Source organism: Haloactinopolyspora alba, from assembly GCF_003014555.1.
Taxonomy (GTDB): domain Bacteria; phylum Actinomycetota; class Actinomycetes; order Jiangellales; family Jiangellaceae; genus Haloactinopolyspora; species Haloactinopolyspora alba.
This window is the reverse complement of record NZ_PYGE01000015.1, coordinates 1-115,052: the sequence shown is the minus strand read 5'-3', so window position 1 is coordinate 115,052 and position 115,052 is coordinate 1. Positions and strand designations below refer to the sequence as shown.

104 protein-coding genes and 4 pseudogenes (1 of these 108 running past the window's edge) are annotated in these 115,052 nt (G+C 71.1%); 70 read left to right on the top strand and 38 right to left on the bottom strand.

The window, feature by feature from the left end; translation table 11 throughout:
- Positions 1 to 901, top strand: partial view of a DivIVA domain-containing protein gene (locus CLV30_RS18680; RefSeq protein ID WP_129710916.1) — the 3' portion only. Its footprint begins 389 nt before the window's first position; the window shows 901 of its 1,290 coding nt (coding positions 390-1,290); the start codon falls outside the window, past its left edge; it ends in the stop codon at positions 899 to 901.
- A 4-nt stretch (positions 902 to 905) separates the two neighbouring features.
- Here CLV30_RS18680 and CLV30_RS18675 read toward each other — a convergent pair whose 3' ends face one another.
- Positions 906 to 2,147 carry an MFS transporter gene (locus CLV30_RS18675; RefSeq protein ID WP_205740615.1) on the bottom strand — a complete coding sequence of 414 codons (1,242 nt, stop codon included), beginning with the start codon at positions 2,145 to 2,147 and terminating at the stop codon, positions 906 to 908.
- Positions 2,148 to 2,217: 70 nt separating this feature from the next.
- Between CLV30_RS18675 and CLV30_RS18670 the strand changes: the two genes are divergently transcribed.
- Complete coding sequence (locus tag CLV30_RS18670) at positions 2,218 to 3,144, top strand: LysR family transcriptional regulator (RefSeq protein ID WP_106538736.1); 927 nt, start codon at positions 2,218 to 2,220, stop codon at positions 3,142 to 3,144.
- 22 nt (positions 3,145 to 3,166) lie between these two features.
- Here the strand turns inward: CLV30_RS18670 and CLV30_RS18665 are convergent, their stop codons facing one another.
- Entirely contained in the window at positions 3,167 to 3,901 is a 735-nt protein-coding gene (locus CLV30_RS18665; RefSeq protein ID WP_106538735.1) for an SDR family NAD(P)-dependent oxidoreductase, read from the bottom strand.
- A 59-nt stretch (positions 3,902 to 3,960) separates the two neighbouring features.
- On the opposite strand from CLV30_RS18665, the gene CLV30_RS18660 reads away from it, so the two are divergent.
- The 5 genes from CLV30_RS18660 to CLV30_RS18640 all read left to right on the top strand — a co-directional run bounded on the left by CLV30_RS18660 (position 3,961) and on the right by CLV30_RS18640 (position 10,026).
- Positions 3,961 to 4,491: a MarR family winged helix-turn-helix transcriptional regulator gene (locus CLV30_RS18660; RefSeq protein WP_106538734.1), complete on the top strand. Its 531-nt coding sequence runs from the start codon at positions 3,961 to 3,963 to the stop codon at positions 4,489 to 4,491.
- Positions 4,492 to 4,519: 28 nt separating this feature from the next.
- Positions 4,520 to 5,356 carry a M55 family metallopeptidase gene (locus tag CLV30_RS18655; protein WP_106538733.1) on the top strand — a complete coding sequence of 279 codons (837 nt, stop codon included), beginning with the start codon at positions 4,520 to 4,522 and terminating at the stop codon, positions 5,354 to 5,356.
- Complete coding sequence (locus CLV30_RS18650) at positions 5,349 to 6,662, top strand: M20/M25/M40 family metallo-hydrolase (RefSeq protein ID WP_106538732.1); 1,314 nt, start codon at positions 5,349 to 5,351, stop codon at positions 6,660 to 6,662. Before CLV30_RS18655 ends, CLV30_RS18650 begins: the two co-directional genes overlap by 8 nt.
- 342 nt (positions 6,663 to 7,004) lie before the next feature.
- Positions 7,005 to 9,074, top strand: coding sequence for a S9 family peptidase (locus tag CLV30_RS18645; RefSeq protein WP_106538731.1), 2,070 nt, complete (start codon positions 7,005 to 7,007; stop codon positions 9,072 to 9,074).
- Positions 9,075 to 9,102: 28 nt separating this feature from the next.
- Positions 9,103 to 10,026, top strand: coding sequence for a S66 peptidase family protein (locus CLV30_RS18640; RefSeq protein ID WP_106538730.1), 924 nt, complete (start codon positions 9,103 to 9,105; stop codon positions 10,024 to 10,026).
- 74 nt (positions 10,027 to 10,100) lie between these two features.
- Here the strand turns inward: CLV30_RS18640 and CLV30_RS18635 are convergent, their stop codons facing one another.
- Complete coding sequence (locus CLV30_RS18635) at positions 10,101 to 10,997, bottom strand: sugar phosphate isomerase/epimerase family protein (protein ID WP_106538729.1); 897 nt, start codon at positions 10,995 to 10,997, stop codon at positions 10,101 to 10,103.
- Positions 10,998 to 11,086: 89 nt separating this feature from the next.
- Entirely contained in the window at positions 11,087 to 12,838 is a 1,752-nt protein-coding gene (locus CLV30_RS18630; protein ID WP_205740614.1) for a metallophosphoesterase family protein, read from the bottom strand.
- Between the two features lie 327 nt (positions 12,839 to 13,165).
- On the opposite strand from CLV30_RS18630, the gene CLV30_RS18625 reads away from it, so the two are divergent.
- The 3 genes from CLV30_RS18625 (at position 13,166) to CLV30_RS18615 (ending at position 16,610) form a co-directional block, all read left to right on the top strand.
- On the top strand, positions 13,166 to 15,370 hold the full coding sequence (locus CLV30_RS18625; protein ID WP_106538728.1) for an MMPL family transporter: 2,205 nt from the start codon (positions 13,166 to 13,168) through the stop codon (positions 15,368 to 15,370).
- Between the two features lie 155 nt (positions 15,371 to 15,525).
- On the top strand, positions 15,526 to 16,143 hold the full coding sequence (locus tag CLV30_RS18620; RefSeq protein ID WP_106538776.1) for an acyl-CoA-like ligand-binding transcription factor: 618 nt from the start codon (positions 15,526 to 15,528) through the stop codon (positions 16,141 to 16,143).
- 20 nt (positions 16,144 to 16,163) lie between these two features.
- Entirely contained in the window at positions 16,164 to 16,610 is a 447-nt protein-coding gene (locus tag CLV30_RS18615) for an ester cyclase (protein WP_106538727.1), read from the top strand.
- A gap of 130 nt (positions 16,611 to 16,740) precedes the next feature.
- On the opposite strand, the gene CLV30_RS18610 is transcribed toward CLV30_RS18615, so the two are convergent.
- From CLV30_RS18610 to CLV30_RS18590, 5 genes are read right to left on the bottom strand one after another with little or no spacing between them, the layout of a single operon-like run.
- Complete coding sequence (locus tag CLV30_RS18610; protein ID WP_106538726.1) at positions 16,741 to 17,781, bottom strand: ABC transporter ATP-binding protein; 1,041 nt, start codon at positions 17,779 to 17,781, stop codon at positions 16,741 to 16,743.
- Positions 17,718 to 18,728: an ABC transporter ATP-binding protein gene (locus tag CLV30_RS18605; protein WP_205740612.1), complete on the bottom strand. Its 1,011-nt coding sequence runs from the start codon at positions 18,726 to 18,728 to the stop codon at positions 17,718 to 17,720. The genes CLV30_RS18610 and CLV30_RS18605 overlap by 64 nt, the downstream gene beginning before the upstream one ends.
- Complete coding sequence (locus CLV30_RS18600; protein WP_129710915.1) at positions 18,725 to 19,645, bottom strand: ABC transporter permease; 921 nt, start codon at positions 19,643 to 19,645, stop codon at positions 18,725 to 18,727. The genes CLV30_RS18605 and CLV30_RS18600 overlap by 4 nt, the downstream gene beginning before the upstream one ends.
- Positions 19,642 to 20,676, bottom strand: coding sequence for an ABC transporter permease (locus tag CLV30_RS18595; RefSeq protein ID WP_106538725.1), 1,035 nt, complete (start codon positions 20,674 to 20,676; stop codon positions 19,642 to 19,644). Before CLV30_RS18595 ends, CLV30_RS18600 begins: the two co-directional genes overlap by 4 nt.
- An 8-nt stretch (positions 20,677 to 20,684) precedes the next feature.
- Positions 20,685 to 22,541 carry an ABC transporter substrate-binding protein gene (locus CLV30_RS18590; RefSeq protein ID WP_106538724.1) on the bottom strand — a complete coding sequence of 619 codons (1,857 nt, stop codon included), beginning with the start codon at positions 22,539 to 22,541 and terminating at the stop codon, positions 20,685 to 20,687.
- Between the two features lie 380 nt (positions 22,542 to 22,921).
- Here CLV30_RS18590 and dxr point away from each other — a divergent pair, with 380 nt between their 5' ends.
- From dxr to CLV30_RS18565, 5 genes are all read left to right on the top strand, one after another.
- Positions 22,922 to 24,124: a 1-deoxy-D-xylulose-5-phosphate reductoisomerase gene (dxr, locus tag CLV30_RS18585; RefSeq protein WP_106538774.1), complete on the top strand. Its 1,203-nt coding sequence runs from the start codon at positions 22,922 to 22,924 to the stop codon at positions 24,122 to 24,124.
- Entirely contained in the window at positions 24,125 to 25,441 is a 1,317-nt protein-coding gene (locus tag CLV30_RS18580) for a M50 family metallopeptidase (RefSeq protein ID WP_106538723.1), read from the top strand.
- 21 nt (positions 25,442 to 25,462) lie between these two features.
- Positions 25,463 to 26,611: a flavodoxin-dependent (E)-4-hydroxy-3-methylbut-2-enyl-diphosphate synthase gene (gene ispG / locus CLV30_RS18575; protein WP_106538722.1), complete on the top strand. Its 1,149-nt coding sequence runs from the start codon at positions 25,463 to 25,465 to the stop codon at positions 26,609 to 26,611.
- An 82-nt stretch (positions 26,612 to 26,693) separates the two neighbouring features.
- Positions 26,694 to 27,539 (top strand): GNAT family N-acetyltransferase, encoded by an 846-nt coding sequence (locus CLV30_RS18570; protein WP_106538721.1) that lies wholly within the window; start codon positions 26,694 to 26,696, stop codon positions 27,537 to 27,539.
- Positions 27,540 to 27,555: 16 nt separating this feature from the next.
- Positions 27,556 to 28,818 (top strand): CapA family protein, encoded by a 1,263-nt coding sequence (locus CLV30_RS18565; protein WP_106538720.1) that lies wholly within the window; start codon positions 27,556 to 27,558, stop codon positions 28,816 to 28,818.
- A gap of 21 nt (positions 28,819 to 28,839) precedes the next feature.
- Here the strand turns inward: CLV30_RS18565 and CLV30_RS18560 are convergent.
- Positions 28,840 to 29,175 (bottom strand): annotated as a pseudogene (locus CLV30_RS18560) (type II toxin-antitoxin system VapC family toxin); the annotation flags it as partial.
- Positions 29,176 to 29,278: 103 nt separating this feature from the next.
- Here CLV30_RS18560 and CLV30_RS18555 point away from each other — a divergent pair.
- From CLV30_RS18555 to sthA, 4 genes are all read left to right on the top strand, one after another.
- Positions 29,279 to 31,030, top strand: a complete 1,752-nt coding sequence (locus CLV30_RS18555) for a proline--tRNA ligase (RefSeq protein ID WP_240723211.1) — start codon at positions 29,279 to 29,281, stop codon at positions 31,028 to 31,030.
- A gap of 36 nt (positions 31,031 to 31,066) precedes the next feature.
- The gene (locus CLV30_RS18550; protein WP_106538718.1) at positions 31,067 to 31,936 is read left to right on the top strand and encodes a helix-turn-helix domain-containing protein; all 870 of its coding nucleotides are present in this window, start codon (positions 31,067 to 31,069) and stop codon (positions 31,934 to 31,936) included.
- A gap of 100 nt (positions 31,937 to 32,036) precedes the next feature.
- A complete protein-coding gene (locus CLV30_RS27040) occupies positions 32,037 to 32,183 on the top strand; it encodes a VOC family protein (protein ID WP_205740609.1) in 147 nt (48 codons plus the stop codon).
- Between the two features lie 222 nt (positions 32,184 to 32,405).
- The gene (gene sthA, locus CLV30_RS18540) at positions 32,406 to 33,818 is read left to right on the top strand and encodes a Si-specific NAD(P)(+) transhydrogenase (protein WP_205740608.1); all 1,413 of its coding nucleotides are present in this window, start codon (positions 32,406 to 32,408) and stop codon (positions 33,816 to 33,818) included.
- Here sthA and CLV30_RS18535 read toward each other — a convergent pair.
- The 3 genes from CLV30_RS18535 to CLV30_RS18525 are packed head-to-tail and all read right to left on the bottom strand — an operon-like array spanning position 33,815 to position 35,689.
- Positions 33,815 to 34,744, bottom strand: coding sequence for an aminoglycoside phosphotransferase family protein (locus CLV30_RS18535; RefSeq protein ID WP_106538716.1), 930 nt, complete (start codon positions 34,742 to 34,744; stop codon positions 33,815 to 33,817). The two genes, sthA and CLV30_RS18535, sit on opposite strands and share 4 nt — an antisense overlap.
- Positions 34,741 to 35,178 (bottom strand): ferritin-like domain-containing protein, encoded by a 438-nt coding sequence (locus CLV30_RS18530; RefSeq protein WP_106538715.1) that lies wholly within the window; start codon positions 35,176 to 35,178, stop codon positions 34,741 to 34,743. The genes CLV30_RS18535 and CLV30_RS18530 overlap by 4 nt, the downstream gene beginning before the upstream one ends.
- Before the next feature lie 7 nt (positions 35,179 to 35,185).
- A complete protein-coding gene (locus CLV30_RS18525) occupies positions 35,186 to 35,689 on the bottom strand; it encodes a hypothetical protein (RefSeq protein WP_129710914.1) in 504 nt (167 codons plus the stop codon).
- Between the two features lie 185 nt (positions 35,690 to 35,874).
- On the opposite strand from CLV30_RS18525, the gene rimP reads away from it, so the two are divergent.
- From rimP to CLV30_RS18470, 11 genes and pseudogenes are all read left to right on the top strand, one after another.
- Positions 35,875 to 36,357 (top strand): ribosome maturation factor RimP, encoded by a 483-nt coding sequence (gene rimP, locus CLV30_RS18520; protein WP_106538713.1) that lies wholly within the window; start codon positions 35,875 to 35,877, stop codon positions 36,355 to 36,357.
- 7 nt (positions 36,358 to 36,364) lie between these two features.
- Entirely contained in the window at positions 36,365 to 37,366 is a 1,002-nt protein-coding gene (nusA, locus tag CLV30_RS18515; RefSeq protein ID WP_106538712.1) for a transcription termination factor NusA, read from the top strand.
- Between the two features lie 34 nt (positions 37,367 to 37,400).
- Positions 37,401 to 37,739 (top strand): DUF448 domain-containing protein, encoded by a 339-nt coding sequence (locus CLV30_RS18510; RefSeq protein WP_106538711.1) that lies wholly within the window; start codon positions 37,401 to 37,403, stop codon positions 37,737 to 37,739.
- Positions 37,740 to 37,830: 91 nt separating this feature from the next.
- The gene (gene infB, locus CLV30_RS27605; RefSeq protein WP_106538710.1) at positions 37,831 to 40,920 is read left to right on the top strand and encodes a translation initiation factor IF-2; all 3,090 of its coding nucleotides are present in this window, start codon (positions 37,831 to 37,833) and stop codon (positions 40,918 to 40,920) included.
- A gap of 194 nt (positions 40,921 to 41,114) precedes the next feature.
- A pseudogene (locus CLV30_RS18500) lies at positions 41,115 to 41,408 on the top strand (DUF503 domain-containing protein); the annotation flags it as partial.
- 67 nt (positions 41,409 to 41,475) lie between these two features.
- Entirely contained in the window at positions 41,476 to 41,916 is a 441-nt protein-coding gene (rbfA, locus tag CLV30_RS18495) for a 30S ribosome-binding factor RbfA (protein WP_106538708.1), read from the top strand.
- Positions 41,909 to 42,784: a tRNA pseudouridine(55) synthase TruB gene (gene truB, locus CLV30_RS18490; protein WP_106538707.1), complete on the top strand. Its 876-nt coding sequence runs from the start codon at positions 41,909 to 41,911 to the stop codon at positions 42,782 to 42,784. The genes rbfA and truB overlap by 8 nt, the downstream gene beginning before the upstream one ends.
- Before the next feature lie 11 nt (positions 42,785 to 42,795).
- Positions 42,796 to 43,251, top strand: coding sequence for a MarR family winged helix-turn-helix transcriptional regulator (locus tag CLV30_RS18485; RefSeq protein ID WP_106538706.1), 456 nt, complete (start codon positions 42,796 to 42,798; stop codon positions 43,249 to 43,251).
- Between the two features lie 80 nt (positions 43,252 to 43,331).
- Entirely contained in the window at positions 43,332 to 43,799 is a 468-nt protein-coding gene (locus tag CLV30_RS18480; RefSeq protein WP_106538705.1) for a MarR family winged helix-turn-helix transcriptional regulator, read from the top strand.
- A complete protein-coding gene (locus CLV30_RS18475) occupies positions 43,796 to 45,373 on the top strand; it encodes an MDR family MFS transporter (protein WP_205740607.1) in 1,578 nt (525 codons plus the stop codon). Before CLV30_RS18480 ends, CLV30_RS18475 begins: the two co-directional genes overlap by 4 nt.
- Positions 45,374 to 45,479: 106 nt before the next feature.
- Positions 45,480 to 46,439, top strand: a complete 960-nt coding sequence (locus tag CLV30_RS18470) for a bifunctional riboflavin kinase/FAD synthetase (RefSeq protein ID WP_106538704.1) — start codon at positions 45,480 to 45,482, stop codon at positions 46,437 to 46,439.
- 63 nt (positions 46,440 to 46,502) lie between these two features.
- Here the strand turns inward: CLV30_RS18470 and CLV30_RS18465 are convergent, their stop codons facing one another.
- On the bottom strand, positions 46,503 to 46,916 hold the full coding sequence (locus CLV30_RS18465; protein ID WP_129710913.1) for a hypothetical protein: 414 nt from the start codon (positions 46,914 to 46,916) through the stop codon (positions 46,503 to 46,505).
- Positions 46,917 to 47,047: 131 nt separating this feature from the next.
- Between CLV30_RS18465 and CLV30_RS18460 the strand changes: the two genes are divergently transcribed.
- From CLV30_RS18460 to CLV30_RS18440, 5 genes are all read left to right on the top strand, one after another.
- Positions 47,048 to 48,175, top strand: coding sequence for an NsdA family TPR-like regulatory protein (locus CLV30_RS18460; protein WP_106538702.1), 1,128 nt, complete (start codon positions 47,048 to 47,050; stop codon positions 48,173 to 48,175).
- Entirely contained in the window at positions 48,172 to 48,714 is a 543-nt protein-coding gene (locus tag CLV30_RS18455) for a GNAT family N-acetyltransferase (protein WP_129710912.1), read from the top strand. Before CLV30_RS18460 ends, CLV30_RS18455 begins: the two co-directional genes overlap by 4 nt.
- A gap of 163 nt (positions 48,715 to 48,877) precedes the next feature.
- On the top strand, positions 48,878 to 49,147 hold the full coding sequence (gene rpsO / locus CLV30_RS18450) for a 30S ribosomal protein S15 (protein ID WP_106538700.1): 270 nt from the start codon (positions 48,878 to 48,880) through the stop codon (positions 49,145 to 49,147).
- Positions 49,148 to 49,362: 215 nt separating this feature from the next.
- On the top strand, positions 49,363 to 51,609 hold the full coding sequence (locus CLV30_RS18445; RefSeq protein ID WP_106538699.1) for a polyribonucleotide nucleotidyltransferase: 2,247 nt from the start codon (positions 49,363 to 49,365) through the stop codon (positions 51,607 to 51,609).
- 9 nt (positions 51,610 to 51,618) lie between these two features.
- The gene (locus tag CLV30_RS18440; RefSeq protein WP_205740605.1) at positions 51,619 to 52,932 is read left to right on the top strand and encodes a M16 family metallopeptidase; all 1,314 of its coding nucleotides are present in this window, start codon (positions 51,619 to 51,621) and stop codon (positions 52,930 to 52,932) included.
- A gap of 9 nt (positions 52,933 to 52,941) precedes the next feature.
- Here the strand turns inward: CLV30_RS18440 and CLV30_RS18435 are convergent, their stop codons facing one another.
- The 5 genes from CLV30_RS18435 to CLV30_RS18415 all read right to left on the bottom strand — a co-directional run bounded on the left by CLV30_RS18435 (position 52,942) and on the right by CLV30_RS18415 (position 57,823).
- Entirely contained in the window at positions 52,942 to 54,408 is a 1,467-nt protein-coding gene (locus CLV30_RS18435) for a pyridoxal phosphate-dependent decarboxylase family protein (RefSeq protein WP_106538697.1), read from the bottom strand.
- 43 nt (positions 54,409 to 54,451) lie between these two features.
- Positions 54,452 to 55,939 carry an HNH endonuclease signature motif containing protein gene (locus CLV30_RS18430; protein WP_106538696.1) on the bottom strand — a complete coding sequence of 496 codons (1,488 nt, stop codon included), beginning with the start codon at positions 55,937 to 55,939 and terminating at the stop codon, positions 54,452 to 54,454.
- A 105-nt stretch (positions 55,940 to 56,044) separates the two neighbouring features.
- A complete protein-coding gene (locus CLV30_RS18425; protein ID WP_205740604.1) occupies positions 56,045 to 56,419 on the bottom strand; it encodes a nitroreductase family deazaflavin-dependent oxidoreductase in 375 nt (124 codons plus the stop codon).
- A 4-nt stretch (positions 56,420 to 56,423) separates the two neighbouring features.
- The gene (locus CLV30_RS18420) at positions 56,424 to 56,885 is read right to left on the bottom strand and encodes a tRNA (cytidine(34)-2'-O)-methyltransferase (RefSeq protein WP_106538771.1); all 462 of its coding nucleotides are present in this window, start codon (positions 56,883 to 56,885) and stop codon (positions 56,424 to 56,426) included.
- A 92-nt stretch (positions 56,886 to 56,977) separates the two neighbouring features.
- Positions 56,978 to 57,823, bottom strand: coding sequence for a hypothetical protein (locus tag CLV30_RS18415; protein WP_129710911.1), 846 nt, complete (start codon positions 57,821 to 57,823; stop codon positions 56,978 to 56,980).
- A 408-nt stretch (positions 57,824 to 58,231) separates the two neighbouring features.
- Between CLV30_RS18415 and CLV30_RS18410 the strand changes: the two genes are divergently transcribed.
- From CLV30_RS18410 to ggt, 4 genes are all read left to right on the top strand, one after another.
- On the top strand, positions 58,232 to 59,290 hold the full coding sequence (locus CLV30_RS18410; RefSeq protein ID WP_129710910.1) for a hypothetical protein: 1,059 nt from the start codon (positions 58,232 to 58,234) through the stop codon (positions 59,288 to 59,290).
- A gap of 114 nt (positions 59,291 to 59,404) precedes the next feature.
- Positions 59,405 to 60,145, top strand: a complete 741-nt coding sequence (gene dapB, locus CLV30_RS18405; RefSeq protein WP_106538693.1) for a 4-hydroxy-tetrahydrodipicolinate reductase — start codon at positions 59,405 to 59,407, stop codon at positions 60,143 to 60,145.
- Positions 60,142 to 60,600: a hypothetical protein gene (locus CLV30_RS18400; protein ID WP_240723209.1), complete on the top strand. Its 459-nt coding sequence runs from the start codon at positions 60,142 to 60,144 to the stop codon at positions 60,598 to 60,600. Before dapB ends, CLV30_RS18400 begins: the two co-directional genes overlap by 4 nt.
- Positions 60,601 to 60,687: 87 nt before the next feature.
- Positions 60,688 to 62,574, top strand: coding sequence for a gamma-glutamyltransferase (ggt, locus tag CLV30_RS18395; RefSeq protein ID WP_106538692.1), 1,887 nt, complete (start codon positions 60,688 to 60,690; stop codon positions 62,572 to 62,574).
- Here ggt and CLV30_RS18390 read toward each other — a convergent pair.
- Both CLV30_RS18390 and CLV30_RS18385 read right to left on the bottom strand, forming a co-directional pair.
- Positions 62,567 to 62,872 (bottom strand): AzlD domain-containing protein, encoded by a 306-nt coding sequence (locus CLV30_RS18390; protein ID WP_106538691.1) that lies wholly within the window; start codon positions 62,870 to 62,872, stop codon positions 62,567 to 62,569. The genes ggt and CLV30_RS18390 overlap by 8 nt on opposite strands.
- Positions 62,869 to 63,579, bottom strand: a complete 711-nt coding sequence (locus CLV30_RS18385) for an AzlC family ABC transporter permease (protein WP_106538690.1) — start codon at positions 63,577 to 63,579, stop codon at positions 62,869 to 62,871. The genes CLV30_RS18390 and CLV30_RS18385 overlap by 4 nt, the downstream gene beginning before the upstream one ends.
- Before the next feature lie 64 nt (positions 63,580 to 63,643).
- Here CLV30_RS18385 and CLV30_RS18380 point away from each other — a divergent pair, with 64 nt between their 5' ends.
- Positions 63,644 to 64,225, top strand: coding sequence for an ASCH domain-containing protein (locus CLV30_RS18380; RefSeq protein WP_106538769.1), 582 nt, complete (start codon positions 63,644 to 63,646; stop codon positions 64,223 to 64,225).
- 3 nt (positions 64,226 to 64,228) lie between these two features.
- On the opposite strand, the gene CLV30_RS18375 is transcribed toward CLV30_RS18380, so the two are convergent.
- The 3 genes from CLV30_RS18375 to CLV30_RS18365 are packed head-to-tail and all read right to left on the bottom strand — an operon-like array spanning position 64,229 to position 66,633.
- A complete protein-coding gene (locus CLV30_RS18375) occupies positions 64,229 to 64,858 on the bottom strand; it encodes a DUF2461 domain-containing protein (RefSeq protein ID WP_106538689.1) in 630 nt (209 codons plus the stop codon).
- Positions 64,855 to 65,415 carry a GNAT family N-acetyltransferase gene (locus CLV30_RS18370; protein ID WP_106538768.1) on the bottom strand — a complete coding sequence of 187 codons (561 nt, stop codon included), beginning with the start codon at positions 65,413 to 65,415 and terminating at the stop codon, positions 64,855 to 64,857. Before CLV30_RS18370 ends, CLV30_RS18375 begins: the two co-directional genes overlap by 4 nt.
- 21 nt (positions 65,416 to 65,436) lie before the next feature.
- Positions 65,437 to 66,633 carry a nitric oxide synthase oxygenase gene (locus CLV30_RS18365; RefSeq protein ID WP_205740603.1) on the bottom strand — a complete coding sequence of 399 codons (1,197 nt, stop codon included), beginning with the start codon at positions 66,631 to 66,633 and terminating at the stop codon, positions 65,437 to 65,439.
- Between the two features lie 202 nt (positions 66,634 to 66,835).
- On the opposite strand from CLV30_RS18365, the gene paaA reads away from it, so the two are divergent.
- The 10 genes from paaA to CLV30_RS18315 all read left to right on the top strand — a co-directional run bounded on the left by paaA (position 66,836) and on the right by CLV30_RS18315 (position 75,622).
- Positions 66,836 to 67,804: a 1,2-phenylacetyl-CoA epoxidase subunit PaaA gene (gene paaA, locus CLV30_RS18360; protein ID WP_106538687.1), complete on the top strand. Its 969-nt coding sequence runs from the start codon at positions 66,836 to 66,838 to the stop codon at positions 67,802 to 67,804.
- The gene (gene paaB, locus CLV30_RS18355; protein WP_106538686.1) at positions 67,801 to 68,085 is read left to right on the top strand and encodes a 1,2-phenylacetyl-CoA epoxidase subunit PaaB; all 285 of its coding nucleotides are present in this window, start codon (positions 67,801 to 67,803) and stop codon (positions 68,083 to 68,085) included. Before paaA ends, paaB begins: the two co-directional genes overlap by 4 nt.
- 89 nt (positions 68,086 to 68,174) lie before the next feature.
- Positions 68,175 to 68,921 carry a 1,2-phenylacetyl-CoA epoxidase subunit PaaC gene (gene paaC, locus CLV30_RS18350; protein ID WP_106538685.1) on the top strand — a complete coding sequence of 249 codons (747 nt, stop codon included), beginning with the start codon at positions 68,175 to 68,177 and terminating at the stop codon, positions 68,919 to 68,921.
- Complete coding sequence (gene paaD / locus CLV30_RS18345) at positions 68,915 to 69,454, top strand: 1,2-phenylacetyl-CoA epoxidase subunit PaaD (RefSeq protein ID WP_205740602.1); 540 nt, start codon at positions 68,915 to 68,917, stop codon at positions 69,452 to 69,454. Before paaC ends, paaD begins: the two co-directional genes overlap by 7 nt.
- Before the next feature lie 2 nt (positions 69,455 to 69,456).
- Positions 69,457 to 70,548 carry a 1,2-phenylacetyl-CoA epoxidase subunit PaaE gene (gene paaE, locus CLV30_RS18340; protein WP_106538766.1) on the top strand — a complete coding sequence of 364 codons (1,092 nt, stop codon included), beginning with the start codon at positions 69,457 to 69,459 and terminating at the stop codon, positions 70,546 to 70,548.
- Positions 70,549 to 70,705: 157 nt separating this feature from the next.
- Positions 70,706 to 71,101 carry a hypothetical protein gene (locus tag CLV30_RS18335; protein WP_129710909.1) on the top strand — a complete coding sequence of 132 codons (396 nt, stop codon included), beginning with the start codon at positions 70,706 to 70,708 and terminating at the stop codon, positions 71,099 to 71,101.
- Between the two features lie 81 nt (positions 71,102 to 71,182).
- Complete coding sequence (locus CLV30_RS18330; RefSeq protein ID WP_106538765.1) at positions 71,183 to 71,818, top strand: HAD-IA family hydrolase; 636 nt, start codon at positions 71,183 to 71,185, stop codon at positions 71,816 to 71,818.
- Between the two features lie 13 nt (positions 71,819 to 71,831).
- Complete coding sequence (locus CLV30_RS18325; protein ID WP_106538683.1) at positions 71,832 to 72,974, top strand: PrsW family intramembrane metalloprotease; 1,143 nt, start codon at positions 71,832 to 71,834, stop codon at positions 72,972 to 72,974.
- A gap of 30 nt (positions 72,975 to 73,004) precedes the next feature.
- The gene (dapA, locus tag CLV30_RS18320) at positions 73,005 to 73,937 is read left to right on the top strand and encodes a 4-hydroxy-tetrahydrodipicolinate synthase (RefSeq protein WP_106538682.1); all 933 of its coding nucleotides are present in this window, start codon (positions 73,005 to 73,007) and stop codon (positions 73,935 to 73,937) included.
- Positions 73,934 to 75,622, top strand: a complete 1,689-nt coding sequence (locus CLV30_RS18315) for a ribonuclease J (protein ID WP_106538681.1) — start codon at positions 73,934 to 73,936, stop codon at positions 75,620 to 75,622. Before dapA ends, CLV30_RS18315 begins: the two co-directional genes overlap by 4 nt.
- Before the next feature lie 261 nt (positions 75,623 to 75,883).
- Here CLV30_RS18315 and ligD read toward each other — a convergent pair whose 3' ends face one another.
- Positions 75,884 to 76,897 carry a non-homologous end-joining DNA ligase gene (gene ligD, locus CLV30_RS26620; protein ID WP_106538680.1) on the bottom strand — a complete coding sequence of 338 codons (1,014 nt, stop codon included), beginning with the start codon at positions 76,895 to 76,897 and terminating at the stop codon, positions 75,884 to 75,886.
- A gap of 102 nt (positions 76,898 to 76,999) precedes the next feature.
- Between ligD and CLV30_RS18305 the strand changes: the two genes are divergently transcribed.
- The 7 genes and pseudogenes from CLV30_RS18305 to CLV30_RS18275 all read left to right on the top strand — a co-directional run bounded on the left by CLV30_RS18305 (position 77,000) and on the right by CLV30_RS18275 (position 83,104).
- Positions 77,000 to 77,599 (top strand): DinB family protein, encoded by a 600-nt coding sequence (locus CLV30_RS18305; protein ID WP_106538679.1) that lies wholly within the window; start codon positions 77,000 to 77,002, stop codon positions 77,597 to 77,599.
- Between the two features lie 66 nt (positions 77,600 to 77,665).
- Positions 77,666 to 80,215: an FtsK/SpoIIIE family DNA translocase gene (locus tag CLV30_RS18300; protein WP_106538678.1), complete on the top strand. Its 2,550-nt coding sequence runs from the start codon at positions 77,666 to 77,668 to the stop codon at positions 80,213 to 80,215.
- Positions 80,216 to 80,299: 84 nt separating this feature from the next.
- Entirely contained in the window at positions 80,300 to 80,899 is a 600-nt protein-coding gene (pgsA, locus tag CLV30_RS18295; RefSeq protein ID WP_240723207.1) for a CDP-diacylglycerol--glycerol-3-phosphate 3-phosphatidyltransferase, read from the top strand.
- A complete protein-coding gene (locus CLV30_RS18290) occupies positions 80,896 to 81,393 on the top strand; it encodes a CinA family protein (protein ID WP_106538677.1) in 498 nt (165 codons plus the stop codon). Before pgsA ends, CLV30_RS18290 begins: the two co-directional genes overlap by 4 nt.
- Before the next feature lie 149 nt (positions 81,394 to 81,542).
- A pseudogene (locus CLV30_RS27600) lies at positions 81,543 to 81,812 on the top strand (helix-turn-helix domain-containing protein); the annotation flags it as partial.
- A gap of 113 nt (positions 81,813 to 81,925) precedes the next feature.
- Complete coding sequence (locus CLV30_RS18280; protein ID WP_165358514.1) at positions 81,926 to 82,489, top strand: flavin reductase family protein; 564 nt, start codon at positions 81,926 to 81,928, stop codon at positions 82,487 to 82,489.
- Positions 82,490 to 82,555: 66 nt separating this feature from the next.
- Entirely contained in the window at positions 82,556 to 83,104 is a 549-nt protein-coding gene (locus CLV30_RS18275; RefSeq protein WP_129710908.1) for a hypothetical protein, read from the top strand.
- A 20-nt stretch (positions 83,105 to 83,124) separates the two neighbouring features.
- On the opposite strand, the gene CLV30_RS18270 is transcribed toward CLV30_RS18275, so the two are convergent.
- Positions 83,125 to 87,741, bottom strand: a complete 4,617-nt coding sequence (locus tag CLV30_RS18270; protein WP_106538673.1) for an ATP-dependent helicase — start codon at positions 87,739 to 87,741, stop codon at positions 83,125 to 83,127.
- 53 nt (positions 87,742 to 87,794) lie between these two features.
- Between CLV30_RS18270 and CLV30_RS18265 the strand changes: the two genes are divergently transcribed.
- The 4 genes from CLV30_RS18265 to rny all read left to right on the top strand — a co-directional run bounded on the left by CLV30_RS18265 (position 87,795) and on the right by rny (position 91,787).
- The gene (locus tag CLV30_RS18265; RefSeq protein ID WP_106538672.1) at positions 87,795 to 87,989 is read left to right on the top strand and encodes a DUF3046 domain-containing protein; all 195 of its coding nucleotides are present in this window, start codon (positions 87,795 to 87,797) and stop codon (positions 87,987 to 87,989) included.
- A 211-nt stretch (positions 87,990 to 88,200) separates the two neighbouring features.
- Positions 88,201 to 89,250: a recombinase RecA gene (gene recA, locus CLV30_RS18260; protein WP_106538671.1), complete on the top strand. Its 1,050-nt coding sequence runs from the start codon at positions 88,201 to 88,203 to the stop codon at positions 89,248 to 89,250.
- Between the two features lie 16 nt (positions 89,251 to 89,266).
- A complete protein-coding gene (locus tag CLV30_RS18255; RefSeq protein WP_205740599.1) occupies positions 89,267 to 89,788 on the top strand; it encodes a regulatory protein RecX in 522 nt (173 codons plus the stop codon).
- A gap of 367 nt (positions 89,789 to 90,155) precedes the next feature.
- The gene (rny, locus tag CLV30_RS18250) at positions 90,156 to 91,787 is read left to right on the top strand and encodes a ribonuclease Y (protein ID WP_165358513.1); all 1,632 of its coding nucleotides are present in this window, start codon (positions 90,156 to 90,158) and stop codon (positions 91,785 to 91,787) included.
- Between the two features lie 268 nt (positions 91,788 to 92,055).
- On the opposite strand, the gene CLV30_RS18245 is transcribed toward rny, so the two are convergent.
- The 4 genes from CLV30_RS18245 to CLV30_RS18230 form a co-directional block, all read right to left on the bottom strand.
- Positions 92,056 to 92,907: an amino acid ABC transporter permease gene (locus tag CLV30_RS18245; RefSeq protein WP_106538670.1), complete on the bottom strand. Its 852-nt coding sequence runs from the start codon at positions 92,905 to 92,907 to the stop codon at positions 92,056 to 92,058.
- A complete protein-coding gene (locus CLV30_RS18240) occupies positions 92,904 to 93,551 on the bottom strand; it encodes an amino acid ABC transporter permease (RefSeq protein WP_106538669.1) in 648 nt (215 codons plus the stop codon). Before CLV30_RS18240 ends, CLV30_RS18245 begins: the two co-directional genes overlap by 4 nt.
- An 88-nt stretch (positions 93,552 to 93,639) precedes the next feature.
- The gene (locus tag CLV30_RS18235; protein ID WP_106538668.1) at positions 93,640 to 94,536 is read right to left on the bottom strand and encodes a glutamate ABC transporter substrate-binding protein; all 897 of its coding nucleotides are present in this window, start codon (positions 94,534 to 94,536) and stop codon (positions 93,640 to 93,642) included.
- A 35-nt stretch (positions 94,537 to 94,571) separates the two neighbouring features.
- Entirely contained in the window at positions 94,572 to 95,363 is a 792-nt protein-coding gene (locus CLV30_RS18230) for an amino acid ABC transporter ATP-binding protein (RefSeq protein ID WP_338068488.1), read from the bottom strand.
- Between the two features lie 142 nt (positions 95,364 to 95,505).
- On the opposite strand from CLV30_RS18230, the gene miaB reads away from it, so the two are divergent.
- Entirely contained in the window at positions 95,506 to 97,011 is a 1,506-nt protein-coding gene (gene miaB / locus CLV30_RS18225; RefSeq protein WP_106538667.1) for a tRNA (N6-isopentenyl adenosine(37)-C2)-methylthiotransferase MiaB, read from the top strand.
- Positions 97,012 to 97,039: 28 nt separating this feature from the next.
- Here the strand turns inward: miaB and CLV30_RS18220 are convergent, their stop codons facing one another.
- From CLV30_RS18220 to CLV30_RS18190, 7 genes are all read right to left on the bottom strand, one after another.
- The gene (locus CLV30_RS18220; RefSeq protein WP_106538666.1) at positions 97,040 to 101,632 is read right to left on the bottom strand and encodes a ThuA domain-containing protein; all 4,593 of its coding nucleotides are present in this window, start codon (positions 101,630 to 101,632) and stop codon (positions 97,040 to 97,042) included.
- 122 nt (positions 101,633 to 101,754) lie between these two features.
- The gene (locus tag CLV30_RS18215) at positions 101,755 to 102,621 is read right to left on the bottom strand and encodes a sugar phosphate isomerase/epimerase family protein (protein WP_106538665.1); all 867 of its coding nucleotides are present in this window, start codon (positions 102,619 to 102,621) and stop codon (positions 101,755 to 101,757) included.
- Between the two features lie 150 nt (positions 102,622 to 102,771).
- Entirely contained in the window at positions 102,772 to 103,959 is a 1,188-nt protein-coding gene (locus CLV30_RS18210) for a purine-cytosine permease family protein (RefSeq protein ID WP_106538664.1), read from the bottom strand.
- 2 nt (positions 103,960 to 103,961) lie between these two features.
- Entirely contained in the window at positions 103,962 to 104,783 is an 822-nt protein-coding gene (locus tag CLV30_RS18205; protein ID WP_106538760.1) for an ABC transporter ATP-binding protein, read from the bottom strand.
- Between the two features lie 8 nt (positions 104,784 to 104,791).
- Complete coding sequence (locus CLV30_RS18200; RefSeq protein ID WP_106538663.1) at positions 104,792 to 105,796, bottom strand: ABC transporter substrate-binding protein; 1,005 nt, start codon at positions 105,794 to 105,796, stop codon at positions 104,792 to 104,794.
- A gap of 43 nt (positions 105,797 to 105,839) precedes the next feature.
- Entirely contained in the window at positions 105,840 to 106,754 is a 915-nt protein-coding gene (locus tag CLV30_RS18195; protein WP_106538662.1) for an ABC transporter permease, read from the bottom strand.
- A 136-nt stretch (positions 106,755 to 106,890) separates the two neighbouring features.
- A complete protein-coding gene (locus tag CLV30_RS18190; protein WP_106538661.1) occupies positions 106,891 to 107,379 on the bottom strand; it encodes a hypothetical protein in 489 nt (162 codons plus the stop codon).
- A 99-nt stretch (positions 107,380 to 107,478) separates the two neighbouring features.
- On the opposite strand from CLV30_RS18190, the gene CLV30_RS18185 reads away from it, so the two are divergent.
- From CLV30_RS18185 to CLV30_RS27925, 4 genes and pseudogenes are all read left to right on the top strand, one after another.
- On the top strand, positions 107,479 to 108,183 hold the full coding sequence (locus CLV30_RS18185) for a class III extradiol ring-cleavage dioxygenase family protein (RefSeq protein WP_129710907.1): 705 nt from the start codon (positions 107,479 to 107,481) through the stop codon (positions 108,181 to 108,183).
- A gap of 23 nt (positions 108,184 to 108,206) precedes the next feature.
- A pseudogene (locus tag CLV30_RS27930) lies at positions 108,207 to 108,347 on the top strand (GNAT family N-acetyltransferase); the annotation flags it as partial.
- 122 nt (positions 108,348 to 108,469) lie between these two features.
- A complete protein-coding gene (locus tag CLV30_RS27390) occupies positions 108,470 to 108,778 on the top strand; it encodes a dihydrofolate reductase family protein (protein WP_240723206.1) in 309 nt (102 codons plus the stop codon).
- Positions 108,745 to 108,939, top strand: coding sequence for a dihydrofolate reductase family protein (locus tag CLV30_RS27925; protein WP_420841973.1), 195 nt, complete (start codon positions 108,745 to 108,747; stop codon positions 108,937 to 108,939). Before CLV30_RS27390 ends, CLV30_RS27925 begins: the two co-directional genes overlap by 34 nt.
- A gap of 150 nt (positions 108,940 to 109,089) precedes the next feature.
- Here the strand turns inward: CLV30_RS27925 and CLV30_RS18170 are convergent, their stop codons facing one another.
- The gene (locus CLV30_RS18170; protein ID WP_106538658.1) at positions 109,090 to 109,398 is read right to left on the bottom strand and encodes an antitoxin; all 309 of its coding nucleotides are present in this window, start codon (positions 109,396 to 109,398) and stop codon (positions 109,090 to 109,092) included.
- A gap of 653 nt (positions 109,399 to 110,051) precedes the next feature.
- On the opposite strand from CLV30_RS18170, the gene CLV30_RS18165 reads away from it, so the two are divergent.
- The 4 genes from CLV30_RS18165 to CLV30_RS18150 form a co-directional block, all read left to right on the top strand.
- Positions 110,052 to 111,752 carry a glycine/sarcosine N-methyltransferase gene (locus CLV30_RS18165; RefSeq protein WP_106538657.1) on the top strand — a complete coding sequence of 567 codons (1,701 nt, stop codon included), beginning with the start codon at positions 110,052 to 110,054 and terminating at the stop codon, positions 111,750 to 111,752.
- Between the two features lie 211 nt (positions 111,753 to 111,963).
- A complete protein-coding gene (gene metK / locus CLV30_RS18160; protein ID WP_106538759.1) occupies positions 111,964 to 113,160 on the top strand; it encodes a methionine adenosyltransferase in 1,197 nt (398 codons plus the stop codon).
- A gap of 54 nt (positions 113,161 to 113,214) precedes the next feature.
- On the top strand, positions 113,215 to 114,195 hold the full coding sequence (locus CLV30_RS18155; RefSeq protein WP_106538656.1) for a carbohydrate kinase family protein: 981 nt from the start codon (positions 113,215 to 113,217) through the stop codon (positions 114,193 to 114,195).
- Positions 114,196 to 114,285: 90 nt separating this feature from the next.
- Positions 114,286 to 115,052 (top strand): adenosylhomocysteinase (locus CLV30_RS18150; RefSeq protein ID WP_106538655.1); only part of this gene is annotated, 767 nt, incomplete at its 3' end.

Genomic DNA, 115,052 nt, shown 5'->3' with positions numbered 1-115,052 from the left:
GCACGCCGCCGCCGCCGGTACGCAGCACGGACAGCCGGGAGCGCAGTACGGCCAGGCGCCGGCCGCACCGGCGTCGCCGCAGCCACCGATGCCGTCGCCTCCGGTGGCGCCGTCACCGGCACCGCCGCCTGTCGGCGGCTACCCGGGGATGGGCGCACCGGCACAGCCCGGGCCGGGAGTGTCGGGGCAGCCGGGCGCCGGATACCCGCAGTACTACGAGCCCGATCAGGGCCCGGCCACGGGTTACGGCCAGGCTTACGGGCAGGCGCCAGCGACGTCGCACGGTTCCGTGCCGGGCACGTCGCACGGATCGTCGCCCGGAGTCGCCAAGAACACGGTGCCCGGCTACGACCCGTTGACCGACTCCGCGGTGAACGAGCTCGACCCGGTCCTGCGCGCGCTCGATCCGTCGTTCGCGGCGGCCGATCAGCATCAGTCCGCGCACGGCCAGGTGCCCGTCGACGACACGGGTGTCGACGATCAGCCGCTGAGTCCGTCGACGACGCCGTCGACGGGCCTGCACCACGTCGAGGTGTGGGTCCGTGACCTCGACCTCGCGACACGGTCGTTCGGGTGGCTGTTCGAGCGGCTCGGGTGGACGCTGTTCCAGGCCTGGGAACACGGCCGGTCCTGGCAGGCACCGGGAGGCGGCCCGTACGTGGTCGTCGAGACGTCCCCGGACATGAGCTGGGTGGCCTACGACCGCAAGGCGCCCGGGCTGAACCACCTGGCGCTGGCGGTGCCCGAGCAGTGGATGGTCGACCGGATCGTCTCCGAGGCGCCGGCGTACGGCTGGCGGCTGATGTTCGCCGACCGGCACCCGCACGCGGGCGGGCCGCACCACTACGCCGCCTACATGGAGAACGACGAGGGGTTCGAGGTCGAGGTGGTCGCCCCCTGAGTGGTCATTCTCGGCGCAGGGGGTGGGTGGTCAGGGCGGCGGTGAGGCACAGCGCCACCACGTAGCCGACGACGCCGTGCCAGCCGAGGCCGTCGTAGACGAGGCCGCCGAGCCAGCCGAACAGGCTGGATCCGAGGTAGTACGCCAGCGTGTACAGGGCCGCTGCCTGCGCCCGCCCGGTGCGGGCCCGCAGCCCCACCCAGCCGGCGGCAGTCGCGTGCGCGGCGAAGAAGCAGAAGGTCAGCACCACCAGGCCGGCGGAGATCACCGGAAGTGCCGGGCTCAGCAGCAGCACCGTCCCGAGGACGATCCCGCCGGTCGTGAGCAGCAGGACCGGCCTCCGGCCCAGGCGCTCGCCGATCCGCCCGACCGTCGCCGAGCCGACCGTGCCCGCCAGGTAGGCGACGAACAGGAACGCCACCACGGTCTGCGAGACGTCGAACGGCGGCCCGGTGAGCCGGAATCCCAGGTAGTTGTAGACGGTCACGAACGCGCCCATGAGCAGGAACGCCTGCGCGTACAGCGCCAGCATGCCGGGTTCGCGCAGCTGGGCGCCGATCCGGTGGACCAGGCGGTCCGGTGCGAGTCCGTCGCCGGCGTCGGCCGCGTCGCCGGTGGTGCCACTGCCGCCCGCGGGGCGGGCCCTGCCGCTGTCGCGGGGGATCAGCACCACGAACACGGCCAGTGCGAGCACGCCCAGCGCGGCATCGGCTCCGACGCCGGTGCGCCAGCCGCCGGCGTCGGCGACGGCCCCGGCGACGAGGCGTCCACTCATGCCGCCGATGCTCGTGCCGGCGACGTACGCACCGGCGGCGCGGCCCAGGCGTTCCGGCACGACGCGCTCGGCCAGGTAGGCCATCGCCACGGCCGGCACACCACCGAGCGCCGCCCCCTGCAGCGCACGGAGCGCGATCAGCACCCACAGCTGCTCGGCGTGCGGGGCGATCAGGCCGAGGACGGACGACGCCGCCAGCGCCGCGGTCATGACCGGAACCCGGCCGAACCGATCCGCGAGTCCGCTCCAGACCAGCACCGACACCGCGAGCGCGCCGGTGGCGAACGAGACCGTGAGCGCGGCGTGCGCGGCCGGCGCGTCGAAGGTCGCGGCGACCGCCGGCAGCACCGCCTGCACCGCATACAACTGAGAGAACGTCGCGATGCCCGCCGCGGTCATGGCGACGACGACGCGCCGGTAGGCCGCCGAGCCGGCGTCGACGGTCGCCGGAGTGCCGCCGGGAGCGTTCACGCGTCCGACCGTAGGGACCCGCTACTCATGCGTCCAATACATGAACAGTGGACGAGTCATACTGTTTCGTATGAACGAGTCCGACACGCTCGTCCGGTTGCACGAGACGCTCGCTCCGCGGCTGCGGATGTTCGAGGCCGTGGCGCGCCACCAGCACGTCACCCAGGCCGCCGACGAGCTGGGCGTGCCACAGCCCACGGTCAGCCGGGCGCTGGCCCGGCTGCAGGACGAGCTCGGCTTCCGCCTCGTCGAACGGCGTGGCCGTGGTGTGCGGCTGACCCGCGCCGGCCGGGTGCTGCTGCCGCACGTACGGCGCGCCCTGGACGGCCTGGGCGACGGCGCCGCCGAGCTGGCCGACGCCGCGGCGGGACGGGTGACGCTGGCGTTCCTGCCCACGCTGGGAGCCGAGGTCGTTCCGGCGCTGATCGGAGGGTTCCGCGCGGACCGCCCCGGCGTGGGGTTCACGCTGGTCCAGGACGTCTGGGAGACGGCCGTCGGGCACCTGCGGGACGGGTCGGTCGACCTCGCGCTGACGTCGCCGTTGCCGGACGAGCCGGGGCTGCGTGCTCAGGTTCTGCACACGCAGCCGCTGCGGCTGGTGGTGCCGGCGCGGCATCCGCTGGCAGGCGGGAGTGAGGTCGCCATGGCGACCGTTGCCGACGAGGACTTCATCATGCTCAAGGCCGGCCGCGGCGTCCGCCATCTCACCGACGACCTGTGCCTGCGGGCCGGTTACGCGCCACGGGTCGCGTTCGAGGGCGACGAGATCGACACCGTGCGCGGTCTCGTCGCCGCCGGGCTCGGAGTGGCGGTGCTGCCGTCGGCGCCAGGCGTGCCGGCGCCGGGCACGGCGGAGCTGGCCATCACGGATCCGGGCGCCGAGCGTCCGGTGGGTATCGCCTGGCCGGCCGGGCCGTACGAGCCGCCGGCGGTCTCGGCGTTCCGGACGTTCGTGCTGGCCGAGGGGCCGGGCCTGGTCGCGCGGGGCCTGGCCTGACGGTTCTCGCGAGCGGCCGGGGTCAGTGCCCGAGGTAGGCGCCGCCGTTCACGTGCAGGACCTGGCCGGTGACGTGTCCTGCGTGCGGCGAGGCCAGGTACGCGACGGCGGCGCCGACGTCGTCGGTCGTGCCCTCGCGCCGGTTCTTGGTCTCGTCGACGAGGCGCCGTCGCCGCTCGTCGCCGAGCCGGCCGCGGAAGAACTCGGTGCCGGTGGTCAGTCCGGGGGAGACGACGTTGGCGGTGATGGCCCGTGGCCCGACGTCGGTGGCCAGGGACGCGTTCCACGCCTCGACGGCCGCCTTCGCCGCCCCGTAGCCGCCGGCGCCGCGCCGAGCCGCGATGGAGCCGATGGTGACGATGCGCCCGCCCTCGGCGATGCGCGGGGTCAACGCCGAGGTGACCAGCACCGCTGTGAGGACGTTGGCGTCGAAGTTCGCGCGCCACGCCGCGGCGACGCCGTCCAGGTCGGTGTCGCGCGGCGCCGGCCGGTCGAGGTCGGTGTTGCCGCCGGCGGCGTTGACGAGGACGTCGACGGTCGTGGGCAGCCGCTCGAGCGCGGTGCCGACGGCGGCCGGGTCGGACGCGTCGAAGTCGACGGCGCGGGCGCCCGGTCCGATCTCGGCCACGGCCTGCTCCAGGCGTTCGCGACGCCTGCCGGTCACGACGACGGTGTCGCCGTCGGCGGCGAAGGCTCCGGCGACCGCCCGGCCGATGCCGGTGCCGCCGCCGGTGACCACGATGGTCCGTGCACTCATGAGCAACTCCTTTAGCGCTAAACTAAATCGGGCACGAGCATAGACACCGGAGAGGTGACATGACAACCGACGACGAGGACGGCGCCGACCGCATCCGGGCAGGGTGGCGGCGGGAGCTGCCGGACGTCCCGGTCGGGCCGATCGGCGTCATCACCCGGATCTGGCGGCTGGCCCAGCTGTTCACCGCCGACCGCGAACGCACGCTCGACCGGCTCGGCCTGGACAGCTCCACGCTCGACCTGTTGAGCACCCTGCGGCGAAGCGGTCCGCCGTACGAGCTGACCTCGGGACAGATCGCGGCCCGCAGCTTCGTCAGCGCCGGAGCGGTGTCGCAGCGCATCGCCCGCGCCGAGGCCGCCGGACTGGTGCGGCGGGCGCGCTCGGGCGCCGACGGACGGTCGGTGGCCGTCCGGCTCACCGACGAGGGCCGCCGGATGAACGAGGACGCCGTCGCCGACCTGCTACGACACGAGGAGACGCTGCTCGACGGGCTCGGCGCGACCGAACACGACGAGCTGGCGGCGACGCTGAAGGTCCTGCTCGGCCAACTGACGCGGCGATTCGACGCCGAGGACCGGCCGCCGCCGTGAATGCGGGCGGCGGGTAGCGTAGCCGCCCATGAAGGTGCTGATCTCCGCCGACATGGAGGGCGCGACCGGCGTGACCTGGAGCGCGGACGTCGAACCAGGCACGGAGCAGTGGCAGCGCTGCCGGTCGATGTTCACCTCCGACGTCAACGGCGCGATCGCCGGGCTGATCGACGGCGGCGCCGACGAGGTCGTCGTCAACGAGGCGCACTCCAGCATGCGCAACCTGCTGCTCGAGCAGCTGGACGAGCGCGCCAGCATGATCACCGGCCGGCACAAGGACCTGACCATGGTCGAGGGCATCCAGGCCGGCGACGTCGACGGCGTCGTCTTCCTCGGGTACCACGCGGGAGCCGGCGCGGAGGGCGTGCTCGCGCACACGTACCTGCCGAACTCGATCACCGGCGTGTGGGTGGACGGCGAGCCCGCCAGCGAGGGACGGTTGAACGCGCTGGTCGCCGCGGAGTACGGCACGCCCGTGCTGCTGGTCACCGGGGACGACCGTGCGTGCGCCGACGCGCTGACCTACGCGCCGCACGCGCGGACCGTCGCCGTCAAGGACCACGTCTCGCGCTACGCTGCCCGCTGCCGGCCGCCGGCGCGCACGTTCGCCGACATCCGGGCCGCTGCGCACGCGTCGACCGCCCTGGCCGTGCGGCACGAGCCGGCCACGAGCGCCGGCCCGTACACCGTCGAGGTGGAGGTCGACGCGACGCAGTTGGCCGGTTTCGCCGGTATGGTGCCCACCGTGGAACGCGTCGCCGAACGCCGGATCCGGTACACCGCGGGCACGGCCTACGACACGATCCGCTGCTTCAAGGCCGTCACCACCCTGATCTCGAATGGCACCGAACATCTCTATGGCTGATCCCACCTCCGACGTCGCGAACCTGGCGGCGCAACTCATCCGCATCGACACCAGCAACGCCGGCGACGGCGGCTGCCGCGAGCGGCCCGCCGCCGAGTACGTCGCCGAGCGGCTCGACGACGCCGGCATCGAGCCGACCCTGATCGAGTCGTCGCCGGGCCGCGCGAACGTCGTCGCGCGTGTCCCCGGCACCGACCCCGACCGCGACGCGATGCTCGTCCATGGCCACCTCGACGTCGTCCCGGCCGAGCCCGCCGACTGGCAGGTGCACCCGTTCGCCGGCGACGTCCACGACGGCGTCCTGTGGGGCCGCGGTGCGGTGGACATGAAGGGCATGGACGCGATGATGCTCGCGGTCGCCCGTGGCTGGATGCGCGACGGGCGGCGGCCGCGACGCGACGTCGTGCTGGCCTTCACCGCGGACGAGGAGGCCAGCGCCGAGTACGGCTCCGACTGGCTGGTCCGCAAGCACGCGGACCTGTTCGAGGGTTGCACCGAGGGCATCAGCGAGTCCGGCGCCTACACCTTCCACGCCGGCGACGGGGTCCGGCTCTACCCGGTGGCCGCCGGCGAGCGCGGCACCGCGTGGATGCGGCTCACCGCGCACGGGCGCGCCGGGCACGGATCGAAGGTCAACACCGACAACGCGGTCGGCGCGCTGGCGGCGGCGCTGGCCCGGTTCGACGCGCACGAGTGGCCGGTGCGGCTCACCCCGACCGTGCGGGCGGCCCTGGAGCGCATCGGCGCGGCGCTCGGGGTGCCGGTCGACCCGGACGATCCCGGCTTCGACGCGGACGCGGTGCTGCGGCGGCTCGGACCGGCCCGCCAGCTCGTCGACGCGACCCTGCGCAACAGCACCAACCCGACCATCATGCAGGCCGGCTACAAGCTCAACGTCATCCCGCAGACGGCCACCGGCTTCGTCGACGGGCGGATGCTGCCGGGAACCCAGGCGGAGTTCGAGGCGACCGTCACCGAGCTGGCCGGGCCGCGGGTGGACTGGGAGTACGAGCACTCCGAGGTGCCGCTGTCAGCCGACGTCGAGTCGCCGACGTTCGCCGCCATGGCCGACGCGCTCGGCGCGGAGGACACGGACGCCCACGTCGTGCCGGTCTGCATGTCCGGCGGCACCGACGCCAAGCAGTTCTCGCGCCTCGGCATCACCGGATACGGTTTCGCGCCGCTGCAGCTGCCGCCGGGCTTCGACTACGGGGCGCTGTTCCACGGCGTCGACGAGCGGGTTCCCGTGGATGCGCTGGACTTCGGCGTCCGCGTCCTCGACCGGTTCCTGACCACGGCCGGATGACCACGGATGGCTCGGCAGCACACGCGGACCGCGTCCCGACGTTCGTCCGCGTGCCCGTCCCACGGTTGTCACCTGATCGCCGTTTCGTCACCTGATCGTTCTCGCGGCGGCGATCAGGTGACAGACGACAGCGACATGGGCACGCCCAGTCATCTGATCGTGTCTCGAGGAATGGACGTAGAACGATCAGGTGACCGGATGACGCTTGGCGGCGCGGAAGTGTCACCTGATCATTTCGGGGAGCCGGTCGCGCCCGGCCGCCACATCGTTGCTGGTTCGAGGCCGTCCCAGGCATTGCCGGCAAACGCAAATCGACAGCAGTGACGACGAGGGAGTAACCCCGTGAGCCGGATCGCACCGTACGGAAGCTGGCCGTCTCCCATCGGCGCGGAGCTGACCGCCGAGCACGACGGCCGGCCGGGCTGGCTGACGCACGCCGGCGGGTTCCTGTGGTGGGTGCGGCCGATGCCCGCGCAGGGCGGCCGATCGGCGCTGCTGCGCGCCCGCCGCGACGAGGCGCGTGCGGTGGGCCCGGCCGGGTGGAGTGAGCCGGAGGTCGTCGTGCCGGCGCCGTGGAACGTCCGCACCCGCGTCCACGAGTACGGGGGCCTGGCCTACCTGCCCGTCCCCGCTTCGGCCGGCCAGGACGGCCACCCCGGCCAGGACAGGCACGATGTCGTGTTCGCCGAGTTCTCCGACCAGCGGCTGTACCGGCTCGACCCGGACGCCGCGGGGGAGCCGTGGCCGCTGACGCCGGTTCCGTCGCGCCCGTCCGGGTGGCGCTACGCCGAGCCGGTGCTCGCGCCGGACGCGCACGAGGTGTGGTGCGTCCGCGAGGAGCACACCGGCCCGGAGCCCACCGACGTCCGGCGATCCGTCGTCGCGGTCCCGCTGGACGGGTCGGGCGCGGACGACGCGTCGGCGATCCGTGAACTCGTCGTCGACCGGCACTTCCTGGCCTGCCTGCGCCCGTCGCCCGACGGGCGGCTGCTCGCGTGGATCGGCTGGGAGCACCCGAACATGCCGTGGGACGGCGCCGAGCTGCGGGTGGCCGTCATCGACGACGACGGCACCGTCGGCGCTCCGGTCACCGTGGCGGGCGGGCCGGACGAGTCGATCGCCCAGGCCGAGTGGATCGCTGCGGACACGCTGGTCCTGGCCGGTGACGCGAGCGGATGGTGGAACCTGCGGCGCCTGCGCGTCGGTGCCGACGGCCGCGCGGAGGCGGACGAGCTGTGCCCCCGCGCCGAGGAGTTCGCGGGGCCGTTGTGGCAGCTCGGCATGCGCTGGTTCGAGCCGCTGCCGGATGGCCGGCTGGCGGTGATCCACGGCCGCGCGACCACCAGCCTCGGCATCCTCGACCCGGCCACCGGCAAGCTGGAGGAGCCGGCCGCCGGCGACTACACCGAATGGGCGCCGACGCTGACCACCGTCGACGGTGTTCCGGTCGGGGTGGCGGGCGGGCCGTCCACCCCGTTCGAGATCGCCGTGCCCGGCGTGGGCGGCGCCGTGGACGAGAGCGTCGTCGTGGGCGGTGAGGACCGCGGCGAGATCCGGGCCGTGCTGCCGGCGTCGCGGCCGCGGACGTTCACCGGGCCTGACGGGCGCGAGGTGCACGCCATCGTCCATCCTCCGCAGAACCCGCACGTCACCGCTCCCGACGGTGAGCCGGCGCCGTACGTCGTGTTCGCGCACGGCGGGCCGACCGGCCGCGTCCCGCTGGTCCACGACCTGGAGGTGGCGTTCTTCACCAGCCGCGGCATCGGCGTCGTCGAGGTCAACTACGGCGGCTCCACCGGGCACGGCCGCGCCTACCGCGACCGGCTGCGCCGGAACTGGGGTGTGGTCGACGTCGACGACTGCGTGACTGCCGCGATCGCGTTGGTGGACGAGGGCGCGGCCGACCCGGCGCGGCTGGGCATCCGCGGGGGCAGCGCGGGCGGGTGGACGTCGGCGGCGGCGCTGGTGTTCAGTGACGTGTTCGCGTGCGCGACCATCATGTACCCGGTGGTCGACCTGACCGAGTTCCGCACCGGCGGCACGCACGACTTCGAGTCGCAGTACCTCGAGTCGTTGGTGGGGCCGTGGCCGCAGGAGGCCGAGCGGTACCGGGAGCGCTCGCCGGTGACGCACCCGGAGCGGGTCTCGGCGCCGTTCGTGCTGCTACAGGGCCTCGAGGACGAGATCTGCCCGCCGGCGCAGTGCGAGCGGTTCGTCGCCAGCATCGCCGGCACCGCCGGCACCGCCGGCACCGCCGTGCCGCACGCGTATCTCACGTTCGAGGGCGAGCAGCACGGCTTCCGGCGCAAGGAGACCATCGTGGCCACGTTGCACGCCGAACTGTCGCTGTACGCGCAGGTCTTCGGGTTCACCCCGGCGGACGACCTTCCGGAGCTCACCCTTGTCCGCTGATCATGCGAGACCGAGAGAAGGTGGACCGATGGGCCTGACGCCGTTGCGTCGCCCGCCCCGGCTGACGCCCGGCGACCGGGTGGTGATCGTGTCCCCGAGCGGCCCCGTCCCGGAGGACCGGCTGGACAAGGGCGTGCGCATCCTGAGCGGCTGGGGCCTGGACGTGGTCGTCGCGCCGCACGTGCTCGACCGGCACCCGCGCTTCGACTACCTCGCCGGCACCGACGAGGACCGCGCCCGTGACCTGCAGCAAGCCTGGTGCGACCCGGACGTCGCGGGCATCGTCTGCGCGCGGGGCGGATACGGCGTGCAGCGGCTCTCGGAGTTGCTGGACTGGGACGCGATGGCCGCGGCGGAGCCGAAGGTGTTCGTCGGCTTCAGCGACATCACCGCGCTGCACTCGGCGTTCGCGAGCCGGCTCGGCGTCGTCACCGTGCACGGGCCGATGGCCGGTGCGTCCATGTTCGTCGAGGACGCGCGGACGGCCGACCTGCTCTACCGCACGCTGTTCGAACCCGACGACGCGCGCGAGCTGACCTCGCCGGAGGCGCGGACGCTCGTTCCGGGGACGGCGTCCGGCGTGACGGTCGGCGGCTGCCTGAGCCTGCTGGCCGGCGAGATCGGCACGCCGACCGCGCAACCCGGCGCCGCCGGCGGCATCGTGCTGCTCGAGGACGTGGGCGAGAAGGCGTACCGGCTGGACGGGTTCCTGACCCATCTGCTGCGGGCCGGCTGGTTCGACGGTGTCGCCGGGGTGGCGCTGGGGTCGTGGAAGGACTGCGAGCCGGTGGACGACGTGGTGCTCGACCGGCTCGGTGGGCTGGGCGTGCCGATCGTCGCCGATCTCGGGTTCGGGCACTGCGACAGCTCCATCACCGTGCCGCTGGGTGTCCCGGCGACGCTCGACGCCGACGCCGGGACACTCACCCTGGACGGCCCCGCCCTGCTGTGACCCGTCGCGGTGGCAGCCCCTGCGGCCTCAGGGGCGCTCACCGCTCGGTCGGTTGCGGCTGCCCGCGCCCGGAGTTACTTCAACGGCGTGAAGCGCAGTCCGCGGAGATAGTCGTACGACACGTTCGCGGTCCGTACCGGGTGCGGCTGCTCGTCGCGTTCGATGATGTAGCTGTGCGCGCCCGGGTGCCGCAGGTGCGAGAGGATCCCCGGGAAATCCACGGTTCCGGCACCGAGGTCGGACTCCAGCCCCTCCGTCGGCGTGCCGTCCTTGAGGTGGAGCAGCGGGAACCGCTCCTCGTGCGCATCGAGGTACGGCGCGGGGTCGACGCCGGCGCTGAGGATCCAGTAGAGGTCCAGTTCGAACCAGACGAGGTTCGGGTCGGCGTGCTCGAGCCAGATGTCGAACAACGTGCCGCCGGTCTCGGGGTCGGGGAAGAACTCGTTGTCGTGCAGGTGCGCGTACCAGCGCAACCCGTAGCTCTGCGCCGCCTCACCCCACTGGTTCATCTCCTCGGCCATCCGCCGGTACCCGTCGGGTGTCTCGTCGCCGTCCATGTACGAGACGCCGACGTACTTCTGTCCCAGGGTGGCGGCCCGTTCGAACGTCTGCTCCGCCAGGTCGCCGCGGAAGTCGAACGGGTTGTGGTGGCTGCCGATGACGCGCAGCCCGTTGTCGTCGGCGATCCGGCGGAACTCGGCGGGTGTGCGGTTGCCGTAGTCGTAGGCAGGCTCGATCTCGGAGTATCCGGCGTCGGCGAGCATCGCGAGGGTGGCCTCGGGGTCCTCGGCCAGCATGGTGCGTACCGAGTACAGGCCGAATCCGATCTTGCCGGGCGGCACGGGGCGCGCGCCGCGGGTGCTCGGTGCCGCGGCCGCGATGGTGGTTGCTCCGGACGTCAGGGCCAGCGCGGCTGCTCCGGTGCTCTGGAGCAGCCGACGGCGGCTCAACTTCTGAAAGTCAACGGCCATCTTTGTCACCCAATCGTAGAAAGTGCGGGGAGGGCGACCTTAAGTGCCGGGGTGAGCGAACATCAAGGCCCGTCTCACGGGCGCCGGCGTCAGCGGCGGCCGGTGGGGAGCAGCGGATTGCCGATCTCGACCGTGCGGAGGACGTCGTTGACGTCGTTGTCGCCGTCGGCGTCGGGCAGGCCGAAGTCACGCGCGTTCACGACGATCCGGTCGGAGTGCACGTCGAGGGTGAGGCCACGGTTGATGTCGCGGGTCACGACCTCGGAGATGCCTTCCGTGCTCTCGCCGCGCGCGTCCCATTCGACGTGCATCGCGCCGGTGTTGACGGCGACGAACCCGTCGGGGTGCCCGCCCGGCACGCGGCGACGCACCGCCCAGTCGCCCGACTCGAACGGGTAATGGGTGTGCCCGGTGAGCAGCACGGCGTTCGGATGGTCGCCGAGGATCCGGGTCAGTTGGTCGTTGCGGCCGTGGTGCTCGTGGTACCAGGGGATCCAGGACGCGGAGACGGTGTCGCCGAGCGGGAAATGGGTGATGACGACGACCTGCTTGCGCTGGCGCGTCCAGTAGTCGAGCCGCTCGTCGAACCACGCCACCTGCTCGTCGGACATCCCGACCTCGGGCGGTCGCGGGTACTCCTGGCCGAGCACCAGCACCGGAACGTCGCCGCCGTCGCCGTGCAGGACGTACTCGCCCCAGACCTTGTCGCGGCGGGCGAAGTCGAGGAACCGGCCCTTCTGCGTGTCCCAGCTCTCGTCGGAGTAGCTCTCGTGGTTGCCGATGGCGGCGACGACCGGGTCCGGGGTGATGCCGGCGGCGCCGGCCATGACGTCGTCGATCTCTCGCCACTCGGGGGCGGCGCCGCTGTTGACGAGGTCGCCGACCATCAGCAGCCCGGACGCGTCGGGGCGTACGTCGTGCAGGTCGCGCAGTCCGTGCGCCAGATCGCCCGGGTGCCCTTGGATGTCGCTGACCACCCACAGCGAGGTGGCGTCGTCCGGGTCGGCCTGGGGCAGCGGTGTCCGGACGGCGACACTGTCGATGGCCCAGTACCACGAGTTGCGCGGTGCCTCGAGGCGCCAGCGGAACACCGCCTGCCGGGCGCCGTCCGGAACGTCGAACGCGAGGACCTCGGTGCCGTTGATCAGCGCGGGGTCGTCCTGCGCGGTGTTCGTCTCGTCGCGGCGCATCAGCGTCGTCTGCTCGCCGCTGCCGTCGAACTCGACGGTCACGGTGGCGGCCTGACCGGCCCACTGGCGGTAGTGCGAGTCGAACGTCAGTTCCAGGCGGTCGCGGCCGCGGACACGGACGGGCGCGGAGACGAGCGTGCTGTCGAACCCGTCCGGGGCGTCCGTGGTGTCGGCGTACTCGTCGCTGTCGGCGACGGCGATGACCTGGTCGGCACGGCCGAACCGGCCTCGCTTCTGGTCTTCGGCGTCGACCCAGAACTCGCGGGTGGTGAAGCTCCAGCCCCGCCAGGCGGCGACGCCGGCACCGGTCATGGACGGGTCGATCTCGACGGACCAGTGCCGGGGTCCCTCGTGGGTGTAGCCGTCGGTGCGGGCGAGATCGTCGGCGAGCCCGTTGAAGCTCTCCCGCCACAGCCGGTGATGGCCCGGACGCGGGGGCGCGGCGACGTCACCGTCGCCGGCGGCGTCACCGGCCACGTCGTGGGCACCGGTGCCGGCAGCGTCACCGTCGCCGGCGGGGTGACGGTCGTCCGGATCGGCTCCGGCAGTCGGCGCGACCAGGGCGAGCGGCACGATCGTGAGCGACAGCACCGCCGCCAGGGACGGCTTCGAGGCAAGGGAGCGCGCGGGAGAGCGTCGACGAAAAGCCATGATCAGCACGATACGCCGCAGAGGTGACCATCTCGCCCGAAACATGCGACGACATGGTGACCAACGCCTGTACGGGACGACGCCGCGGGAACCCGCGAGTGAATTGTGCGTGACACGACAACTTTCTTGTGTTGCAGATTTGCGGCGCGTGCAAGATGTGAGTTAGTGTCAACGCGCGAACCACAGGCAGATGACCGTGGGGGACGGTCACGGGGGTCAGGCCTACGAGGGTGTGGGTGATGTCTCACCGGTGCGGCTCTCAGTCGGCTCACAGGTTCGTTCTGGTGTTCTGACGTCGCTGTACACACACAATCTGGAGTCTTCAAGGTGGCGACATTCCTGTACCGGCTCGGCCGGTTCTCCTATCGACGTCGCCGCGTGGTGGGGGCCGCATGGCTCCTCCTGGCGGTGCTGTTCGGGGTCGGCGCGTCCACGCTGTCCGGGCCGACCAGCGATTCGTTCTCCATTCCTGGCACCGAGTCCCAGGAAGCGTTCGACCTGCTCGACGAGCGGTTCCCGGGGGCCAACGCCGACGGCGCCTCGGCGCGTGTCGTCTTCGCCGCACCCGAGGGCGAGACGCTGTCCGAGCCGCAGAACCAGTCGGTCGTCTCCGACGTGGTGGGCGAGCTCGCGGACGCCCCGCAGGTGGTCAGCGTCGCCGACCCGTTCCAGGCGGGAACGGTCGCCGAGGACGGGCAGATCGGCTTCGCCGAGGTGACCTACGGCGTCCAGGTCTTCGACCTCACCGACGAGGCCAAGGACGCGCTGTTCGAAGCCGCCGACACCGGCCGTGACGCCGGGCTGACCGTCGAACTCGGCGGCGATGCTGCACAGAACAACGAGGTCGAGGGCGGTACCGAGATGATCGGTATCGGTATCGCGGCCATCGTCCTGGTGATCACCTTCGGATCGTTCATCGCCGCGGGCATGCCACTGCTGACGGCGATCCTCGGCATCGGTATCGGCATCTCGGCGATCACCGCCGCCAGCGGGTTCATCGACATCGGGACCAGTACGCCGACGTTGGCGACGATGCTCGGCCTCGCCGTCGGTATCGACTACGCGCTGTTCATCGTGTCCCGGTACCGGCACGAGCTGTCCATCGGGCGCAGTGGCGAGGAGGCGGCCGGACGCGCGGTCGGCACCGCCGGGTCGGCCGTGGTCTTCGCCGGGCTGACCGTCATGATCGCGCTCGCCGGACTGTCGGTCGTGAACATCCCGATGCTGACCGAGATGGGTCTCGCCGCTGCGTTCACCGTCGGGATCGCGGTCATCATCGCGTTGAGCCTGCTGCCCGCCCTGCTGGGCTTCGCCAAGCACCGGGTGCTCGGCGGGAAGATCCCCGGCCTGAAGTCGCGGGACCCGGAGTCCGACGAGGGCAAGCCGACGCTGGGACGGCGCTGGGCCGGACTGGTCGCGCGGCGGCCGTTGCCGGTGCTGGTCCTCGCGCTGGCAGCGCTGATCGCGGTGGCGGCGCCGGTGACCGACCTGCGCCTCGGGCTTCCCGACGCCGGCAGCCTGCCGGCCGACACGACCCAGCGCAAGGCCTACGACCTCACCGCCGAGGGGTTCGGCCCCGGATTCAACGGGCCGCTCATGGTCGTCGTCGACGGCACCGAGAGCGACGATCCGAGGGCGGCGGCCGAACAGTTCCACGCCACGCTGAGCGAGACCGACGGCGTCGTGCGGGCGGCTCCGCCGATGTTCAACGAAGCCGGCGACACCGCGATCATCAACGTCGTCCCCGACTCGGAGCCGAGCAGCGCCGCGACCGAGGACCTGGTGCACGACATCCGCGATGCCGGCGAGCAGATCACCGGGTCGACCGGCGCCGCGGTCGCGGTCACCGGCACGACCGCCATCAACATCGACTTCTCGGAGAAGATGGCCGACTCGCTGTTGCCGTATCTCTCGCTGGTGGTCGGGCTGTCGTTCATCCTGTTGACGCTGGTGTTCCGGTCGCTGCTGGTGCCGCTCAAGGCCGCTGTGGGCTTCCTGTTCACCATGGGAGCCACGTTCGGGGCCATCGTCGCGGTGTTCCAGTGGGGCTGGCTGAGCGGCCTGTTCGGCATCGAGCAGACCGGCCCGATCGTCAGCATGCTGCCGATCTTCCTGATCGGGGTGGTCTTCGGGCTGGCCATGGACTACCAGGTCTTCCTCGTCACCCGGATGCGTGAGGAGCACGTGCACGGCGCCGGGCCCACGGAGTCGGTGGTCGTCGGGTTCCAGCACGGCTCCCGCGTGGTCACGGCGGCCGCGATCATCATGATCGGCGTGTTCTCGGGATTCATCCTGAGTAGCGAGGACTTCATCACCCAGATCGGGCTCGCGATGGCCGCGGCGGTCGCCTTCGACGCCTTCGTGGTGCGGATGACGGTCGTGCCGGCGGTGATGACGCTGCTCGGCAGTCGGGCCTGGTACCTGCCGCGATGGCTGGACCGGCTGTTGCCGGACGTCGACGTCGAGGGTGAGAAGCTCACGCGGTACCTCGAGGAGGACAAGGAGCCGGAGCTGGAGCCGGCGCCGAGCTGAGCCGACACGACGCCTGCTTCGAAGGGGCGGCCGGACCTCGGTCCGGCCGCCCCTTGGTCCGCTGCCCGGCGGGTTCGTCCTGCACCAGGTCCCGTGCAAGTTTTCTCGGTGCGAATGTATGCACGTGCTGCAAGAAACGAGTTACCATGCCCCGCGTGTCCTGTGAGAGAGGTCTACGCGAGCGGAAGAAGGCGGCGACGCGGGCCGCGTTGGCCGCCGCGGCGAGTCGGCTGGCCATCGAACACGGCGCCGACCACGTGACCGTCGAAGCCATCGCCGCCGAGGCGGACGTGTCGCCGCGTACGTTCCACAACTACTTCTCCAGCCGCGAGGAGGCCATGGTCGCCTCCGTGGTCGACTTCGGGTGGAACCTGACCGACCGGCTGCAGGAACGTCCCGCGGACGAGCCGATCTGGGATGCGCTCCGCGACGTCATCGTGGGCTCCGTCGACGCGTCACCGCAGGCCCGTGAGCGTATCGCGGCCCAGTTCGAGATGTTCGCCGGCAACCCCGCGGTCCTGGCCAGCCAGCTCGCCGCCCTGGACGGTATGCGCATCCGGTTCGCGTCCGTGGTCGCGGCACGCACCGGCACGGACGCCGGGTACGACATGTACCCGCACCTCGTGGCCAGCGCGGCGGCCAACGCCCTCAAGACGGCCTACGATCTGTGGGCGACGCGGCGCGACGTCGGCCTGATCGACCTCGTCGACCAGGCGTTCGCCATGATCAGAGCTGGGCTGCCAGAGCCCGGCCGTTCCGAACCGTGCTCGTGACGGTGACGAGGTGACCTCGGATGGACGTGGACCCGCCGTACGGTGACGCGGCCGCGGCGTACCAGGCATGGATCGACCAGCTGTGGAACGGACCGCTGGACGATCTCGAGGACGTCGCGTCCGGGCTGGTGGCTCGGGACTTCGTCGGTAGCTGGCCCGGAGCGCCCGAGATGGTACGTGGCGCCGCCGCGCTGGCGGGCGTGGTCCGGGCCGGGCGGCTGCCGTTCGACGGGCTGCGTTTCGAGATCGAGGTCGGCCCGATCACCTCCGGCGATCTCGTCGCCGCTCGATGGGTCGGACGCGGTCGCTACGCCGGCGGTGAGCGCGCGCTGCCGGGAGCCACGGCGCCGGCCGGAACGCCGGTCGAGTTCCGCGGTCACGACATCTTGCGCTTCGCCGGCGGCGCGTTCAGCGAGTACTGGGTCATCTCCGAAGGCGAACACCTGATGTCCCAGCTCACCGTGTGAAGGAAAGGTGAGCCGGAGCCATCACGAGGCGAGTGCATGCGTCACGAGGCCTGCAAGGGTGGTGACGCATGGAATTCCATCCATGCTTCAACAACGTGGATCATTCGCGGCCCGCGCGCGGGGCGAGGGGTTACTTGGCGGCGTGGGCGTAGTGGCAGGCGACCTGGGTGGTGGTGCCTCCGGCCAGCTCCGCCGGGTCGTCGTTCCGGCATCGATCGGCCACGCCGGCGCCGGTCGCGTCGCCGCCGGCCAGGACCTGGCAACGGACGTGGAACCGGCACCCACCGGGGATCCGGGTCGGGTCGGGCGGCTCGCCCTGCAGGACCACCGGCTCGTCCGCGCCGGACTCCGGTAGGACGGAGAGCAGCGCCTGCGTGTACGGGTGCTCGGGCGCCGTGAGGATCTTCTCGACCGGCCCGGTCTCGACCACCCGGCCGAGATACATCACCGCGACCCGGTCGGCGATGTTCCACGCCAGCCCGAGGTCATGGGTGACCACCATGGCCGCCAGCCCGAGCTCGTCGCGCAGCTTCAGCATCAGCGCCAGGATCTCGCCGCGCACCGACGCGTCGAGCGAGGCGACGGGCTCGTCGGCGACGATGAGATGCGGCTCGAGGACCAGGGCGCCGGCGATGACGACGCGCTGGCGCTGCCCGCCGGAGAGCTCGTGCGGGTAGCGCAGGAAGAACCGCTCCGGCGGCCGGAGCCCGGCACGGGACAGCGCGGAGGCCACCCGCTCGCTCTCGTTCCCGACGTCACCGTGGATACGCAGCCCTTCGGCGACGGCGTCGTACACGGTGTGCCGTGGATTGAGCGAGCCGCTCGGGTCCTGCAACACCAGCTGCACCGCACGCCGGTAGGCCTTCAGGGCCTTGCTGGTGTAGCTCAGCGGCTCGCCGTGGTGGCGGACGGTTCCGGCCGTGGGACGCTCCAGCCCGAGCAGGGTCCGCGCCAATGTGGTCTTGCCGCAGCCGGACTCGCCGACGAGCGCGACGATCTCACCGGCATGGATGTCCAGGTTCACGCCGTCGACGGCACGTGCGCGTTCCGGGCCGCGGCGTGCCTCGAACTCCACCCGCACGCCGTCCGCGGACAGGATCGGGGTGCTCACACGGTCTCCTTCGTGGTCGAGGCGAGCGAGCGGCCCTGATCGCTCAACGTCAGCACGCATGCGGCCCTGGTGTCGTCGCCGGCCGGCCACAGCTCGGGCACGACCGAGGAGCAGTGCTCCAGCCGCGAGGGGCAGCGCGGATGGAACGCGCAGCCGGTGGGCAGATCGGCCGGGTCCGGCGGATCACCGGCCAGCCCGCCCGGGTTGCGCCGCGACGCGGGGTCGCCGATGGTCGGGAACGCCGTGGACAGCGCGGCGCTGTACGGGTGGTTCGGGGAGGTGAACACCCGCTGCGACGGTCCTTCCTCGACGATGCGCCCGGCGTACATGATGGCGAGCCGGTCGCACGTGTCGGCGAGCACGGACAGGTCGTGACTGATCATCAGCAGTGCGATGCCGTGCTCGGAGACCAGCGACTCGATCAGGGTGAGGATCTGCGCCTGGATCATCACGTCCAGGGCGGTGGTCGGCTCGTCGGCGATGATCAGCGACGGGTTGCACGCCAGCGCCATCGCGATCATGACGCGCTGGCGCTGCCCGCCGGAGAGCTCGTGCGGGAACGCGTCCGCCCGGCGGGTCGGCAGCCCGACCTGCTCGAGCAGCTCGCCGACCCGGCGCTGCGCCTCGCTCTCGGTGACCTTCTCGTGCAGGTACATCGGCTCGGCGATCTGGGTGCCGATGCGCTGCACGGCGTTGAGCGAGTGCATGGCGCCCTGGAACACGATGGAGGCGCCGGCCCAGCGGACCGCGCGCAGCCGGCCCCACGTCATGTCGAGCACGTCGTCGCCGTCGAACAGGATCCGCCCGGTCATCCGTGCCGACTTGGGCAGCAGCCGGAGCATCGCCAGCGCCATGGTCGACTTGCCGCACCCGGACTCGCCCGCAAGCCCCAGCTTCTCGCCGGCGGCGATGCCGAAACTGACGCCGCGCACGGCCGGCACCTCGCCGGAGCCGCTGCGGTAGGTGACCGAGAGGTCGTCGACCTCGAGCACGGTGGAGTCTGTCACGAGCGGCGCTCCCTCAGTTTCGGGTTGAGCACGCCTTCGATGGCGCGCCCGCACAGTGTGAACGCGAGCACGACCAGCACGATCGCGATGCCCGGCGGCAGGATGTACCACCACATGCGGGCGCTGACGGCGCCGACATCCCGGGCGGCCTGGATGGTGCCGCCCCACGAGGCAGTCGTCGGGTCGCCGAGGCCGAGGAAGGCGAAGGTGGACTCGGTGAGGATGGCGGTTCCCACCATGAGCGTGGTCTGGGCGAGCACGATCGGCATGACGTTCGGCAGCACGTGCCGGCTCATCACGTGCCAGTGCCCGCCGCCGAGCGCATGCGCGCGTTCGATGTACGGACGTGCTTCGACGGCCAGGGTCTGGGCACGCACGAGCCGCGCGGTGGTCGGCCAGGCGGTCACGCCGATGGCGATGATGATGGTCGTCAGGCTGCGGCCCAGGACGGCCGCGAGCGCGACGCCCAGGACCAGCGACGGCATCACGAGGAACCAGTCGGTCACCCGCATGATCACGGTGGAGATCCAGCCGTGGAAGTGGCCTGCGGCGATCCCGAGCAGCGCGCCGAACGTGATCGAGATGAACGTCGCCCAGAACCCGACCGTCAGCGACACCCGCGAGCCCCAGATGATGAGGTCGAGCACGGATCGCCCGGAACGGTCGGTGCCGAGCAGGAACGCCTGACTGGGCCCCTGCAGTGGTGCGCCCGGCGGGCGGGTGACGCTCAGTGCGTCCTGGCCGACGATCCACGGCGCCAGCAGCGCGGTGGCGACGAACAGCAGCAGGACCACGAGCCCGAACATGCCGCCACGGTTGCGGCGGTACTGCTGCCAGAACTGCGCCGCCGAGCGCCGCCGTCGCGCCCAGGTCAGCCGCCGCGGGCTGCTCGTGCTGATGGTCTCCGGCGCCGTCATGGCCGCACCCTCGGATCGATGACCGGGTACAACAGGTCCGCGAGCAGGTTCATCAGGATCACCGCCGCCGAGAAGAAGACGAACAGTCCCTGCACCAGCGGCAGGTCGGGGACGTTCAGGCCGGAGTAGAACAGCTGGCCCAGCCCGGGCCACGAGAAGATCGTCTCGACCAGCACCGAGCCGAAGACCACGAACCCGAGGTTGACGAAGATCAGCGTGACCGTGGGCAGCAACGCGTTCGGGACCGCGTGCCGGCGGCGCACCAGTGCGTCGCGCAGCCCTTTCGCGCGGGCGGTCACGATGTAGTCCGAGCCCATCTCGTCCAGCAGCGACGAGCGCATGATCATCAGATACTGCGCGTACAGCACCGCGACCAGCGTCACCACCGGGAGCACCATGTGATGGGCGACGTCCGGGACGGCCTCCCAGCCGGACACGCCTTCGGTGCGCATGCCGCTGGTGGGGAACCAGCCGAGGGTGGAGGAGAACACGACGATGAGGATCAGCCCGAGCCAGAAGCTCGGCACCGACCACAGCGTCAGCGCGAGCCCGGTGTTGACGCGGTCGCTGGTGCTGCCGTGCCGCCAGGCGCCGTTGACACCGAGGGTCAGCCCGATCAGCGCGGAGATCGCCACGGCCGTGCCGACCAGCAGCAGCGTGGGCCACAGCCGCTCGCCGATCAGCTCCGTGACCGGCCGGCTGAACTGGAACGACTGCCCGAAGTCGAGCCGGACGACGCCCCAGAGGTAGTCCAGGAACTGCTGGTACAGCGGGTCGTCGAGCCCGAACTCCCGTCGCAGCTGCTGCTTCTGCTCGATGCTGACCGGCCGGCCGTGCGTCATCGCGTCTACCGGGTCGCCGGGGATGATGCGGAACAGGAAGAAACTCGTGACGATCACCGCGAACAACGACACCAGCGACCCGCCGAGACGGGCGCCGACGTAGCGTGCGGTGCTGTACAGACCGGACCGGTCCCGCACCCCCTCCTCGGGGGAGTGCGGGACCAGGTCCGTGTCGGCTGGGCCGGCCATCCGGCTCCTTACTCTCGCTCGTCGGCCGTGGCCGCGCGGCGACGCACCAGCAGGAACACCCCGGCCAGGACGATCACGGCCACGACGATCACGCCGACGACGACGCCGGTGTTGCTGCCGCCGTCGTCACCGCCGGAGGCTGCGGACGCGTCGCCGCCGTCGCCTCCGCCCGCTTCGCCGGCGGGAACGGCGGACCACCAGCTCCAGTAGCCGTCCTGGCCGTAGTAGTTGCCGCCAGGGTCCGGCTGCGGCGTCATCTCGGCGATGACGTCGCTGCGGTAGGCCTCGAGCGTGTCGGCGTAACCCCAGACGACGAAGACGTTCTCCTCGTACAGGATCCGCTGCATCTGGTGGACGAGGTCGGCGCGGGCGTCGCGGTCGAGCTCGGCGAGCTGCTGCTGGTACAGCTGGTCGTACTCTTCGTTGCAGAAGTACGCGTCGGACAGGTACGCGCCGCCGATCTCGGTCGGCAGGCCGGAGCACAGGTTGATGGACAGCACGTAGTTCGGGTCCGGGTTGACGCTCCACCCGGTGGTGAGGATGTCGTACGTGCCGGCGTCGAGCAGTGACCCGACCTCGGAGACCGGCTCGACCTTCAGCTCGATCCCGGCCTGCCCCGCCCATTCGGCCATCATCTGCGCAGCCTGGACGAACTGCGGCCGGTCGGCGTGCACGTTGAACCGGAACGACAGCGGCCGGCCCTCCGGCGAGACCCGGATGCCGTCGTCGCCCATCGTGTACCCGGCGTCCTCGAGCAGCTGGTTCGCCTGGTCGATGTCGAACGCGTTGACGACGTCGCCGGAGGGTTCCCAGTGGAAGGTGTCGTAGCGCGAGGGTATGTAGCCGCCGTTGGGCTCGCCGAAGCCGCCGTAGGCGACCTCGTAGATCTGTTCGCGGTTGATGGTGTGCACCAGCGCCTCACGCACGACCGGGTCCTGCAGGGCAGGGTGGCCGTCACCGAACGGGGTGCCGTCCTGCAGCTGTGCGCCCGGGTTGAGGGTCATGCCCTGGAACCGCTTGCCGTCGGCCTGGTTGACGGTGATGTTCTCCGCGCCCTCGAGCGCGGTGAACTGGGCGGGGGTCAGTCCGCTGACGAAATCGACCTCGCCGGCGCGCAACGCCTCGACCTGGGCGTCGGCGTCGTTGATGGTCCGCAGCACCAGCTCGTCGAACTTGGGCGCCCCGCGCCAGTAGTCCTCGTTGGCCTCGAACGTGATCGTCTGGTTCGGCTGGTAGTCGGTGAGGATCCACGGACCGTTGCTGACGATCGGGAAGTCCTGGTCGTTGTTGAACTCGCCGTAGTCGTCGACCTCGGACCAGATGTGCTCCGGCAGGATCGGCACGTCCAGCGCGAGCATCGTGACCTGCGGCTGCGACAACTGGATCTCGACGGTGTACTCGTCGGTCGCGGTGACCGTCTCGAAGTTCTCGACGAAGTTGCCGTTGGCCTCGGCGGCGTCGGGGTCGGTCATCATCGTGTTGAACGTCCACGCGACGTCCTCGGCGGTGACCGGCTCGCCATCGCTCCAGGTGGCTTCCTCACGGATGTGGTAGGTCCAGGTCAGGCCGTCGTCGGAGGACTCCCACGACTCGGCGAGCGCCGGAATGGTCTCGCCGGTCTGCGGGTCGTAGTTGGTCAGGAAGTCGTACATCCAGCGGTGCATGCTGGTGGTGATGACGCGCACGGCCTGGAACGGGCTGAGGCTGTCCACCTCCTGCGACACCGCGACGGTCAGTGTCGTCTTCTCCTCGTTGTCTGCCTGTGCGGCCGGAGCGCCTGCGGCCACCCCGGTGAGTGCCATCGCGAGTGCGGCACCGCCGACGGCGAGCTTGCCCGGACGGGTACGGATCACAGTTGTCGCCATGATGATGCGGGTACCTCGCAATCGAAGTCGAGGAATTGAATGTAGGGCATGGCTTGCCGACGTCGGGGCGCTGGTGCCCGTGGCGCGGGTCCATAGACCTGTTGGCCGGTTGGTCTACCATCGGTGTCACCCGGCGTCAATGGTCTGGACCTGTGTAGGGAACGAACGCCCTGTGGTCTATATGGGATCGAGACCTTGCTGAAGATCTTTGCGCAACCTTCGGGCGCGACGGACGTTTCTTCGTTCGCTGCGATCATTTCACGAACGTCCTACCAATGTTGATCTTGGATTTCTAGTCCATTTTTCGGGCATTACGGGCGCGATCGGTGGGGCCGCTCGGGCCGGCCACCTCGCGGCGATGCTGGGGGACAATGGTCGGCATGGACACCCCCAGAGACGTCGTGATCCTCGGTTCGACGGGTTCCATCGGCACCCAGGCGGTCGACGTCGTCCGCCGCAACCCGGAGCGGTTCCGGGTGGTGGGGGTGGCCGCGGGTGGCAACGACCCGGCGGCGCTCGCGGCGCAGGCCCTCGAGCTGGGCGTGCAGACGGTCGCGGTGACCCGCGCCGGCGCCGTCGAGGACCTGCAACTGGCGTTCTACGCCGAGGCGCAGAAGCACGGGTACAACACCGGGCAGTTCCGATTGCCCGAGATCATCGCCGGCCCGGACGCCGCCGCCGAGCTCGCCGGTCGCGAATGCGACGTCGTGCTCAACGGCATCACCGGGTCCATCGGTCTGGCGCCGACACTCGCGGCGCTGAAGGCGGGCCGGCGGCTCGCCCTGGCGAACAAGGAGTCGCTGATCGCCGGAGGCCAGCTCGTCAAGGCAGCGGCGGCCCCGGGCCAGATCGTCCCGGTCGACAGCGAGCACAGCGCGCTGGCCCAGGGACTTCGCGGCGGAACGGCCGACGAGGTGCGCCGGCTCGTCCTCACCGCCAGCGGCGGACCGTTCCGCGACCGTCACCGTGACGAGCTCGCCGCGGTGACGCCGGACGAGGCGCTCGCGCACCCCACGTGGTCCATGGGCCCGGTCATCACCGTCAACTGCGCGACGCTGGTCAACAAGGGGCTCGAGGTCATCGAGACGCACCTGCTGTTCGACCTGCCGTTCGAGGCCATCGACGTGGTGGTGCACCCGCAGTCGATCGTGCACTCGATGGTCGAGTTCGTCGACGGGTCCACGCTGGCGCAGGCGAGCCCTCCGGACATGCGGATCCCCATCGCGCTGGCGCTGGCCTGGCCCGAGCGGGTCCCCGGCGCCGCGCCGGCCTGCGACTGGACGACGGCCTCGACGTGGGAGTTCCGCCCGCTCGACGACGCGGCGTTCCCCGCCGTGTCGCTGGCGCGGGAGGCCGGCGTCCGCGGCGGTCTCGCCCCGGCGGTCTACAACGCGGCCAACGAGGAGGGCGTGCACGCCTTCCTCGCCGGCCGGCTCGCCTTCACCGGCATCGTCGACACGGTCGGCCGTATCCTGGGCGAGTACGGTGGCGGTGACGCGGTGAGCATCGAGGACGTGGTCGCCACCGAGGCCTGGGCGCGGGCGCGCGCCCTCGAGATCGTGGGATCGGAAGAAGGACGCTGAATGGATCTGCTCGCCGTCGTCGGCATCGTGCTGTTCTTCGTCGGGCTGATGCTCTCCATCGCGCTGCACGAGGTCGGGCACCTCGTGCCGGCCAAGCTGTTCGGCGTCAAGGTCTCGCAGTACATGGTCGGCTTCGGCAAGACCATCTGGTCGCGCCGGCGCGGTGAGACCGAGTACGGCGTCAAGGCCGTCCCGCTGGGCGGCTACGTCCGCATGATCGGCATGTTCCCGCCGGAACTGGGTGGGCGTTCCAGCGAGCTGCGCCAGTCCAGCACGGGGCTGTTCCAGACCATGGCCCGCGACGCGCGCAACTCCTCGCGCGAAGAGATCGGCCCCGGCGACGAGGACCGCGTCTTCTACCGCAAGGCCTGGTGGAAGAAGCTCATCGTCATGCTCGGCGGTCCGGCCATGAACGTGGTGCTGGCCGTCCTGCTGGCCGGCAGCGTGCTCATGACGTTCGGCAACCCGGAAAAGCCGGTGTACTCGCCGGTCATCAGCTCGGTCAACGAGTGCGTGATCCCGGCGTCGGAGAACCGGACCGACTGTGCTCCCAGCGACCCCCGCGCGCCGGCCAACGAGGCGAACTTCCGGCCGGGCGACGAGGTGCTGTCGGTCGGTTCGCAGCGGGTGTCGACGTGGCCCGAGGTCTCCGAAGCCATCGCCGACGCCGGCGCCGGGCCGGTCGAGGTGGTCGTCGAGCGCGACGGCGAACAGCTCACCCTGCGGCCCGACCTGCTCGTGGCCGAACGGCCGGACCCCAGCGACGAGGCGGGTGACGTCCAGCAGACGAGCTTCCTCGGCATCGCCCCCACGTTCCAGCACTTCCAGCGCGAGGACGTCGCCGGAACACTGGCATGGACCGGCGACTTCGTCACCCGCACCGCGGAGGCGATGTCACACATCCCGCAGCGGATGGTCGACGTCTGGGACGCCGCGTTCGGCGGCGGCGAGCGCGGCAGGGACACGCCGGTCAGCATCGTCGGCGCGGGCCGCATCGGCGGCGAGATCGCCTCGGCGGACGCGCTGGACGGCGGACAGCGCATCGCCACGTTCCTCATGCTGCTCGCCTCGTTCAACATGGCCATCGCGCTGCTGAACCTGGTGCCGCTGCTGCCGCTGGACGGCGGCCATGCCGCCGGAGCGCTCTGGGAGGCGCTGAAACGGGCGTACGCGAAGGTGTTCCGCCGCCCGGAGCCGTACCCGGTGGACGTCGCGAAGGCGCTGCCCATCGCCTACGGAGTCGCTGTCGTGCTGGTGGGGATGAGCGCCCTGCTGATCTACGCCGACTTCGTCAACCCGGTCCGGCTGTTCGGTTGACCCCTGACGGAGAATGAAACCATGAATGTCGCCCTGGGCATGCCCTCGTTGCCGCCGCCGGTGCTGGCGCCGCGGCGCACCTCCCGCAAGATCAGCGTCGGCAAGGTCGACGTCGGCGGGGACGCGCCGGTGAGCGTGCAGTCCATGACCACCACGCCGACCACGGACATCAACGCCACGCTGCAGCAGATCGCGGAGCTGACGGCGGCCGGCTGCGACATCGTGCGGGTCGCGGTTCCCAGCGCCGACGACGCCGAGGCGCTGCCGGCCATCGCGCAGAAGTCCCAGATCCCGGTCATCGCCGACATCCACTTCCAGCCGAAGTACGTGTTCGCGGCCATCGACGCCGGCTGCGCGGCCGTGCGCGTCAACCCCGGCAACATCAAGAAGTTCGACGACAAGGTCGGCGAGATCGCCGCGGCCGCCAAGGACGCGGGGGTCTCGCTGCGCATCGGCGTGAACGCCGGGTCGCTGGACAAACGGCTGCTGGAGAAGTACGGCAAGCCGACGCCCGAGGCGCTGGTCGACTCCGCGGTGTGGGAGGCGTCGCTGTTCGAGGAGCACGACTTCCACGACTTCAAGATCTCGGTGAAGCACAACGACCCGGTCGTCATGGTCCGTGCGTACGAGCTGCTGGCCGAACGGGGCGACTGGCCGCTGCACCTCGGCGTCACCGAGGCGGGCCCGGCCTTCCAGGGCACCGTCAAGTCGTCGGTCGCCTTCGGCACGCTGCTGTCGCGCGGTATCGGCGACACCATCCGGGTGTCCCTGTCCGCGCCTCCGGTCGAGGAGGTCAAGGTCGGCATCCAGATCCTGCAGTCACTCAACCTGCGTGAGCGCAAGCTCGAGATCGTGTCGTGCCCGTCGTGCGGGCGCGCCCAGGTCGACGTGTACACGCTGGCGGACAAGGTGACCGCCGGACTCGAGGGCATGGAGGTCCCGCTGCGGGTGGCCGTCATGGGCTGCGTCGTCAACGGCCCGGGCGAGGCGCGCGAGGCCGATCTCGGTGTCGCGTCCGGCAACGGCAAGGGGCAGATCTTCGTCAAGGGCGAGGTCATCAAGACCGTCCCGGAGGCGGAGATCGTCGAGACGCTGATCGAGGAGGCGATGCGCATCGCCGAGACGATGGACGAGGCGCCGAGCGGCGAGCCGAGTGTCACGGTCGGGTGACCGCTGACTGACAGAACACCGGGGGGCTGCTTCACTTGTCGCAGGGCGCGTGCCGTGCCCTCGGGGTGTGGGAGGTCCCGCGATGCTGGGTACGTCGACGGCGGTACGAACACTGGGTCCCGCCGATCTGGACGACGTGCAGCGCGTGCTGGATCGCGCGCCGTGCCTGGACGTCTTCGTGGCCTCCCGGGTGCACGCCTCCGGGCTGGTCCCGTCGAGGCTCGGCGGTGAGCTGTGGGGATACTACGACGACGGCGAGCTGCGGTCGCTGTGCTACTCCGGCGCGAACCTCGTACCGGTCGCCGCCGATCCGGCGGCCGTGCGGATGTTCGCCGACCTGGCGGCGCGGCGTGGCCGACGGTGCTCGTCCATCGTGGGACCGGCCGGAGCGGTGCTGGCGATGTGGGACCTGCTGCGCCCGGAGTGGGGGCCCGCGCGTGAGGTCCGGGCGCGCCAGCCGGTCATGCGGCTGGACGCGGCACCGCCGGAGGTGCCGGACCCGAAGGTGCGCCGGGTGCGTCCCGACGAGATCGACGTGCTGGTCCCGGCCGCGGTGGCGATGTTCACCGAGGAGGTCGGTGTCTCTCCCACGCGGAACGACGGCGGCGCCTACTACCGGGCGCGGCTGACCGAACTGGTCCGCGCCGGCCGCGCCTTCGCCCGTTTCGACGACGGCCGGATCGTGTTCAAGGCGGAGGTCGGCGCCGTGACGCCACGCGCGTGCCAGGTGCAGGGCGTGTGGGTCCGGCCGGAGCGGCGCGGCGAGCGGTTGTCGGTCGGCGGGATGGCCGCCGTCGCGGTGCACGCGTTGCGCGACATCGCGCCGGCCGTGACGCTGTACGTCAACGACTACAACGTCGCCGCGCGCGAGGCGTACCGGCGGGTGGGGTTCACCGAGGTCGGCTGTTTCGCCACCGTCATGTTCTGATCGGGGACGGACGCGGGTGGCGTCCGGGTCCGCCCGGCGCGCAGACTGGGGCGCGATGATCAGCGCCGCGCGAGCACGCCGCGTCCTCGTCGTCGCGATCGTCGCGGCGGCACTGCCGGGGTGCACCACCGACGACGGCGGCGGCGCGTCGTCGCAGCCCGCGCCGTCGGCCTCCGAACCGGCGACGCCGGAGCCGTCCGGTCCGAAGCTCGCCCACGCCCCGGTGGCCAAGCCACGCACGTTCACCCTCGCCGCGACCGGTGACGTCCTGCTGCACGAGCGGTTGTGGGTACAGGCCCGGCGGGACGCGGGCGGGGGAGCGGCGATGAACTTCGCGCCGCAGCTGGCGAACATCGAGCCGCTGATCCGCGGCGCCGACGTGGCGATCTGTCATCTCGAGGTGCCGTTGGCGCCGAAAGGCGGACCGTACGAGGGGTACCCCAAGTTCGCCGGACCGCCGCAGGTCGCGTCCGGTCTCGCCGAGACGGGCTACGACGCGTGCACCACCGCCTCCAACCACACGTTCGACCAGGGCGCGGAGGGGGTCGAACGGACGCTGGACACGCTCGACGCGGCGGGCCTGGCGCATGCGGGCTCCGCACGCACGCCCGAGGAGGCGGAACGGACCACGATGCTGGAGGTCGCCACCGACGGCGAGCCGGTGCGGGTGGCCCTGCTGTCGTACACGTTCGGGTTCAACGGCATCCCGTACCCCGGTGGCGAGACCTGGCGCAGCAACGAGATCGACCGGCCGGCGATCGCCGAGGACGCTCGCGCCGCCCGCGCTGCCGGCGCCGACGTCGTCGTGGCGGCGCTGCACTGGGGCGACGAGTACGTGCACGAGCCGAGCGAGCTCCAGCGCACGCTGGCGCCCCAGCTGATCCGGTCGCCGGACATCGACCTGCTGCTGGGTCACCACGCGCACGTCGTGCAGCCGATGCAGCGCATCGACGGCGAATGGGTCGTGTACGGCATGGGCAACCTGATGGCCAACCATGCCGAGCCGACGGGGCCGAAGTCCGAGGGCCTGCTCACCCGGTTCCGGTTCACCGAGAACGTCCGTTCCGGCCGGTTCTCGGTCAGCGCGGCGCGGTACCAGCCGCTGTACCAGACCTACGAGCCACCGGTCGAGGTCCTGGACGTGCCCGCGGCGCTGGCGAGCGGAGACGCCGGCACCGCCGGAGCCGCACGCCTACGGGAGGCGCTGCGGCGCACGCGTGACATCGTGGACGACCTCGGGGGCGACGGGGACGGCCTGCGCATGATCGGTGCGAGGTGAACGAGACCCACGCCCGCCCTGTTGCATGGGCGCCAGCGGCACGCCGGCCGCCTGCGCCCCCGCCCGCAGCCGCTGGTCCCACACGGCGAACAGGGTGCTGCTCGCGCCGATCGCGAGCAGACTGGCCACGTGGACCGCGTCGGCGCCGCGCAGGGAGTGCCGGGCCGCGAGTTGGCCACTGCGAACGGTGACGACGTCGGTCAGCTCCACTGCTCGGGCGGCGGCCAGCGCGGTGCGAACCTCGGGGTAGGCGAGGCGGCTCGACACCGCGGCATCACAGCCGTCCCACAGGGTGGCGGCGACGTCGCTCCCGTCCTCGGCGACGACCAGCTGGACGCCCCATGATGGAATCCGGATTCGTCACCGGCGGCGCGGGGGCTATTCTCGTCCGCGTCCCGCCCTGGTTCCGGCCATGGAACCGACCGACCCGAGATTCACTGGAGTGCCCGTGGTCCTGCGCATGTCGACGCTGTTCCTCCGAACGCTGCGCGAAGACCCGGTCGACGCCGAGGTCGCCAGCCACAAGCTGCTGGTGCGGGCCGGCTACGTCCGGCGTGCCGCGCCCGGCATCTACTCCTGGCTGCCGCTGGGTTACATGGTGCTGCGCAACGTCGAGGCGATCGTCCGCGAGGAGATGAACGCGATCGGCGCGCAGGAGGTGCACTTCCCGGCGCTGCTGCCGCGTGAGCCCTACGAGGCGACCAACCGGTGGGAGGAGTACGGCGACACCCTGTTCCGCGTCGTCGACCGCAAGGGCGGCGACTACATGCTGGGGCCGACGCACGAGGAGATGTTCACGCTCCTGGTGAAGGACCTCTACTCGTCCTACAAGGACCTGCCGCTGTCGCTGTACCAGATCCAGACGAAGTACCGCGACGAGGCCCGGCCCCGCGCGGGCATCCTGCGCGGGCGCGAGTTCGTGATGAAGGACTCGTACTCGTTCGACGTGTCCGACGAGGCGTTCATGCGCTCGTACGAGGCACACCGCGGCGCCTACATCAGGATCTTCGACCGGCTGGGTCTCGACTACGTCGTCGTCGCCGCGATGTCGGGCGCCATGGGCGGCTCGGCCAGCGAGGAGTTCCTGGCCATCGCCGAGAGCGGCGAGGACACCTACGTCCGCTCGCCGGGCGGGTACGCGGCCAACGTCGAGGCCGTGCGCACGCCGGCGCCCGCGCCGCTGCCGTACGAGGACGCGCCGGCCGCGCACGTGGAGGACACGCCGGACACGCCGACCATCGAGACGCTGGTCGACGACCTGAACGCGCGCTTCCCGCGGCAGGACCGCCCGTGGACGGCCGCCGACACGTTGAAGAACGTGCTGGTCATCCTGCACCACCCGGACGGCACCCGGGAGCCGCTGGCCGTCGGCGTCCCCGGCGATCGCGAGGTGGACGAGAAGCGCCTCGGCGCGCAGGTGGACCCGGCGGTGCTCGAACCGTTCACCGAGGCGGACTTCGCCGCACACCCCAGCCTGGCCAAGGGCTACATCGGCCCCGGCGTGCTGGGCGAGAAGAACACGTCGGGCATCCGGTTCCTCGTCGACCCCAGGGTCGTCGACGGCACCCGCTGGGTGACCGGCGCCGACCGGCACGGCAAGCACGTCGTCGACCTCGTCTGCGGTCGCGACTTCACCCCCGACGGCACCATCGAGGCCGCCGAGGTGCGCGACGGCGACCCGGCTCCGGACGGCTCCGGCCCGCTCGAGACCGCCCGCGGCATCGAGATGGGCCACATCTTCCAGCTGGGCCGCAAGTACTCCGAGGCACTGGGCCTGCAGGTGCTCGACGAGAACGGCAAGCTGGTCACGGTGACCATGGGCTCGTACGGCGTCGGCGTGTCGCGTGCCGTCGCGGCGATCGTGGAGAACTCGCACGATGACGCCGGCATCGTCTGGCCGCGCGAGGTGGCTCCCGCCGACGTGCACCTGGTGGCGACGGGCAAGGACGACGCGGTGTTCGACGCCGCCGAGTCGCTGGCCGGCGAACTGGACACCGCCGGCGTGCGGGTGATCTACGACGATCGCCGCGGCGTCAGCCCGGGCGTGAAGTTCAAGGACTCCGAACTGGTGGGGGTGCCGACGATCGTGGTGGTCGGCCGCGGGCTGGCCGACGGCGTCGTCGAGGTGAAGGACCGGCGCAGCGGCGAGCGGCACGAGGTCGCCGTCGCCGACGCCGCCGAGCATCTGCGCGAGCTCGTCACGGCCTCGTAGCTGGCCGCGCCCCGCGGCGTGCGCGAGAATCGTCGTGTGGGCCAGCGCGTGGTCACGGCGCAGCGGCACGAGGCGGACGACGTGTCGTGGGCGTTCGCGCGCTGCCTGCCGCACCCGGCGCTGAGCGACGACGTCGTCGGCTACACCGGCTACGCCGAGCACGCGGTCGCGCCGATGCGCAGGCGAGAGGTGCCGGCGCCGCGCGTGCCGGTCATCGTCAGCTTCGGCGACACCATCGAGGTCGTGGACGGCGCCGGGAGGTTCAGCCCGCAGCCGCTGACGTCTTTCGTGGCGGGATTCTCCGACGGCCACGCGGTGACCGAGTACGTCGGGCGGCAGCGCGGTGTCCAGATCGACCTCACCCCGTTGGGCGCCTACCGGCTGCTGGGACTGGCCGGCGCCGAGCTGTGCTCGGGGGTGCTGGACCTGCACAGCGTGCTCGGCGCACCGGCGGACCGGCTGGTCGAGCAGCTGGCCGCGGCGCCGGACTGGCCGGCGCGGTTCGAGCTGGTCGACGCGGCGCTGCTGCGGCGCCGTGAGCGGGCGCCGGCCGTCGACGACGCGGTCGGCTGGGCCTGGCGGCGACTGGTGGCGACGGGCGGGCTCGTCCCGGTCGGAGCGCTCGTCGACGACATCGGGTGCAGCAGGCGGCACTTCGTCCAGCGCTTCCGCCGGCACGCGGGACTCGGGCCGAAGGCGAGCGCCCGGGTGCTGCGGTTCGACCGGGCGGTGCGCCTGCTCGGCTCCGCCCGCTCGATCAGCGACGTCGCCGCCGACACCGGGTACGCCGACCACAGCCACCTGGTACGCGAGTTCCGGTCGATGGCCGGGTGCACCCCCACCGAACTGCGCGTCGAGCGAGGACTCCCCAGCACGTTCCGGCCCGACGAGATCGAGGTCACATAAGTACAAGACCGCCGCGCCCCGCCTTCCTCACCTGCCCGTATCGCTGACGCTCCGACGTTCTACCCGTTGCTTCGCTATCGGCTACGGCACCGGCGTCGTCATGATCGGCACTCTCGGCGTGGGCGACCCGATGTCCGACCTGGCCCCGGTCAACGTGTACGTGGCCGTCGACGACGCCGACGCGCATCACGCCCGCGCCGTGACGGCCGGCGCCGAAATCGTCAGGGACCTGAACGCACCTCGGTGAGAACAGCGACGCGTCCGCGACACGAAGCGGCCCCATCCGTCAGTTTTCTCATCGAGGTGTGTTCAGGTCCCCACCGTCATCGGGTCAGCACCGGCGCCGGCCCGTCGTGTGCCGACGAGATCACCAGCAGCCATCCGCACAGGCGAGTTTCCGGAAGTTGGCCACCAGGCGCCTGCGCCGTCATGCTTGGACGTGACCGACCGACGCCGGAGGAGGGCTCGCGTGGACGACCCGGAGTACGACTACGACCTGCTCGTCATCGGATCGGGACCGGGCGGGCAGAAGGCGGCCATCGCCGCCGCGAAGCTCGGCCACCGCGTCGCGGTCGTCGACCGGCGGGACATGATCGGCGGCGTCTGCGTGAACACCGGGACGATCCCGTCGAAGACGCTGCGCGAAGCGGTGATCTACCTGACCGGGCTGTCGATGAAGGAGCTGTACGGGCAGTCCTACCGGGTCAAGCACGACATCACCGTCCAGGACCTGCTGGCGCGCACACAGCACGTCGTCGGCCGTGAGGTCGAGGTGGTGCGCTCGCAGCTGTTCCGCAACCACGTCGACCTCGTCGTCGGCACCGCACGGTTCACCGGGCCGCACACCGTCGTCGTCGAGGGGTCGGGGGAGCGGCGCCAGCTGAGCGCGGCCAACATCGTCATCGGGACCGGCACCCGGCCGGCGCGGCCGCCGCACGTCGAGTTCGACGACGGCCGGGTGGTCGACTCCGATGGCATCCTGTCCCTGGAGCGGATCCCGGACTCGATGGTCGTGGTCGGCGCGGGTGTCGTCGGCATCGAGTACGCGTCGATGTTCGCCGCCCTGGGCACACGCGTCACCGTCGTCGAGCGCCGTGAGCGGATGCTGGAGTTCTGCGACCCGGAGGTGGTCGAGTCGCTGAAGTTCCACCTGCGCGACCTCTCGGTCGCGTTCCGGTTCGGTGAAGAGGTCGAGAAGGTGGAGATCGGCCGGCAGAGCACGGTGACGACGCTCGCCAGCGGCAAACGCATCCCGGCCGAGACCGTCATGTACTCGGCCGGCCGGCAGGGGATGACCGACGAGCTGGACCTCGAGGCCGCCGGGCTGACGGCGGACGCGCGCGGGCGCATCTCCGTGGACGGGCAGTACCGCACGTCCGTGCCGCACATCTTCGCCGTCGGCGACGTCATCGGTTTCCCGGCGCTCGCGGCCACCAGCATGGACCAGGGCCGCCTGGCGGCGCAGCACGCGTTCGGGGAGCCGGCGAACGAGCTGCACGACATCCAGCCCATCGGCATCTACACGATCCCGGAGATCTCCTACTGCGGGCGCACCGAGGTGGAGCTGACCGAGGCCGCCGTGCCGTACGAAGCCGGCATCGCCCGCTACCGCGAGCTGGCACGCGGGCAGATAGTCGGCGACTCGTACGGCATGCTCAAGCTGCTGGTGTCGCCGTCCACCCGGCACATCCTCGGCGTGCACGTCTTCGGCACGAACGCCGCGGACCTGCTGCACATCGGCCAGGCGGTGATGGGGTGCGGCGGCACCGTCGACTACCTCGTCGACACGGTGCTGAACTATCCGACCCTGTCGGAGGCGTACAAGGTCGCCGCGCTGGACGTCACGAACAAGCTCCGCGAGCTGGAACGGTTCGACCTCTAGCCGGCGAGGCTCTGCGCCACCCAGGCGGAACGGCGACGGTCGTCGTCCATCCCGTCCTCGGCGTACCAGACGATGTTCTGCACCTCGCGCGCGATGGACCACTCGCGCACCCGGTCGTGGTCGAGGCCCGCGGCGTCGGCGATGACTCGCATCCGCCGGCGCAGCGCCGCGGCGCGGTCGGGGCCGTCGAGGTCGTCCAGCCGGTTCCACAGCATCGGAACGACGGCGAACTCGCGGTCGCCGGCGAGCGGTTTCGGGTCGATGGCCAGCCAGTCGCCGCGCCCCGCCGCCGCGACGTGCGCGGGTGCGGCGAGGACGTTCTCGTAGTGCAGGTCGGTGTGGACGAGCCGGTCACCGGACTCGGGCCCGAGCCGGCGGGCCGTGTCGACGGCGCGCTCGAGCAGCTGGTCCGGCGCCGGGCGGCCGAGTTCGCGCCAGCGCCGGGGCAGCTCGTCGACCCAGCGCTCGGCTTCGGCGGCGACGGTGCCGAGGGCGGCGGGCGCCGGCACCGCCAGCCGGTTCAGCAGGTCGGCCAGCACCGGGACGGCCTCGTCGACCGGGACACCGGTGAGGTCGTGGTCGCCGTCCAGCCGCTCCAGCAGCATCGCCCGGCGTGGCGGGTCGGCCTCGAGCAGACGGACCGCACCGGAACCGTCCCACACGGCCAGCGCGGTGTGCTCGTGCTCGTTCTCCCGGTCGGCCGGAGAGATCTTCAGCACCGCCGGCTCGCCCGCGGCGGTGCGCACCGGCACGACGACGCCCACCATGCCGTGCCACGGCTGTCCGGACGGCGGCAGGTCGAGGCGCAGGTCCCACTGCCGGAGGTACTCGGTGACCAGTCCGGGCAGCGAGTCGGCCCAGCGGGCGCCGCTCGTGCCGAAGAAGTCGACGGCAGAGCGGCGCAGGCCGTCCGGAACGGTGATCATGCGCCGGCCCGGTCACCGAGCCCCGGGAACGCGACGGCCTCGCCGTTCCAGGACCGCAGCGCGTCGCGGTGCGCGGCGACGAGGCCCTGCGCGGCGAACCGGCGCAGCTGCGGGGTGTCCGCGGCGCCGGCGAGGTCGGCGTACAGCGTGGCGAGCCGGCGTTCCAGCACGGTGGCCAGCCGGACCGCGCCGGACTCGTCGGTGACCGGCGCGGGGAGGGTGTAGGCGGGCTCGGCCACGACCGGCTGGGCGCCGGCCTCGCGGACCAGGCGAGTCAGCGTGTCGCGGCGGGCACGGTGCGACCGGAGCGCGGCACGGGCGGCGTCGTGGTCGTCCGGCAGGTGCGCGCCGACGACGCCGTAGCCGTAGACGCAGGCGTGTTCGCCGGCGAGCACCGCCTGGGCGGCGGTCAGTGCTGCTTGCGCGTCGCTCACGCGGTGATCACCCCGATTCCAGGACGGCGGCGTGCCCGCTCTCGCAGGCGGCGACCGAGGCCAGCAGTGCCGCCAGCCGGGGTCCGGTGGCGGCCGCGCAGTCCTGCACGCGTGCGCGGCCCGCGGCGGCCTCGGCCTCGACGACCGCGTCCAGGGCCGCTGCCGCGTCGCCGGGGACGTCGGCCGCGGGCAGCCCCGTCGTGCCGTAGGGGAGCGGGCCACCGGACTCGAGGGTCGCGAGGTGCTCTTCGTGCCGAGCGGTCAGCGGCGCAAGCGTGTCGGCCAGGTCCGGGTGCGACTCGACCGTCGCGCGGTGCAGCCTCAGCAGGACGCGTTCGGCACGCACCGCCCGCCAACGGACCTTGACGTCGGCGTCGAGGCGGGCGCGCGAGCCCGGAGCCGTCTTGGCCGCCGAATCGGCGCCGCAGGCCGCCGGGACGGCGCCGGCCAGCGGGACGGCCGCGGCTGCGACGAGCAGGCGCCGCCGTCGTCCGTCGACCACTTCGCTCACCGGGACACCGTAGCCGGTGGCGCCGCGGCACCCGCCGGCAGCCGCCGCCACGCCGTAGTGCTGTCATGCGCGGCGCCGATGTTGGGCTACGCTGGGTGTACCGGCGCGGGGTGCGCCGGACGGCCGCGTGCGCCATCAGCCGCTGCGCGTCCACGGCAGACAACTCGACATCGAGGAGGGCACGGATGAGTTCTGCCACTCGTGACCTTCTGCGGCGGATCATCGATCCGGTCGTGACGGCCGAGGGCCTCGACCTCGAGGACGTCGAGCTCACCCAGACCGGTAAGCGTAGTCAGCTGCGCATCGTCGTCGACTCGGACGAGGGCGTCGATCTCGAGCACTGCGCCGAGGTGTCGAGGCTGATCGCACGGGCGCTCGACGACAGCGACGCCATGGGCGACGACCCGTACACGCTCGAAGTCGGTTCGCCGGGGGTCTCCCGGCCGTTGACGCTGCCGCGGCACTGGTCGCGCGCCGTCGGCAGGCTGGTGCGTGTCCGGTTCCACGGCTCGGACCGGCAGGCCGTGACCGGCCGGGTGGTCTCGGCCGGCAAGCACGCGGCGGTGCTCGAGGTCGACGGCGCGAACCGCGATGTCGCCTACGACGACGTCCGCAAGGCCAAGGTTCAGGTCGAGTTCCGTCGCGACGACGACGGCGAAGAGGAGTGACGTCAGCGTGGACATCGACCTTTCGTTCCTGCGGGCGCTGGAGCGGGAGAAGGACATCTCCTTCTCGCTCGTGGTCGAGGCGCTCGAACGCGCGCTCCTGCTGGCCTACCAGCGCTCCGAGCACGCTCAGCCGCGGGCGCGCGTCGAGCTCGACCGCACCAGCGGACACGTCACGGTCTGGGCGCAGGAGCTCGACGAGGCGGGGACCGTGGTGCGGGAGTGGGACGACACCCCCGAAGGGTTCGGCCGGATCGCCGCGACGACCGCGAAGCAGGAGATCCTCCAGCGGCTGCGCGACGCCGAGGACGAGGTGACCTTCGGCGACTATCTCGACCGCGAGGGCGACATCGTCTCCGGCACCATCCAGCAGGGCCACGACGCCCGCACGGTGATGGTGAACCTCGGCAAGATCGAGGCCGTGCTGCCGGCCGCCGAGCAGGTCCCCGGAGAGCGTTACGAGCACGGCAGCCGCATCCGCTGCTACGTCGTCCAGGTGCGCAAGGGCACCCACGGTCCGATGGTGACCCTCTCTCGCAGCCACCCGAACCTGGTGAAGAAGCTGTTCACGTTCGAGGTCCCCGAGATCGCCGACGGCACCGTCCAGATCGCGGGCATCGCCCGCGAGGCCGGTCACCGCACCAAGATCGCCGTGCACGCGACGGTTCCGGGCCTGAACGCGAAGGGTGCGTGCATCGGCCCCATGGGCTCACGCGTGCGCGCGGTGATGACCGAGCTGCACGGTGAGAAGATCGACATCGTGGACTGGTCGGAGGACCCGGCGGAGCTGGTGGCTCACGCGCTGTCGCCGGCGCGTGTGCAGCGGGTCGAGATCGTCGACCTCGAGGAGCGCGCGGCCCGGGTGACCGTCCCCGACTTCCAGCTTTCCCTGGCCATCGGCCGTGAGGGGCAGAACGCCCGGCTCGCCGCCCGGCTGACCGGCTGGCGTATCGACATCCGTTCCGACACCGATCCGGAGACGGTGATTCGTTCCGCCAACACCCCGGCGTGACGTCTTCGGGCCGGATAGACGCTAGACTGTCTGCGTGGAAGACCGCGCGTCCGGCCGGCCGCCTGTGCGCACGTGTATAGGTTGTCGGTCCCGTGCGGTGAAGTCCAACCTGCTCCGAGTCGTCGCGGACGGCTCCGGCTCACCCCGTGAGCTGGTGCCCGATGTCGACGGCCGGCTTCCGGGACGGGGAGCGTACGTTCACCCGCGCTCGGAATGCCTCGACTTAGCCGAGCGACGTCGAGCGTTCTCGCGAGCCTTGCGCAGCGAGAGGACGCTCGACGTCACAGGGCTGCGTCGGTGGTTCGCTGGGCAGGAGGATCAACCCGGTCGGCCAGGACGGCCGTCCGGCCAGGACGAAGGAGACACGACGTGACGCTCACGAGCGCTCCATGAGCACACAGCGATGAGCACGCGCACCACCTAGCCGGTCCGAGCCGACGCGCCCCGGACCGAGAAGGAGAGCAGTGGCAAAGGTCCGGGTACACGAGCTCGCCAAAGAGCTCGGCGTAACGAGCAAGGACGTCCTCGGCAAGCTGGGCGACCTCGGAGAGTACGTCAAGTCGGCGTCCTCGACCGTGGAAGCGCCTGTTGTCCGTCGCCTGAGGGACGCATACGCCAACGAGCAAGCCGGCGCGAAGTCCGGTGCGTCCGGCGGCAAGTCGGGCAAGCGCCCGCCGAAGCCGTCGCCGCCCACAGCCGGCACCACGACGACACCGTCGGAGCAGGAGCAGTCCGGTCCGTCGCAGCCGGAGCCGCAGCCGTCCGGCATCGAGCCGGCCGCGCCTGCCGCACCGGCGGCCGACCCCGGCACCGTGGCGGCCGAATCCGGCGCGGCCGCGGACGCAGCGGCGCCGGCGACTCCGGCGGCCCCGAAACCCGGTCCGCCGGCCAAGCCGGGACCGCAGCCCTCCGCCGCTCCCGAGCAGGAGCAGGCGGACAGCTCGAACGGCCGCGGGCGGGCTCCGACACCTGGTGACGTCGCGCCCAAACCCGGTCCGGCGAAGCCGAGTGCGCCCAAGCCGGGCGCACCCAAGCAGGGTGGGGCCAAGCAGGGCGGCGCCAAGACCGGCGGGTCCAAGGACAGCGGCCAGAAGCCCGGCTCCGGCTCGGACCGGTCCGGCGGGCCGCGGCCGGGCAACAACCCGTTCGGTGGCGAGAACACCGGCATGGGCCGGCGTCAGGGCGGCGGTTCCCCCCGCCCGGGCAACAACCCGTTCTCCTCCGGCGGCTCCACCGGCATGCAGCGTCCGTCCTCCCGCCGCGACAGCGGCGGCGGGTCCGCGCCGTCCGGCGGGCCGCGGCCGTCGCCGGGGGCCATGCCGGCCAAGCCCGGCTCCGGCTCCGGTGGCGGTGAGAGCGGCAGCGGCAGCGGCAGCGGTGGTCCGCGGCCGAACCCGGGCATGATGCCGTCCCGCCCGTCCAACCGTCCTGGTGGCGGTAGCGGCGGCGGTGGCGGCGGTGGTCGTCCCGGTGGCGGTGGCGGCGGTGGCCGTCCCGGCGGCGGTGGCGGCGGCGGTCGTCCCGGCGGCGGTGGCGGTGGCGGCGGTCCCCGTCCCGGCGGTGGTGGCGGCCCTGCCCGACCTGGCGGCTTCGGTGGCGGTGGCCGTCCTGGCGGCGGTGGCGGCCGTGGACGCGGCGGCACGGCCGGTGCGTTCGGCCGTCCGGGTGGCAAGCCCGCGAAGAGCCGCAAGAGCAAGCGCCAGAAGCGGCAGGAGTACGACAACATGCAGGCGCCGTCGATGGGCGGTGTGCGGCTGCCGCGTGGCAACGGCCAGGTGGTCCGGCTGCCCCGTGGCGCCTCGCTCGCCGACTTCGCCGAGCGCATCGATGTCGACCCCGCCCAGCTGGTCCAGGTGCTGTTCGGCCTGGGTGAGATGGTCACGGCCACGCAGTCCGTCGACGAGGAAACGTTCCGCGTGCTCGGCGAGGAGCTCGGCTACGACCTGCAGATGGTCTCGCCCGAGGACGAGGACCGCGAGCTGCTGGAGTCCTTCGACATCGACTTCGAGGCCGAGGACGACACCAACGCGACGCCGCGTCCGCCGGTCGTGACCGTCATGGGTCATGTCGACCACGGTAAGACGAAGCTCCTCGACGCGATCCGCAACGAGGACGTCGTCGACGCCGAGGCCGGCGGCATCACCCAGCACATCGGCGCCTACCAGGTGCACGTCCCGCACGACGGCGTGGAGCGCGCGCTGACGTTCATCGACACCCCGGGTCACGAGGCGTTCACCGCCATGCGTGCCCGTGGTGCCCAGGTGACCGACATCGCGATTCTGGTCGTGGCCGCCGACGACGGCGTCATGCCGCAGACGGTGGAGGCGCTCAACCACGCGCAGTCGGCAGGCGTGCCCATCGTCGTCGCCATCAACAAGATCGACGTCGAGGGCGCCAACCCGGACAAGATCCGCCAGCAGCTCACCGAGTACAACCTGGTGGCCGAGGAGTACGGCGGCGAGACGATGTTCGTCGAGGTCGCGGCGAAGCCGGGCCAGAACATCGACAAGCTGCTCGAGGCGGTGCTGCTGACCGCGGACGCCGCACTCGACCTGCGTGCCAACACGGCCATGGCCGCACGCGGTGTGGCCATCGAGGGTCACCTCGACAAGGGCCGCGGCCCGGTGGCGACTGTCCTGGTCCAGCGCGGCACGCTGCGTCAGGGCGACTCCATCGTCACCGGTCAGTCCTACGGACGGGTGCGGGCGATGCTCGACGAGTACGGCAACTCCATCGTGGAGGCCGAGCCGTCGCGGCCGGTGCTCGTGCTCGGCCTGACGGCCGTACCCGGTGCGGGCGACAAGTTCCTCGTCGCCGAAGAGGATCGCACCGCCCGCCAGATCGCCGAGAAGCGAGAGGCGGCGGAGCGCAACGCGGCGCTGGCCAAGGCCCGCAAGCGGGTCACGCTCGAGAGCTTCATGGCCGAGAGCAAGGTCGAGACGCTGAACCTGATCCTCAAGGGCGACGTGTCCGGCTCGGTCGAGGCGCTCGAGGACGCGCTGGCGAAGATCGACGTGGGCGACGAGGTGAACCTGCAGATCATTCACCGCGGCGTCGGCGCCGTCACGGCCAACGACGTCAACCTCGCCTCGATCGACCGCGGCATCATCATCGGGTACAACGTGCGGCCGCAGAGCCGCACGGTGGAGGACCTCGCCGACCGTGAGGGCGTCGAGATCCGGTACTACTCGGTGATCTACGCGGCCATCGAGGAGATCGAGGCGGCGCTGAAGGGGCTGCTCAAGCCGGAGTACGAGGAGAGCCAGCTCGGCACGGCGGAGGTCCGCGAGGTGTTCCGCTCGTCCCGTGTCGGCAACATCGCCGGTTGCATGGTCACCAGCGGCATCATGCGGCGCAACGCCTCCGCCCGGCTCATCCGGGAAGGCGTCGTCGTGGGCGACAAGCTCCAGATCGCGTCGCTGCGCCGGGTCAAGGATGACGTCACCGAGGTCCGCGACGGGTTCGAGTGCGGTATCAGCCTCGGGAACTTCAACGACATCCAGGTCGGCGACATGATCGAGACGTACGAGATGAAGGAGAAGCCGAGGGGCTGAGGTTCGGCCGTTGTGGTCGCCTTTCGTGGCGGCGGGATGGGGTGCTCTTGTCTTGGGCTGCTCGCAAGCTCGCTTGACGCCCTGCGACAAGACATCCCCATCCCACCGCCCGGTCAGACCATCCGTCCGTACCTCAACAGCGATGCGTGGGGTTCGTCGCGCGGACTCCTTCATCCGTAGTGCTGGGGGCGGTTGTGTTCGTGGGGACGATCACGTTCGATCTGTTGCTGGGGGACGTGCGCTCCCTGAAACAGAAGCGGGGCGTGGTGCGGCCGGTCGTGGCCGAGATCAGGCGTCACTTCGACGTCGCCGTGGCCGAGGTCGGGCACACCGATCTGTACCGCCGGGCCGAGATCGGGGTGGCGGTGATCGCCGCGGACTCCGGGCGCTGCGCCGAGGTGCTCGACGTCGTCGAACGGCATGTCGCCGAGCGACCGGAGATCGAGCTGCTGTCGACGCGGCGTAGGTTTCATTCTGATGAGGACGATCCGCAGCCGTCCGGTGTGATCACGCCCGATCGAACCGGAGCGGGGGAACGAGAACGAGGAGACACCCATGGCTGATCCAGCGCGTGCCCGCAAGCTGGCAGACCGGATCCGCGAGATCGCGGCCGAGACGCTGGAACGCAGGGTCAAGGACCCGCGGCTGGGGTTCGTGACCGTCACCGACGCCAGGATCACCGGCGATCTGCGTGACGCCACGGTGTTCTACACGGTGTACGGCGACGATTCCGAGCGCGCCGCGACGGCGGAGGCGCTCGAGAACGCGAAGGGGCTGGTCCGCTCCGAGGTGGGGCGGCGCACCGGCGTGAAGTTCACGCCGACGCTGGAGTTCGTCGCGGACGCCATCCCGGAGAACGCGGCGCACATCGACGACCTGCTGCGCAGCGCGAAGGAGTCCGACGAGCAGGTGGCTCGTTCGGCGGCGGAGGCGCAGTACGCCGGCGACACCGACCCGTACCGCCGCCCGGACGACGGGGACGACGAGCGTGCCTGACTGGCACGGCCTGGTCGTCGTCGACAAGCCCTCCGGCTGGACGTCGCACGACGTCGTCGGGCGGCTCCGCCGGTTGGCGGGCACCCGCCGGGTGGGCCATGCCGGCACGCTCGACCCGATGGCCACCGGCGTCCTCGTCGTCGGCGTCGGCAAGGCGACCAGACTGCTGGGGCATCTCAGCGGCACCGAGAAGTCCTACGACGCCACCATCCGGCTGGGAGCGCGCACGCTCACCGACGACGCCGAGGGCGAGGTGACCGGTGGCGCCGACGCGTCCGCGGTCGACGAGGCGGCGGTGAGCGCCGGGGCAGCAGCTCTGACCGGCGATATCGAGCAGGTTCCCAGCGCCGTGTCGGCGGTCAAGATCGACGGCGTGCGCTCGTACCGGCGGGTCCGCTCGGGCGAGGACGTGCAGTTGCCGGCGCGACCGGTGACGGTGCACCGTTTCGACGTGACCGGGCTGCACCGCGACGGCGGGTATCTCGACGTGCAGGCGCAGGTCGTGTGCACGTCCGGGACCTACGTCCGGGCTTTGGCGCGTGACCTGGGCGAATCCCTCGGTGTCGGCGGTCACCTGACGGCGCTGCGGCGCACGGCCGTGGGCCCGTACCGGATCGAGGCCGCCCGCAGCCTCGACGAGCTGGCGGAGCGGTTCGACATGATGTCGATGGCCGACGCCGCCGCCGAGTCGTTCCCGCGGGTCGACGTCGACGAAGAGACCGCCCGGCGGGTCTCGCACGGCGTGCCGTTGCCGGCGACCGGCAAGGGGCCTGGGCCGGTGGCGGTCTTCGGCCCGGACGGTACTCTTCTCTCCCTGGCCGAGGACCGAGGTCCCCGCGCCAAGCACGTGGCCGTCTTCGTGGGATGAGAGTCGGGGAGATGAACGGGGCCGATCGTCAGCAGGTGCACGAGCAGCTCGAGTCCGAGCTCACGCTGCTGGGGCGGCGGATCCGGCGGCTGTCCACGACGCTGGCCCGGCAGGTCGACGACCGCCTCGAGGCCGCCGCGTACGGACTGCTCAGCGCGCTGAACGACGCGGGCGACGTCCGCGCGGGTGACCTGGCCGAACGGTTCGGGCTGGACAAGTCGACGGTGAGCCGCCAGATCGCGCAGATGGAGTCGATGGGTCTGGTCCAGCGGGTGCCGGACCCGATGGACGGCCGGGCGCGGCTGATTCACACCACGGACGAGGGCCGCGAGCGCGTGCGGCAGCTGCGCGAGGCCCGGGGCCGGTGGTTGCGCGCGGCGCTGGAGGACTGGCCGGCCGACGACGTCGACCAGATGGTCGACCTGGTCGGCAGGTTGAACGTGGCCCTGGAGGTCCGCGAGCCCTGAGGCGTGAAAGTTGCGTGCAGCAACCATCGTCCGTATAGTTGTATGCGTCAACCAATAGTCTCGTCCGACGGAGCTCCGCCATGTCCGGAGACGTCTGGGGCGAGGTCGTCGAGCAGGTCCGCATGCTCATGCGATCGACCAGGCACCTCTCCCAACGGCATCTCGAAATCTACGAGGGCCTCGGCCCGACCCTCGGCGGCATGCTCGGCCTGCTCGCCCGTGAAGGACCGATGCGGCTCACCGGGCTGGCCGAACAGCTGCATGTCGACACCTCCGTCGCCAGCAGGCAGGTAGCCGAGCTCGTCGACCGCGGCCTGGTCGTGCGCCGGCCGGACCCGGCCGACGCACGCGCCGGCCTGCTCGAAGTGGGCGACGAGGGCCGTGCCGTCGTCGCCCGGTTTCACGACCGGCGCGCCGAGGTGCTCGCCGCCGCGCTGAGCGACTGGGACGCGGCTGACGCGCACCAACTCGTGACGCTGCTGACCAGGCTCAACGGCGACTTCCGCCGGGTGCTGTGCACCGACGAACTGCAGGAAAGGACCGCATGACCACCGACGTCGCGAACGACGAACCGGCCGCGTCCAACGGCGCGATGACCCACCGGCAGGTGCTCGAGGCGCTGTCCGGCCTCCTGCTCGCCATGTTCGTCGCGATGCTGTCCGGCACGATCGTCGCGAACGCGCTGCCGCGGATCATCGCCGACCTCGGCGGCACCCAGAGCCAGTACACGTGGGTCGTGACGGCCACGCTGCTGGCCGCGACCGCGACCACCCCGATCTGGGGCAAGCTGTCCGACCGGATGAACAAGAAGCTGCTGGTGCAGCTGTCCATCTCGATCTTCGTCCTCGGCTCGGTCCTGGCCGGGTTCTCGCAGAGCACCGGCATGCTGATCGGATTCCGGGTGCTGCAGGGCCTCGGCATGGGCGGGCTGCAGGCGCTCGTGCAGATCGTTCTCGGGTCGATGGTCAGCCCTCGTGACCGTGGCCGCTACATGGGCTACTTCGGCGCCGTGCTCGCCGTCGCCACCGTCAGCGGGCCGCTGCTCGGCGGCGTCATCGTCGACACGCCCTTCCTCGGGTGGCGGTGGTGCTTCTGGGTCGGTGCCCCCATCGCCGGCGTCGCCCTCGTGTTGCTGCAGAAGACGTTGCACCTGCCGGTGCTGACGTCGAACAACCCGATCGACTGGCGCGGTGCGCTGCTCATCCCCGGCGGCATCAGTGTGCTGTTGGTGTGGGTGACGCTCGCCGGTGGCAGCTTCGCGTGGGTGTCGCCGGCCAGCGCCGCGTTCGTGGCGGCCGGGGTCGCACTGGTCTGCGCGGCCGTCGTGGTCGAGCGGCGGGTACCGGACCCGGTCGTGCCGCCCCGGCTGATGCGCCAGCGGACGATGATCCTGGCCATCGTCGCCAGCGTGTCGGTCGGTATCGCGATGTTCGGCTCGGCGATCTTCTTCGGGCAGTACTTCCAGATCGCCCGCGGCTACAGCCCGACCGCGGCGGGGCTGCTGACGCTGCCGATGATGGTGGGGCTGATGTCGGCCACGACCGTCACCGGCCAGTTGGTGACACGGACCGGGCGGTGGAAGAGGTTCCTCGTCGGCGGCACGGCGATGGTCGTCACCGGCCTGGCGCTGCTGGGAACGATCGACCACACGACACCGCTGTGGCAGGTCGGCATCTTCATGGCGATCATGGGCATCGGTGTCGGCTCGACGATGCAGAACCTGGTCCTCGCCGTCCAGAACGGCCTCGACTACCGCGACCTCGGCTCCGGAACGTCCACCGTGACGTTCTTCCGCACCCTCGGCGGCGCGTCCGGCGTCTCCGTGCTCGGAGCGATCCTGGCCAGCCACGTCACGTCGCTCATCTCCGAGGGGCTCGCCGGGCATCCGGGCGCGAGCGCGGCCACCCAGAGCGGCGGCTCCACGTCGCTGGACGTGGGGTCCATGCCCCCGGCCGTGCGCACCGTCGTCGAGCACGCCTACGGCGACGGTACGGCGCTGGTATTCCGGATCTCCGCCGTGGTCGCGCTCGTGTCGTTCGTCGCCGTGCTGTTCATGCGCGAGACGTCGTTGCGGACCACCGTCGGCACGGACGAGCAGGATCAGGCCCCCGAACGGACGTGAGATCGTCGACGTCGGACTACGTGGCCCTCGACCGGTGTTGTCAGGGACAATGACCTTCGGTCGCCACCGCGGCGGCCCATCGAGGACTCACACCGGGGGAGCGCACGTGCACTGCTGGACCGATCTCGCCGAGGTCCCGCGCGGCTTCGGGCCATCGGTGGTCACCATCGGCAACTTCGACGGCGTCCACCGTGGCCATCGCGAGGTCCTGACGCGGATGGTCGCGGACGCGCGGGCAGCCGGAACGCGCGCGGTCGTCGTCACGTTCGACCCGCACCCGCGCGACCTGCATCAGCCCGACCGCGCGCCGCAACTGCTCACAGGTGTGACCGACCGCCTGCAGCTGCTGGCCGAAACCGGACTCGACGCGGTCCTGGTGCAGCCCTACACCTGGGAGTTCGCCCGGCAGTCGGCCGAGACGTTCGTCCGCCGGTTCCTGGTCGAAGGGCTGCGTGCGGTGACGGTCGTGGTCGGGCGGGACGTGCGGTTCGGCTGGCAGAACGAGGGCGACCTGACGACGATGCTCGAACTGGGGGAGCGGTTCGGCTTCGCGGTGGAGGTCATCGACGACGTCACTCCGGCGCCCGAGGCCGGCACGCCGCGACGCTGGTCGTCGACGTGGGTGCGCGAGCTGCTCGGCGCGGGCCGCGTCGCCGAGGCGGCGCAGATCCTGGGCCGCCCGCACCGCATGCGCGGCGTCGTCGTCCGCGGCGACGCCCGGGGGCGTGACCTCGGCTTTCCCACGGCGAACATGGCCGGCGACAGCGCCGGGATGATCCCCGCCGACGGCGTGTACGCCGGCTGGCTGACCCGCACCGGCGGGCGCGCGGCGTCGTCGCGGATGCCGGCCGCCATCTCGATCGGGACGAACCCGACGTTCGACGGTGCCGTGCGCCGGGTGGAGGCGTACGTGCTGGACCGCGACGACCTGGACCTGTACGACGACGAGGTGCTGCTCGAGTTCGTCGAGCTGCTGCGCCCCACGATGCGGTTCGACTCGCTGGAGGAGTTGGTGGCGACGATGACCGACGACGTCGCCAAGGCGCGGGTCGCGCTCGGGGTGTGAGCGGCTGCCCAGCGTGATGGTGGTGCGTTTACCAGTGCCATGGTGCCGGTAAACGCACCACCATCACATGTCACGCGGCGCCGCGCAGCATGAGCCGGCGGTCGGAGCGGCGACGACCGGCCGATCTGACGCGGCCATGGCGGATGTTGGCGGGTCGATCCAGCGCACGTCGGTAAGGCCGTTGTGACCGTGGATCTGCTCGACGTCAGCAATGTCGTCGTAGACGCTCACCGATCGTACGTCGGAGCAGCGCCACGCGAGCGTGACCCGGCCGGACGGGTAGCGGGTGCCGTAGGCGATGACGCCAGTGCCTGACCCGCCGGTGAGATCGTACCGGCGGTGCAATGCGAATAGCCGGGGAAGGTCGTCGATGTCAGGCATGGTTCTCCTCTGCGAGTCGTCAGATCTGGTACCGACTGTGACCCGCAGTTCCGCCGAGAGGAAGGTGTCAACGTGGTGACAAGGGTTCGTCACCATGGTTGTCACCGCGTCTTCACCGCGTTGTGCGAAACTGAAACATGGGCTCGGAATCGTTGCCTGGCTGGGCGGACCGCATCCGCCGCGAGCGGGACCTGCGCGGTTGGTCTCAGGCTGACGCTGTGCGTGCGATGTCGGCTCATGGCGACGGGTCGGTCCCGGAACCGGAGCATGTGCTCAGGCGGTGGAAGTCCTGGGAGTCGGGCGCGACCATGCCGAGCGCGCACTATCAGTCGCTCATCGCCAAGACATTCGGCACGACACGGTTTGCGCTCTTCCCGTCGCCACGCCGTTCCGCCGAGGTCGACGTAGCGACGGTCGCAATGGACACGACTGAGTTGCTCGGGCGGGTTCAAGGCTCCGATGTCGATGGCGCGACCTTGGAGACATTGCGGATCACCGCCGACCGGCTCTGCTCGGCATATGCGCACACCCCGTCCGACGAGCTACTGCGAGAGGCCCGGACCTGGCTCGCACGGGTAGGTGATCTGCGGCATCGCCGTCTCACCCTGCAGCAGCACCGGGAAGTGCTTGCGCTGGCCGGTTGGTTGGCGTTGCTGGTCGGCTGCGTGGAATACGACATGGGCGACTCGTTGGACGCCGAAGCCACTCGGCGCGTCGCATACAGCCTCGGCGCAGAGGCCGGGAACGGTGAGATCCAGGGATGGGCGTACGAGATGCGCGCCTGGTTCGCGCTCACGTCGGGTGACTACCGCGGTGCGGTGGCGAGCGCTCGTGCAGGTGCGCAGGTGGCCGACGGATTCGGCGTCGCAGCTCAACTCGCCGCGCAAGAAGCGAAGGCGTGGGCGCGCATCGGGGACCGGCGCCAGGTCGAGGTGGCCCTGGCCCGTGGCCGAGAGGCCCTGGATGTACTGCCCTATCCGGACAACATCGCCCACCATTTCGTCGTCGACCCTGCCAAGTACGACTTCTACGCCATGGACGTGTACCGGACCTTGGGTGTCGACGACGTCGCCGCCGGTCTGGCCACCGAGGTTCTGCGGGCTCTGCCCACCGGACGCGCGCCGATGCGGGTCGCCGAAGCCAGGATCACCCTGGGCGTCGCCGCCGCACGCGCCGGCGATCTGGAGCAGGCCGTCGACCACGGTGGCCATGCGATCGACGATGGCGTCAAGAAGTCACTGCCGTCCCTTCGGATGACGGCGGGCGAACTGGCGGCGACACTACGTGCCGAGTATGCCGACGAGATCCGCGTACGCGAGTACCTCGAACGTCTCAGGAGACTCGAGGTGCAGTGACGCGATCGATCTCGATTCAGCAAGAAGCACGAAAGGGCATGGTCGTCTCCGGTATGGCATGGCAAATCCGCGAAGCGCGTCTCCCGGACGACGCGGACGACCTCGCGCGCCTCTACGTCGGCAGCGCGCTTCATCACGTCGAACTCGACCCGGGGATGTACCGGGTGCCCGAGGTCCGTGTCGTGGCGGATCGTTTCCGGGCCGCGGCTCACGACGCCGGTCAGGTCGTGCTGATGGCCGACGCGGCGGGCCTCGCCGTGGGTTTTGCCGCAGTCACGATGCTCACGCCGCCCAGCCCAGCGAGCATGCTGGCCGACATGCCGGCAGCGTCGGTGGAAGTCGCAGTGCATCCCGACCGGCGACGACAGGGTATCGGCTCCGCATTGATGCAGGCGGTGGCCGAGCGGGCGCGCAGCCTCGGCGCGCGATGCATCCGGCTCGACGCTCATGCTGACAACGAAGCCGCGCTCGGTCTCTACCACCGGCTGGGTTACCGGCCGACGGGTATCCTGATGCAAGCGAGCGTCGACGAGGTCTGAGCGACGGCCCGCACCGGGGGTTTCTGGGCGGCTGTGCAGCGATCGATTCGGTTGTGACGCTGTTGCGCTGGTATTCTTGGGCCGCCGTCAGAACGGCCGCGGTCACCAGTGCCCCGGTGGACATGCCCGGACGCGCCGCGCAACGATTCAGACAAGGAGTTCCGTGCCGACCGACACCGCCACGAAGCAGCAGATCATCGCCGAGCACGCTCGCGACGAGGGCGACACGGGCTCGCCCGAGGTCCAGATCGCGCTGCTGACGCACCGCATCAACCACCTCACGGAGCACCTGAAGACGCACAAGCAGGACCACCACAGCCGACGCGGCCTGCTGCTGCTGGTGGGGCAGCGTCGCCGGATGCTCAAGTACCTGTACGCGGCCGACGTCGCCCGCTACCGGGCGCTGATCCAGAAGCTCGGCCTGCGCCGATGACACGTTCGTCGAGGGAGCGGACTCCCACCTCGGGAGCCGCTCCCTCGTCGTATAACTGAACACCGACCAACCCGAACAGGGCGGGCCACTGTGAACGTAGCCGGCCGGTCCTCGGTTGTGGCTCTCGGGTTTCTTCCCGCGGGCTTCCATCGAAGACCGGCACATACCAACCTCCGTCACAGGTGCCTTCCCGCGAAGTACCAGGAGGACGACCCATGACGGGTCCGCAAATCCACAGTGCCGAAGCCGTGATCGACAACGGTAAGCACGGCACGCACACCATGCGGTTCGAGACCGGCCAGCTCGCGCAGCAGGCCGCCGGCTCCGCGACGGTGTATTTCGACGACGACACCATGCTGCTGTCGGCCACGACCGTGTCCAAGCAGCCGAAGGAGCACCTCGACTTCTTCCCGCTGACGGTCGATGTCGAGGAGCGCATGTACGCCGCGGGACGCATCCCCGGCTCGTTCTTCCGCCGCGAGGGCCGGCCCAGCGAAGAGGCCATCCTGACCTGCCGGCTCACCGACCGTCCGCTGCGCCCGTCGTTCGCGAACGGCCTGCGCAACGAGGTCCAGGTCGTCATGACGGTCATGTCGCTGCACCCGGATCACATGTACGACGTCGTCGCCATCAACGCCGCGTCGGCGTCCACTCAGCTGTCCGGGCTGCCGTTCTCCGGCCCGATCGGAGCGGTACGTGTCGCGCTGGTCGAGGACCAGTGGGTGGCGTTCCCGAACCACTCGCAGCTGTCCGAGGCCGTGTTCGACATGGTGGTCGCCGGTCGGGTGCTGCCCGACGGCGACGTCGCCATCATGATGGTCGAGGCGGAGTCCACCGCCGAGACGTGGAATCTCGTGCAGGCCGGCCGGACCGCCCCCACCGAGGAGGTCGTCGCGGCGGGTCTCGAGGCGTCCAAGCCGTTCATCACCGAGCTCGCCAACGCCCAGCGGCGGCTGGCCGACGCCACAGAAGACGGTGTCAAGGAGGCGGGTGAATTTCCGGTCTTCCTCGACTACAGCGACGAGATCCACGCGGCCGTCGAGGACGCCGCCCGCGACGAGCTCACGAAGGCGCTGACCATCGCCGGCAAGCACGAGCGTGACGACCGCCTCGACGAGATCAAGGCCGACGTCAAGGAGAAGCTGGCCGAGCGGTTCGAGGGTGCCGACAAGGAGATCAGCGCCGCCTTCCGTGCGGTGACCAAGAGCGCCGTGCGCGAGCGGGTGCTGCGCGACAACGTACGCATCGACGGTCGTGGCCTCACCGACATCCGGACCCTGTCCGCCGAGGTCGGGCCGATCCCGCGGGCACACGGCTCGGCGCTGTTCGAGCGTGGCGAGACGCAGATCCTCGGCGTCAGCACGCTGAACATGCTGAACATGGAGCAGAAGCTGGACACGCTCTCGCCGGAGAAGTCCAAGCGCTACATGCACAACTACAACTTCCCGCCGTACTCGACCGGCGAGACCGGCCGTGTCGGCACGCCGAAGCGGCGCGAGGTCGGTCACGGCGCGCTCGCCGAGCGGGCGCTGGTGCCGGTCATCCCGCCGCGCGAGGAGTTCCCCTACGCCATCCGGCAGGTGTCCGAGGCGCTGGGCTCGAACGGCTCGACGTCCATGGGCTCGGTCTGCGCGTCCACGATGTCGCTGCTCAACGCCGGTGTTCCGCTGCGGGCGCCGGTGGCGGGCATCGCTATGGGTCTCATCTCCGGCGAGCTGACGAACGACGCCGGCGAGTCCGAGCGTCGCTACGTGACGCTGACCGACATCCTGGGCGCCGAGGACGCGTTCGGCGACATGGACTTCAAGGTCGCCGGCACCAAGGAGTTCGTGACCGCGCTGCAGCTGGACACCAAGCTGGACGGCATCCCGGCGTCGGTGCTGGCGGCCGCGCTGCAGCAGGCCCGCGACGCGCGGCTGACGATCCTCGATGTCATGTCCGAGGCGATCGCCGAGCCGGACGAGATGAGCCCCTACGCTCCGCGCGTCATCTCGATCAACATCCCGGTCGACCAGATCGGCGCGGTGATCGGGCCCAAGGGCAAGGTCATCAACCAGATCCAGGAAGACACCGGCGCCGAGATCGGCATCGAGGACGACGGCACGATCTTCATCGGTGCCACCGACGGTCCGTCGGCGGAGGCCGCCCGGTCGGCCATCAACGCCATCGCCAATCCGACCATGCCGGAGGTCGGCGAGCGCTACCTGGGCACCGTGGTCAAGACCACCAGCTTCGGCGCGTTCGTCTCGCTGTTGCCGGGCAAGGACGGCTTGGTGCACATCTCCAAGCTGCGCACGCTCGCGGGTGGCAAGCGGGTCGAGAACGTCGACGACGTCGTCGAGGTCGGGCAGAAGATCCAGGTCGAGATCACCGAGATCGACGACCGGGGCAAGCTCGCCCTGACGCCGGTGGCCGACGAGGATTCGGGTTCCGCCGAGTCCACCGAGACCGCCGACGTCTGATCGTCGCTGGTGACGGGATTCACGCGCACGCTGCTGGGTGAGGACGAAGGCGGGTTGGTCCGCCGCACCGTCCTCCCCAGCGGCCTGCGCATCGTGACCGAGGCCGTGCCGACCGTGCGGTCGGTGTCGATCGGCATGTGGGCCGGGGTGGGATCGGTCGACGAGGCGCCGCACCAGGCCGGCGCCACCCACTACCTCGAGCACCTGCTGTTCAAGGGCACGCCGAAACGCAGCGTGCTGGACATCTCGGCGGCCATCGAGTCGGTGGGCGGTGAGCTCAACGCGTTCACGGCGAAGGAGTTCACCTGCTACTTCGCCCGGGTGCTCGACACCGACCTGCCGTTGGCCGTCGACGTCGTCGCGGACATGGTGACCTCGTCACTGATCGAGTCCGCCGACGTCGAGAGTGAGCGAGACGTCGTGCTCGAGGAGATCTCGATGCGCGACGACGACCCGTCGGACGCGGTGCACGACCTGGTCGCCGAGCGGATGTGGGGCGACAGCCCGCTGGGACGGTCGATCCTCGGCACGGTCGACAGCATCACGTCGATGTCGCGCGACACCGTCCACGACTACTACCGCGGGCACTACCTTCCGCGGAACATCGTCGTCGCCGCGGCGGGCAACGTCTCTCACGACGACGTGGTGGCGATGGTCACCGACGCGTTCGCCACCGCCGGGTTCGACGTCGAGGAATCGCCCGCGCCGCCGCGCATCGGGGGGACGACGCCGGTGAACCCGCCCGGCGTGTCGGTGCTGCACCGGCCCACCGAGCAGGCCAACGTGGTGCTGGCGGTGCCCGGACTGGCCCGCAACGACGACCGGCGATTCGCGCTGGGTGTCCTGAACGCCGCGATCGGCGGCGGCATGTCGTCACGGCTGTTCCAGGAGATCCGCGAGCGGCGCGGCCTGGCGTACGCGGTCTACTCGTACGCCGCCCAGCACGCCGCCGCGGGCATGTTCGGGGTGTACGTCGGCTGCCAGCCGAAGAAGGTCGACGAGGTGCTGGAACTGTGCCGGTCGACGCTGGACGAGGTCGTCTCGTCGGGCATCTCCAAGGAGGAGCTCGACCGGGGCAAGGGTCAGGCCCGCGGCGGGCTCGTTCTCGGCCTGGAGGACACCAGCGCCCGGATGAGCCGGCTGGCGAAGGCCGAGCTGGTCTACGACGAACTGCCGAGTGTCGACGAGCTGATCAGCCGCGTCGACGGGGTCACCATGGACCAGGTGCGCGAGCTGGCGGAGACGCTGCTGACGGCGTCGCCGTCGCTGGCGGTGGTGGGCCCGTTCGACGAGGCGCGCCGCTTCGACGCCGCCGTCGCCTGAGCCGCGTACCTACCTCAACCGGCGACCGTGGTGGACGACCTCGTCCACCAGTGTCCGGACGTGCTCGGCCTCGGTGCGGTAGTTGATCAGGCAGGCGCGGATGGCGTAGCGGCCGCGCACGACCGCGTTGGACGGATGCACCAGGCCGGCTCGCTGCACGGCGTAGAGGATCTGCTCGTTCAACGCGTCGAGCTCGGCCTCGGTGAGGGGGTCGGCTCCGGCGGGCGGGACGTACCGGAAGCACACGATCGACAGCTCGGGATCGGCCAGCGCCTCCAGCTCGTCATGGTCGGACACCAGGTGGTGCAGCCACCGCGCCAGCTCGATGTCGTGCTGGATGCGCCCGGCGAACGCGCTCCAGCCGTGTGCCATCAGTGACACCCAGACCGGCAGTGCGTCGAACGGACGGGTGAACTGCGGCGTCGACTGGTAGCGCAGCACCATGTCCTGCTCGAGCTCCGCGTCGAGCTGTGCGTAGTCGGGGCGCAGGGTGAACGACGCCAGCTGGCGGGCTGGGTCGCGGAACAGCACCAGGCTGGACGAGATCGGGATGTTCATCCACTTGTGCGGGTCGCAGGTGACCGAGTCCGCCCGCTCGATGCCGGCGAACCGATGCCGGAGGTCGTCGACCATGGCGGCCGGCCCGCCGTAGGCGGCGTCGACGTGGAACCAGCAGCCGTGCCGCCGCGCGATCTCACCCAGCTCGGCGAGCGGGTCGACTGCGCCGAGCTCGGTCGTGCCCGCCGTGCCGACGACGCACAGCGGCCGGACACCGCCGGCGAGGTCACGCTCGACGGCCGCGGTCAGCGCGTCCGGGCGCATCCGCAGCCGCCCGTCGGTGGTGATGCGCCGCACCATGGCGGTGCCCAACCCGAGGATGTCCGCGGCGCGGTCGACGGTCTCGTGCGCATCGTCGGAGGCGTAGACCGCCAGCGGCGGACCGGCGGCGACACCGTCGCGCCGGACGTCCCAGCCGGCGAGTGTGTCCCGGGCGACCGTCAGCGCCATCAGATTGGCGGTCGCGCCACCGGTGACGAAAGCGCCGGAGCTGTCGGCCGGCAGGCCGAGGCGCTGGGCGAACCAGGACAGCACGAGCGTCTCGAGCTCGGCCGCGGCCGGACCGAGCGGCCAGCCTCCCGCGTTCTGGTTGATCCCTGCCGCCAGCAGCGACGCCGGTGCGCCCGGGACCGTGCCCGCTCCGGAGATGAACGCCATGTAGCCGCCGTGCCCGGTCTGAGTGCTGTACTCGAACACCATCTGGCGCAGCGCGGCCAGCAGTTCGTCGTCGTCCTGCGGATCGTCCGGCACGGCGTGGGCGACAGCGGCCCTGGTCTGGGCCGGCGTGTGCGTGTGCGCGACCGGTAGATCGGGCAGCCGGCGCAGGTACTCGACCCACAGGTCCAGCATCGCCCGTCCGAACCGGTGGGCACGGTCGGGGGACCAGTCGAGGTCTGGCAGTGGCTCGGGGCGCTGCATGCGCCGACGCTACATCGGGGGTACGACAGCGAGTCCGCGGCCGTCAGAACGGCGGTGGGCCGGTTCCGGGTCTGTCGATGACCGGCCCGGTCCGTTCCGGTGGTTCGGTGTACCGGTGTCCGGAGGGCGACAGCCACACGCATACGCCGGTGCTGGTGCGTTCGAGGTGCCATCCGCCACCGTGTTTGAGCAGGTGGTGGGTCTTGCAGAGAGTGTGGCAGTTGCAGGCCGCGGTGGGCCCGCCCCGGCTGAACGGGTCGCGGTGGTCGATCTCGCAGCGGATGGCCGGCCGGTGGCACCCGACGGCGCGGCATTCGCGGTCGCGGAGGATGACGTGGTCGACGAGGGCTTGGGTGGGCCGGTAGCGGGTGCGGCCGTGGTCGAGGACCTCGCCGGTGGCGGGGTGGGTGCCGAGCCAGGTCCAGACGCCGGCGGCGGCGAGGTGGCGGGCGGTCTCGGCTGGGACGGGGCCGTAGCCGTGCAGCTCGGCCGGGTCGTCGCTGAGCCCGAGCATGGTGGTGAGCGGGAAGGTGAGGTGCACGGTGACCGGGCGGTGGTGCGCTGTGGCCAGCGGCGTGCCGGAACCGGCGTGCTCGGTGGTGCTCAGCGAGGTCCACGCGAACGCGGCGAGGGCGTCGGCGCGGCGCTGATCGGCGGTGCGGGGCTCGCGCCCGGCGTGGCGGTCGTGCCGCTCCGCGGCCGTCGCGGCGGCGTCGAGGGTGTTCCTGAGCGCGACGGCGTCTTCGGCGGGTAGCAGCGCGTCGAGGTGGGCCATGCCGTCGCCGGCCGGGGTGACGGCCACGTAGCGGCGTTGCCGGGCGGTGCGGCAACGGTCCTGGGCGTCGGTGGCGGCGAGCTTCGCCAGCAGTTCGGTGATTCTGCGGCGCAGCGCCACGGAGTCGAGCTCGGGCGCGTCCGGTAGGACCGCGATTTCGACGCGGCGGCGAACGGCAGGGGCGTGCCCGCCGAGCTCGTTGGTGATGGTGCGGGCGCGCCGTTCGTCGATGGTGCCGTCGGTCAGGGCGGCGTGGGTGGCGGGGAAGTCCTCGACGAGCTGGACGGCGTGCCCGACGGTGTTCTCCGCCTGCCGGACGGTGGTCGCGGTGCGCGCGGCGAGGTCCATCGCAGTGTTGGTGACCGGGTTCGCCGACCGGGATCCGGTGTCGGCTGGGCGCATCTGCGCACGCCGGGTGAGCTCGGCCATCGTGCCCGCATGCCGGGCTTGTGCCCAGGCGATGAGGCGCTGCCAACCGGCGGCGGCCTCGACGAGGTCGTACGCGTCGAGGCCGGCGGTGTCGGTGGCGGTGAGCAGATCGGCCGTCTCGGGCCCCGGGAGCATGTCCGCGACCGCCTCCGGCGCGAACCCGTCGCCGGCGTCGGCCGGATCGACCACGGCCCGACCGTCCGGGCCGTACGGGGGACCCGGGTCGTGCGGGTCGCCACCGAGACCGTCGGTGGGCTCGAGGACGGCGCCGTCCGCCTCGTCCCGCAGACCTGCCGTCAGAGCACCGTGACCGTCTTCCTCGAACATGTGAACGACACTACCGCGTGCCACCGACAACCTCGGCCGATCAACGGCCAACCACGACGGCGGCCGCGCCCGACGGGTGGGCTGCCAGGCCCGTCACGACGAGGGTCAGCCGATGTCGGCGGCGAGCGCTGAGCCGAAGACCCGCGCCGTCCACCGCGTTCCCGGCGGGAGGTCGCCTCGCCGGCTGGAGGTGACCACGCGCGGGCGGGTGATCGTCTGGGTGCGGCCGCGCCGCGTGACCTCCGCGTGCCCTGCGGCTGCGACGTTGCGGGACCAGTCGGTCTCGCCGTAGGTCAGTGCGATGACGAGGGTGTCGCCGCGCCGGTACGCGAGCACGACCGTCCGGTAGGTCCGCCCGGTGCGCCGGCCGCGATGCGTCACCACGGCCCACGGCGGCAGATACGGCGCCCACAACCCCATGACCGGGTTGGCGACGTGCCGGTTGGAGCGCGCGAGCCACCGCGGCAGCCGGATCGGCACGGCTTCACACCCCCGGGTACCCGTGCTGGCGCCACGCCTCGTACGTGGCGACGGCGGCGGAGTTGGAGAGGTTCAGCGACCGGCGGCCGGGCAGCATCGGGATGCGGACCCGCTCGGTGACCATCGGGTCGTCCAGCACGGCGTCCGGCAGGCCGTCGGGCTCGGGCCCGAACAGCAGTGCGTCGCCGGCACGATACGTGACCTCGCTGTGCCGGGTGGTGGCCGTGGTGGCGAAGGCGAACACCCGGCCGGGCTCGGCCGCCTTGCGGAAGGCCGTGAGGTCGGCGTGCACCGTGACGTTGGCGAGGTCGTGATAGTCGAGCCCGGCGCGGCGGAGCTTGGCGTCGTCGAGGTCGAATCCCAGCGGCTCGACCAGGTGCAGATGAGCACCGGTCGCGGCGACCAGCCGGATGGCGTTGCCCGTGTTGGGCGGGATGCGCGGTTCGTAGAAGACGACGTGGAACACGTTGGCTCCGATCGGCTCGCGAGGTCGGTCACCAAGCAGCGTATTCCGCATGGCGGGCGCGACGTCGCCGGGGAGACGGGGCGCCGCTCGGGCTACCCGTCAACTCGCTCGTGAGTGTCGGCGTGGACGGACCGTGCGATCCGGCGCACCGCCCGGCTGACACGCTGCCGGGCGGCGGGCCAGGCAAAGCCGTGGCGGGCAGCGGCGTCCGCTCCGCCGCGCTGTCCTGGTGCTGGTGCGTGGATGTCGACGATCAGCGTTGCCTCCTGGGCGGAGACGGCGCCCGTGTCCACGGCCCACGCCAGGAGCTCGAGCAGTTCGAGGTCGGCAGGGATCTGCGTGGGCTGGGCCGCGACGGCATGCGGGATGTCCGCTCCTGCTGGCAGTTCGTGGCGTCGAGGAGCGAGCTCGCCGACCACGATCCGCAGTGTGTCCATAGCGATGTTGGCGGCGACCTTGCGGTGACGGCGCTCGACGGGATACGTCGCGATGACCGTCCAGAGCGCGGTGACCGTCGCTTGCTCGAGGTTGTCGCGTGTGTCCCGGCCGGCGTGACTGGCTGCGATCCGGACGGCCTTGCCCAGCATGAGCTGCAGGACGGTGCGGGTGGCCAGTTCGTCACCGTCGTGCCCGAGCCGCACCAGGGCGAGCAGGATCTCGTCGGCCTGCTCGGGAGCGGCTCCGGCGACGGCCGCTTCGACCGAACGCAGATCCGCACAGCCGGCGATGGCGCCGTGCACGGCCGCCCAGCCGGAGACCGTCGCTTGGTTGGTGGGGGCGGCGCACAGCTCCGTCCACTCGGAGTTCAGACGGCCGACGAGGCTGGAGTCGTTCCGGTGCCGGGCCCCGGTTCGCCCGACACTGGTGTGGAGATCGTCCGTGGGTTCGGGTGTGCGGCGTTCCGCGGCGGGGCGGATGGCGGCGTCGATGGTGATCACGATGGCTCCTCGCGTGTGGACCGACACCGAACACGCTGCTTGCCGCCTCTTGCCGGTCGGCTTGCCCCGGTCCCGCCGGGTGTGACGAGGCACACTTGCCCGGCGGTGCCTTCTGGTTGCCCGGGCACGCTCCGGCTCTGATGCGTCTCGAAACTCGGTTGTCCACAGTCGAACCCGGCCCGCCGCGGTCGTCCACAGATCGCGCGAGCGCCGTTGTGGTGGTGTGCTCAGGTGGGGAGAGTCGTGGCCATGTCCAAATCTCGTTCCAGTAAGCGCCGCTCGAAGCGGCGGTCACACCACGCCCGCCAGTCCCCCCAGACTCCCCAGGATCCGCAGGCCCGCCAGCATCTCGGGCCCGTCTCGGTCGCTGAATTCGAAGAGATGCTGACCGAAGAGGATCTTTGGCTGATGACCGAGGCAGTGGGCGCGGAGCAACGCGGCGACCTCAGCCATGCGCTGGCCTGCCTGCAACGCGCCCCACGACCCGTCGGCAGTTCTTGGGATGACGAGCTTGCCGAGATGGTCGAGCTCGGCGAGAGCGCAGAGCCGTGGCAATGGGCCAGGTTCACCGTCGCCGCCGCTGGTCGCTGGGTCAGAACTCTGCCGTTACCGCTGGTGGCCCGAGTGATCCGTGAGGTCACCGACGCGGCCGAGGGCGCCGACGGTCCGGTCTTCCCGGAGTATCCGGGCTGGGTCGCCGGCCGCGCGGCGCTGCACCCAGCGGTCGCCGGCACGCTGCTGTTCGACGAACTCATGCTCGAGGTCTTTCTCGTCCAGGTCGCCCCTGTCCTGGCCGGTCGAAGTGGCGGAGGCCGGACATGGGCGGACACGCCCGGCCGGATCTACGAGCTCGTCGGCGTCGACGGAGTCGAACTCGACGTGCGCGAGCACGCCACCGGGCGTGAGCACAGGATCCGGCACCTCGGCGAGACCGTCGGACTGGGCCCGGGCGATCTGGTCTACGGACATCTCATCGACGTGCCTGGCGAGCCGGCGCTGATCTTCGCGGCTCCACCGATCGTGGTCGACGAGGTGGTGGCGCAGCGCCTCGAACGGCTTGCCGACCATGATCCGTGGGATCTCGAGTCGCGGTGCGCCGCGCTGGGTGCGGCGGTCCGTTCCGGCGACCCTTACCACCGGCCACCGATCGAGTTCGACGACGAACCGGCTCCGTGGGTGCGTGAACTGATGGCCGACGGCCTCGGCCGTGTCGATGCCGAACAACTCGCCACCATCGAAGCGGTGATCATGGCGTGTGAAATCAGCTCCGGTTCGGCGCCGTCGGCTGCGTTTCATGCCGGCGTCGCTCTGGCGCATCCCCAGGTCTATGCCGAAGCGCAGCGCCGTTACACCGGGTCCGAGCACGAGGCGCTGTGGCGTACGCTCGCCGGCGCCAGCCACGGCCGAGAACGGGCCCGGTTCGTCCAGCTGGCCGAGGCCAGCCGGGGCCACCGGGAAGCGTCGTGAAATCGCCGGCCGGTGTCGGCAAGCCTCGGGCCGGGTGTCGTCGAGGTGGCGCGGGCGAGAGCGGTAGAGCACCGGGCGGCGAACGCCGGAGCGTCAGTACGCAAGACTGGGCGCATGAATGTACGCGTTGCGGTGATCGGTGCGGCCGGCCGGATGGGACAGCAGGTGTGCCGGGCGGTCGAGTCGGCCGACGACCTCGACCTCGCCGGGCGGTTCGACGCCGGCGACGAACTGGGTGACCTCGGCGGGGCGGACGTCGCGGTGGACTTCACGGTCCCCGGCGCGACGCTGGCGAACGTGCTGCACTGTGTGTCCAGGGGCGTGCACGCGGTGGTCGGCACCACCGGGTGGACCGACGACCGGCTGGCCGAGGTACGCACCGCGCTGGACGAGCGGCCCGCGGTCGGCGTGCTCGTCGCCCCGAACTTCGCCATCGGGGCGGTGCTGACCATGAAGTTCGCCCGCGAGGCGGCACGGTTCTACGAGTCCGTCGAGGTCGTCGAGCTGCATCACCCGGACAAGGTCGACGCGCCCAGCGGCACCGCAGTGCGCACCGCACAGCTGGTCGCCGAGGCGCGCCGGGACGCCGGTGTGGACCCCGCACCCGACGCCACCGCCTCCGGCCTGGACGGGGCCCGCGGCGCCGACGTCGACGGGGTGCCGGTGCACGCGGTGCGGCTGCGCGGGATGGTGGCACACGAGGAGGTGCTGTTCGGCTCGCCGGGCGAGACGCTGACGCTGCGGCACGACTCGTTCGACCGCGAGTCGTTCATGCCCGGCGTGCTGACCGGTGTCCGTCAGGTGCGCGAACGCCCGGGGCTGACGGTCGGGCTCGAAAGCTACCTCGGGCTGTGAGCGCCGCCAGGCGCGAACGCGCGTGGGCCGTCGGCATGGCGGCGCTGGTCGCCGTGCTGCTGGTGCTCGTCGGCTGGCGAGGATTCCTGCTGCTCGACTCCGGCGAGGCGGCGGGCGTCGGTATCGGTGTCGCGGTGCTCGTGATCGCGGCCGTCGGGGCGTGGATCCTGTGGCGGTCGGTGTCGTTCGGGATCCGGATGCAGACGCTGGCGCGTGAGCTCGAGGCCGAGGGCGGGCTGCCGGCCGACGAGCTGCCGCGCAGACCGAGCGGCAGGGCCGACCGGGCCGCAGCCGACGCGCTGTTCGAGCAGCGGCGCGCCGAGGTCGAGGCGGACCCGGACGACTGGCGGGTGTGGTTCCGGCTCGCGCTGGCCTACGACGACGCCGGAGACCGCTCCCGCGGGCGCGAGGCCGCACGGGCCGCGATCTCGCGGTATCGGGCCGAGTCCCGCTGACCCTCTTCTCACCGAGCCCGGAACCCGGCAGGGTAGGGGAACGCGGCGGGTTGTGCGGTGACGCATCGGTGGAGGAGTGGTGTGCGGATGAGCGGACGGTTCTCTCGGTCGGCGGCAGTGTTCGGCACGGTCGCGGTCGTGGCGGCGACGTTGCAGGGTTCGGCGCAGGCGGACGGGCCGGACGAGTCGGCGCCTGCCGCGCCCGGTGCCGGCGAGCGGGCGGGCCATCCGCCGCAATTCCCGCCGGGCCGGCCCGCCCCGCCGAAACAGCCGGTCGCGACCGGGTTCGGAGGGGCTGTGGCGACGGTGGACGCCGACGCCACGGCCGCGGGCATGCGGGCGTTGCGCCGCGGCGGCACGGCCACCGACGCTGCCGTGGCGGCCGCGGCCGCGCTGGGGGTCACCGAGCCGTTCTCGTCCGGCATCGGCGGCGGCGGGTTCTACGTGCACTACGACGCGGGCACGGGCGAGGTCTCGACGCTCGACGGCCGCGAGACCGCGCCGGCCGCCGCGACCGAGGAACTGTTCATCGATGCGGAGACCGGCGAGCCGTTGCCGTTCCAGCAGGCGCGGGTCAGCGGCCTGTCCGTCGGCACGCCGGGCACGCTGCAGACCTGGCAGGAGGCACTGGACCGGTGGGGGCGGCGGTCGCTGGCCGACGCGCTGAGCCCGGCGACCCGGCTGGCCGCGCGCGGGTTCGTCGTCGACGAGACGTTCCGCTCCCAGGTGGCCGGAAACGCGGAGCTGTTCGCCGACTTCCCGGCGTCCGCGGAGCTGTTCCTGCCGGACGGCGCGCCTCCGGAGGTCGGTTCCCGGCTGCGTAACCGCGACCTCGCGGCGACCTACCGGCTGATCGCGCGGCACGGGACGGACGCGTTCTACGGCGGCGAGATCGGCGCGGACGTCGCGGCCACGGTGCAGGACCCGCCGGTGGCCGACGATGCGGACCGCGACGTCCGGCCCGGCTCGATGACCGTCGACGACCTCGCCGGCTACGAGGTCGTCGAGCGCGAGCCGACGACGGTCGAGTACGACGGCCTGCAGGTGTTCGGCATGGGCCCGCCCTCGTCCGGCGGCAGCACCGTCGGTGAGGCGCTGAACATCCTCGAGACGGCCGACCCGGGACCCGACGACACCACCGCGGCCCTGCATCACTATCTCGAGGCCAGCGCGCTGGCCTTCGCGGACCGTAACCGCTACGTGGGCGACCCGGACGTCGTCGACGTGCCGCTCGACGAGCTGCTGTCGCAGGGGTTCGCGGACGAACGCGCGTGCGAGATCGCCCCGGCGGCCGCGGCGGACAAGCCGGTCGCACCGGGTGTTCCGGACGGCGAATACACCGGCGGCGACAGCTGCGGCCCGGAGGCCGGCGCGGGCGCCGTCGCGCACGAGGGGATGTCGACGACACACCTCACCACCGCCGACCGGTGGGGCAACGTCGTCGCCTACACGCTGACCATCGAGCAGACCGGCGGCAGCGGTATCGCGGTGCCGGGACGCGGGTTCCTGCTGAACAACGAGCTGACCGACTTCAACTTCGCACCGAGTCAGGGCGACGCGCCCGACCCGAACCTGCCCGGACCGGGCAAGCGGCCGCGCTCGTCGATCTCGCCGACGATCGTGCTCGACGACGGTGAGCCGTTCCTGGCGCTCGGCACCCCGGGCGGCTCGACGATCATCACGACGGTGCTGCAGACGCTGGTCAACCGGATAGATCTCGGCATGGACCTGCCGGAGGCGCTCGCGGCGCCGCGAGCCTCACAACGCAACACGCCGTCGGTCACCGCGGAGCCGGAGTTCGTCGAGTCGCGGAGCGGCGAGCAGCTGCGCTCGCTGGGCCACAGCTTCACGACGACGCCCGAGATCGGCGCGTTGACCGGGCTGGAGTTCCTGCGCGGCGGACGGATCCAGGCCGTCGCCGAGCCCGAGCGGCGTGGAGGCGGCAGCGCGGCGGTCCTGTTCCCCGTCAGGTGAGCGCGCGCAGCACGGCCGTGGTGGCCGCCGCGACCAGGATCACCACCAGGAACGACTGTCGCGCCACCAGCGCCACCACGGCCGCGCCGACGCCCGCCAGCAGCGCGAAGTCCACGGCCAGCCGGCCACCGGCGTCGAACAGCCCCGTCGCGACCAGCGCGGCGAGCATCGCCACCGGCAGGAACATCGCGATCCGCTGTACCGCCGGGCGTTCCAGCAGGGACGCGGGCACCGAGACACCGGCGAGCTTCAGCAGGTAACAGCCGACCGCGGCGGCGAGCACGGCGAGCCAGATCACGGTGCCTCCTCGGTGCGCCGGCGCGGCAGCAGCCCGGCGACCACCGCGACCGGCGCCGTGGCCAGGACCGGAAGGCCGGCCGGGACGAGCGGAACGAGCGCGGTGGCGATGAGCGCCCCGGCCGCGGCGACCCAGCGCGCGGCCGGCACGCGCAGCCGCGGCCACAGCAGTGCCAGGAACGCCGCCGGCGCCATCGCGTCGAGGCCGAGGGCACCGACGTCCCCGATACGGGAGCTGGCCAGGGCGCCCGCCGCCGTGCCGGTGTTCCAGAACGTGAAGAGCAGGACGCCGGTGGTCCAGAACGCGTAGCGCTGTGCCTCGGGATCCTCTCGGGCGACGGCCATGGCCGTCGTCTCGTCGATGACCAGATGCGCGGCGACCGGACGACGGAGTCCGCGCAGGCCCTCCCGGCCCAGGATGCGCGCCATCGGCACTCCGTAGAAGGCGTTGCGGACGCCGAGCAGCAACGCGGTCGGGATCGCCGCCAGCCCCGCACCGCCGCCACCGATGACGCCGACCAGCGCGAACTGGGAGGCGCCGCTGAACATCACCACGCTCAGCACCACGGTCTGCGCGACACTCAGGCCGGAGGCGATCGAGACCGCGCCGAACGAGGCGCCGAATGCGCCGGCGTAGGCGGCGATGCCCAGCGCGTCGCGTCGGATCGCCTTGTGCGTGTCCGGACTCACCGCGCTGACAGTAGTCATCGGCGCCGTGACTGTGAACCGTGTCCGGTGGGCGGACGGCGAGGGGCGCGATACGGTTCAGCGCGTGCTGTTCGAGAAGAGGTTCTGGTCCGGCATCGCCGACGGCACGGTGACCGTGACGTTCCGCCGGTGGAAGCGTCCGCAGGCCGTCGCCGGGCGTTCGTACCGCACCGCGGCGGGCATCATCGACGTGCACGCCGTGAGCCTGGTCGAACCACGGTCCATCACCGACGACGACGCACGCGCCGCGGGCTACCCGGACGCGGCGTCACTCGTGAGCGACCTGCGCGGTGAACCCGGCGAGCTCGTCCACCGCGTCGAGTTCTCGCCCGCCGACCGGCCGGACCCGCGCGCCGCGCTGGCCGCGGACGCCGAGCTGGACGGGGACGACGTCGCGGCGATCACCCGCCGGCTCGACCGCTTGGACCGGGCGTCGTCGTGGGGCCCGTGGACCCGGCCCACGCTGGAGCTGATCGCCGCCAACCCGGCGCGGCGTGCCGGCGACCTCGCCGGGATGGCCGGACGCGAACGCGACCCGTTCAAGCTGGACGTCCGCAAGCTGAAGAACCTCGGCCTGACCGAGAGCCTCGACGTCGGCTACCGGCTGTCCCCGCGCGGCCGCGCCTACCTCGACGCAACCCGCTGACCGCTACGTCGCCTCCGCCGGGCCGACGTGGTCGTCGAGCCACTGCTGCAGCGGCGCGAGATCGCGCCAGCGGGCGGCGATCTGCTCGACGGCTTCGGCGGTGTGCAGCCATGGCGGCGCGCCGAGGTCGGTGTGCCCGACGAGGGACCGGTACCGCAGCAGGTCGATGCGCGGGTGGTCGGCAGGGTAGTCGCGCGGACGCGTCTTCAGGGCGTCGCCGTCGACGACGTAGTCGCTGCCGCGCAGGTCCGCGACCCGGCGGGTGAGGTCGGTGCCGGAGTACTCGACGTCGACGGCGTTGCGGTACCGCGCGACCTGGTCGGGGGACATGCGGTAGTAGCCGACGGCGACGAACAGCCCGGCGGCGCTGATGTGCAGGTAGTGCGGGCCGACGGTGACGCCCTGCTGCGTCTTGTACGGCGACTTGTCCTTGGCGAAGCGCACGTCGCGGTGCGGCCGGAAGAAGTGGACCGCGCCGAACTCCGGAGCGAGCGCGTCGGCCAGGGCGCGGACGGGCCCGCGGACCGAGTTCTCGTACACGCTCTTGTTGCGGGTCCAGAACGACTTCGTGTTGTCGACCTCGAGGTCCTCGTAGAAGTCGAGCGCCTCGACCGGGATGCCGGTGAACGTCACGACGCGTCCTCGGCCAGGTCGGTGTGCAGGCGCACCTGCCGCACCGTGTGCTCGCCGTCGCCGGTGAGGTCCAGCGTCCGGTGCGCGGAGTCCGGGCCCCACCCGGCCGGCTCGAGGAAGCCACGCAGGGCGTCCTCGCCGACGAAGAGCCAGATCCGGCCGCGGGTGAACCCGTCGGCGCGCAGGGTGTCGGCGACGGCGGAGATCAGCCGTGAGCCGTGCCCCTCGCCGAGCTCGTCGGGATCGATGTGGAACGCGACGACCTCACCGTCGGTCGGCTGTGCGTCCGGGTCGTCGGACGGCGCCGTCGCGGCGAAACCCACGACGCGTCCGGCGTCCAGCGCGACGAGCACCCGGTGCTGCGCGGTGGGCGGGCGGATGACGGCCTGGCTCCACGCGGCCGCGAACTGCTCGCTGTCGACCTCGTCGAGCAGTTCCTTCGGCAGGAGTTCCTGGTAGGAGTGCTGCCACGCGCGTGCCTGCACCCGGCCGACGGCATCGGTATCGGCCGCCCAGGCGAGACGGACACTCTTGTCGGCGACGGGCTGTTCGGACACGTCGCCCACCCTACGTTGCGCTCATGCCGTGCCACCGGCGTGGTGTGGGCAGCCGCCGGCGCTGTCGGCCTCACCGGCCTCGCCGGACGGCGGGCTCCAGTCGCCGGCAGGCAGGAACCCGGGCAGCTGCACCGACTCGTCGTAGTAGTGGTGATACACCGGCAACGAGGCGCCGGACATCGGCGGGACCACCCAGGACCACTCGGCGTGCGCGACTCGCCCGGCGCGCTCCTCCTTGTCGACGAAGGCCATGAACATCCGGGACTCGTTGTGGTGGTCGGCGACCTTCACACCGGCCCGGTCGAACGAGTGCAACACCGCGCGGTTGATCTCGACGAGCGCGCGGTCCTTCCACAGCGACCGGTCGTCGTCGACGTCGAGGCCGAGACGGCGACCGACCTCGGGCAGCATGGCGTAGCGGTCCGGGTCGACCAGGTTGCGCGAGCCGATCTCGCTGCCCAGGTACCAGCCGTTGAACGGTGCCGTCGGGTAGGTGACGCCGCCGATGCGCAGCGGCATCGACGAGATGGCCGGTACCGCGTGCCACTTCAGCTCGAGGTCGGCGAACCAGGGCAGCTCCGGATGGGTCAGCTCGACCTCGAGCACCGCGTCGGCGGGAACCTCGGCGAGCGTGACGCCCTCCTCGGGTGTCTCGACGACGAGGGGGAGCACGTCGAAGTCGGTGCCCTTGCCGGCCCAGCCGAGGCTCTCGACCCAGCGCGTGAACTCGGCCTGCGCCGGGTCGCCGACGACGGAGTCGCTGCCCTGGTAGCCGGCGTAGCGGATGAGCTGGTCGTTGCGCAGCCGCGGTGCCTGCCGCCCGGGGCGGTCGGGAGCGAAGACGGTGATCACCGGGCGGATGCGGCCGTCGTTCGTGGCCGCGTGCAGGTGATCGACGCACTCGGCGGCGACGTCGTCGGCGCGGGTGACGTGCCGGCGGTCGCGGACCACCAGGCTGCGCCAGTAGAGGCGGCCGATGCAGCGGTTCGCGTTGCGCCAGGCGAGCCGGGCGCCGAACTCGAGCTCCTCGGTGGTGTGCGTGAAGATGCCGCGCTGGCCGAACTCGACCAGCGCCTGGCTGAAGCGTTCCTCGGCGTCCGGTGCGGACATGTTCTCGGCTGCGTGCTGGTGGAAGAAGGCTTCGGCCTCGCCGAGGTCGACGGAATGGATGGGGGTGTGCGACAGGCCCCGGTGCAGGTGTTTCGCATCGGACGGCAATGCGGCTCCTCGAGACTTCGGGCGGCGACGACGCGGCACGAACATGCCGAGGCAGCCGTGACGCACCGTGACGGATGATCTCAGACAGTGCCGGCTGAAATCCCCGGTTCGCGTCGATTGGGGGCGAATCACCCGAGCTCGATGTTACAGAGCACTGCACATGTGCTGGACAGCTGTCACATGTTCGGCCTAGCCTGGCGGTATGGCGGCCAGTGACGAGCGGGACGACGCGTTTCACGCGATCATCGACGCCGACGGGCGCATCGAGCCACGCGACGACATGCCGGACGCCTACCGGCGCTCGCTGGTGCGGCAGATGGCCCAGCACGCGCACTCGGAGATCATCGGCATGCAGCCCGAGGGCAACTGGATCAGCCGCGCACCGAGCCTGCGTCGCAAGGCGATCCTGCTGGCCAAGGTGCAGGACGAGGCCGGCCACGGGCTCTACCTCTACGCGGCCGCCGAGACGCTCGGCGTCTCCCGCGACGAGCTGCTCGAACGGCTGCACTCGGGCAAGCAGAAGTACTCCTCCATCTTCAACTATCCGACGCTGACGTGGGCCGACATCGGCGCCATCGGCTGGCTCGTGGACGGCGCGGCCATCACCAACCAGGTGCCGCTGACCCGGTGCTCGTACGGGCCGTACGCGCGTGCCATGGTGCGCATCTGCAAGGAGGAGTCGTTCCACCAACGGCAGGGGTTCGAGGCGCTGCTCGCGCTGACCCGGGGGACGGCGGCACAGCGCGCGATGGCCCAGGACGCCCTCGACCGGTGGTGGTACCCCAGCCTGGCGATGTTCGGGCCGCCGGACACGCCGTCGCAGGAACGCACCGCGACACACACCGAGCAGTCCATGCGCTGGGGCATCAAGCGGTTCACCAACGACGAGCTGCGCCAGAAGTTCGTCGACATGACGGCGCCGCAGGCCGACGTGCTCGGGCTGCGGATACCCGACGACGAGCTGCGCTGGAACGACGAGCGCGGGCACTACGACTTCAGCGATCCGGACTTCGACGAGCTGTTCCGGGTCATCAGCGGCGACGGGCCTTGCAACGAGCAGCGCATGGCGCACCGGGTGTCGGCGCACGCCGACGGTGCGTGGGTGCGCGAGGCCGCCTCCGCGTACGCGGCGAAACACGCGACCGCTCAGCAGGAGCAGGTGCCGGCATGAGCGACGAGTGGCCGCTGTGGGAGGTGTTCGTGCGCGCCCGGCGCGGGCTTTCGCACGTCCACGTCGGCAGCCTGCACGCGCCGGACGCGGTGATGGCGGTCCGCAACGCCCGCGACGTCTACACCCGCCGCGGCGAGGGCGTGTCGATCTGGGTCGTCCCGTCGGCGGCGGTCACCGCGAGCAGTCCGGACGAGAAGGACGCGTTCTTCGACCCGGCCGCCGACAAGGTCTACCGGCATCCGACGTTCTACGAGGTTCCGGCCGAGGCGAAGCACCTGTGAGCGGCGACACGACGAGCGAGCGGAGCGGCTGGCGGAGCGCAGCGGAGCCGTCCGTGGAGCGAGTGAGGAGTGGAGCGCGACCAGGGGATGTGAGCGGGCTGGTCGAGTACACGCTGCGGCTGGGCGACGACGCGCTGATCCTGTCGCAGCGGCTGGGCGAGTGGATCACCCGTGCCCCGCAGCTCGAGGAGGACGTCGCGCTGGCGAACATCGCGCTGGACCTGCTGGGCCAGGCACGTTCGCTGCTGACCTACGCGGGTGAGGCCGAGGGTGCCGGCCGCGACGAGGACGCGCTGGCGTACTGGCGCGACGAGCGCGACTTCCGCAACGTGCTGCTGGTCGAGCGGCCCAACGGTGACTTCGCCGAGACGATGGCCCGTCAGCTGTGGTTCACCTCGTACCAGTACGAGCTCTACGACCGGCTGCGCGCGAGCGCGGACCCGACACTGGCCGCCGTCGCCGCGAAAGCGGTCAAGGAGGTCGCCTACCACCGCGATCACGCCGCGCAGTGGGTGCTGCGGCTCGGCGACGGCACCGACGAGAGCCGGCGGCGGATGCAGGGTGGTCTCGCCGCGGTGGCGCCGTACGTCGACGAGCTCTTCGACCCCGACGGCGTCACCGGCGGTCTCGGGGCCGTCGCCGTGGACCCGGCCGCACTGCGCGAGCCGAGCGAGCGCCACGTCGACGGGGTCCTCGACCGGGCCGGCCTCGAGCGGCCGCCCGAACCCGCGCACGTCGCGCGCGGCGGCCGCCGCGGCCTGCACACCGAGGTCATGGGGTACCTGCTGGCGGAGATGCAGCACCTGCATCGGTCGCACGAGGGGGCCTCGTGGTGACGCGCGGGACGACGACGGCGACGGCCGGCACGACGCGGACCGCCGAGGAACGGGCGCGCCGGGTGGCCGCCGACGTGCCCGACCCCGAGCTGCCGATGCTCACCATCGACGACCTCGGCATCCTGCGTGAGGTCCACGTCGACGGGTCCGGGCACGTCGACGTCGACATCACGCCGACCTACTCGGGCTGCCCCGCCCTCGAAGCGATCCGGGCCGACGTGCTGACCCGGCTGGACGAGCACGGCATGCCCGACGCCACGGTGCACGTGGTGCTGTCTCCACCGTGGACCACCGACCGGATCAGCGCGGACGGCATCGAGAAGCTGCGCCGGCACGGCATCGCCCCGCCGGGCCCGGCCGGCGGCGCGCACGGCGACGGCCGGGCGCCCGTGCCGCTGGCGCTCACGGTCCGCTGCCCACGGTGCGGCTCACCCGACACCCGCGAGCTGGCGCGGTTCGGCTCCACGGCGTGCAAGGCGCTGTGGGTCTGCGGCGACTGCGCGGAGCCGTTCGACCACCTGAAGGCGCTGTGAGCGTGCGCACGGCCGCGGCGCCGGCGCGCCGGCACTCGGTGTTCCACCGGTTGCGCGTCGGCGCCGTCGAGCGGCTCACCGACGACGCCGTGGCCGTCACCTTCGACGTCCCGCCGGAACTGGCCGGCGAGTACGAGTTCGCGGCGGGCCAGCACGTCAACATCGAGATGCCGGACGGCGACGGCGCCCGGCGCAGCTACTCGATCTGCTCGCCGGCAGGCAGCGGCCGGCTGCGCATCGCCGTGAAGCGGATCCCCGGCGGGCGGTTCTCCGCACACGCGCTGTCCGACCTGGCGCCGGGCGACGAGCTGGACGTCATGACGCCGGCTGGGCGGTTCACGCCCGCGTTCGACCCGGCCAGGCGCCGCCACTACGCGGCCGTGGTCGCCGGTAGCGGCATCACGCCGGTCATGTCGATCGCGGCGACGGCGCTCGAGGCCGAGCCCGAAAGCCGGGTGAGCGTGATCTACGGCAACCGGACGACGTCGTCGACGATGTTCCTCGACGAGCTCGCCGACCTGAAGGACCGCCACCCGCGGCGGCTGCACCTGGTGCACGTGCACTCCCGCGAGCCCGGCACGACCGACCTGCTGTCGGGCCGGCTGGACGCGCCGCGGCTGCGGCGGTTGCTGGACACGCTCGTTCCCGGCGACACGGTGGACGAGTGGTACCTGTGCGGGCCGTACGCGATGATCGAGGGCGCTCGCGAGGTGCTCGCCGAGCGTGGTGTCGACCGTGCCCACGTGCACAGCGAGCTGTACCACGTCGGCGACCCGCCTCCTGCGCCACCGGCGGAGGAGTGTGCGGCGGCGCAGGTCAGCGAGATCGTCGCCGTCCTGGACGGGCGCCGGTCGGAGATCGTCCTCGACGACCCGGACGTGCCGGTTCTCGAGGCCGTGCTGCAGGTGCGCAACGACGCACCGTTCGCCTGCCGCGGCGGCGTGTGCGGCACCTGCCGGGCGAAGGTGCTGGAAGGCGCGGTGACCATGGAGCGCAACTACGCGCTCGAGGACGACGAGCTCGCGGCCGGATACGTCCTCACCTGCCAGTCGCACCCGACGACGCCGACGCTGCACGTCGACTACGACGCGTGATCTTTATGAGGTGGCGGTGGTGGGGCTCATGTCCTCGCCCGCGGCACGCTCGTTCCTCTCGCCGTCGAAGACCGCGGACCAGACCCTCGAAGTGATCGATGACCTGACGGTAGCGGCACACATTCCAGCGCATCCGACGGAGGTACACTGACCGGCCATGCGGCGCGCAGTGCGTAGCGGAGATGCATCCGCTGAAGCGCACTGGAACGCTGGTGCGCTGCAGCGAGCGCTGCTGTGGGTCGCCACGGTGACTAGCGTTGGCGTAACCCTGGCACTTGCGGCGGTATCCCTTCGAGTCGGTGAACTTTGCACGCGCCTCCTGATCACGTTCGAGACCACCGAGGACTACAACCACGCGCACATGGAGCGGACTTCGTCCACGGGAATGTGCGTGCTTCGGTCGGACAACGGCCAGGAACTGGCGGTCAACTACGGTCCCGGCTACGCTCTGCTGCCGCTCATCCTTGCTGCCATCACGACGCTGGTCCTCGCGATCATCCTGTGTGCCCCGAGTATCAGCAGGATACGAAGGTCCGTCCGCGGCAGGCCCTGACCGCCACTTCTCCGGGTCGTGGGCGAGGGCGGGACCTCATCGCCCACGCCACCACATCGTATGGTCGAGGGCGTGACGACGATGACTGCTGAGGCACTGCTGCTCGACCTCGACGGCACGCTTGTCGACTCCAGCGAGTCGATCACGCGGAGCTGGCTGCGCTGGACGGAGGAGTTCCGGGTCGACCCGGCGCTGCTGGCGGAGGCGCACGGCCGGACGTCGGCGGCGATCGTGGCCGACCTCGTGCCGGCCGACCGGGTCGCCGAGGCCCTCGCGCGTATCGACGAACTGGAGGTCGATGACGCCGGTACGGTCCGCGCGATGGGCGGCGTCCCCGACTGGCTCGCCGCGCTGCCGTCGGCCGCGTGGGCGATCGTGACGTCCGGGCACGCACGCCTGGCGCGGGCGCGTATCGCCGCGTCCGGGGTGCCGAGCCCGGGCGTGCTCGTGACCGCTGACGACATCGCCCACGGCAAGCCGCATCCGGAGCCGTTCCTGCTCGGAGCCGCCCGGCTGGGTGTCGAGCCGGAACGGTGCGTCGTCCTGGAGGACGCGCCGAGCGGCATCGCCGCCGCCCGGGCGGCCGGTATGGGCGTGGTCGCGGTGACGTCGAACTATCCCGCCGCGAAGCTCGACGCCGACCTGCACGTGTCGTCGCCGTCACAGCTGCGCGTCGACGGCGCGGGGCCGTTGCGCCTGAGCCTCCCGGCCACCTGACCCGACCGGAACCATGACGGCGGGGGAGCGGTCCGAGCCGGACACCGGCACGCCGGAACTCGTGCGGCACCGGCCGTGGAGCCGGCAGCAGCGCAGCCGGGTGCTGTGGCCCGTCGTCGGGCTCGTGGTCGCCGCTTCGTGCGCGCTGGTCGTGGTCGGCCTCGGTGCCGGTGACCTGTCCGACGGTGCGGTCGCCACGGCGACCGTGCTGGCCCTGGTGCCGGTCGTGCTGGTGGTGGGCGCGTTCCTGTGGCTGGACCGGTGGGAGCCGGAGCCGGGACGGACGTTGATCGCGGCGTTCCTGTGGGGTGCGGGCGGCGCGACGCTCGGAGCGGTGACCGTCAACTCCGTGGTCGCCGTCGCCTACGGTGACGTCACCTCGTCGGTCGTGTCCGCACCGCTCAGCGAGGAGGCGTTCAAGGGCGCGTTCCTGGTGGCCATGCTGGTGTGGCGCCGCCGCGAGCTCGACGGCGCCGTGGACGGGATCGTGTACGCGGGCCTGGTCGCGGCCGGTTTCGCGTTCGTCGAGAACATCCTCTACCTCGCCCGGGCGTTCGACGCCGACGCGGCCGACGGGTACGCCGTGTTCGTGGTGCGCGGCCTGATGTCCCCGTTCGCGCATCCGCTGTTCACGGTGTTCATCGGGGTGGCCGTCGGCATGGCCGCGAGACGGCGGAGACGGGCGCGCCGGCTGTTGCCGCTGCTGGGCTACCTGCTCGCGGTCGGGCTGCACGCGCTGTGGAACGCGTCGGCGTTGTGGGACGACGGCGCCGACTTCTTCCTGGTCTACGTGGTGTTCATGGTGCCGGTCTTCGCGGCGATGCTCGGCCTGGCGCTGTGGCAGCGCCGGCGCGAACGGCGTACCGTCGCCGCACAGCTGGGCGGGCTGGTCGCCGCCGGATGGGTTCCCTGGTACGAGGCGGATCTGCTGTCGACGCTGCGCAGCCGGCGCCGCTGGGTCCGGTCGGCACGTGCGGGCCACGGCCGCCGAGCCGCGCGGGCGGTCCGGGCGTACCAGGTGGCCGTCACCGAGCTCGCGTTCGTTACCGCCCGGATCGAGCACGGCGCGGCCGGGCCACACGCGGCGCTCTGGCGCGCCGAGGTGCTGGCGTCGGTGTCCGAGACACGGGCCGCGGCCGCGGCGGCGACGTCGTAGTCACAGGATGCGCCACGATACCCTTGCCCCATGCCCGACGAGCTGTTCACCATTGCCGCCGCGACCACCGGGGCGCCGGCGTCGGCGCCGTTCGGCCGCGCGCTCACGGCGATGGTCACGCCGCTGACCGACGACGCCGGACTCGACCTGAAGGCGACGGCGGCGCTCGCGGAGAAGCTCGTCGACGACGGATGCGACGGCATCGTCGTCAGCGGCACCACGGGCGAGAGCCCGACCACCTCCGACGTCGAGAAGGACGCGGTGCTGCGCACCGTCCTCGAGGCGGTCGGTACGCGCGCGCACGTCGTCGCCGGCGTCGGCACGTACGACACCCGCCACACCAGCGAGCTGGCCCAAGCCGCCGAGAAAGCGGGTGCGCACGGGCTGCTGGTCGTCACGCCGTACTACAGCAAGCCGCCGCAGGAGGGCCTGTACCAGCACTTCGTCGCGGTCGCCACGGCCACCGACCTGCCGATCATGCTCTACGACATCCCCGCCCGTACCGGCGTGCCCATCGCGACCGATACGATGCTGCGGTTGGCCGAGCACGAGCGGATCGTGGCGGTCAAGGACGCGAAAGGTGACGTGTTCGCGTCGTCGGAGGTCATGTCCCGGACCGGGCTCGCCTACTACTGCGGCGACGACGCGTTGAACCTCGCTCTGCTGACCCACGGTGCCGTCGGGTTCGTCAGCGTCGTCGCGCACGCCGCGGCGCGCGAGTACGCCGAGATGATCCGGGCCGTCGACTCCGGCGACCTGCCTCGGGCACTGCGCCTGCACCGTCGCCTGATCCCCGCCGTGCGCGGCATCATGACCCGAACCCAAGGAGCCATCATGGCCAAGGCCGCCATCCAGCTGCGCGGTGTCACCGACAACCGCACCGTGCGCTCGCCACTGGTGCCCGCCACCGACGAGCAGGTCGCGTTGCTGCGCGCCGACCTCGCCGAGGCGGGCCTGGTATGAGCCACCCGCACCCAGAGCTCACCGCACCTCCCGAGCTCGACGACGACACCCTGCGGGTGGTGCCGCTGGGCGGTCTCGGCGAGGTCGGACGGAACATGACCGTCTACGAGTACGCGGGGCGGCTGCTGATCGTCGACTGCGGTGTGCTGTTCCCCGAGGACCATCAGCCCGGCGTCGACCTGATCCTGCCGGACTTCGAGTACATCCGGGACCGGCTGGACGACGTCGAGGCCATCGTGCTCACGCACGGGCACGAGGACCACATCGGCGGCGTGCCGTTCCTGCTGCGCGAGAAGCCGGACATCCCGGTCGTGGGGTCGCGGCTGACGCTCGCGATCGTCGAGGCGAAGCTGCGCGAGCACCGCCTCGACGCGTATCAGCTGCAGGTCCGTGAGGGGGAGCGTGAGACGTTCGGCCCGTTCGACGTCGAGTTCCTCGCCGTCAACCACTCCATCCCGGACGGGCTGGCGCTCGCCCTGCGCAGCCCGGCGGGGGTGGTGCTGCACACCGGTGACTTCAAGATGGACCAGCTGCCCCTGGACGGGCGGCTGACCGACCTGAACGGGTTCGCCCGCCTCGGTGACGCCGGCGTCGACCTGTTCATGGTCGACTCCACCAACGCGGAGGTGCCGGGGTTCACTCCGCACGAGCGCGACATCGCCACGGTGCTCGAGGGGATCTTCGCGCGGGCGCCGCGCCGGGTCGTGGTCGCGTCGTTCGCCAGCCACGTCCACCGCGTCCAGCAGGTCCTCGACGTGGCCGTCGCGCACGGGCGCAAGGTCGCCTTCGTCGGCCGGTCGATGGTGCGCAACATGGGCATCGCGCGCGACCTCGGCTACCTCGACGTGCCCGGCGGAACCCTGGTCGACCTCAAGAGCATCGACGACCTCCCGCCGGAGAACGTCGTCCTGATGTCCACGGGCTCACAGGGCGAGCCGATGGCGGCGCTGTCGCGCATCGCGAACCGCGACCATCCGGCGATCCGGGTCGAGGAGGGCGACGTCGTGGTGCTCGCGTCGTCGCTGATCCCGGGGAACGAGAACGCCGTGTCCCGCGTCATCAACGGCCTCACCCGCGAGGGCGCCACCGTGGTGCACAAGGGCAACGCCGAGGTGCACACCTCCGGGCACGCCGCCGCCGGCGAGCTCCTGTACGCGTACAACCTGGTCAAGCCGCGCAACGTGATGCCGATCCACGGCGAGACCCGGCACCTGTACGCCAACGCCCAGGTCGCGGTGAGGTCCGGCGTGCCGCGCGAGCGGGTGGCGCTGGCCGAGGACGGCGTCGTGGTCGACCTCGCGGACGGCCGGGCCGAGATCGTCGGCGCCGTGCCCTGCGGCTACGTGTACGTCGACGGCTCCAACGTGGGCGGTGTGGCCGAGGCGTCGCTGAAGGACCGGCGGATCCTCGGCGAAGAGGGCTTCATCTCGGTGGTGGTCGTGGTCGACTCGGTGACCGGCAAGGTCACCGGCGGCCCCGAGATCCACGCCCGCGGGTTCGCGGAGGACGACAGTGTGTTCGACGAGATCCGGCCGGAGCTGGTGACCGCGGTCGAACAGGCTGCCGAGAGCGGCACGTCCGACTCGTATCAGCTGCAGCAGACGCTGCGACGCACCATCGGCCGGTGGGTCGGAGGCCGGCTGAAGCGCCGGCCGATGATCATCCCGGTGGTCGTGGAGTCCTGACCGGGCTCGGTCTGTCGGTGCGGTTCACCTGATCACCATTTCGTCACCTGATCATCAGCGCGACGGCGATCAGGTGACGCCGGAGCACGAGGGACGTGGCACGTCGGCACCTGATCATGTCTGCATCGTGGACGGCGGATGATCAGGTGACGCTCGGTGCTTCCCGCCGGTCGTCGTGTCACCTGATCGTCACGCGCCCAGGGATGCGACGGACGCGCCCAGGGATGCGACGGACGCGTCCAGGGATGCGACGGATCGGCGTCACGTCGTCTCGGTCTCTGCCACTGCCTCTGGCTCTGCCTCGGCCTCAGCCTCTGCTTCGGCGGCGCGGCGGGCGCGGGCGCGTCGTTTGCCCTCGTGCATCGCCTGCACCCGTGCGACCGGGATGGCGTGTCCCTCCTCGACCAGGTCGGAGCCGAGCCGCTGCGGCGCGGGCATCCGCTCGGCCCACGGGTCCTCGTCACCGAGCCGTGCGAGCGCGGTGCGCAGCGTGAACTCCGCCGGGTCGACGTCGTCGAGGTCGTCCCAGGCCACCGGGAACGACACCGGTGTGCCGGGACGCGCCCGAGGGCTGTAGGCCGCGACGACGGTGGCGCCGCCGGCGCGGGTGGAGTCGAGGAAGACCTTGTCCGCGCGGTCGGCGCGGATGAACGCCGTGGTGGCGACGGCAGGGTCGATGCGCTCGGCCCGGGCCGCGAGCGCGCGGGTCGCGGCGGCGACGTCGTCGGCGGGCACATCCGGTTCGAGCGGCACGAACACGTGCACGCCCTTCGCGCCGCTGGTCTTGACGGCACCGTCGAGGCCGGCGGCGGCCAGCGCCTGCCGGACCAGCCGTGCGGCCCGCACGACCTGGCCGAACGCGTCGGGACGCGGCGGATCGAGATCCAGCACGAGATGGGTCGGGTACTGCCAGCCGTCGGCGCGGACCAGCGTGGGGTGGTACTCCACGGCGCGCTGGTTGGCGAACCACAGCAGCGTGCGTCGGTCGTCGCACAACGGATAGGCGACCTCGCGCTTGGACGTCTCCGCCCACAGCCGCACGGTCGGGATCCACGACGGCGCGTACTTCGGCAGGTTCTTCTGCATGAACGGCTGCTGCCCGCGCAACACCCGCTGCACCGTCAGCGGCCGCCCGCGCAGCTCGGCGAGCATCCGCTCGTGCAGCGCGTCCAGGTAGTCGACGAGGTCGCGCTTGGTGGCCTCGGCCCCGTCGAACAGCGGCTGGTCGAGGTTGGTGAGCCGCACACCGTCGCGTTCGTCGTCCCCGCCGCTCATCGCCGTGTCTCCGTCCGTCGCGGGCACCGATGCACGCCGACCAGTATGCCGGTGAAGGCGGGAACGGCGACGTTGTCGGTGCCGTGGTCTAGCGTGCGTGCCATGACCGACGGACCGGCCCAGCAGCCGACAATCACCGATGACCTGCACCGCTATCTTCAACAGGCGCGTGACGGCGTGCTCGCATCGCTCGACGGGCTGTCCGAGTACGACGTGCGCCGGCCCATGACGCCCACCGCCACCAACCTGATCGGGCTGGTCAAGCATCTGGCCGGGGTCGAGCTGGGGTATCTCGGCGACTGCGTGGGCCGGCCCTCGCCGGTCCGGCTGCCGTGGGTCGAGGACGAGTCGATCTGGGACAGCGCGGACATGTGGGCGGCGGCCGACGAGTCCCGCGACGACCTGGTCGCGCTGTACCGCCGCGCCTGGCAGCACTCGGACGAGTCGGTCGAGACGCTGGGCCCGGACGCGCCGGCACACGTGCCCTGGTGGCCGCAGGGGCGGCGGGACACCACACTCGGCTCGCTGCTCGTCCGGGTGGTCGCCGAGACCGCACAGCACGCCGGGCATGCCGACATCGTCCGCGAGCTGATCGACGGCAGGCCCGGCGCCGACCACGACGACATCGGCGACGCCGAGTGGTGGGACCGGCACCTCGAGCGTGTCCGACGCGCCGCCGAATACCATCGACCGTCGGGCTGACCTCGTCCGCCACGCCGGGGCTCGTGTGACGGAAGATGCAAGTGTGTCGGTTGTACTGTGATCACTATGGCGACCCGAACAGCACCGTCTCGGTCGCGAAGCTCCTCGGGTACGACGAGCAAGAAGCGTGCCCCGGCTCGCGGCCGGAAGAGCCGCGCACCCGCACCCACCCCGCCGCCTCCGCCGCCGGCCCCGCCGCCGGGGCTGATGTCGCAGTTCTTCCGCGGCATCGGCAAGGCGATCGCCGGTATCTGGATGGCCGTCGCCCACGTCGTCGGCGGCATCACCCGCAGCATCGGCAAGACCGCCCGAGGGCTGGAGGCGGAGCAGCGCCGCGACGGGCTGGGCCTGGCGATGATCGGCACCGCCGTCATCGTCGCGGCGTCGGTGTGGTGGACGCTCGACGGCGCCGTCTACGATGCGATCTACGGTGCGCTGGCGGGTGCCATCGGCACCGGTGCCTACGTCATGCCGATCCTGCTGGTCATGATGGCCTGGCGCACACTGCGCCACCCCGCGCGCAACGGTCCGGGCGGGCGGCAGGTCATCGGCTGGGTCTGTCTCGCGCTGGGCACGCTCGGGCTGGCACACATCGCCGGCGGCATGCCCCGCACCGTCGACGGCGCCGAGGCCCTGCAGCGTGCCGGCGGTGCCGTCGGCTACGTGTCCTCGACCATCCTGGCCGACCTGCTGACGGTGTGGGTGGCGGCGCCGCTGTTGGTGCTGCTGACGTTGTTCGGGGTCCTGGTGGTCACCGGCATTCCGCTCTACGAGGTCACCGACCAGCTCAGCGCGGGGGCCGAGCGGGTCGCCGCGTGGCTCGGGTTCCGCCGTGACGAACGCCTCGACGACACCGCCGAACAGCCCGGCGCCACCAAGCGGCAGCGACGCCGTAGCGCCTCGGTCGACCCCACCGACGACGAGCCGTACGACTCGCCGGTGCTGCGCGAGAAGCCGAAGAAGAAGCCCGCCGTGGCGGCCGAGGACGAGACGCCCACGGTCCCCGGGCCGGCTGCCGAGGACGACGCGCAGGCGGCCGGGGCCGGCAAGGGCAAGGGGAAGAAGAAGTCCGGCGACGACGCCGCGAGCAGCGAGCCGCCGCCGCACTCGCCGCTGCCGCAACGCGTCGAGCAGCTCGCTCTTTCCGGCGACATCACCTACGCGCTGCCGTCCAGTGACCTGATGCGGCAGGGCAGCCCGCACAAGGCGCGCTCCGCCGCGTCGGATGCGATCGTCGAGTCCCTGATGGGCGTCTTCGAGCAGTTCAAGATCGACGCCATCGTCAGCGGATACACCCGCGGCCCGACGGTCACCCGCTACGAGGTCGAGCTCGGCACGGGCGTCAAGGTCGAGCGTGTCACGGCGCTGAGCAAGAACATCTCGTACGCGGTCGCCAGCGCCGAGGTGCGGATCCTGTCGCCCATCCCGGGCAAGTCGGCCATCGGCATCGAGATCCCGAACACCGACAAGGAGATCGTCAGCCTCGGTGACGTGCTGCGTTCACCGGTGGCGCGCAAGGACCACCACCCGATGGTCGCCGGGCTGGGCAAGGACGTCGAGGGCGGGTTCGTCGTCACGAACCTCGCCAAGATGCCGCACCTGCTGGTCGCCGGTGCCACCGGTTCGGGTAAGTCGAGCTTCGTCAACTCGATGATCACGTCGGTGCTGATGCGCGCGACACCGGACGAGGTCCGGCTGATCATGGTCGATCCGAAGCGGGTCGAACTGTCCGCCTACGAGGGCATCCCACACCTGATCACACCGATCATCACCAGCCCGAAGAAGGCTGCCGAGGCGCTGCAGTGGGTCGTGCGCGAGATGGACATGCGCTACGACGACCTCGCCCAGTTCGGTTTCCGGCACATCGACGACTTCAACAAGGCGGTCCGCGCCGGGCAGGTCAAGGCGCCGGAGGGCAGCGAGCGCACCCTGTCGCCGTACCCGTACCTGCTGGTCATCGTCGACGAGCTGGCCGACCTGATGATGGTCGCGCCGCGCGACGTCGAGGACGCGGTCGTGCGCATCACGCAGCTCGCCCGTGCGGCGGGCATCCACCTGGTGCTGGCCACCCAGCGGCCGTCGGTCGACGTCGTCACCGGGCTGATCAAGGCGAACGTGCCGTCCCGGCTGGCGTTCGCGACGTCGTCGCTGGCGGACTCGCGCGTCATCCTCGACCAGCCCGGAGCGGAGAAGCTGGTCGGGCAGGGCGACGGGCTGTTCCTGCCGATGGGCGCCAGCAAGACGATCCGGGTCCAGGGCGCATGGGTCAACGAGTCCGAGATCGACGCGGTCGTGTCGCACTGCAAGGAGCAGCTCGAGCCGGACTACCGCGAGGACGTCACCGCGCCGCAGCAGGCCAAGCGTGAGGTCGACGAGGACATCGGCGACGATCTCGACGTGCTGTGCCAGGCTGTCGAGCTGGTCGTGAACACCCAGTTCGGCTCGACGTCCATGTTGCAGCGCAAGCTGCGGGTCGGGTTCGCCAAGGCCGGCCGGCTCATGGACCTGATGGAGACGCGGGGTGTCGTGGGGCCGTCCGAGGGGTCCAAGGCACGTGACGTGCTGATCAAACCGGACGACCTCGAAGAGGTCCTGACGACGCTTCGCGGCGAGTAGCTACGCGCCCGGCGCACGCGGCCGGTGTGCCCGCGTATGCCGTGACGATGGTGGAGGCCCGCCGCGGGCGGATACCTTTGCCTGGTGTCCGACCAGAGCCACGACCCGTCGATGCACGGGACGCCGAGCGCGTGGAACCTCGCGAACGCGCTGACCGCCGTGCGAATCGTTCTGGTGCCGGTGTTCGGGTGGCTCCTGCTGTACGACGGCGGCGCTGACGACGGCGCCCGGGTGGCGGCGTTCGTGGTGTTCGCGGTCGCCATGACGACCGACCGCATCGACGGCGACCTGGCACGCAAGCGCGGCATGGTCACCGACGTCGGCAAGATCGCCGACCCGATCGCGGACAAGGCACTGACCGGCATGGCCTTCGTGGGCCTGTCGATCGTGGACGAGCTGCCGTGGTGGGTCACGTTGGTCGTGCTGGCCCGTGAGTGGGGCATCACGCTGCTGCGCATCGCCGTCATCCGGCGCGGGATCATCCCGGCGAGCCGGGGCGGCAAGGTCAAGACGACTCTGCAGGCGGTTGCGCTGGGGCTGTACGTGCTGCCGCTGCCGGCGGCGTTCGATCCGGTGGAGGCGGTGGCGATGGCGTTGGCGCTGATCGTGACCGTGGTCACCGGTGTCGACTACGTGGTCTCGGCGGTGCGCCGGGGGAGCGGTGGCGCGAGGGACGCGTCGTGACCGGCTTGGAACCGGCGACGGCGGCCGTGCGCTCGTTGAGCGTGGCCGGGCGCACCGTGGCGGCGGCCGAGTCGCTGACCGGCGGTCTGGTGTGTGCGGCGCTGACGTCCGTGCCGGGCGCCTCGGCCGTGGTCCGCGGCGGGGTCGTGGTCTACGCGACCGACCTGAAGACCGCGCTGGCGGGTGTCGAGCCCGCGGTGCTGGATCGCGAGGGCCCGGTCTCGGCCGAGGTCGCCCGCGCGATGGCGGACGGCGTACGGCACCGGCTCGGCGCCGACGTCGGCGTCGCCACCACCGGCGTGGCCGGACCGGAGCCACAGGACGGGCACCGGCCCGGCACCGTGCACGTGGCGCTGGCCTCGCCCGAGGGTGTCGTGCTCCGCTCGTGCGCGGACGCCGACCGGTTGACCGGAGACCGCGACGCCGTCCGCCGCCGGACCGTCGAGATCGCGATCGGTCTGCTCGCCACCGCGGCCGCCGGGAATTCCGGCTGACGTCCGCGCGTTGGGACGGACAGCCGAACCAAGACTCCGGACGACGGTGAAGCGATTCACAACGGGCGGGGCGGACACCGCGGACACGCACGGTGCGGGGTACGGTGGTGACAGGCATACGGTCGAGAGGATCGCGAGAGGAGTAGCCGGTGGTTCTCATCAGACGGCTCGTCGGCGACGTCCTACGGCGGCGCCGGGTCGAGCAAGGGCAAACTCTCCGCGAGATCTCGGCGGCGGCTCGCGTGAGCCTGGGATACCTGTCCGAGGTCGAGCGTGGCCGTAAGGAGGCTTCGTCGGAACTGCTCGCGGCGATCTGCGAAGCGCTCGACCTACCGATGTCCGAGGTGTTGCGCGAGGTCAGCGACGAGATGATGCGGGTCGAGGCGGCTGCGGTCGGCGCGCTGACGGAACTGCGTCCGCGCGAGGACGCCGTCCTGCGCGACGTCGTCGAGGTCGGCTGACACGTACCGGAGTTGCCCGCCACATCGTCGGTTCCTGGCAAGCCTGAATTCGTCGACGTGCCGGTCCGGTCGTGACGACGTCCGCTTCCGGTCCACGTGACGTGCCCGGTTTCCCGACATCCTCCCGCCCTGCCCAGCGACCGGCCGCGGACTTCCGTGAGGCGGTCGCGCGCCTGGCCGGCGGTGTGGCGTTGCTCACAACGCTCGATCCGATCGGGCGTGACTGCGGGTTGACGGTGACGGCCGTCTCGTCGGTGTCGCTGGATCCGCCGCTCGCGCTCGTGTGCGTGAAGAAGGACGGCTTCGTGCACGACGCGTTGTTCGTCGCGGACGGCTGGTCGCTGAGCATGCTCGCCGACGATCAGGTCGAACTGGCGCGGTACGGAGCGCGCAGCAGAGCACCCGGCGACCGCGACGACTTCACCGGCTGGCCCACCCGGCGGGCCGTGCACGGCGAGCTGGTTCTCACGTCGGGTGTCGCCGCGCTCGAATGCGAGCCGTACGACTGGCTCGACGCGGGTGATCACACCATCGCGCTCGGCCGGGTGGTGCGAGCGACGACGGACGCCGGTGATCGCGCCGCGCTGATCCACGTCGACCGCCGGTACGCACGTCCCGGCGACGTCCTCGGCTGACGTTCCGTACCGTCACGCGCGTTCGTCACCGGTGACAACGCAGCGACGCCGCCGTACGATCAGCTCATGTCGCCGGCAGCACCGGAATCTCCCGCGACTTCACCGCCCGCAGCCACCGCGGTGCGGCGGTCGCTCTGGTTCCGGGTCGTCGTCGTTCTGGTCGTGCTGGTCCTGGGCGTGCTGACGTGGTGGTGGCGCAGCCCGGAGCTGTTCGGAGGCCAAGGCAGCACGCTCACCATCCGTGACGAGACCGGCACGGTTGCTCTGGCCGGTGTTCTCGTCGTGCCGCAGCAGGTGGGCGACGGAACGGTGACCGTGCACTCCGCACAGCCGCGGATCGTCAAGGCCGCCGACGGCACCGAGGTCGACGTGCTCGCATGTCACGACGGCTCGTTCGGGACGGCTCGCGGCCGGGACTCGCTGGACGAGTACTGCATGTCGCATGGCGAGGTCGCCGGAGCCCGGCTCGACGAAGGTGACAGTCTGGTCGTGGCGGTGCGTTCGGACGAGCCGCAGCGCGTCGTGGTCGACGGCGTGGACGTCACCTACTCCTACGGCTGGCAGCGCGGAACGCAGACGACCGGCCTGACCGCGGTGGTCACGTTCGCCGGCTAGCTACCCACCGTGTCACGTGCTCAGTGCCGCAGCCGCAGGCCGCGGGGGGACAGGTGGAAGCCTGCCGCGGTCAGTGCCTCTCCCAGTGGCGTGGCGGTGACCTGTTCGCCGTCCGCCCGTTCCACCCGCAGCGAGCCCAGCGCGCCCTCGCGGACCGCCAGGGCGAGGGCGTCGGCCGCTGCGCGCAGGTGTTCGGGCGAGTCGGTCCAGGACAGCAGCGTGCGTCCGCCGCGTTCCACGTAGAGGGCGAGATCGCCGTCGACCAGGACGACCAGCGCGCCGGCCTTGCGGCCCGGACGGTGACCGGTGCCGTCGCGTTCCGGCCAGGGCAGCGCCGCGCCGTACGGGTTGGCCGGGTCGGTGGCGGCCAGCACGACCGCGCTCGGTTCGACGGACGTGTCGGTGGGGCGCGCGAACGAGCGCAGCCGGTCGACCGACCCGGGTGTGCCGAACTGCGCGGCGCCGAGGCCGGCGACGAAGTACCCGCGCCGGGCGCGGCCGGTGTCCTCGAACGCGGACAGCACGCGATAGGCGGCCGCGAAGCCGCCGGGCATCCGCTCGGCGGTCACCGCACCGCGGGTGACGACGCCGTGCCGGTCGAGCATCGTCTCCGCGGCGGCATGGGCGCGGCGGGTGACGTCGGGATCACGTTCGGGCAGCAGCGACCACCGCCCGGCCGCGGCGGGCGGGCCGGACCGTGGCCGGGCGGCCGCGCGCCCGCGCGTGTAGCGCGACCGGGGGCGCGACTGCCGGGACCGATGCGCCGTCCGGGTACCGGACAGCAGGGCGCGCAGCGGGGCGAGGGTGTCGTTGGTGACCAGCCCGGCCCAGACGAGCTCCCACAGCGTGGCCGTGAGCGCCTGCTCGTCCGGTCCGGCCCCGGGCTCGCTGCCGCCGGTGGCCGCGTCGGCGAGCTGGCGGTAGAAGTACGCGCCGCCGCCGCTCAGCGTGTCGAGCAGAGCGCGCTGCAGGGCGTCGTCGGGCTCGCCGTCGAGGTCGGGGAGGGTCAGCGGCGCGGCGTCGGCCGCATGCAGCGACACCCAGCCGTCGGTGCCCGGCAGACGGCCGTGCCCGGACCAGACCACCTCGCCGGCGGTGGTCAGCTCGTCCATCCACGCGGGCGAGTAGTCGGCCACCCGCGCCGGCAGGATCAGGCTCTCGAGGGCGCTGGCCGGCACGGCGGCGCCGGCGAGCTGCTCCACCACCCGCAGCACGCCGTCCGGGCCGCGCAGCGAGCTGCCCACCGACTGCCACGCGGGCAGGAACCGGCCGAGCGTCGCGGCGTCGACCGGCTCGGCCTCCTGGCGCAGCGCGGCCAGCGACCGGCGCCGGAGCAGCCGCAGCACCCCCTGATCGCACCAGTCGGTGCCGAAGCCCCCGGGGCGGAGCTCGCCTTCGACCACCCGGCCCTCGGCCGCGAGGCGGCGCAGCGTGGACGTCACCACGGCGACCCCCAGGCCGAACCGCTGGGCCGGTTCCTCCGGCCGGAACGGGCCGTGGGTGCGGGCGTAACGGGCGATCAGATCACCGAGCGGATCGGGGACGGGTTCGAGGAACGCGTCGTGCACACCGCCCGGGACCGCCACCCCCAGCGCGTCGCGCAGCCGCGCGCCGTCCTCGACCGCTGACCACACCTCGTGCCCGCCCATCCGGACGACCATCGCCCGGCGCGCCCGCCCGAGCGTGCTCAGCAGCGTCTCGGCATCGACGCCGTCGGCGCACCTCGCGGCGACCTCGGCGCCGCTCAGCGGCCCGAGCAGGCGTAGCAGGTCGGCGACGGCCTCGGCGTCGGTGGCGCGCCGGTCGTCGGTGAGCCGCTGCAGCTCGGCCTCGGTGCGCTCGACCACGTCGGGGTCGAGCAGCTCACGCAACTCGGTGCGGCCCAGCAGCTCGGCGAGCAGCGCGGAGTCCAGCGTGAGCGCCTGGGCACGGCGCTCGGCCAGCGGCGAGTCGCCCTCGTACATGAACGACGCGACGTAGCCGAACAGCAGCGAGCGGGCGAACGGCGACGGCTGCGCGGTCTCGACCTCGACCACCTTGATGGTGCGGGCGGCGACGTCGCGCATGACGCTGCGCAACCCCTCGAGGTCGTAGACGTCCTGCAGACACTCGCGCATGGTCTCGAGCAGCATGGGGAACGAGCCGAACTTCGACGCCACCTGGAGCAGCTGGGCGGACCGCTGTCGCTGCTGCCACAGCGGTGAACGCTTGCCCGGGGTGCGCCGCGGGAGCAACAGCGCCCGGGCGGCGCACTCGCGGAACCGGGAGGCGAACAGTGCGGAGTTGCCGACCTCGGTGGTGACCAGCTCGTCCAGCTCGTCGGGGTCGAGAACGACCAGGCCGGCGTCCGGAGCCTCGGTGGTGCCGGGCGCGTCGACGTCGGCGACGTCCATGGTGTCCGGGATGCGCAGGACGATGCCGTCGTCGGCGTGGGCCGCCTGCACGTCGACGCCGTAGCGCTCGCGCAGCCGGGCGCCCAGCGCCAGCGCCCACGGGGCGTGCACCTGCGCCCCGTACGGCGAGTGCACCACCAGCCGCCAGTCGCCGAGCTCGTCGCGGAAGCGCTCGACGACCAGCGTGCGGTCGTCGGGCACGTGCCCGGTGGTGCTGCGTTGCTCACGCACGTAGGCCAGCAGGTTGTCGACGGCCCAGTCGTCCAGTCCCGCCTCGTGGGCACGCGCACGGGCGTCGTCGTCGCCCAGTGCGGTGATCTCGCGGACGAACCCGCCGACCGCGGCGCCGAGCTCGGCGGGCCGGCCCAGCGTGTCGCCGTGCCAGAAGGGCAGCTTGCCCGGGCGGCCCGGCGCGGGGGAGACCAGCACCCGGTCGTGGGTGATGTCCTCGATGCGCCAGCTGGTGGTGCCGAGCGCGAAGACGTCGCCGACCCTGGACTCGTAGACCATCTCCTCGTCGAGCTCGCCGACCCGGGCGCCGCCTCTGCTGGGGTCGGACCCGACCAGGAACACCCCGAACAGGCCGCGGTCGGGGATGGTGCCACCGCTGGTGACGGCCAGCCGCTGGCTGCCCGGCCGGGCGCGCAGGACTCCGGCGGTGCGGTCCCACACCACCCGCGGGCGCAGCTCGGCGAACTCGTCCGAGGGGTAGCGCCCCGCGAGCATGTCGAGGACCGCGTCGTAGGACGACTGCGGCAGCGTGGCGAACGGGCGCGCGCGCCGGACCAGGGTGAGCAACTCGTCCACCGGTGTGTCGTCCATGGCGACGATCGCGACCACCTGCTGGGCGAGCACGTCCAGCGGGTTGCGCGGAACCGACAGCTGCTCGATCTCGCCGGCGCGCATCCGCTCGGTGACGACGGCGGTCTGGACGAGGTCGCCGCGGTACTTGGGGAACAGCACACCCGCGGACACGGCGCCGACCTGGTGCCCGGCCCGGCCGACCCGCTGCAGCCCGCTGGCCACCGACGGCGGCGCCTCGACCTGCACGACGAGGTCGACCGCGCCCATGTCGATGCCCAGTTCGAGGCTGCTGGTGGCCACGACCGCGGGCAACCGCCCGGACTTGAGGTCGTCCTCGATCAGTGCCCGCTGCTCTTTGCTGACCGACCCGTGATGGGCCCGCGCCAGCACCGCCCCGGCGCCGGAGCTGCTGCCCGCCTGCGCCATCATCTCGGCCGGGGGATGGGCGCCGGCGGATCGGGCGGGGGCGGAATCGGAATCGTCGGAATCGGCGCCGGCGTCTTCGGTCGCGAGCTCGTTCAGCCGCGCGGTCAGCCGCTCGGCCAGCCGGCGCGAGTTGGCGAAGACGAGGGTGGACGTGTGCTGCTGGATGAGGTCGGCGACGCGGCGCTCGACGTGCGGCCAGATGGACGCGACGGCGTCCGGGGCGCCGTCGCCGTCGTCGCCGGGCGCTTGCGGCGACGACGCAGCGGGGGCGGTGCCGAGCTCGTCGAGGTCCGGGACGGGGACGACGACGCGCAGGTCCCAGCGTTTGCTGCTCTCGGGCGCCACGACCTCGACCGGGCGCGAGCCTCCCAGGAAGCCGGCGACCTCGTCGACCGGACGCACCGTCGCCGACAGCCCGATGCGCTGTGCGGGCCGCGGGAGCAGGGCGTCGAGGCGCTCGAGCGACAGCGCGAGGTGCGCGCCGCGCTTGCTGCCGGCGACCGCGTGAACCTCGTCCACGATGACCGTCTCGACATCGCGCAGCGACTCTCGTGCCTGCGAGGTGAGCAGCAGGAACAGCGACTCCGGCGTGGTGATGAGGATGTCCGGCGGGGTGCGCGCGAACCGGCGGCGCTCGTCGGCCGGCGTGTCCCCGGTGCGCAGGCCGACGGTGACGTCCGGAGCCGGGGTGCCGAGCCGCTCGCCCGCGCGGGCGATGCCGGTCAGCGGCGCCCGCAGGTTGCGCTCGACGTCGACCGTGAGCGCCTTGAGCGGTGAGACGTACAGCACCCGGCAGCGCCGCTTGCCGTCGTCGGGCGGGCGGGTGGCCAGCCGGTCGAGTGCCCACAGGAACGCGGCGAGCGTCTTGCCCGAGCCGGTGGGCGCGACGACGAGGGCGCTGTTGTCGGCGGCCACCGCCCGCCAGGCGCCCTCCTGCGCGGGCGTGGGAGCCGCGAACGCGTCCGCGAACCACGCGCGGGTGGCCGGGCCGAACAGTTCGAGGACATCACCCATCCACCCATGATGGCCGCTACCTCCGACAGCCGGGAGCCGTGGATACTGGACGGGTGCGGTTGACTGATTTCTGGGAGCGGATGGAGCACCATCTCGGCGCCACCTACGCGGACTCCTGGGCGCGGGACTACGTCCTCGACTCCCTCGGTGGCCGGACGGTGCACCAGGCGCTGGACGCCGGCGTCGACACCAAGGTGGTGTGGCGGGCGGTGTGCGAGGCGTTGCGGCTGGCGCCGAGCGAGCGGTAGCGGGCGGTCCGCCCGGCGGTCCTCGGCGTGTCGCTCGCGATCGAACACCCGTTCGGCATACAGTGTCGTCGTGTCCCGTTCGTAGATTCATGGCGTTGTCCACAGGCTCGAGCGCGGCCCTCGAACCTGTCGGTGGCACCACGTAACGTCCCGGGTGATGACCAAACGATCTCAGGGTCGCACCGCGGCCCGTCGACCCCAGGTGGTTTCCATGGCAGTTCCAGCAGATCGCGAGAAGGCGCTCGACACCGCGCTCGCTCAGATCGAGCGCTCGTTCGGCAAGGGGTCGGTGATGCGTCTGGGAGAGGAGACGCGGGCACCGGTCGAGGTGATCCCGTCCGGCACCATCGCGCTGGACGTCGCCCTCGGCATCGGCGGTCTGCCGCGCGGGCGGGTCGTCGAGGTCTACGGCCCGGAGAGCAGCGGTAAGACGACGGTGGCGCTGCACGCGGTGGCCAACGCACAGCGCGCGGGAGGCGTCGCCGGGTTCATCGACGCCGAGCACGCGCTCGACCCCGAATACGCCAAGGCGCTGGGGGTGGACACCGACGCGCTGCTGGTGTCCCAGCCGGACACGGGTGAGCAGGCGCTGGAGATCGCCGACACGCTGATCCGCTCGGGCGCGCTCGACATCATCGTCGTCGACTCGGTCGCCGCGCTGGTCCCCCGCGCCGAGATCGAGGGCGAGATGGGCGACAGCCACGTCGGGCTGCAGGCCCGGCTGATGAGCCAGGCGCTGCGGAAGATCGCCGGTGCGCTGAGCCAGTCCAAGACCACGGCGGTCTTCATCAACCAGCTCCGCGAGAAGGTCGGTGTCTTCTTCGGCAGCCCCGAGACCACCACCGGTGGCAAGGCGCTGAAGTTCTACGCCTCGGTCCGGCTCGACGTCCGGCGCATCGAGACGCTGAAGGACGGCAGCGACGCCGTCGGTAACCGCACCCGGGTCAAGGTCGTGAAGAACAAGGTCGCGCCGCCGTTCAAGCAGGCCGAGTTCGACATCCTGTACGGCGAGGGCATCAGCCGTGAGGGCGGCCTGATCGATCTCGGCGTCGAGCAGAGCATCGTGCGCAAGTCCGGCGCGTGGTACACGTACGAGGGCGACCAGCTCGGCCAGGGCAAGGAGAACGCCCGCAAGTTCCTCAAGGACAATCCCGATCTCGCCGACGAGATCGAGAAGAAGATCAAGGAGAAGCTCGGCGTCGGCCCGAAGGTCGATGCGCCGCAGGAGGCTGCCGAGGCCGAGGCACCGGTCGACTTCTGAGGCGGGGTGAGCAGGCGTGAGCGACGTCGAAGCCGATCCGGAGAGCGTGGCGCGTTCGATCGTGCTCCAGAAGCTCGCCGCCGCGCCGCAGACGCGTGCCCAGCTCGACGCGGCGATGGTGAAGAAGGACGTGCCGGACGAGGTGCGCGCGCACGTCCTCGACAGGTTCAGCGAGGTCGGCCTGATCGACGACGCCGCGTACGCGCGAGCGTGGGTCGGCTCGCGCCACAACGGCCGAGGGCTGGCGAAACGGGCGCTCGGCCACGAGCTGCGCCGACGTGGCGTCGACCCGGCCGTCGTCGACGACGCGGTCGAGGCGTTGCCGGCCGAGCAGGAGGAACAGATGGCCCGGGCGCTGGTGGCCCGCCGGCTGCCCAGCACTCGGCGGCTCGACCCGGTCGCGCGCACCCGGCGGCTGGCGTCGATGCTCGCCCGCAAGGGCTATCCCGCCGGGCTGTCGTATCGCGTGGTGCGTGAAGCGCTGGCCGCCGAGGGGGTCGACGAAGGCGACCTCCCGGCGGAGGATCACGAGGACTGACCCGCCCGATCTCGGTCGCGCATCGACGCGGTCGTCGTGGACGTGTCACCTTGACCGCTCGAACAGCCTTACGTAACCTCAACAGCTAAGGTGGAGAACAACTCCGCGACTGCGGATCGGACATAGACAGCATGGCAACGCCCACAACCGAAACGACTCCCAGGCCGGCTGACCACCGGCCTTCATGGTGTGTCCGGGATGATCGGTCCCGGCGACACGCCGTGCTGGGCTCGGAAGGGTCACGCTGACCGTCGATTGCAGCACGTGTGGTGGACGGGGCTCATGTCGAGGGCGTGAGCGGTCACGGTGCGGTTCCCCACCGGCGATGAGTCTGTGCGCAGACAGCGACACGTGAGGGAGCCGGGCGATGGATACCGGAACAGCAACGCTGGTCGTCGGGCTGTTGATCGTTGCGCTACTGGTGGTGGCGCTGGTCAGCATGTTCGTGAAGATGCGGGGCATGGGCGCAGCCGGTGGGTCGTCCGAGGTGTTGGACCAGGTCGAGGCTGACTCCGCCAGGCTGCGCGCGGCGGCGCAGAACGATGCCGACGAGGCGCGGGCCCAGGCGCGCCGCGACGTCGAAGAGCTGAAGTCGCAGGCGCAGGCCGACATCGAGGAGATGCGCGCCCGCGCGCTCTCCGACGCCGAGGAGGCGCGGCAGCGCTCCGATCAGGTGGGCGCCGACCTGCGGGACCAGCGCACCGACCTGGAACGGCGCGAGCAGCGCCTGGTCGAGCGAGAGCAGCGCCTCGACACCGAGACGCGCAGCCTCGAGGAGCGCGCGCACGAGCTGGACGAGAAGGCCGCAGCGCTCGAGGCACGATCGACTGAGCTCGAGGAGCTCGAGACGCAACGACGTGAGGTGCTCGAGCGCACCGCCGAGCTGACGGCCGAGCAGGCGAAGGCCGAGCTGGTCTCCTCGGTCGAGGAACAGGCCAAGCGTGAGGCGGCGCTGCTGGTCCGCGACATCGAGCGCGACGCGAACGAGAACGGCCAGGCACGTGCTCGCGAGATCATCACCCTGGCCATCCAGCGCCTCGCCTCCGAGCAGACCGCCGAGTCGGTCGTGTCGGTGCTGCACCTGCCCGGCGACGAGATGAAGGGCCGCATCATCGGCCGCGAGGGCCGGAACATCCGTGCGTTCGAGCAGGTCACCGGCGTCAACGTGATCATCGACGACACGCCGGAGGCGGTGCTGCTGTCCTGCTTCGACCCGGTGCGCCGCGAGATCGCCCGGCTCACGCTCGAGGAACTGGTGCTCGACGGACGGATCCACCCGCACCGCATCGAGGAGCAGTACGAGAAGAGCAAGGCAGAGGTCGAAGGGCTGTGCGTGCGCGCGGGGGAGGACGCCCTGGTGGAGGTCGGCATCACCGAGATGCACCCCGACCTGGTCGCCCTGCTCGGCCGGCTGCGGTACCGCACCTCGTACGGTCAGAACGTGCTCAAGCACCTGATCGAGTCCGCGCACCTGGCCGGCATGATGGCCGGCGAACTGGGCATGGACATCAAGCAGGCGAAACGATGCGCGCTACTGCACGACATCGGCAAGGCCCTGACGCACGAGGTGGACGGCAGCCACGCGCTCATCGGCGCCGAGATCGCCCGGCGCTACGGCGAGAACGACGACGTCATCCACGCCATCGAGGCGCACCACAACGAGGTCGAGCTGCGCACGGTCGAGGCCGTGCTGACCCAGGCCGCCGACGCCATCTCCGGCGGACGCCCGGGCGCGCGCCGCGAGTCGCTCGAGGCCTACGTCAAGCGGCTCGAGCGGCTCGAAGAGATCTCGATGAGCCACGACGGCGTCGAGAAGGTCTTCGCCATGCAGGCCGGCCGCGAGGTGCGGGTCATGGTGCTGCCCGACGTCGTGGACGACATCCAGGCCCAGGTGCTCGCGCGCGACATCGCCAAGCAGGTCGAGGAAGAGCTGAGCTATCCGGGCCAGATCCGCATCACGGTGGTGCGTGAGTCGCGCTCCACCGAGTTCGCCCGCTGACCGTCTCGGGAACGGTCGAACCCGAGGGATCAGGCTGGGTCTCGGTAGAGTCCGGCCGGTCGCTGGTGGGCTCTACGACACCTCGAGCAGGTTCGCGACATGGCCGGCGATGGACGCCTGTGACGTCCGGTTGAAGGTCCTGGCCGGACATCACGGGTACGCATGTGCGGCGGACATCGGGCTGTTCGCGCCCGCTGACACAGAGCAGTGATCATCAGGGACCTCCTGTTGCCGGAGCATGAGTAGATGCCTGATGATCACCGACAACTCAATGAATACCACCAGCGGCCGGGCCGGTGGTGGTGTCGTTGACGTGCACGACCGAACGGCCCTCCCGCCGCTGGCGTGCTTCGATCCAGGTGGCCAGCTTGCTCAACGAGTAGTTGATGACGATGAACACCGCGGCCAGGACGAAACCGACCGCGAGTGGGTTGTTGTACAACGGCGAGATGTAGATCGACTCACCCGTGTTCACGATGCCCGAAGCACCGATGACGAAGCCGAGCGCGGTGTCCTTGAGCGCCACCACGCATTGGCTGATGATCGCCGGCAGCATCGACGCGACCGCCTGAGGGGCCAGGATCTGGCGCATCACCTGCGACTTGCGCAGTCCGATGGCATAACCGGCCTCGGTCTGCCCTCTCGGCACGGCGAGGATGCCGGCCCGGAAGATCTCGGCCAGTACCGAGCCGTTGTAGAGCATCAAGCCCAGCACCAGCGAGTAGAACGTGCCGAGGGTGGAGCCGAAGCCGAGGAAGATGAACGAGATCAGCAGGAGCAGCGGGACCGCGCGGAAGAACTCGATGATCGCGATGCTCGGCCAGCGCAGCCAAGCGTGTTCGGACAGCCGCCCTGACGCCAGGATCGCGCCGAACACGACGGCCAGGACGATCGCCACCGCGGCCGCACGCAGGGTGGCGAGCAGCCCTTCGAACAGTGCGCTGATGATGTCCGGCTCGCCGAAGGGTTCCCACTGGTCTGGTGTGATCTGCTCCTCGGACCACAGAGTCCAGAGCACCCACCCGAGAATCGCCGCCACCACCAGCGTGCCGATGATCGTGCCGATCAGCTGCCGGCGTCGCGCGGCCGGGCCGGGGATGTCGAACATGACCGAGTTCATCGGGACACCCCCACTCGCCGCTCGAACAACGCGGCGGCGCCGGAGATGACCGCCACGATCAGGATGTAGCAGGCCGCGATGCTGATGAAGTTCCAGTACAGCGAGCCGGGGAAGTCCTCGATCAGGTCGCTGAGCTGGTAGGTCAGATCAAGAATGCCGAACGCCGAAGCGACCGAGGTGTTCTTCGTCAGCGCGATGTACACGCTGGCCAGTGGTGGGATGACGTTGCGGAAGGCTTGCGGGAGCACGACGTGGCGCAGTGTCTGGGTGAACGTCAGCCCCACCGACCGGGCCGCCTCCGCCTGCCCGACCTGGACCGTGTTGATGCCCGAGCGCACCACCTCGCAGACGAAGGCCGCCGTGTACATCGACAGCGCGGTGACCGCGCGCCAGAAGAAACTGCCGGTCAGCAGGTTGAGCTCGGGCAGTCCGACGACGGTGATCAGGAACAGGACGACGAGCGGTGTGTTCCGGAACACGTTGACGTAGCTGACCCCGAGGGCGCGCAACGGCGGGATCGGGGAGACGCGCATCGCTGCCAGCGCCGTGCCCAGCACCGTGGCGATCAGCATCGACCAGCCGAGCAGCTGCAGCGTGACGAGGAACCCGTCGGCGAGTCGCGATGTCAGCTCGGACAGGTACACGGGGGATGTCCTCCTTGGACGTGCCGACCCCGCCGGAGCAGAGACTCAGCTTCGAGTCGTGCTGAGCACCGGCGGGGTCGCGTGAGGTCTACTGGCAGGAATCCAGTTCGGGCTGTTCGGGTGTCTCGACGCCGGACTCGCCGAGCGTGGACTCGAACGCCTCGGCCCACGAGCCGTCCTCGTACGACGCCTGGATGGTCTCGTTCAGGAACTCGCAGAACTCGGTGTCGCCCTTCTGGTAGCCGATGCCGTAACGCTCCTCGCTGAACGTCTCGCCGACGACCTCGAGCTCGTCCGGCGCCTGCGCGGCATACCCGAGCAGGATGGCGCCGTCGGTGGTGACCGCGTCGACCGAGCCGTTCTGCAGCTGGGTGACACAGTCCGAGTAGGTGTCGAACGGCACCGGCTCGGCGCCGTAATCGTCGACCACGTTGGACAGCGACGTCGACCCGGTGACCGAGCAGGTCTTGGCCTGGGCGAGATCCTCCGGACCGGTGATCGTCTCCTTGTCCTCCTCGCGCACGAGGATCTGCTGGCCGGTCACGTAGTACGGACCGGTCTGGCCGACGACCTGGCGCCGTTCCTCGGTGATGGAGTACGACGCGATGACGATGTCGACGGTGCCCTGCTGCAGGAACGGCTCGCGGTTGTCGGACACCGTCTCGGTCCAGGTGATGTCCTCGGGAGCGATGCCCAGCGCACCGGCGACGATCTTGCCCATCTCGATGTCGAAACCGGTGGGAACGTCCGCACCCGGTGCCATGAAGCCCACACCGGGCTGGTCGAACTTCACGCCGATCTCGATCTGGCCGGCTTCGGCGAACTCGGCCATGGTGCTGCCCTCGGGGAACTCGGGGTTCTCCTCGACCTCGACGTTCGCACCTTCGCTGTCGTCACCGCCGCACGCGGCCAGGACGAGCGCACAGCCGGCCGCCATCGCGGCGACCGCCGCCCGTCGAGTGCGGCCCGCAATTCTGGTGGCCATGATGCAGATCAACTCCCTTGTGCTGTCGTGTTGCCTCAGTGCGTCAGGATCTTGCTCAGGAAGTCCTGCGCACGCGTGCTCTGGGCGTCGGTGAAGAAGGCTTCCGGGGTGGCCTCCTCGACGATCTGCCCCTCGTCCATGAACACCACGCGGTGAGCGGCGCGACGAGCGAACCCCATCTCGTGCGTCACGACGACCATGGTCATGCCCTCTTCGGCGAGTGCGGTCATGACGTCCAGGACCTCTTTGATCATCTCCGGGTCCAGCGCCGAGGTGGGCTCGTCGAAGAGCATCACCTTCGGGCGCATGGCCAGCGCACGGGCGATGGCCACCCGTTGCTGCTGTCCACCGGAGAGCTGCGGCGGGTACTTGTTGACCTGGTTCGACACGCCGACACGCTCGAGCAGCTCCATCGCGTGGCGCTCGGCGTCGGCCTTCTTCTCGCCTTTGGCTTTGATCGGGCCGAGTGTGACGTTGTCGAGGACGGTCTTGTGCGCGAACAGGTTGAACGCCTGGAAGACCATGCCGACGTCGGCGCGTAGCCGGGCGAGCCCCTTGCCCTCGGCGGGCAGCGGCTGGCCGTCGAGCTCGATGGTGCCGGAGTCGACGGTCTCGAGCCGGTTGATGGTGCGGCACAGCGTCGACTTGCCCGACCCGGACGGGCCGATGACCACCACGACCTCACCGCGGTCAACGGTGAGGTCGATGTCCTGTAACACGTGCAAGGAGCCGAAGTACTTGTTGACACCGTGCATCCGCACGAGCGGCTCGCCCACGGCGACATTCATGCCGGTGGGCGCCGCTGCGGACTGGTTGCTCGCGGCCATGCAGGAAACCTATCCGCGGCAGGTGCGGGTGTGGGACAGGATACGGTTACGAAGTGGATACGACTGCTGCTCACGGGTGGCGGCGCGGTCCCGCCGACCGTGCGGGCAGATCGCCCGGCGGCGGCGTTACCCTGGTCGGGTCATGAATGCGCGCACGTACCAGGTCCGCACCTACGGGTGCCAGATGAACGTCCACGACTCCGAGCGCCTGGCCGGCCTGCTCGAGGACGCGGGCTACGCCCGCTCCGACGACGGGGGCCAGGCCGACGTAGTCGTGCTCAACACGTGTGCGGTGCGTGAGAACGCCGACAACAAGCTCTACGGCAACCTCGGCCACCTCGCGTCGGTCAAGCAGAAGACGCCGGGCATGCAGATCGCCGTCGGCGGCTGCCTGGCGCAGAAGGACCGCAGCGAGATCGTCCGCCGCGCGCCGTGGGTGGACGTCGTGTTCGGCACGCACAACGTCGGGTCGCTGCCCGCGCTGCTCGACCGGGCGCGGGTCGAGCAGGAGGCGCAGGTCGAGATCGCCGAGGCGCTCGAGACGTTCCCGTCGAACCTGCCGTCGCGGCGCGAGAGCCCGTACGCGGCCTGGGTGGCGGTCAGCGTCGGGTGCAACAACACCTGCACGTTCTGCATCGTGCCGGCGCTGCGCGGACGCGAGCGCGACCGGCGGCCGGGCGACGTGCTCGCCGAGGTCGAGGCGCTGGTGGCCGACGGCGTCATCGAAGTGACCCTGCTGGGGCAGAACGTCAACGCCTACGGCGTCGAGTTCGGCGACCGGTACGCCTTCGGCAAGCTGCTGCGCACCGTCGGCTCCGTCGACGGGCTCGAACGGGTCCGGTTCACCAGCCCGCACCCGCGCGACTTCACCGACGACGTCATCGCCGCGATGGCCGAGACACCGGCGGTGATGCCGCAGCTGCACATGCCGCTGCAGTCGGGCTCGGACAGTGTGTTGAAGTCGATGCGGCGCTCGTACCGGCAGGAGCGCTACCTCGGCATCGTCGAGAAAGTCCGCGCGGCCATGCCGCACGCGGCCATCACCACCGACATCATCGTCGGCTTCCCCGGCGAGACCGACGACGACTTCGAGCAGACCCTGCACGTGGTGCGCGAGGCCAGGTTCGCCTCGGCGTTCACGTTCCAGTACTCCAAGCGCCCGGGCACGCCGGCCGCCGAGATGGACGGCCAGGTGCCCGCCGAGGTGGTCAAGGAGCGCTACCAGCGGCTGACGGCCCTGGTCGAGGAGGTCGCCGCGGAAGAGAACCGGGCGTTCGTGGGGCGCGAGGTCGAGGTGCTGGTGGCCGACGGCGAGGGCCGCAAGGACGGCGAGACGCACCGGCTGTCCGGGCGGGCCGAGGACAACCGGCTGGTGCACTTCGCGGTGCCTGATGGTGACGCCACGGCGATTCGTCCTGGTGACACCGTGACGGTCGGCGTCACCTACGCCGCGCCGCATCACCTGGTCGCCGATTCCGGCCGGCAGGGCGGGCGCTACGAGGTCCGGCGCACCCGCGCCGGCGACGCCTACGAGCGGGCGAACTCGTCGCCGTCCGAGGCGTCGCCGGGCGTGCTGATCGGGATGCCCACGGTCGGCGCTCCCGAGCCGGTGGCGGTCGAGTCCGGCCCGGGCTGCGCCGCGCACTAGGACACGCCCGTCCCGATGCCGGCCGCGTTCATCGCGCCCGCGCCACCAGCGCGAGCATCCGCCAGTACGACCCGTCCGGGCTGGACAGGGTCAGGTCGACGGTGCGCCCCGAGGCGCCGCCGTCCAGGGTGAACTCCTTCCACGCGTAGGTGTCCTCGGGCATGGTCGCCCGTGCGGGTGACACGACCGAGCCGTCCGCCGACACCACGAACCCGGACGTCGAGTAGTCGGGGTCGCCGGTGAGCAGGGAGAACACGTGCTCACCCGGCGGCACGGCGACGCGCAGCTCGCCGGGCCCGCTGTTGTCCAGCACGAAGTCGCGGCGCAGCGCGTCCGGATGGCCGCGGTCACGCTCCTGCGGCGGGCCGCTGACCCAGCCGAAGCCGCGTTCCGGGTCCCACTCGTCGCCGGAGGCGAGCCCGGTGTAGGAGTCCAGCACCGGGCTGCCGGCCGAACCGCCGTCCAGCGCGATCGCGACGTCGTCGCCGTGCGGCACCACGTAGGTCGTGCTCTCCGGTGCGCCCGCGACCGCCGTGCCGTCGGCGGTGACCCGCGCGGTAAGCCTCGGCGTGGCGACCTCGCCGGCCGCCGGAGCGCCCGCCGGCGGCGACACGGTGACGTCGACCTGGCGCGTGGATCCGGCCGGCACCGTCACCGACCCGGTGCTCGCGCTCCAGTCCGCGGGGACGTCGACCGTCACGTCGACCTCCGCCGCCTGCGCCGAACGGTTGTTCGTGACCGACACGGTCGCGGTGTTCGCGCGCCCGCTGAACACGGGCGTGCCGACGTCCATCCCGGACACTTCGACGGCCGCCAGCACGTCCAGCTCGGCCGTCAGCGGCAGCGTGGCCGGACTGCGGCCGCGGTGGACGAAGCTCGCGGTGCCGGCGAGCTCCACCTCCGCCGGCTCGGCCGTGGCCGGCGGGGTGAGCCGCCATCGCCCGGTGACCGCCGCGCCGGGTTCGAGCACCCGGAGGTCGGACGCGCCGACCCGTTCGGCGTCCCAGCCCTCCGGCACCTCCAGGGCCAGCCCGGGGTCACGTACCGGCCGGTTGCCGTCGTTCGACAGCGTCGCGTTGGCCAGCACCGGCTCGCCGGCGACCACCTCCGCGGCGTCCGTCTCGAGCGTCGCGTCCAGCCCGTACAGCTCGGCGACCGCGCCGGACAGCACGTCGTGCGCGGCCGTCACCGGTGTCAGCAGGTCGGTGGCCACCTCGTCGGTGAGCTCGCCGGCGTCCACCTGCCCGGTGATCCACCGCCGTCCGCCGGCGACGTGCGTGAACGCCTCGTCGACGTGCTCGGTGAAGGCGGGGTCGTCCGTGCCGGACGTGTCGGCGACGTCCAGCGCCGCCTCGGCCGCGGCCTCGACCCGCCCGGCCAGGTCGCCCAGGTAGCTCTCCTGCTCGTCGTCCAGGGCACCGGCGTGCGCGGCCGTCGTGTCGCGCAGGTCACCGGCCAGTCCGCCCACCTCGCGCAGCGGGTCGGTGGCCGGGTTCTCGAACCGCATCCAGTCGAGGTTGAACAGGTACTCCTGGCCCGGCTCGTCGGTGAACACGAGGAACAGCTCGTGCGTGCCTCCGGGGTCGTCGACCTGCGCGGTGACGGTCTCGAAGGTGCGGGACCCGCCCGTCGGGGCGACGTCGACGCTGCCGATCACCGGTCCGTCGACCGCGTCCGTGCGCAGTTCGATGGTGCCGCCGGACCCGGACGAGGCGACCCGGAAGGTCAGCTGGGTCACGCCGTGCAGGTTCACCGGCTCGAAGGAGATCCAGTCACGGTGCCCGATCTGCCCGACCATTCGGCCGCCGTCGCCCTCCTGGGTGTCGTACAACGCCACGTCACCGGCGCCGGTCCAGTGCTCGGCCTGTTTCAGCCGCGGTTGCAGGATGGCCGAGTCGCCCCCGGTCAGCGCGGAGGCGCCCGTGCCGCCCTGGTCGGTGTAGGTGGTGTCGACGATGTAGAAGATGTTGTCGTGCTCGTCGTGGCCCTCGTCGACGATCGCCTCGACGGTGCCGGCGCAGCCGCGGTACCGCTCGAGCGGGTGGCCGTGCTCGTCGTGGCCGAGCCTGGGCTGAGTGACGACCTGCTGGCAGTCGATGGTGCCGTCCTCGCTGGAGCCGTCCTCGGCGTCGGTCACCCGTACGTCGAAGTCGATCGGCTCGCCGAAGCCGAACACCTGGCCGTCGCGCGGTTCGACCATCTCGACGACCGGCGCAGTGTTGCCGACGGTGATCGGGACGTTCGAGACCCCGGTCCGCCCGGTCGGGTCGGTCACGGTGAGCTGCGCGGTGTAGTCGCCGCGCTCGGTGTAGGTGTGCACCGGGTTCGGGTCGGTGCTGTCGACGGTGCCGTCCGCGTCGAAATCCCAGGCGTAGCTGATCGGATGCTCGTCCGGGTCGCCGGAAGCGTCACTGGAGAACTGCACGGTCAGCGGCGGCTGCCCGGACGTGGGCGTGGCGCTCGCTCGGGCGTCCGGCGAGCGCTCGCCGATCTTGGCGTAGTTGATCTTGTAGATGCCCGAGTCGGTGTTCGGATCGCCGCGGCCGGACCCGCCGTAGTTGCTGCCCCACTCGATGACGTACATCGAACCGTCCGGGCCGAACTGCATGTCGATCGGGCGCAGGAACTCCTTGCCCGGCAGGAACGGGTTGATGACGGCCGGGTCGCCGTTCTCGTCCAGCTTCACCTCGAAGATCGCGTTCCGCGTCCACTCGGCGACGAAGACGGTGTCGTCGTAGTACTCGGGGAATTTCGCCTCCGAGTCCAGCTCCGGGTCGAAGTGGTACGTGGGCCCGCCGATGGCCAGCCGGCCCCCGCTGCCGAGCTCCGGGTACTGCGGCGAGACCCCGTACGGATAGGACATCCACGCGGGCTGCGCGGGGGGCAGCTGTTGCGCTCCGGTGTTGTTCGGCGAGTCGTTCACCGGGCCGCCGGCGCAGTCGTACAGCGGTCCGGACTCGCCGGTGGCGAAGTCGTGGTCGTTGTAGGCGTGGTTGTCGCCGATGCAGTACGGCCAGCCGAAGAAGCCCGCCTCGCGCGCCTGGTTGTACTCGTCGTAGCCCTTGCTGCCCCGGGTGTCGCTGTCGTTGCGGGCGTCCGGGCCCACGTCACCCCAGTACAGCCAGCCGGTCTCGTTGTCGACGTGGATGCGGTAAGGGTTGCGCAGCCCCATGACGTAGATCTCGGGACGTGTCCGCGGCGTTCCCGGCTCGAACAGGTTGCCCTCGGGAATCGTGTAGCCGCCGGCAACAGTGTCCGTGGGGTGCACCCGCAGCACCTTGCCGCGCAGGTCGTTCGTGTTCGCCGACGAGCGCTGGGCGTCGCTGTGCTCGTGGCCGGGCCGTTCGTCGGTCGCGCCGTAGCCGCTGCAGCACGGAAGAGAGTTGTCTCCGGTCGCGACGTAGAGGTTCCCGTCGGCGTCGAAGTCCATCCCGCCGCCCTCGTGGGCGTTGACGTCGCGCTGGGAGTTGATCTCGAACAGCACCTTCTCGGAGTCCATGTCGAGGGTGCCGGTCTGCTCGTCGAAGGTGAACCGGGACACCAGGCTGACGTCCTTGTTCAGCGGCGAGTAGTAGACGTAGAGCCAGTGGTTCTCGGTGAAGTCCGGGTCGAGGACGATGCCGTGCATGCCGTGCGTGTGCTCGACCAGAACGTCGAACGTCGCGGCGCGGTGCGTGCGGGACGTCTGCGGGTCGTAGTACTTCAGCGCACCGCCGCGCTGGACGTAGAAGACCCGGCCCCGGTCGTCGATGTCCATCGCCAGCGGGTCGTCGGTGTTCCCGTCCAGCTGGATCTTCTCGAAGTTGGCGCCGGCCGTCGCGCCGCAGTCGCCCTCGGCCGCGCCGGCCGCCCACTCGATGCCGCCGAGCAGGTGGTCGAGGAAGAGCGGCTCGTCGGTGAACGCCGACGACGCGTGCCCCATGCCCGTGTACCAGGAGCGACCACCGTCGTAGCGCTGGCACCACGAGATCGGGTGGTCCGCGCCCATCTGGTCGCCCTCGTAGGACTTGCTGTCGTAGCTGGCCAGCACGTGCACGTCGCCGCGCGGGTTGGTGGCGAAGTCGTACGGCTCGGCGGTGCGGGTCCATTCCTGCGGTAGGTGGGCGGTCGACGGGTGCTGCGGGTCGTCGACCTCCACCTCGAGCTCCTGCACGGCCGGGTGGCTGGCGAAGAACGCGCCGACGAGTTCGCCGTACCACGGCCAGTCGCGCTCGGTACCGGACGCGGAGTGGATGCCGACGAAGCCGCCGCCGGCCTGGATGTAGCGCTCGAACGCCGCGCGCTGGTCGCCGCCCAGCAGGTTGCCGGCCTGCGGGGTGGAGTTCGTGTTGTTGAAGATCACCACCTCGAACTCGGCGAGCGTCTCGTCGGTGAACATCGTGGAGTCGTCGGAAACCACGACGTTGAACCCGTGCTCCTCGCCGAGGGACTCGATCGCGGCGACACCAGCGGGGATGGACTCGTGGTAGAAGTTCGTCGTCTTCGAGAACACGAGCGCGTCGAAGCCGGCCTCGTGCTGAGGGACGGGTTCCTGGGCGGTTGCGGGCGGTTGACCGATCGTCGACGGCACGGCGACAGCGAGCGCCGCGACGAGTGCGCCGGTCAGGGTCGGACGGATCATCGACCGTCACCTCCGGTGGTGCGGGTCGAGGGCGATGCCGGGAGGACGGCCCACGAGCGCTGTGGTAAGCGCTTACCGCAGTGCCGGCCGCCACGGCCGGGGGTTCGTTCGCTGCAGAGGTTTCAGAAGCGCATGGCGCGCAGGGCCCCGAAGCTGTTGCGGGCCGTCGCGAACTCGGACTCGGGGTCGTCGTGCTCGACGAGCCACTGGCGCACGCCGCCGCGGTGCGCGTCGGCGAACATCGCCTCGAAGTCCAGGACGCCTGACCCGACGTCGGCGAATCCGCCGTCCGGAGCCATGTCCTTGACGTGCAGCGCGGGGAAGCGCGCGGGGTAACGGACGAAGTAGTCGGCGGGCTCGTACCCGCCGCGGACCATCCAGTACACGTCGAGCTCGAAGCCCACGTACTCCGGTTCGGTCTCCTCGACCAGGATGTCGTACAGCACACGCCCCTCGTCGGTGGCGAACGAGGCGTCGTGGTTGTGGAAGAGCACCTTGAGCCCGTACCGCGACGCCGTCTCGCCGGCGCGGTTGAACGTGTCCGCCAGGGCGCGGAACGAGTCGGCGGTGTAGTCCACGCCGGGCAGGCTGCGGATGACGATCCATTCGCCGCCGAGGACGACGACCTCCTCGCAGGCCTGCTCCCATCGGTCGTCGATCCGGTTCAGCCCGACGTGCTCGAGGACGGCCCGCATCCCGGTGTCGTCGATCATGCTGCGGATCTCGGCGGCGCTGTGCCCGTGCCGTCCGCTCACGCCCACCGTCGCGTAGCCGATGCGGGCGAGCTCGCCCAGCGTGCCCGCGAAATCGTCGGCCAGCGACCGGCGCATGGTGTAGAGGTGCATCCCGATGCCCGGCCTGGGGATCGGACGGTCCGCGGCGGACGCGCTGCCGGCGCCGATCACGCCCAGCGCGCCGGCAGCCAGCGCCGTGCTCGCACTCGACCGGAGGAACGTACGACGGTCCATGTCACCTGTGCCTGGGGTCATCCGGATGCTCCGCCCTTCTGGGTGCCAGTTGGGTCGCTCTGCCGGTAAGCGTTTTCCCAGAAGGTTACGGGGACGCTTTCGGGTCGTCAATGGGTCGGTTCGCATGATCATCGGCAGAGAACCGCCGTATGGGCCGGAAAGTGCCGATGATCATGGGATGGCGCGACGGCGAAGCGCACGCCGGTGCATCGCGCGCGCCACGGCCGTGGACACTCCGGCGGCGGCCAGGCCGACCAGCGGCGCACCGGTCACGCCGAACGCGGTGAGCACGAGCCCGAGCCCGGCGGCGGGCAGCCACATCGCGAGCACGACCCGGTGGCCGCGGCCACGACGCCGCGCGTGCGCCTCGACGGCCAGCGGCACGACCAGCGGCGGCAGCACGGCCGCCAGGACGGTCAGCCAGGGCAGCAGGACGCTCTCGAACCCGCTGGTCGCCAGGGCCAGTCCGGCGACACCCACCGCGAGCGTCGCGGACCGTCCGGACAGTGGCGTGACCGACCGCAGCGCCAGCCCGCCGGAGTGGTAGGCGGTCAGCGACGGTGCGACGACGGCGACGGCGATCAGCGCCGTGCCGAGGGTCGAGGCCTGCAGATGGGCCACCAGGTCGCTGGAGCCTCCGCGCAGCGCGACCGTCGTGCCCGCGGCCGCGGCGACGAGCGTGGGGACGACCAGCACGACCGCGCACGCCCGCAGGTCACCGCGGCCGCGCAACCCGGCCGTGAAGTCCGGGGCACGCAGTGCGAAGACCGACACGTAGCCCACGAACACCGACACGTCCGCGAGCAGGAGGGCCGGCGCGTCCAGCCGGGCGGTGACCGGAACCGTGGTCTCGGCGCCGCGGATCGCCACCAGCCCGACCAGCGCCAGTGCGGCCGCCGTGGTGAGCACGGCCGGACCGTTCCAGCGGTGCTGCCCGGCGAGGGCGAGCACGAGCAGCGGAAGCCCGAGTACGCCGACCCCCAGCCACCGCGGCGCATCCAGCAGCGACGCCAGCGCGGCACCGCCGAGGCCGGCGTTGAACCCCAGCCAGCCGACCATCGACAGCGCCATGAGCAGCGAGACCAGCGTCCGGTCGCGGCGCGGCAGGTAGCCGTCGAGCACGTCCGACAGCGGCCAGCCCTCGCCGTACGGCGGGAGCACCCCCAGCCGCCCCTGGACCAGCAGCAGCGCCGCCATGGCCGCGCCGCTGAGCAGCAGCGTGATCAGCGGCATCGGCCCGTCGTGCCGGTCGGCCACCCCGGCGCCGAGGACGAGCGCGGCGGGGGAGGTGCCGATGGCCAGCCAGGCGCCGGCGGTGTGCCACCAGCGCCGTTGCGCCGCCGGCGCCGGGCCGGCCACGCTCATCCGTTGTGGGCGCTGGCACCCAGGATGGCGCGGATCTCGCTCGCCAGGGTCTCGAACGTGGTGCTGGACATGGTGGCGCCGTAGTCGCGTTGCTGCGGCAGGTCGACGTCGTAGACCCGCTCGATCCGGCCCGGCCGCGGCGTCATGACCACCACCCGCTGCCCGAGGTAGACGGCCTCGGCGATCGAGTGCGTCACCAGGACGACTGTCGTCGACGTCTCCCGCCAGATCCGGTGCATCTCGACGTTCATGTGTTCGCGGGTGAGCGCGTCGAGCGCGCCGAACGGCTCGTCCATCAGCAGCACCGGGGGCTCGTGCAGCAGCGCCCGGCACAGTGCGACACGTTGCTGCATCCCTCCGGACAGTTCGTGCGGCAGCGCGTCCTCGAACCCGGTCAGGCCGGTGAGCTCGATCAGCCGGTCCGCCCGCTCGGCCGCCGTGTGCTTGTCCATGCCGCGCATCTCGGCCTGCAGCAGGATGTTGGCGCGCGCACCGCGCCACTCCAGCAGCGCGGCACGCTGGAACGCGAAGCCGATGTCGCGCTGCGGCTCCCGTACCCGCCCGCCGAGCAGGTCGACGTGGCCGGTGGTGGGCGGCACCAGCCCGGCGATGATCTTGAGCAGGGTGGACTTGCCGCAGCCGGACGGTCCGAGGATGGTCACGAACTCACCGGCGCCGACGCGCAGCGACACGTCGTGCAGGGCGGTGGTGCTCTGCCGTTTCGACCGGAACGTGCAGGTGAGGTCATGGACGTCGATGGTCGGGGTCACGGTCTGGGAGCCGTGCTCGCCCGGCTCGGCGGCGGTCTCGGAGGTCATCGTGCCGCTCACCCGGCCTCGGCGAACGACGGGTCCCAGTACGTCGACGGATCGCCGGGATCCTTCAGGTCCGCGTGCTCGGCGAGCAGGTCGATCGTCTCCTGCCACTGCTCCTCGGTGTTCACGCCCGGAGCGGGGGCGGTGTCCAGCTGCAGCAGCCCCAGGCTCTTGTCGAGCTGGTCGACGAGGACCTGCGTCTCGGGGGTCTCGCTGGCCGCCTCCTCCATGGCCGCGGCAGCGGCTTCCTGGTTCTCGGCGGCGGCCTCCCAGGACCGGGCGGTGGCCCGGACGAACGACTCGACCAGCTCCGGGTTCTCGTCGATGGTCTTCTGGTGCACGACGATCCCGGTGCCCAGCAGGTTCATCCCCCAGTCGGAGAACTGGAGCACCTCGACCGGGTTGCCGCTGATGTTCTCGATGGTCGGCGCCTGGTCGTGGAAGAAGCCCATGATCGCGTCCGCCCGACCCTCCACCAGCGCGGCGATCTTGCCCGCGGGGTCGACGTTGACGACGTTGACGTCCTCGGGGTTGACGCCGTTGAGCTCCAGCCACGCCGGGAACGTCGCGTACATCGCGTCACCGGGTGTCCCGGCCACGGTCAACCCGGCCAGATCCGCGGGCTCGCTGACACCCTGCTCGGCGAAGAACTCCACCGACGACGGTCCTTTCTGCAGGAAGACGCCGACGCTCTTGACGGGCATGCCTTCGGAGACGCCGTTGAGCAACGCGGGCGTGTCGGCCCAGCCGAACTCCGTCTGGGACTGGGCGACCTGCTGGACGGTGGTGGTCGACCCGCTGCCGGGTTTGATCTCGAGGTCGATGCCCTCCTCCTCGTAGATCCCCTCGGCGACGCCGTAGTAGAACGGCGCGTGCTCGCCGTAGGGCACCCAGTTCAGCGTCAGGGTCACCTCGGTCGGGCCGTCACCGTCGCCACTGGTCGTCGTCTCGCCACTGCCACAGGCGGCGAGGATGAAAAGGGCCACCACCGAAGTGGTCAGCAAGCTACGTCGCATCGCGCGGCACCTTTCTCGGATTGACGGGGGTAGGGGGCTCGGGTCAGGACGTCGTCGTCATCGGGATCGCCTGCCTGCGGCTGGCGTGCCACGGGATCAGCAGCGCCTCGGCGGCCTCGACCAGGACGAACAGAGCGACACCGAGCGCGGACATCAGGATCAGGTCGGCGAACAGCAGGGACGAGTTGAGGTTGCCGCTGGCCAGCAGCAGCACGTAGCCGAGCCCTTCGTCGGCGCCGACGAACTCGCCGACCACCGCGCCGACGACGGCGAGGGTGACGGCGACCTTGAGTCCCGAGAGCAGGTGTGGCAACGCACCCGGGAACCGGATCTTGCGGAAGGTCTGCCAGCGGCTGGCGCCCATCGTGGACGACAGGTCGAGCAGCGCCGGGTCGGTGGAGCGCAGGCCGGCGACGCCGGAGACCACCACCGGGAAGAACGCGATGAGCACGGCCAGGATGATCTTGGGCGTCGGGCCGAAGCCGAACCAGACGACCAGGATCGGCGCGATCGCGATCTTCGGAATGACCTGCGCGAACAGGATCAGCGGGTACAGCGCCTTCTCGAGCGTGGGGGAGTAGACGATGAGGACGGCGGCGACCATCCCGATGAGGGCGGCCAGCAGGAAGCCGACCACGGTCTCGTACGTCGTCACCCAGGTGTGGGTGGCGAGCATCTCCCGATCCTCCAGCAGCGTCGCCCAGACGTCGCCCGGCGTCGGAACGAGATAGGCGGGGAACATCTCCGCGGCGGTGACGACCCACCAGCCGACACCGAGGAGGATGAGCAGCAGCCCTGGCCGCCACACCGCGGAGAACGCCTGCAGCGTCCAGCGCAGCACGGCGTTCCGCGCGGCCGGGGTGGGCAGTTCCTCGCCGGCGTCCGGTCCGTCGACGCCGGCTCCGGCCGGGCGATCCTGGTCCGTCAGCCCGTCGCGGCTGGACACGTCAGACGTCATCGAAGAACTCTTCCTTGTCGTCGGCAGCGGTCGGCGAGCACGGAAAACGCTTTCCTCAAGGTGACGCTACCGGTGGCGCGGCGAGACGGTCAAGACCCGCCGCCCGGACGGTGTGACTCGCGGGTTGACGCCCCGCTCAGTGAGGTGCGTGCGAGGTGGTGTCGAAACGGCGGCGCAGGGCGTCGCGCAGCGTGACACGAGCCCGGTCGGCCACGGCGAGGGTGCCGAGCGCCCCGGTGCTGGCGACCACGACGGTCGCGACCGCGCGCGCCTCCTCGGGGACGGACGCCAGCGGGCCGAAGCCCTCGATCATGGCCAGGGTCGCGAGACCGGTGATCGCGGCCGCGACGACGATGCCACCGCGTCGCGGCCGCGGAACCTCCGGATCGGGCTGGCCCTCCCAGGCGACGAGGCCGCCCAGAGCGGCGAGCGAGAGGCCGAGCACAGCGCCCACCCCGCCGAAGTCCAGTGCGGCCATGACCAGTCCGACGGTCATGAACACGCGTGCCGCCGGTCCCGCGGGGTCGCGCCTGCCGGCGGATATCCACGCGAGGCAGCTGCCGACGCCGACCAGCAGGACGACACCGGCGATCAGCAGCCGGTAGACGTCGTCGGTGTCGAACATGTCTGATATTCGACCATGCCGGGCCGGTTCCGCGGCCGGCCGCCCGGTCGGCGTGTCGTTGTGGGGCCCGCGGGTGGCGCGAGGACCTAGGCTGGGGGAGTGCTGGTATCGGCTGCCGTGTGTCCACATCCGCCGCTGCTGGTCGCGGGCGTGGGGCCGGCGCGCGACGACGACATCGATCTGCTCCGCGGCGCCTGCTGGACCGCTCTCGACGCGCTGCGCGACGGCAGTCCGGAGCTGCTGGTGGTGGTCGGGGTCGGACCGGACACCGCCGACGAGGTGACCGGTGGCGGCAGCCTGGCCGACTACGGCGTCGACCGCCGTGTCGCCCTGCCCGGCGCGCACGCCGGCGACGACGGGCTGCCGCTGTCGTTGTGCGTGGCCGCCTGGCTGCTCGAGCGCGACGGCTGGTCCGGCAGTGTCACGGGCGCGTCGGTGGCGCCCTCGGCAGCCGCCGACGACTGCGCCCGCCTCGGCGAACGGCTCGCCTGGCGCCGCGAACGGGTGGCGATGCTGGTCATGGCGGACGGCTCGGCGCAGCGCTCGGACGAGCAGGCGGACGCGGACCGAGCCCTGGCGCGCCGGCACGACGCCGACCTGGTGCGCGCGCTCGAGTCGGGCGATCCGCGGGCGATACTGGCCCTGGACGACGCGGCGGCCGCCGCGAGCCGGGCAGGCGGCATCCCGCCGCTGCGTGTGCTGGGCGGTGCGGCCGAGGACGGCCTGTTCGACGCCGAGATGCTCTACGACGCGGCGCCGTTCGGCGTGGGGTACTCCGTGGTCGTGTGGGAACGCCACGGTTAGTACTTCCCGTCGTCGACGGCGCCGGCTCGGTACCGGGCCGGTTCAACCTGGTCGGCATCGAAGATCACGCCGCCGAACTCGGCTACCCGGTGGCGCAGCACGTTGCCGGCCGTGGCGTGGCGACCGCGACCGTCCGGGAGCTGTGCCGGCTGCAACACTCAAGACGTGAGCGCAGCCTGATGCTCACCGAAAACCGCCACCGAGGTCCACGGATCTCGGGCCGACGTCGGCGATGCGATTCCCGGAGCGTTCGGTCGGCATCCACACCACGGGAAGGACCACGACCATGACACTCGTCTTCACCACGTTGTCGGCATCAGTCGACGGGTACGTCTCCGGCCGCGGCGCCCGGGCCGGCAACGCCGTCGTATCCGGGCGCAACACCTACGAGCACGCGGGCCGATGGGGCGGCGACAGCATGGTCGCCGGAGCGCCGCTCTTCGTGGTCAGCCGCGACCCGATCCCGGATGCCGCTCCCGGGCAGCCCATCGTCACCGACGGGATCGAGTCGGCGATCGCGCAGGCCAAGGACGTCGCCGAGAAGGCCGGAAGGACGTCAAGATCGCTTCCGGCACCACCACAACCGAAGCCCTGAAGGCGGGCCTGCTGGACGAGATCGTCATCAACCAGGTTCCGGTACTACTCGGCGGCGGCCATCCCTTCTTCCGCGACCTGCCCGAGGCCGTCGAACTCGAATGCCTCTCGGTCGCAGCCAACCGAGACGTCACGCACCTCACGTACCGGGTCGTCAAATGACCTTGCGGTCAGCTGCGCTCCGTGACGCGTTGGACCGGCAGTCGCTGCCGAAACTGTCGGATATGACTGCAACACTCAAGACGTGAGCGCAGGCTGACGCTCGCCGGGCCCGCCACCGAAGTTCCACGGAGCCCGGGACATCCTCACGGGTCAGGGCCGGCTGCCGGAGTCGTCTCCGCCGGAACCCTCGGTGCCCTGGCCCTGCGAGCCCGTGCCGCTCTCGCCGGACGCGCCCTCGGTGCCCTGGCCGGTGCTCTCGCCGGAGGCGCCTTCCTCGCCCTGGTCGAACTGCTCGACGTAGCCCTTGGCCTTCTCGGCGCCGGTGTCGAGCTTCTCGCCGTACTGCCCGCCGGTCTTCTCGTCGACGAAGTCCTTGGCCTTGTCGATGTTCTGGTCGACCTTGTCGCCGTGACCGGAGACCGCTTCGCTGATCTTGTTCTTGACCTTCTCGAAGACCATGATCCTTCACGTCCTCTCGTTTCGGGTCGGCCGTGCCCGCCGCCCGGTTGCGGCCGGACGTGACCCTACGACCCTTGGTACCCGTGTTCGCGCAGGCCATGCAAAGGCCCCGCCGGCGAGCGGGCTCGCGGGCGGGGCCACGGGGTACGGTCGGAGCCAACCGAGGCGTCCGCATGTCGGACGGCAGTGAAGTCGGCGTGCGATCCGTGGAAATTGCGTTTCTCATAGCGCAACGGTTGCGCATTAATTAACGCGATCTCGTTTTTGCCTAACAAGCCGACTATACAGCACGGAGTTCACCTGCAGATTTCACCCCCGCTCGAGAGAAGATGATCTCCATGCATTTGCCGATGCGTGCCTGTGAATCCGCTGGTCAGCGGGCAAGATGATCCAGATCTTGCTATCTCGATAGGAACCCTCTAACTTGGTGGTGGTGCGTTGAACCCGCCGCGAGGCTGAGGTCTTCACAGCGTGCCGCTGGTGGCCGCCAGTGAGTAGTCGACGGATGTCGGGCCATGTGCGGGCAGCGTGAGCGCCCGCGCCGCGGTGTTTTTGGTTCCGCGGTTCCTGACGTGTCGGCGGACCGATACCGGCGCAACGAGGCGCCGGTGACGATGTGCAATTTTGCCGCGCGAACACGTGGGGAGTGTCGTATGCCCGGAAGCGAACACGTCAGCCTCGACAAGGCGCCGAACAACGGCGCCGACGAGTCATCTGAGGACGGCTACGTCCAGGACTTCGGTAGCAATCCGCTCGAGGTCCGGACGACCGATCACTACACCGAGGAGTACGTGACCGGCTTCGTCGACAAGTGGGATGCCCTGATCGACTGGAAGAAGCGCTACGAGAGCGAAGGCAGCTTCTTCATCGACCAGCTCACCTCACGGGGCGTACACAAGGTCCTCGACGTCGCCACCGGCACCGGGTTCCACTCGGTGCGGCTGCTCGAAGAGGGCTTCGAGACCGTCTCCGCGGACGGCAGTCCGGAGATGCTGGCCAAGGCGTTCGCCAACGGCCTCGAGTACGGCGGGCACATCCTGCGGGTCGTCAACGCCGACTGGCGCTGGCTCAACCGGGACGTGCACGGCGAGTACGACGCGATCGTCTGCCTCGGGAACTCGTTCACGCACCTGTTCTCCGAGCGCGACCGTCGCAAGGCCCTGGCCGAGTTCTACGCGATGCTCAAGCATGACGGCGTGCTGATCCTCGACCAGCGCAACTACGACTCGATCCTGGACGACGGCTTCTCCAGCAAGCACACGTACTACTACGCCGGAGAGGACGTTTCCGCGGAGCCGGAATACGTCGACGACGGTCTCGCGCGATTCCGCTACGAATTCTCCGACGGTGAGCAGTATCACCTCAACATGTACCCGCTGCGCAAGGACTATGTGCGTCGCCTGATGCGGGAAGTGGGATTCCAGAAGGTCGAGACGTACGGCGACTTCCAGCAGACTTACGCCGACGACGACCCGGATTTCTACATCCATGTCGCCGAGAAGCACTACCGCCGCGACGACGAGCTCGACGAGCTGTATTCGAGTGCCGTGCACACGGCCCGCGACTACTACAACTCCGAGGACGCCGACAACTTCTACGCCACGGTGTGGGGCGGCGAGGACATCCACGTCGGCACCTACCAGAGCGAGACCGAGGACATCGCGACGGCGAGCCGGCGCACGGTCGAGTCGATGGCCGGCCTGGTCGACATCGACGAGAACACGAAGATCCTCGACGTCGGCGCCGGTTTCGGCGGCGCCGCGCGCTACCTGGCGAAGACCTACGGCTGCCAGGTCAGCTGCCTCAACCTGAGTGAGGTCGAGAACGACCGCAACCGCACGATGAACGCCGAGCAGGGCCTCGACCACCTGATCGACGTGGTCGACGGCTCGTTCGAGAACCTGCCGTTCGAGGACAACGCGTTCGACCTCGTCTGGTCCCAGGACGCGTTCCTGCACAGCGGCGAGCGGGTTCGGGTGCTCGAAGAGACGGTGCGCGTGCTGCGCCCCGACGGGCAGATGGTTTTCACCGACCCGATGTCCGCGGACAGCTGCCCGGCTGGCGTGCTGGAGCCGATCCTGAAGCGGCTGCAGCTGGACACCATGGCCTCGCCGGACTTCTACCGGCGTGAGCTCGGCCGGCTCGGCCTGACCGACGTCGAGTTCCGCGAGCAGACGGCCAACCTGGCCAGGCACTACCAGCGGGTGCACGACGAGTCGCTGCGGCTCGCGGACCAGCTCGCCGGTAAGGTCAGTGACGACTACCTCGACAAGATGCGGGCCGGCCTGAAGCACTGGGTGAACGGTGGCAACTCCGGCCATCTCGCCTGGGGGATCTTCACCGCCAGGTCCTGACGCCGACGGGCGAGACCCCGGACGGCCACCTGGCCCGCTGTCCGCCCGGTGTCACGAGACACCGGGCGGACGTGCAGGGTCTCCTGGTCATGTACGACACTTGACCCGCAGTTCGACGAAGTCGCGACGACGCGGCGCAGGGGCCGACCCGGCCCGATACCACGACCGAGTGCGCTCACCGCGCCCGACCATGTGAAGGATGATCTCCCAGATGACGTTTCGACGACTGTTCACCAGCGAGTCGGTCACCGAAGGCCATCCGGACAAGATGTCCGATGCGATCAGCGACTCCGTCCTGGATGCGCTGCTCGAGAAGGACCCCAAGTCCCGTGTTGCCGTAGAGACCCTGATCACCACCGGCCAGGTGCACATCGCCGGTGAGGTGACGACGCAGGCCTACGTGGACATCCCGCAGATCGTGCGGGACCGGATCCTCGAGATCGGCTACGACTCGTCGGCCAAGGGCTTCGACGGCGCGTCCTGCGGCGTGAACGTCGCGATCGACGCCCAGTCGCCCGACATCGCCCAGGGCGTCGACACCGCGCACGAGACCCGCGTCGAGGGCGCGACCGACAAGATCGACTCGCAGGGCGCCGGCGACCAGGGCCTGATGTTCGGCTACGCCTGCTCGGACACGCCCGAGCTGATGCCGCTGCCGATCGCCCTCGCGCAGCGCCTCTCGCGGCGGCTCACCAACGTCCGCAAGGACGGCGCGCTGCCGTACCTGCGCCCCGACGGCAAGACCCAGGTCACGGTGGAGTACGACGGCGAGCGCCCGGTGCGCCTCGACACCGTCGTGGTGTCGAGTCAGCACGCCGCGGACATCGATCTCGACCAGATGCTGGCCGTCGACGTCCGTGACCAGGTCATGAAGCCGGAGGTGGACGGGCTCGAGCTCGACACGTCCGACACGCGCATTCTCGTCAACCCGACCGGCCGGTTCGTCACCGGCGGCCCGGTCGGCGACGCCGGGCTGACCGGCCGCAAGATCATCGTCGACACCTACGGCGGCATGGCCCGCCACGGTGGCGGCGCCTTCTCCGGCAAGGACCCGTCCAAGGTCGACCGCTCCGCCGCGTACGCGATGCGCTGGGTCGCCAAGAACGCCGTCGCCGCCGGCCTGGCGGAGCGCATCGAGGTGCAGGTCGCCTACGCCATCGGCAAGGCGGCGCCGGTCGGGCTGTTCGTCGAGACGTTCGGCACCGAGGCCGTCGACCCGGCCAAGATCCAGCTGGCCATCGAGGAGGTCTTCGACCTGCGTCCCGGTGCGATCGTCCGGGACCTCGAGCTGCTCCGTCCGATCTATGCTCAGACTGCCGCGTACGGGCACTTCGGCCGGCCGGACATCGACCTCCCGTGGGAGCGCACCGACCGCGTCGAGCAGCTGCGCGAGGCGGCCCACGTCTGACGGAACACCGGAATCGTCAGCCGTGAGAAAGGCCAGACCGAGGAGGCCCGCCCAGTGCGTATCGCAGTGACCGGATCGATCGCCACCGATTACCTGATGGTGTTCCCGGGAAGAATCTCCGACCAGCTCGTCGCCGACCAGCTCGAGCACGTGTCCCTGTCGTTCCTGATCGACAGTCTCGACGTCCGCCGCGGCGGCGTCGCCGGGAACATCTCCTTCGGACTGGGCACGCTGGGCCTGCGTCCGGTGCTCGTCGGAGCGGTCGGGCAGGACTTCGACGAGTACCGTGCCTGGCTGGACCGGCACGGTGTCGAGACCGGCGCGGTGTACGTGTCCGAGGACCATCACACCGCCCGGTTCCTGTGCACCACCGACAGCACGAACAACCAGATCGCGTCGTTCTACCCCGGCGCCATGTCCGAGACCAGCAACATCGACCTGAACGCCGTGTCGGGTCAGGCCGGCGAGCTGGACCTGGTGCTGATCGGCGCGAGCGACCCGGCGGGCATGCTGCGGCACACCGAACAGTGCCGGTCGCTCGGGCTGCCGTTCGTCGCGGACTTCTCCCAGCAGATCGCCCGGATGGACGGCGACGAGGTGTCCAAGCTCGTGCCTGGTGCGCAGTACCTGTTCACCAACGAGTACGAGGGCGGGCTGCTGCTCGACAAGACCGGCTGGACGCGCGAGGACGTGCTCGGCCAGGTCGGCACCTGGGTGACGACGCTCGGCGGCGCGGGTGTGCGGTGGGAGTCGAAGGGCTCCGACCCGATCACCGTGCCGAGCGTGCCGGCCAAGCAGGAGGTCGACCCGACGGGTGTCGGCGACGGCTTCCGGGTCGGGTACTTCGCCGCGCAGTCCTGGGGCCTGTCCGTGGAGCGGTCGTTGCAGTTCGGCTGCCTGATGGCCACCACGGTCCTGGAGACCATGGGTCCGCAGGAGTACTCGATCGACCCGAAGGTGTTCGTGCAGCGGCTCGCGGACGCCTACGGCGACGAAGCGGGCGCGGACGTCGAACCGTTCCTTCCGAAGGCCTGATACCTGACCGCGTCGCGGGTTCCACGAGGACCGCCGGCGCCCACGCCGAGACCGACCACCCCTGTGTCTACACGAGGAGTCATCCGACAGATGTCCACCGACAAGTTCCGAACGCTCAACGGCATCGATTTCGCCGTCGCCGACCTTTCGCTGGCCGAGTACGGCCGCAACGAGATCCGTCTCGCCGAGCACGAGATGCCCGGCCTGATGGCGCTGCGCCGTGAGTACGCCGAAACCAAGCCGCTGCTGGGCGCCCGGATCTCGGGTTCGCTGCACATGACGATCCAGACGGCGGTGCTGATCGAGACGCTGGTGGCGCTGGGCGCGGAGGTGCGCTGGGCGTCGTGCAACATCTTCTCCACCCAGGACCACGCGGCCGCGGCTGTCGTCGTCGGCCCGAACGGCACCCCCGAGGCGCCCTCCGGTATCTCCGTGTTCGCCTGGAAGGGCGAGTCGCTGGAGGAGTACTGGCAGTGCACCGAGCAGATGTTGACCTGGCCGGAGCTCGAGGGCCCGAACATGATCCTCGACGACGGCGGCGACGCGACCGTGCTGGTGCACAAGGGCGCGGAGTACGAGAAGGCCGGCGCCGTGCCGTCCGCTGCGGACAACGACCCGGACGAGTGGAAGGTCGTGCTCAGCGTCCTGCGCTCGTCGCTGGCGAAGGACGCCACCAAGTGGACGACGATCGCCGGCGGCATCCGCGGTGTCACCGAGGAGACCACCACCGGCGTGCACCGGCTGTACCAGCTCGCCGAGTCCGGTGACCTGCTGTTCCCGGCCATCAACGTCAACGACGCGGTCACCAAGTCGAAGTTCGACAACAAGTACGGCTGCCGGCACTCGCTGATCGACGG

Bases quoted from the DNA above. Each gene is read 5' to 3' on its own strand.
- CLV30_RS18430 (WP_106538696.1), bottom strand. From the start codon at position 55,939: ATGTTCGAGGAAGACGGTCACGGTGCTCTGACGGCAGGTCTGCGGGAC.
- CLV30_RS18270 (WP_106538673.1), bottom strand. From the start codon at position 87,741: ATGGGTGATGTCCTCGAACTGTTCGGCCCGGCCACCCGCGCGTGGTTC.
- CLV30_RS18630 (WP_205740614.1), bottom strand. From the start codon at position 12,838: ATGGCTTTTCGTCGACGCTCTCCCGCGCGCTCCCTTGCCTCGAAGCCG.
- CLV30_RS18460 (WP_106538702.1), top strand. From the start codon at position 47,048: ATGTCGGCTCATGGCGACGGGTCGGTCCCGGAACCGGAGCATGTGCTC.
- metK (WP_106538759.1), top strand. From the start codon at position 111,964: ATGACGTTTCGACGACTGTTCACCAGCGAGTCGGTCACCGAAGGCCAT.
- CLV30_RS18410 (WP_129710910.1), top strand. From the start codon at position 58,232: ATGACCGAGGCAGTGGGCGCGGAGCAACGCGGCGACCTCAGCCATGCG.
- CLV30_RS18580 (WP_106538723.1), top strand. From the start codon at position 24,125: ATGGATCTGCTCGCCGTCGTCGGCATCGTGCTGTTCTTCGTCGGGCTG.
- CLV30_RS18200 (WP_106538663.1), bottom strand. From the start codon at position 105,796: ATGCGACGTAGCTTGCTGACCACTTCGGTGGTGGCCCTTTTCATCCTC.
- CLV30_RS27040 (WP_205740609.1), top strand. From the start codon at position 32,037: ATGATCGGCACTCTCGGCGTGGGCGACCCGATGTCCGACCTGGCCCCG.
- CLV30_RS18480 (WP_106538705.1), top strand. From the start codon at position 43,332: ATGTCCGGAGACGTCTGGGGCGAGGTCGTCGAGCAGGTCCGCATGCTC.
- CLV30_RS18465 (WP_129710913.1), bottom strand. From the start codon at position 46,916: ATGGTGACGAACCCTTGTCACCACGTTGACACCTTCCTCTCGGCGGAA.
- ggt (WP_106538692.1), top strand. From the start codon at position 60,688: ATGAGCGGACGGTTCTCTCGGTCGGCGGCAGTGTTCGGCACGGTCGCG.
- ispG (WP_106538722.1), top strand. From the start codon at position 25,463: ATGAATGTCGCCCTGGGCATGCCCTCGTTGCCGCCGCCGGTGCTGGCG.
- CLV30_RS18385 (WP_106538690.1), bottom strand. From the start codon at position 63,579: ATGACTACTGTCAGCGCGGTGAGTCCGGACACGCACAAGGCGATCCGA.
- recA (WP_106538671.1), top strand. From the start codon at position 88,201: ATGGCAGTTCCAGCAGATCGCGAGAAGGCGCTCGACACCGCGCTCGCT.
- CLV30_RS18245 (WP_106538670.1), bottom strand. From the start codon at position 92,907: ATGAACTCGGTCATGTTCGACATCCCCGGCCCGGCCGCGCGACGCCGG.
- CLV30_RS18600 (WP_129710915.1), bottom strand. From the start codon at position 19,645: ATGACGGCGCCGGAGACCATCAGCACGAGCAGCCCGCGGCGGCTGACC.
- CLV30_RS18190 (WP_106538661.1), bottom strand. From the start codon at position 107,379: ATGTTCGACACCGACGACGTCTACCGGCTGCTGATCGCCGGTGTCGTC.
- dxr (WP_106538774.1), top strand. From the start codon at position 22,922: ATGGACACCCCCAGAGACGTCGTGATCCTCGGTTCGACGGGTTCCATC.
- CLV30_RS18205 (WP_106538760.1), bottom strand. From the start codon at position 104,783: ATGACCTCCGAGACCGCCGCCGAGCCGGGCGAGCACGGCTCCCAGACC.
- CLV30_RS18445 (WP_106538699.1), top strand. From the start codon at position 49,363: ATGACGGGTCCGCAAATCCACAGTGCCGAAGCCGTGATCGACAACGGT.
- CLV30_RS18435 (WP_106538697.1), bottom strand. From the start codon at position 54,408: ATGCAGCGCCCCGAGCCACTGCCAGACCTCGACTGGTCCCCCGACCGT.
- CLV30_RS18195 (WP_106538662.1), bottom strand. From the start codon at position 106,754: ATGACGTCTGACGTGTCCAGCCGCGACGGGCTGACGGACCAGGATCGC.
- CLV30_RS18535 (WP_106538716.1), bottom strand. From the start codon at position 34,744: ATGATCACCGTTCCGGACGGCCTGCGCCGCTCTGCCGTCGACTTCTTC.
- CLV30_RS18660 (WP_106538734.1), top strand. From the start codon at position 3,961: ATGACAACCGACGACGAGGACGGCGCCGACCGCATCCGGGCAGGGTGG.
- CLV30_RS18610 (WP_106538726.1), bottom strand. From the start codon at position 17,781: ATGCGTGCTGACGTTGAGCGATCAGGGCCGCTCGCTCGCCTCGACCAC.
- ligD (WP_106538680.1), bottom strand. From the start codon at position 76,897: ATGAGCGGCGGGGACGACGAACGCGACGGTGTGCGGCTCACCAACCTC.
- CLV30_RS18170 (WP_106538658.1), bottom strand. From the start codon at position 109,398: ATGGTCTTCGAGAAGGTCAAGAACAAGATCAGCGAAGCGGTCTCCGGT.
- CLV30_RS18635 (WP_106538729.1), bottom strand. From the start codon at position 10,997: ATGGCCGTTGACTTTCAGAAGTTGAGCCGCCGTCGGCTGCTCCAGAGC.
- CLV30_RS18590 (WP_106538724.1), bottom strand. From the start codon at position 22,541: ATGGCGACAACTGTGATCCGTACCCGTCCGGGCAAGCTCGCCGTCGGC.
- CLV30_RS18220 (WP_106538666.1), bottom strand. From the start codon at position 101,632: ATGATCCGTCCGACCCTGACCGGCGCACTCGTCGCGGCGCTCGCTGTC.
- dapA (WP_106538682.1), top strand. From the start codon at position 73,005: ATGCCCGACGAGCTGTTCACCATTGCCGCCGCGACCACCGGGGCGCCG.
- CLV30_RS18215 (WP_106538665.1), bottom strand. From the start codon at position 102,621: ATGACCCCAGGCACAGGTGACATGGACCGTCGTACGTTCCTCCGGTCG.
- CLV30_RS18305 (WP_106538679.1), top strand. From the start codon at position 77,000: ATGACCGACGGACCGGCCCAGCAGCCGACAATCACCGATGACCTGCAC.
- dapB (WP_106538693.1), top strand. From the start codon at position 59,405: ATGAATGTACGCGTTGCGGTGATCGGTGCGGCCGGCCGGATGGGACAG.
- CLV30_RS18595 (WP_106538725.1), bottom strand. From the start codon at position 20,676: ATGGCCGGCCCAGCCGACACGGACCTGGTCCCGCACTCCCCCGAGGAG.
- CLV30_RS18665 (WP_106538735.1), bottom strand. From the start codon at position 3,901: ATGAGTGCACGGACCATCGTGGTCACCGGCGGCGGCACCGGCATCGGC.
- paaB (WP_106538686.1), top strand. From the start codon at position 67,801: ATGAGCGACGAGTGGCCGCTGTGGGAGGTGTTCGTGCGCGCCCGGCGC.
- CLV30_RS18555 (WP_240723211.1), top strand. From the start codon at position 29,279: ATGTCGACGCTGTTCCTCCGAACGCTGCGCGAAGACCCGGTCGACGCC.
- CLV30_RS18655 (WP_106538733.1), top strand. From the start codon at position 4,520: ATGAAGGTGCTGATCTCCGCCGACATGGAGGGCGCGACCGGCGTGACC.
- CLV30_RS18570 (WP_106538721.1), top strand. From the start codon at position 26,694: ATGCTGGGTACGTCGACGGCGGTACGAACACTGGGTCCCGCCGATCTG.
- CLV30_RS18325 (WP_106538683.1), top strand. From the start codon at position 71,832: ATGACGGCGGGGGAGCGGTCCGAGCCGGACACCGGCACGCCGGAACTC.
- CLV30_RS18330 (WP_106538765.1), top strand. From the start codon at position 71,183: ATGACTGCTGAGGCACTGCTGCTCGACCTCGACGGCACGCTTGTCGAC.
- rny (WP_165358513.1), top strand. From the start codon at position 90,156: ATGGATACCGGAACAGCAACGCTGGTCGTCGGGCTGTTGATCGTTGCG.
- CLV30_RS18315 (WP_106538681.1), top strand. From the start codon at position 73,934: ATGAGCCACCCGCACCCAGAGCTCACCGCACCTCCCGAGCTCGACGAC.
- paaA (WP_106538687.1), top strand. From the start codon at position 66,836: ATGGCGGCCAGTGACGAGCGGGACGACGCGTTTCACGCGATCATCGAC.
- CLV30_RS18335 (WP_129710909.1), top strand. From the start codon at position 70,706: ATGCGGCGCGCAGTGCGTAGCGGAGATGCATCCGCTGAAGCGCACTGG.
- CLV30_RS18670 (WP_106538736.1), top strand. From the start codon at position 2,218: ATGAACGAGTCCGACACGCTCGTCCGGTTGCACGAGACGCTCGCTCCG.
- CLV30_RS18475 (WP_205740607.1), top strand. From the start codon at position 43,796: ATGACCACCGACGTCGCGAACGACGAACCGGCCGCGTCCAACGGCGCG.
- CLV30_RS18235 (WP_106538668.1), bottom strand. From the start codon at position 94,536: ATGGCCACCAGAATTGCGGGCCGCACTCGACGGGCGGCGGTCGCCGCG.
- CLV30_RS18165 (WP_106538657.1), top strand. From the start codon at position 110,052: ATGCCCGGAAGCGAACACGTCAGCCTCGACAAGGCGCCGAACAACGGC.
- rbfA (WP_106538708.1), top strand. From the start codon at position 41,476: ATGGCTGATCCAGCGCGTGCCCGCAAGCTGGCAGACCGGATCCGCGAG.
- CLV30_RS18485 (WP_106538706.1), top strand. From the start codon at position 42,796: ATGAACGGGGCCGATCGTCAGCAGGTGCACGAGCAGCTCGAGTCCGAG.
- rimP (WP_106538713.1), top strand. From the start codon at position 35,875: ATGAGTTCTGCCACTCGTGACCTTCTGCGGCGGATCATCGATCCGGTC.
- CLV30_RS18650 (WP_106538732.1), top strand. From the start codon at position 5,349: ATGGCTGATCCCACCTCCGACGTCGCGAACCTGGCGGCGCAACTCATC.
- CLV30_RS18615 (WP_106538727.1), top strand. From the start codon at position 16,164: ATGGACGTGGACCCGCCGTACGGTGACGCGGCCGCGGCGTACCAGGCA.
- CLV30_RS18640 (WP_106538730.1), top strand. From the start codon at position 9,103: ATGGGCCTGACGCCGTTGCGTCGCCCGCCCCGGCTGACGCCCGGCGAC.
- CLV30_RS27390 (WP_240723206.1), top strand. From the start codon at position 108,470: ATGACACTCGTCTTCACCACGTTGTCGGCATCAGTCGACGGGTACGTC.
- CLV30_RS18230 (WP_338068488.1), bottom strand. From the start codon at position 95,363: ATGGCCGCGAGCAACCAGTCCGCAGCGGCGCCCACCGGCATGAATGTC.
- CLV30_RS18300 (WP_106538678.1), top strand. From the start codon at position 77,666: ATGGCGACCCGAACAGCACCGTCTCGGTCGCGAAGCTCCTCGGGTACG.
- miaB (WP_106538667.1), top strand. From the start codon at position 95,506: ATGAATGCGCGCACGTACCAGGTCCGCACCTACGGGTGCCAGATGAAC.
- CLV30_RS18275 (WP_129710908.1), top strand. From the start codon at position 82,556: ATGTCGCCGGCAGCACCGGAATCTCCCGCGACTTCACCGCCCGCAGCC.